Origin of the sequence: Colwellia sp. BRX10-4 (assembly GCF_014077465.1) — a bacterium.
In the GTDB taxonomy this organism is placed as follows: domain Bacteria; phylum Pseudomonadota; class Gammaproteobacteria; order Enterobacterales; family Alteromonadaceae; genus Colwellia_A.
Genome location: NZ_JACGVZ010000011.1, coordinates 1 through 115,343 on the forward strand (window position 1 = coordinate 1; position 115,343 = coordinate 115,343).

A 115,343-nucleotide genomic window follows, 5' to 3' on the forward strand; every position below is an offset into this window, starting at 1 on the left:
TAATATATAACGTAATAAATTTTAATATTTAATATTTAATATTTAATATTTAATATCTATAAGCTTTTTCTGGGATTTCTCTCACATAAACAGTGAACGAAGCAACCTGTTCATTCGGTGCCAGTCCACTTAAGCTTGTTGACTGAAAACCATGTAATTCAAGTGGCTTCCAGGGTGTTTTTCGTGATTCAATCACAAATCCTTGCGCATCAAACCAGTTAAAGTGGTATTGCAATTTCAATGACTTTTTATAGGTGCTGTTAAGCTGTAGGTTTATTTCTAGTAAACCATTGGTTTTTCTTGATTTTACATCAATAATTTTTAGCTGTTGTGCTAATTTAGGGTTATGGACCTCTAAATGCTTCGAAAACTCATCACCTTGTGTCATCGCACTGGTGCCGATCCCCGAGGTTATTGGCGCAGCGCAACCCAGAAAAAATATTGAGCTGAACACCGTAATAGCTGAAATTCTTATAAAATAATGCATATTTTTATCCTTACAAATTTATAGTTTGATAACCGGTAAAGTTACCCAGAGCGGTAAAATTAATGAGCGTTGTTCTATTTTCTGATACGTCAATGTCAACGACCTGCTTTTTACCAGCATATGAAATCATCAATTTTTTCTGACCTACTGCAACATTATCCAACCTCATTATTTGTACATTATCAGGCAAACTTGACCAACTGCGAGTATCGGCTTTTTCTGAAGCAATATTATAAAGGCTGGCTAAAATATTACCGACATCGCCACCCGACTTGCTCAAATTCTGACGTATCTGCTCTTTGGCGACTAAACGTATCGCTTGTCTTGTTACCAAACCCGGTAATTTTTCTTTTAAGTCTTTGCTTGCTAAAGACTCTAGCCTGACAATTTCTTGCGAAAGGTAACTTTTTTCATCAATACTGATACTCAAAGGTATTAATGCCGATAAGCGCCCTCGATAAACAGGTAAAGCAAAAGTAAAAAATTTAAAATCTGAGCGAGTATTGAAGATAGGTAAATTTAAACTTGCTTCTTCTTTTGCACTAACAATTCCTTGTTCGAAAATAACGACTATTTGACCTGTGTTTGTTTTATTTTGTCCTTGATAGCGACCAAACCTTTGCTCAAAGCGCGCAAGCTCTTCATTCATATCTAGCTTATTGGCTAATCGTAAGACATCTTGTTGCAGAAAAGTATTGTTGGGATATATTTCTAACGCTCGCTTATAGTCAATATAGGCATCATCAAACTTTTTAGCTGTTTCATACAATAAACCCGAAAGATAAAAAGTATAAGCATTTTGAAAGCTGTTTTTTAGATCGCCAATCAGGTTATCCATTGATGGGAAGTTATCATATAATTTATTACTGTTGATGCCTTTTTCGGCCATTTCTTCTTCAGCTTTGTAGAGTTCAGCTTGATTGGTTTTTAATGCACGTTCTTGCACTAAATTAGCTCTGCGCACTTCAACCAAAGCGCCCTCTAAACTGCCTTGATATAAATAATTTAACGCTTGATAAGAATGCAACATACCTTGCTCGTATGAAGGTATTTCATAGCCAATGGCATTGTCATTAGTCACCACCGCACTGACTTTTTTCAAGCCACTGCTTATTTGTATTTTAGCTGCTTGTTCTTGATCCTGTACTTGTTGGTAGGCTAATTCAAAACTTTTTTGACTCGCCAGCCAATCATGAGAAAGAAACTGTAAGCGGGCTTTTTCTAGTTGGCTCAAGCCATAATTATTATGCTGGCGATTAACCGAGATAACTGATGTTGTCGCAACAACGAAATCACCTCTTAACTGAGCTGAACGAGATTCTTGCATCTGTTGACTGTAACCAAAAAACAAATCACTCATGCCTATAGATGTACAGCCAACAAGCGTCGCTACTGAAAACATAAGACAAAATTTTATTAATAACTGTTTACACATAAAATTTTCAAGTAACCCTAAATGATGAAGACATTATAACACTTTACTAGCTAAGCCTGCGCTTGATTCGCTAGATGTAAAATTAATACGAAACAGCCCAATAGGCAATACAATAATTGTGAGTAAATTGTAAGAATTTTGTAATGTTCTGAGAGTGTTAACCGTTAGCAAAGCTTAATTGCCCTATTATTGACATATTTGGTCAGTACTTTGCCCTAATACCGCCCCCGCTAACGCTCAATGCTTTGCTTTAATATCGGCTACTACTTACACAAAAGAGCAAGTGATGTTTACTTCTAAAAAAAACCGACAATTTATAGATTACCAAGACTCATACTATTACCGACAACAGAATAAAAAACGTCGAAATAAATGGTTAAAGTTATCACTACTAGTGTTTCTTATCCTATTGTCTTCTTTGGCTTTAGTGCGTTATGCGCAAAGTAGTGAAATGGCTTTGACTGAAGATACAGCCAATAACAATACGCTTATTTACGGTCCACAATTATTATTTGATCACCCAAATCCAGCAAGGCAAGTCAATTTACCCCTTGATATTCAAACCAATGTTGAGATTAATGGTTTAATTGCTTATGTAGAAATAAAACAAACCTTCGTTAATCCTCATGCAATTGCTCTAGAAGGAACCTATCAGTTTCCCTTACCTGAAGATGCCGCCATAAAACGGTTAATGATAAAGGTTGGCAATAATGAGATAGTTGGCGAGATAATGGCAAAAAAAACCGCTAAGGCTTTATATCAACAAACGAAAAGCCAGGGAAGAAAAGTAAGCTTACTCGAGCAACAACAACCTAATTTGTTTATCAATAAAATTGCTAATATTCCACCACAGGCAAGCGTTATTGTTACGCTAACTTTTATCATGCCAGTTTCTTTTTCACAGGGTAATTTTGATCTACGATTACCATTAGCAATGACTCAAAGGTATCAACCCAAATTATCCCAGCCATTATCTGAAAATCCACAAGTAGCAAAAGCTTCTGAGCTTACACAGCAACGAACAGTGTACTCTGCACATAAATCACCTGCACAGCTACACACATCAACCCTAAAAGCGCCTAGCCACTTACCTTCAATGGCCAGCAGTCAATCATCAATTAATATTTCCTTAAATTCAGGTATTGCGATTACTGCGATTACTAGTGCTAGCCATAAAATAGTAATGCGTGCGTTAACCCCCCATCAAAATGCTTACTTTATTACCTTGAGTCAGGCCGAAGTGAACGCTAATAAAACTTTTGTTCTAAGCTGGCAATTATTAGCCAGTGAGCAAGCTAAAATCAGCAGTTTTACTGAACAAGTAGCAGATGAATATTATACGTTGCTGACCTTTTTTCCACCAAAGACAGACCTTGCACAAGTGATCGCACGAGATATCATTTTTATCATTGATACCTCAGGCTCTATGCAAGGTTCAGCTATGGAACAAGCAAAAGCGAGTCTCTCGTTAGCCATATTACAACTTAACGATAAAGACAGTTTTAATATTATCGCTTTCAATGACACTACCGAATTACTCTTTACCAGCACCAAAATGGCTACAGGTCATCATATTAAAAAAGCGCAACAATTTATTAGTAACTTAATGGCCGATGGTGGCACTGAAATGTACCGCCCCTTGAGTAACGCTTTGCTGATGAAAAAAAGTGCTGTGCAAGCAGCACAGGCTATTCGCCAAATAGTTTTTATTACCGACGGCGCTGTCGCTAACGAATTTGAACTTATGCAGCAGCTTGAAAATGCCCAAGGTGATTTTCGTTTATACACCGTTGGCATAGGCGCTGCACCCAATGGTTACTTTATGAAGAAAGCCGCTCAATTTGGTAGGGGTCGTTATGTTTTTATTCAAAGCCAAAGTGATGTTCAACAAAAGATGAGCGATTTTATGACTAAAATAAGTCAACCCGCCATCACGAATATCGACTTAATTATTGACAGCCAAGTTCATCAACACCTCGAGGTTTATCCTAAAAGCATCCCTGATTTATATTTCGACGAGCCCTTGCAAATAGCGATAAAATCTCAATTTCCTATAACGAGTTTGCAATTAACGGGTGATACCGTCATTGCGCCTTGGTACCAAGAATTAATTATTGATAGCGAGCAATCATCAGCAGGTATTTCCTCTCTTTGGGCGCGTAGAAAAATAGAAAGCTTACTTGATAGCTTAGTCAGCGGAGCAGATAAAGCTAAGGTGAAGTTTCAGGTGATTACTACCTCACTCAAGCATCAAATCATATCGCCCTATACCAGCTTTATAGCCTTGGAGAAACAGCAAAAAGACGGATTATTACTCGTTAAGCATAGCGTTTTTCAAGCCCATGAAAGTTTAATGGTCGCTATGCCTAAAACAGCATTAGGGTGGAAATTACAATTTCTGCTTGGCATGGCACTCTTGTTATTGGTGACTATGAGTGAGGCTATTATATTGCGGGGGTATAATTGTATTAAATTAAGGGGGACACTTGAAAAAATTAATTAGAACATCCTTATTGATAATAGGCAGCTTGCTGTGTTTACAAGCCAGTTGGTTGCCTACTAAAGCCTGGTTATCTCAGCAATTAATCAATTATAGCTGGCATCAGACACTGACTTTACAGCAAAAGATAAAACCTTGGCCATGGGCTGATACCTACCCTATTGCCGAGCTTTCATTTAAACGCTTAGCAAAGTCTCTGGTGATACTTAATGGCGGCGACTCAACCACACTCGCTTTTTCAGCCGGGGCTATTACTCCTTTTAACCAGGTCAGCCGTGTCCAACCTTTTGTGGTTGCTGGACATAGAGATAGCCACTTTTCATTTTTAGAAGAGGTAGATATGAAGGATATTATTTCACTAACTGACCGATATGGTCAAAGCCAGCTTTATCAAGTTGAAGCGGTTAACATTGTTGACGCTTCAACAGGCCAAATGCCATTGCTAGCTGATGATTCATCATTAATATTAATCACTTGCTACCCTTTTAATGACTCGAGCAGTAATAGCAATGAAAGATATGTGATAACCGCAAAGTTGCTATAAGGGTATAAGTGGTTATGGGGTCATTAAGTCAATAACTCTATTATTACGGTATTTAACCTTATAAAATCTATTAAGAAGTACCACAGCTATTTACAGTTTACCCCGCTAACATTAATTACCTGAGGGTGTTGGTAAAATGATTATCTAAGCTATAGTCATATATATGATGGATGAAATTGTATAAAACTTATGAAAGGACTAAAGAAAAATTTAGTATTAGGCTTAAGGATGTTATTGGTGTTTTTCTGCGGCCAGGTATCGGCAACTAAGGTCAGCATACTCACTGAACATTTGTCTCCTTTTCAAATTGTCACGACCAATGCAATAGAAGGCTTGTCAACAGAAATAGTCGAAGCGACTTTAGCACAAGCTCAGTATGAATACGCCATCAGTGCCCACCCATGGGCGTTGTCTTATAGAAGAGCACAGCATGGAAAAAACACCTGTATATATTCACTTGCTCGTATCCCACAGCGTGAGTCTTTGTTTAAGTGGGTTGGACATATTGCTTCAAGTACCACCTCTTTTTATTCCCTTAGGAATAGTCAGATAATTATCTCTACTATCGAGGAAGCTAAAAAATATAATATTGCGGTGATACGTGACGATGTTGCTCACCATTTTTTATTATCAAAAAAATTTATTGAAAACCAAAACCTTTATGTGGTGGACAATTATGATTCCTTGTTAAAATTATTAGACCTATCTAGTCGCCATATTGATTTGGTTGTTCTCAATGATGATTTACTTAGAAATAGAGTAAATAATTTGGGAGAAACATCAAAATATAAAAATGTATTTCAGTTCAAGACGTTAATGCTAAACTTTCATTTCGCTTGCAGTTTAAATACAGAGCAAGTCATTATAGATAATCTTATCAATGCAATGAAGCTACTTGAAAAAAGTGGTGTGTTTTTAACTATTAGGAAGAGGTGGGGGAAAAACATGGTGAGTTTAATTAACTAAATACACACTCTCAGTAAAATTGATGCTTACCTGTGTGCTATTACCACTATTCTCGTAAAACATTTAATCGCCATTGAACAGATATTTTTACATAATAACAGAGCCATAATGAAAAAAAATAATAAAAATATGCTAATAAAATTTATTACATTGATGGCGTCAATAGGCAATCTTATCACTTTATAGATAAACACTCCAGATTGAAACAATTAATGTCACTCCATTTGGCCATATTGAGGACAATGGTAAGTCAACTGAAATGATGTTCTAAATAAGTAATAGAATTGCCGAAGTAGCTGGGGTTAACTATACCAATAGGATAATTCATTATGCTCTTACTATTATTCACCTCAAACAAGGCAAATCAGATTTTGTGCTACGTTTCAATAATGATCAGTATCCCAAGGTATCCATCCCATTAGTTTCAGTGATCACCATGCCGATTATTATACTGTCTAGGGCGGGAAGTCACTATCGAGGCCTAAAGGATTTCCATGGAAAAACAGTGGGGGTGGTGCAAGGCGGTGAATTCGATGTCAATTTTGATAATGACGCTGCTATTAATAAAGTTGAAGTCAATAATTATACACAATGCTAAAACTGTTAATCCGTGGTCGAATTGATGGCTGTATTGGTACCAGTGTTGGACTATATTACAACGCTAAGCAACTTGGCATAAAACCTAAAATATTGAATTCACCATTACAACTAAATTACAAAGACTTTGTACTTCATTTTTCTAAAAAGAAAATAAATATCCAGACCATGGAAATATTAAAAAAATCAGTAGAAAAGCTTCAAAGTAATGGTGAGATCCAGAAAATCGTCAATAAATACATCGGCGATTTCAAATAGCGGCTTTCATCTAGTAAGTAATTTTTGTTAACCGCTTAAAATCCATAGAGGCGTTAAATATTGTCGGTATTGAGTTTTTATATTTTAGAAAAAACTAATAGCCGATTATTGGCGGGCATTGGATAATCGTCAGTTAACTCAAGTCCTGCTGACGTTGCCAATAACAAGACTGCTTCAATATCGCGAATACCGCTATCCTTGTCTTTTTCTTTAAGCCACACATCGAAGTCTGCGTTACTCTCACTAGAGAACTGCCCTTGATAGTTAAAAGGTCCGTATATACAAATACTTGCTGAAGATGATAAGTTTTGCGCAAGCCCCTCAAAAAACTTAACCACTAATGGCCAGCTAATAATATGCAGTGTATTAGCAGTATATATGCCATCAAGGGGTGCATTTTGATTAAGCTTAGGCCAAGCGCTATTTAAATCAACGACAATAGGCCTTTTTACATTCAACCCCTTGCTTTCATCAAGCCACGCATTAATACCCTGGTGATTTATTAGCAAATCACTGGTTTGCCAGATTAGATGGGGTAGATTTGGACCAAAGAAGGTTGCGTGTTGCCCTGTTCCTGAGCCAATTTCAAGGACATGCTTAGCACTTGCAAACACTTTCGTTAAAACATTCAAAATAGGTGATTTATTGTTTTCACATGCTTGGGAAAAAGGTTTATTCATTATTTTTTCTTAAGTTGATTCATTGTTAGATAACGTTTTGAACGGTAACGCCTGCTTGCATTGCTGCTGGTACGTTAGCATATGCTGTTGCTCTTGATGACAAAAATTCTTAATTGCTGCCTTAAAAGCTGGGTGTTTTATCCAATGATAAGAGTAGGTTAATATTGGCTCAAAGCCCCGTTGAATTTTGTGTTCACCTTGAGTACCCGGGTTAAAAACTTGCAAGTTGTGTTCAATACAAAACTCGATACCTTGATAATAACAAAGCTCAAAATGTAAATTATTATAATGTTTAGTGCAGCCCCAATATCGTCCATATAAGTGAGTATCATCATAAAAAAAGAGTGCACAGGCGATATCTTCTTGCTGATGACTGGCGATGATCAATAAAATATTATCAGTCATACTAAGCACTATTTGCTTAAAAAAATCATAGCTTAAATGTGGTTGATGACCTCGTTTTAAATAAGTTAATTGGTAAGTTAGATAGAAAAAATCAAGTTCTTGTTGGCTAATTTCGCTATTTTTCAGCTGACGAATTTTAATCTCTTGTTGAATAATAGACTGCCTTTCTTTGCGAGTATTTTTTCTTTTGCGCGAAGTAAACGTACCTAGAAAGTCATCAAAGGTTTTATAATCACGATTAAACCAGTGAAATTGCACCGTATTACGTTGATAAATATCCGCGGGTAAAACTGTTTTTATTTCATCACAGTATAATATGTGCCAACTATTAATATTTTCTTGCTGGCAATGTTCAATTAGCGGTGCAAATAACTCATTTATTTGTAATTTTTCTGAAAGTAATTTATTACTGGTTACGGGTGTAAAGGGGATAGTTGCGACTAATTTAGGGTAATAATTGATCTTATTGCGTTGATAAGCCTCGGCCCAATCCCAATCAAAAACATACTCCCCCCAAGAGTGGCTTTTCAAGTACATCGGCATCACGCCTGTGAATTCACCGTTTTTTGATGTCACTAAATGATGAGCTTGCCAACCTTGTTTAACACTAACTGAGGCACTTTTTTCAAGCGCACTAAAAAACTCATAAGCAAGAAAAGGGCTAGGTGAATTATTTAAGGCCTGCCAATCAATAGCACTTATTTTGTCAATATGGTTAAGAAAATTAATTTTCATATCAGTATTCAATTGCGTTTTTCTCGCCAGCCAATGGCTGTTTATCTAGCAATAGTGACTTGGTTTTACTGTCAAAATAGCATTATTAAAGGATGTTACGTCAATGATAGCGCTATTTTTTATTGAAATGTATCACTAAGCCATATTTTTAAATTATCAGTGTTGGCAAAATAAAAAATAGCCAATAATAAAAAAGAGCCCTAAGGCTAAGTAACGTAAGCTGATATTTCGCTTAGATATAGAGAGTATCTAGTACTAGAGTTTATTTAACAGCACTTATACAATACATCTTTATAGTAAATAAAGGTTGAATTACCCGTGTCTGAGAAAGTGATTAACTTCGAGTTTGAAAAGCATAATAAAAACAGTATTCGATATCAAGAAGTACCTGAGAATGGAATGCCCCCCGTTTTAGGGTCTATCTATGTGCAGAAATGGTTTGCCGGTGACAATAAAAAAATTGAAATAACTATTAAAACAAAAGATTAAAAGATAAAACAACTAAAGCCCGATTCCTACTCTATCGCGCAATTAGGCGATGCCGTATTAAGGCCTCGTGCAGCTGAGTTGAAAGATTTAGGATGAGGAGTGCCAGCAATTAATAAAAGGCTGTTAGCCGAAGCCGGTGTTGTTGGCAATGCAACGCCGCAGTTCCATCACATTAGTGCCAAGGCATAGTGACATCAGGGTACGATATTATCACTGAAAAGGTATTGAACAACAAAAAGAACTAACCGGTTTTATTGGCCAGTTTTTTCAACAGAATTTAGACCATTTAAACGGCTTAACTTTTATTGATAAAGATGAGTCAACAACAGACTTAGTCATTAAAGATCAAAAATTTACTGGTGTAAACGTTAAGAACTAATAATGCGCTTTACTCACATTAACTTGACTATAAATAGTTGCTAGATAAATAAAAATAAAGCTTTATACTATTTATAATGATTAAATTTATAAAAATAATACCTTTACTTCTCCTTTACTTCTCCTTTACTCATTAAGTGCATTAGCACAATGGAGCGCAAAGCCAGATTTTTCGTTATTAGAAAAGGACAAAATAATTCTAACAGTAGCTATGGAAAATATTGGTTACTACCCATTTTACTATCCAGAAAATGGTGAAATAAAAGGTTTTTCGGTTGAAATACTTAATTATATTGAAGCGCATTCAAACTATGATTTTGAGTTTATTATTCTCCCTTTGCCAAGGGCGGTTCACTTGGTTGCAGAAGGCAGGATCGATTTAATACTGACCTTATTTAAAACACCGAAGCGCGAACAAATGTATCATTTTATTGAGCCTTCTTATGCTAATGAAATTAATCAATTATTCACTTTAAAAGATAATAATTTTGAGTTTGATGGAAAATTAAAACAACTAACACCCAACTCTGTCGGCACTATTAGAGAATATTCCTACGGCGAATATTTTGATGGTGTCAGCTACCTAAATAAATTGCCCGCATTAACAGAAGAAGTACTTTTAAAACTGTTGCTCGGCAAACAAATAGACATGTTAATCAGTAACCCATTAGTGTTTAATCAATTAATTTTAAAAGAAAAGGTTGGCGCCCAGGTTAAGGCGATAGAGCCACATATATCAATGACTCCTGTATATATGGCGCTAACCAAGAAGAGAAAAGACTCGCTAGCAATTAAAGCAACACTTGGCCAACTCACTGAGCAGTTAAAGGCGTCTCCTTACTATCAAGAATTACTCAATAAGTATCAGTTGAGTTTTAAATAATAGAGCTTAATCAACGGCGCTTGCGGGTTTTACTTACTAACACCATTATTTTCAGCAGATTAAACTAATATTATTCGTTTATAATTTGCTATTACTTAGTTAAAAATCCCACTATCATTCAATGATAGTCTCAATCATAATTACGGAGTCTACAATGTCTACAGATACCTATGTACCACCAAAGATATGGGAATGGAATAAAGAGTCTGGTGGTAAATTTGCCAGTATTAATCGCCCTATTGCAGGAGAAACGCATCAAGGCGACTTGCCCGTAGGTAAGCACCCTTTCCAGCTATACTCGCTGGCTACCCCTAACGGTGTCAAAATTACCATTTTATTAGAAGAGCTATTAGCGTTAAATATAGCTGAAGCCGAATACGATGCGCACTTGATTGATATAATGGCAGGCGATCAATTTAGCTCAGGCTTTGTTGATATCAATCCCAACTCTAAAATACCGGCTTTAGTTGATAATAGTGGCGATAATAAACTGCCAATTTTTGAATCTGGCGCGATACTCCTGCATTTGGCTGAGAAGTTTGCTGCCTTCATACCCAAAGAGCCGTTACTTAAAGCACAATGCTTATCATGGCTATTTTGGCAAGTGGGTAGTGGCCCTTATTTAGGCGGTGGGTTTGGTCATTTTTTTGCTTACGCACCCGAAAAATTTGAATATCCAATAGAACGTTTCACTATGGAAGTTAAACGACAACTCGATGTACTCGACCGTCATTTAGCCAATAATAAATATATGTGTGGCGAGCAATACACTATTGCAGATATCGCTATATGGCCATGGTATGGAGCATTAGTACAAAATAAAGTCTATGAAGCTGCAGAGTTTTTACAAACGCAATCCTATAAAAACTTATTGCGATGGACAGAAGAAGTTGGCAATCGAGCAGCTGTTAAGCGTGGTTTAATGGTCAATCGTACTTGGGGAGAGTTAGAAGAACAATTACATGAACGCCATGATGCCAGTGATTTTGAACTTAAAACTCAAGACAAGCTAGTCGATTCTCAATAATCAACTCGGGTCTTTAGCCTGATAATTGTGCTGCCAAAATTTTTTACCCGCAGGCTCATTGACTAATGAGCCATGACCACCTTTGGCAGTAACAGGGGAAAAAAGTTAAAAGACAAAAATATCATGACTCTCTGCTTATTCCTTAGCAGGAGTCTTGATTTATTATCGGATTTATTTAATGTAGATTCGAATATACTAGGTGTTTAATTCGTATTTATCGAAGTATTAAGGCTAACTTATACGCTGAGTTTAGCCTTAATAACTTATACTAACAAGCAGATAAACCGCATAAGAAAACGTTAAATTTAACATTAAAATTAATGTTTTCATTGGGGTAAACGGACACTGCAACTCAAAATTATATATAAGAAGTCAATAAATTATGATTCTGGCTTAATGATCTCGTTAGCCTGCGTACTTTTCTTTTTTATTAACCAGTACGTTACTCCAAGAGAAATAGTCACCAAAGCAAGACCAACAATTTGATCTGCAGAAACAAGTTTAAGATCTAACACAATAACTTTACGGGCAACTGCCATCAATGCTGTGGCAACAACCAATTCTACCGGGATAACGTTTGAGCCAAGGTACAAACGAATATTGATAAAGATTTCAACCGCGATTAACACCACCATAAAAGCGCCAAAAGTTTGTAAAATATCATCAATATCTAAAAGAAAATAAGGCGGCATCGATAGTTTCAAATAGAGTACATAAACCACATCAGCGATACTCCAATAGATCACTAATACCATTAACAAGGCCAGTATTCTTATCGCAAATCGAATCGAGCGATGCAGTACCTTTAACAATGGGTCTGAATGATTTTCAGGTAATTCTTCGTGTCTCATGGATCTTCCTATATGAAAAGCAGAGTAAATATATCGATATATCTATGTTCATAAAGCCATAACGTTATGATCATAGAAAATATCAATATTAAAAATACGGCTCGAAACTAGCAAATATTCGCTATCATAGCCTGCCCAAGGTCAATATAAGCGTTAACATCTTCATTCATTCCCTTGGTTTTAATATGATCAGCAAAACCAAGTCGCGCCGTCATAGCTAGCCAAAATATGGCACTAATTAAGCCAGCAATACGCCACAAATTAGTCTTAGCCCACTTAAGCGCCAACGTAATAGAGAGGACATAGATAACAAAACCCGCAAGTTTAGATGATGCCCAACCATTAACGAAAGGATACAAATTAAGCGGGTTAACGATCACCAAATAAATAAAAGTAACAGCAAATAACGTATATAAAATATGTGGTCCAATTTTTAACAGTTTGTTGTTAGCTTTTTCAGACCCTTTCATCATTAACACAAAGTTAATGAGAAAAAGAACAAAAGTAAGTGTAATTATGGTTATGTGTAGATGCTTAATTATCATGTACATGTGGTTGTTCCCTAGAAATTCATTATGTATTTTATACTTAGGCTGTCAGTATATCGTTTATTTACCTAAGCAACTGCTATCTTTTATATTATTTTAACAAGTTTAGCCAAGATAAGCTGAGCATATTCATTGCACAAGTTTCTCTGTTGATAAGTTTTTGTGTCATGCAAGCATTTAGTCAAGCTTACTGTGCTTTTTTTCTAGATAAGTTAGCGAGGCTTCTAAAGCTTCATAGCGCAATGAATAGATATTATCATTGGCGACTAAATCCAATACATTACACTTTTCGAGCTGTTGATGTGTTTGCTTATTTGGGCACAATAAAAAAACTTCACATTGACCATCTTGAGCATCTTTTACTGCGTTTTCTAGCGCAAGACCTACCGTTTCATCAATCATAGGGACATCCGTTAAATCGAGGATCATGACCTCAAAATCTGCAACACTGGTATGCTGACGAGAAATAGCTTTTGATACACTAAAAATCATCGGCCCTGATAAGTAAAAAAATAACACCTTACCATTCGCTTTATCGAGTAAGCCTCGTTCAAGCACAGTTAATGGCACATCATTGCCATCAGCATCACTAATTGCTTTAACCTTTCTGGCTTGCTCTCGACTTAAACGCTCAATAACAATGATATTAGAAATGAAGACACCAAGACCTACAGCGACAATTAAATCAACAAAAATAGTTAATAACATAACACCATACATAATGGCCATGCCTTGAACACTGACTTTATGAGCACGTTGAATAAAGCTCCAGTCAAGAATATTAAAACCTACATAAACGGCAATCCCCGCTAACACAGCCATGGGGATAGGCTCAGTTAGACCAGCAGCCACTAACACCACGAATGCAAGTACCAAGGCGCGAATGATACCTGACACAGGTGAGCGTGCACCCACTTGAATATTAGTCACGGTACCCATAGTTGCGCCAGCGCCCGGTAAAGCACCGAACAAGCCAGAGATCATATTAGCGATACCTTGTCCGCGTAACTCCTTGTCGGGATCATGTTCTTTTCGTGTTAGTGAATCACCAATCACAGCAGTTAATAAAGTATCAATGCAGCCAAGTGTGCCCAGAACCAAAGCATCTATTACCATAGTAGTAAAGATGTCGACGTTGAAATGAGGAATGACTAAAGAAGGTAAACCTGCCGGTATCTCACCAATTCTGCGGATGTCATCGCTGTTGAAAAAAATTAAAGAAAGTACAGTAACAACAACTAATGCAACCAGTTGAGCTGGAACATACTTGCGGTAATGCTTGGGTAAGTAAAATAAAATACCTAAAGTCAGTGCTCCTAAAAATAATTCACTGAACTTAATATTTGCGAGTATATTAGGCAGTGCTGATAAGCTTCCCGTAACGCCACCAGAAGGTGTCTGATGCCCTAACAACGGAGCTAACTGCAAGATAATTAAAATAACACCTATGCCTGACATAAAGCCAGAAATCACACTATAAGGCATTAGCGTAATATATTTTCCGAGCTTTAGTGTGCCAAGCAACATCTGAAATGCACCGGCCATCATTACAATAGTAAATGAAATTGCCATGCCTGTTTCTGGATACTTTGCCATCATGCTGGTTAATATGGCGGTCATAATAACGGTCATTGGACCGGTAGGCTCTGATATCAGACTAGATGAACCACCAAACAATGCAGCAAAAAAGCCAACCATTATCGCGCCCCAAAGCCCAGCTTCAGCGCCAGCTCCTGACGCAACACCAAAAGCGAGCGCTAAAGGCAAAGAAATAATTGCGGTAGTTACACCACCAAACATATCTCCTTTGAGATTGAACTCTTTAAAACGATTTCCAAACACAGCGCAAATCCTTACTAAAAAAGATGATCAGGCCAGATAACCTTTTATCTGACCCGTAAACAAAAAAAACATATAACCTAACGAATATCATTCAACTTGAGAGCGCATTCAAAATCATCCATTTGTTGAACAAGACTTACTCGGTCTTTATCGAAAAAATTAACATGACCCAATTTTCGTTGTGGTTTTACTGATTTGTTGTACCAATGCAATGTTGATAAAGCTGAAAGCGAAGTCATTGGTGGTTTTTCATTACCGATTAAATTAATCATACCCGCTTTGCCAAGCGACGCTGTGCTACCTAGCACTAAGCCAGCAACCGCTCTTATATGATTTTCAAATTGGCAGGTTATACTCCCTGCTTGTGTCCAATGTCCACTATTGTGAACACGAGGTGCTAATTCATTGATCATTAATTCACCATCAACGACAAAGCACTCCATCGCCAGAACACCAATATAGTCGAGGGCATTTAATACGCTTTCCATATACGTTTGAGCTTTAAATGCTAGCGTATTATTTTCATCTACAGCGGGTGCAATAGACTGCAGCAAAATACCATTTTTATGGGTATTCTCTGTTAAAGCATAGTGTTCGACATTGCCATTTTTTGAACGAACCGAGACGAGAGATATTTCGCGTTCGAACTTTATCCAAGCTTCAATAATATAATCTTCGATGTTTAAACGGTCAAAGTCTTCAATATCTGACAAGGTTTTTAGAACCCATTGATTTTTACCATCGTAGCCATCACTACAAGATTTAACCACCATAGGTAGCTGTATGACTTTCAATGCTTCACTAGCTGGCAACGAATAAGCAAAGGGTGAAGTCGGTATTGATAATTTTTCTAATAATTGCTTTTCTCGATAACGATGCTGACAGGCAGAAATTGCTTCAATGTTTGGCAAAACATCACAATATGCTTGCAGAGCTTTAAGCAATTCTATATCTACTTGTTCTTTTTCTACGGTAATTACATCAGGCTTTCCAAGGAGGTTATAGAGCTTATGAATATTTGGCTCTTCCTGCCAATTTTTAGTCAGTGTAACCACTCGACCTAAACCGTCAACACAATCAGTTACTTGCTGGAGATTATCATTAATAAAGCTGAATTTTATCCCTAGTGGCAGTCCTGCAAGTGCCAACATACGAGAAAGTTGTCCACAACCTACAATGGCTATGCGCATTATTCTACCTCCCATGAGACACTTTCACTTTGCTGTGAACGCCATATTTGTAGCTTGCCTTGCAGTACCGTATCATTAATGGCAAGGATTTGTGAGGCCATTAACCCCGCATTAAATGCGCCTGCTTCGCCAATACCTTGGGTGGCAACTGCAACGCCTTTAGGCATTTGTACGATAGATAATAGACTGTCCATTCCTTTGAGTGCTTTGCTCATTACCGGCACACCAATAACAGGTAACCAAGTTAATGCGGCAGCCATACCGGGTAAATGTGCGGCGCCACCAGCACCAGCTATAATCACGCTGTACTCTTTATCGGCATTCTCGGCAAAGTCATATAAACGTTTCGGGGTACGATGGGCTGAAACAACCATAGCTTTATACTCTATGCCCAGTGCTTCAAGAACTGTAACCGCATTTTTCATCACTGGCCAATCTGACTGTGATCCCATGATAATCGCAACTTTAATTTTTTTCATTGTAAATGGCCTTATTTTTAATGGTTAAGCGCTGGCTTAAGTTAAGCATCAATCAGCTAATTAAATATTCTGATAATATTATGACAAAAAAGATAAATAGATAAAAATTGATATTACTTATACTATAAATAGATAAAAATCTATTTACGGGGTGTAATTATGAAATCAAGGCTTCATGCTCATGTTGGCACAATCAGGCAGCTGGAAATATTATTATCTGTTCATGATAAAGGTAGTATTAAAGAAGCGTCAAAAGCGCTTTTTCTAACGCAACCAACGGTATCAATACAAATGAAAAAGCTTGCAGAAGCAATGGGAGCTCCACTATATAACTATACCAATAGACAGATATTATTTACGGATATAGGCCTAGAGTTAGTGAAAACCGCGGTAGAGGTACTTGATAGTTTTTCACGACTTGATATGGCGATAGGCAATATTAAAGGTTTTAAGTCTGGCACCTTAAGGTTGGCTGTTGTCACCACTTCTAAATATTTTATTCCCCATTTGTTGGGACCTTTTTTAGAAAAATATCCAGATATAGATATACAGTTAAATATTGGTAATCGACAACAAACAATTGATCGCCTAAAGCAAGGTATTGACGACTTCTATGTGTTTAGTCATCCGCCATCTGATATTGAAACTGAGTCGATTGAATTTTTAACCAATCCGCTGGTAGCCATAGCACACCAAGACCACCCCATCGCTAAAAAGAATAACCTCACTTTACAAGATTTAAGCAAGGAACCTTTCATTATGCGTGAAAAAGGTTCTGGTACAAGGTATGCCATAGAGGAGTTTTTAAAGCATCATAACACTAAGCTAAATGTGAAAATGACCATTGAAAGTAATGAGGCAATTAAACATCTGGTGATGTCAAAGCTTGGCATCTCAATATTATCAGCGCATACCTTGATGTATGGTGGACAAAGTGGGCTAGTGCGTTTACCAATAAAGGAACTGCCAATAAATGCTCATTGGTTTTTTGTTTGGTCTAAATCAAAACGTCAAACCCTATTAGCGGCTGAATTTCTTGCTCATATTGAAACTAATGGCCGTTCATTATTACAAAAAGAAATGATATCAAACGATATTTTATCTCGCTAAATCACTGCTAAGTTAGCCTACTGAGTAAAGTGGGTTAAACGATGGGCCAATTAAATCAATGTTTTCATAAGGTTGATACCGGTTGAACAGCCAGGTATTTCACCCTTTGATAAAATAGCGTATTCGCCGTATTATTAGAAAATAGAGGTCATTGAACACTAAGTGCATGTAGTACTTAGTAATAATAATCGCTCCTTTCACTATACTTTAGCTTACTGTCGTCTAAAAGTACCACTGAACAGCATGGTTAAATTGAGCCAAAATATCCTTTTACTCCCTAGCGCCTTATCAGTAATTCATACTACTTAAAAAAAAGGTTATCAACTTTTAGTTGATAACAAAACAATTACAATCGGCTTTAATTACAGTAAATAGTTAGTTATAAATAACTCAGCTAAGCAGTTAACAACGATGTTGTCTAAGCGATAACATCGTTGTTAACACTTTGGCGCTGAGTCATAGTAAATAATCATTTTTAAAATTAAACGAGGCACTTATGGAATTAACAATTACCGATCTGAAAATTGAACTTTCGTCAGAAAACTTATCGCACATCCGAGATAAAGCACGTCACATGTTTAATAAATTTTATGATCGTGTTCAAGTAATAAAAGTGACCATTGATGATATTAACGGCCCCAAAGGTGGTAAAGATAAGCACTGTAGAGTGGTTATTTACAGTAAAGGTATGCCTGATATTGTTGTTACTGATAATCAAAGCTCTGTAATGTCAGCGGTGAATATTGCCCTATCAAGAGCAAGAGCAAGTTTTTTAAAAAAGGTAAAACGCCAGCAAAAAAATTATCCAACTTGGTCTCCTAAAAGTGATATTGAACTCTCTAAAAGGGTCGAACTAGAGCGTATTGAATTAATGGTTAACTAACAATGCTATCCGCTGTGTTCACCCCTTACCAATAAAATATCGAGTAAATAACGCAACTTATTTACTCGTTTATTTAATAACTCGGTTAGTGAACACCATAACGCTCGAAACTTAAATGATAATAATTATATTGGCGCATGGGTCATTCAATAAGCACATTATGTAAAAGGAGGTAATCATGTTCGCAATATACACACCAAATGGACGAAGCTTTTCAGGCCCACTGGAAGAGCTTTATCATGTTCAAAAAACACAATTGACTGAGCAAACACGAAGTTTTCAGGAGCTGGATGAATTCTCACCTTCGCTAAAAAAAGGTTACTCGCCGCCGCCAAAAGCTATTAATGCTTATAAAGATGCTATCAGTAAAACTGAGACAAAAGAGTTAATATGTCACGCTTATCAAATTATGACTTACCCTGTTGCCGTAATATCAGCCAGTGACACTTTAACGACGGTTATTAAGATATTCACCGAGCAGGCATATCAAGAATTTCCAATTGTAAATAGCCAACAACAACTTATGGGTAGCTTATCTAGACAACAACTGTACGAATATCTTTTAAAGCATGGCACTGATGTTGATAAAAGTGCAAAATCAAAAAGTGTCGCTGATTTATTTCTCAATGAGCATTCTAAAATTTATACCGCAGAACCGGTTACAGACATCCGACGGATTGCGGTGCTACAAGTAAAAAATCGTTTGCATACAATTCCTATTTTAGAAAACAATGGCAAAGTAGTGGGTATTATTTCGCGTACCGATATTATAAAAGCAGTCGCTATCGATCCTCCGTTATCATTGTGGTGTTAACGAAGAAAGGATAATAAAGTGCTTTAAAAAGATGACCGTTTGCCCTTAACGCAATAATAGCGGGGTAATTGTCGAGCTGTTAAATTAACTTCCCAGTATTTTCAGCGGTAATGACAACGCACTGTTGCCTGTTTGACCAACAAACCAAATAATGCCACTTAGTCCGCCTAATGTAATGACATACCATAATACTGAGACAATTTGAGCATAACGGTTTAGAGGTAATAGGTCACTCAAATGTCGACGTTTATATTCAAAGAAAATTTCTATACTACCAATAGCAAGTAAAAAACCTAATAGCGCTAAACCAAAGTGATAACTAATATAAACACCTAATGCTGCACCTAATACACAAGCAACTAAACCAACGCGGGTATTAATTGAAAAGGCAATACTCTTGAGTATGTGTCCACCATCTAAGGGTAATACCGGCAACAAATTAAATAGATTAAGTAAGGCGTTAAAGACCGCTAAACCGGCCAGTATTTCTAAATCAGTTAGCCAGTAAGCTACCAAGCAAGCAATAGAGAGTATTAGGCCAAAGAAAGGGCCCATTATCGAAATAACAACATCTTGCCAGCGGGTATTAATTTTATCGTCGCTCAATGCTAAGCCTCCGACAAAAGGAATAAGGTAAATACCTTTGGTTTTCAATCCAAAGTATTTCATCGCCTTAATATGTCCATATTCATGAAAGACGAGACAAAGAATAAGTGCTATGGCAAATTCAATAGAAAATAACCAACTATATGCGGCTAAACTACCAGCAGCAAATAGCACTTTGATGACTTTGGCACTTTTTAACAATTTCAAGCCAAGTCCAGCCATGCCAATGAAACTAAATTTCATCGGTTGCTTGGTAGCTTTGCTAACTTGGCGTTGTTCTATATCTTTTTCAATGAGGCAATCTTCTTGTTGAAGTTTATTATCAATAAAAAGCTGGTATTTAAGCACAAAAGGCTGCCAATGCAGTGTGCCTTTAAGTTCTATATGTAATTCACCTTGCTCACTTTGTAGAGAGAATTGATGTGTAAAGGTATCGTTGCCATCGACAGCGTCAATTTGTGAGACACACTGGTCGTCCCAAAAAAGTTGTTGCCATCCCGCCATTGAACCTTCTAATCGTAGTGTTTTGTTCAAACACGTTACTGCTAATAGTTGCACTTTATAAACTCAGTAAATAGAACCTTGCCCGATTATCACTATATTTGGAGGTGCAGCAAGGTTTATTGCCACTATTATTGATTTATCAGCAAACAGATAATTGGGTGAAAATTTTTTTATTCGCACCGCGATAGAAAAAGCCAGCTAAAGCTGGCTTTATAGTAAACAATTCATTAAGTATCAGCAGTTAAAGCAATACTTTATAATAACTTTTACTTAGGCATTAAGACTGTATCAATGACATGTATGACACCGTTACTTGCTTTAACGTCAGCCATAATTACTTTCGCATTATTTATCATTACATTGCCGCCGTCTACTTTCACCATCAACATTTGACCTTGTACTGTACTAGCACTGTCTACTTTAACAACATCGGTAGACATCACTTTTCCAGCAACGACGTGATAAGTTAAAATAGATACCAATTTATCTTTATTTTCTGGCTTTAATAGCATTTCTACTGTGCCTGCAGGCAACTTTGCAAAAGCTTCATCAGTTGGTGCAAATACAGTAAAAGGCCCTTTGCCTTTGAGTGTATCGACAAGTCCACCGGCTTTAACGGCAGCAACAAGGGTATTAAAAGAACCATTTGCCGCAGCTACATCAACAATGTCTTTTTTCATACCATGATGTTCAGCATGAGAAGTCGGCATAAAAGCTAAGCTGGCAACTACAAGTAAACCTGTTGTAATAAATTTATTTAACATGTTAATTCCTATTTAATAGATAATATTTAGTTTCGACCATTGTTTACGTACGGTTAAACAACTAAGATCAGTTTAATTAACATATTTATAATAAAAATGGATAAAATATAGTCACACCCACCCTATCTACTAAAAAAATCATCCCTTATGCTACAAGTATACTGTCACCTTATTCTTTAGTAATAGCCTAAGCTCACCAATGAACTATGGCAAAAAAACTATAAAATTTTATTGTCGAAGTTCAGGATAACGTCTGAGTGATCAGGACTAAATTATCTTAATAAATTTGCGAAAATACTTAAATAAATATATTTTATAAATTGTTTATGAACGGTTAGGTTATTTAAAATAATAAGTGAGATAAATAAATGTCAAAAAAATCAGCTAGTGATATCCCTCAAAAAGCATTTGACTGGTACGACGAATACGCTCATGGCGGTATGGATCGCAGAAGCTTTATGGCAAAGTTAGCGACTTTAGTTGCAGTGGGATACTCAATGACAGTGCTAACAGCAGCATTGCTTCCAAATTATGCCCTAGCCGAACAAGTTTCTTTTAATGATGATGAAATAAAAGCTACCTATGAAACTTTTGATTCACCCGAAGGTTACGGTAAAGGTGTCGGCTACTTAGTAACACCAACCAACAAAGCAGGAACCTTGCCTGTTGTTTTAGTTATTCATGAAAACAGAGGCTTAAATCCCTACGTAAAAGATGTTGCTCGACGTTTAGCTAAAGCGGGGTATCTTGCCTTTGCTCCAGATGCATTGTTCCCTTTAGGAGGATATCCAGGTAATGATGATGAAGGCAGATCTATGCAAAAGTCGATGGATGCTGAAAAAATACAGCATGACTTTGTTGCAGCAGCAAAATTCATCAAAAAACATCACAGAAGTAATGGAAAACTTGGTGCTGTTGGCTTTTGTTTTGGTGGTTACATAGTCAATTACTTAGCCGCAGTGGAGTCTGATTTGATTATTGCTGGCGTACCTTTTTATGGCACACCAGCCAAAAAAGAATTGCGTAAAAATATTAAGGCATCGTTACTGATTCAATTGGCTGAACTCGATGAAAGGGTTAATAATTCTTGGCCTGACTATGAAAGTGACTTAAAAATTGTTCAAGCTCCCTATCAAATGCAGATCTATAAAAATGCCAAACATGGCTTTCATAATGACTCGACCAGCCGTTATGATAAAGAAAATGCCGAGCTTGCCTGGCATCGCACCCTAGCCTTTTTTACCGAAAGACTGGTATAAAAATCATCTAAAAACACTTTATTAACGAGTTAAGCGAGCAAAGTCATCAATAAAGCAGACTTGTACTCGCTTAGCTATATTCAGCGTTTAGCGTTTAGCGTTTAAACTCTGATGTTTTACTCCATTGTGGCCAAACATTTTCTTTAGAAAGCTGATAACCAATGTCAAAAAATGCTTGCATATCTTCTTCAGCGCCAGAAAGATCCCATGTATCATTATATTCATCACAAGGGTTGTGATAACACTTACCAAGACTTTCCTTTAACTTGGTTCGCAACATTTTAGTCGCTTCATCAACGGCAGTTTCTCCCGTTTTAGCATATAACGCTGGAATGCCGACATTTGCAAAGGCAAAGTGATCAGAGCGGTAATAGATACCCGCAGCAGGACGAGGATCCCCGGCGATGGTGCGGTTTTGCTTCTTCGCTGCATCACTAAGAAAGTTATCAAGTTCTGACTGCCCTAATCCATAGACAGAGACATCGCTACTGCGACCATTCACCCCTAAAGCATCCATATTAATATTTGCAACTGTCTTAGCCGCTGGAATAATAGGATTAGCCGCATAAAACTTAGAACCTAACAACCCTTGTTCTTCTGCAGTTACTGCCATGATGGTAATGGAACGCGCTGGTGCAACAGGCAATTTAGCAAAGGCTTCAGCGACTTCAATAAGTGCCCCAGTACCCGATGCGTTATCGACAGCGCCATTATAAATTTGGTCGCCAATTAAGCTGGTATCTTTGCCTAAATGATCCCAATGTGCGGTATATAAAATATGCTCATCAGGCTTAACGCTTCCAGGTAAAGTGGCGATAAAGTTATAAGATACAGATTCTTTCACAATGTTATTTACAGTAACAGAAACAGTTAAGTCGCCCATATCAAGATGATAACTTCCCTTGGCAGCCGCAACTTTAGCCTGTTCGAAGTTGACACCGGCTTGAGTAAATAATTCTTTGGCAACCTCGCTATTTATCCAACCTTCAACCGCAACACGGTCTTTATTTTTGTCTTCACGCACAAAGCCAAATTGAGGACCAGACCACGAGTGTTCTACTACCGACCAATCATATGATGCGGGAGCGGTTTCATGAATGATGATCGCACCTTCAGCACCTTGTCGGCTGGCTTCTTCATATTTATAGGTCCAGCGCCCGTAATAGGTCATCGCATTACCGTTGAAAAGTTTAGCGTCTTGAGTTGCAAAACCCGGATCATTAACTAAAATAACAACAGTTTTACCTTTAACATCCAAATCTTGGTAATCATTCCAGTTGTATTCTGGCGCGTTAATACCGTAACCAACAAAGACTAATTCTGAGTCTTTAAGTTGTTCAAGGTTACTTATGCGAGCAGAGCCCATTACCATATCCGTTCCGTATTGATAATCTTTATCACCAATTGACAATGTCATGTCTGGTGATGCCTCAATTGACACCATAGGTACAGCTTGCAGGAAACTATTACCATTGCCTGGCTTAAAACCTATTGCCGTTAATTGTTTAGTTAAGTAATCAAGCGTAAGCGCTTCACCTTTACTTGACGGTGCGCGCCCTTCAAACTCATCTGAAGCAAGTACTTTAATATGCTCAATAAGTTGTTCTTTGTTAATGCTTTGATAACTCGCCACAACATCTACTTCGGTATTTTTTGAAACATTACTTTCTTTGCCACAGCCACTTACCAGCGCTAAAGTAAATAAGGTTAAAGCTATTTTATTTTTCATTTTTTATACTTTTATTAAGAATGACACTTGGATTATAAACGAGTATTGGCAGCGTTTGATAGACTTAGTTAAAAGTTATAGTTAGCAAAGAGTTAACTAGTTAATAGAGTATTAAGTCAGTAAATAGACGCATAATATAAGCAAGGTCATCATATGAATAATATTAAAATGATGATCTTGTGTGAAAACGCATAATGTTTGAGATTACCAATAACTAAATGAAATTGGCTTCTAATGATCATTTTTGCCACTTTTGAGACATTAGCACTAATGCGATAAAACTGAATTTGGATTAGTATTAATAACACTCCATTAATAGCCAATTGCTATTTGTCATGCTTGAATGTCTTTTTATTTTTTATCAGAAAATAATATCGAATCCAATAGAAAAAGGGTTACTGCATGTTTATTGATGTTACTTTTTAGGTATTCAATTTTTAAAGAAAAATTTTCCGTAATATTATAACTAAAACCTAAACCACAGATTAAATCAGTTCCTATATCTTTTATGTGAATTAAGTTATTTTCCTCCATAGGAGAGTCATTTTTCATTCATTCTTCTGACCACCGCAAAACCCCTAATTTCCCATATAAAGAAAGATCACCAAAAGGATATTTAGCGAGCATTTCAATAGAGTATCCGTCTCCCGTAAACTCTTCTGAAGCGAAAAATAGGTCTTTCTCCCCAAATTTAAAAGAATTTACTTCGATAGAGAAATTTTTATCAAAATTGTAACCTGCACCTACTTTATAAGGAGTAATATCTGCATCAGCATAGCCAACTATGACTATTGATGCCCCAAAATAAAATTTTTGTACCTCTTTTGATTTACAATCAAAATGTATAAATACAAAACTTATTAATATTACACCAATCCATTTGTTCATTTTACTTTTCCTTAAAATAACTGCGTAATTAAAGAGTAAGCATAATAAAGCTAAAACTTCTTATGTAAACTTCTCAGCAATGTCCGTCTAATAGCTTCTTATAAACTTGCCATAAACTAGCTTGCCTTTATTCCAACAGGTTTTTGTGAAGTTGATTTGCTGTTATACATAATAGTACTCCTTTTCTTGAAGGGACTATAAGTATGGTTTAAAACACTAAAATTTATATATAGCAGACATTATGCGTATGTAAGAGAAGAATGCTTCTCTTAGCCAAAAGCGGAAGTAAGTTATTGGCTACTCTTTAGGTCAACTGAGCGCTATTAATAGACTTAAGAACAACAATACCAAGCTATCCATAACAATTGGATCAGATCAAAGTAATGGACTACAATTAGTGTAACTTTTTAATTAGGGTCAAGAAATGTATTGTTTATTGGAATATGAAGACGCTTCTGAGTCAGTTAAAGAGATTTATGATGATATATTTGAGTATTTAGGCAACGAAGGTCTTGTTGATTATTTTAAAGTACTTGGCAACTACAACGCTGTTGTATTAGAAGTAACGTGGCATGCCCTAAAAAACATTTTAGTGAAAGGTGAATTACCTCGGCCATTAAAGGAACTAGTTTTTGTTGCGGTATCAAATGAAAAAAACTGCAGCTATTGCACTGATATTCATACAGCGATGTGTAAGCTTCTTAATGTAAATGAAGGGGACATTCAAAAAGTATTAGAAAAGGCAACTAACTTAAACCCCAAAAGGGTTAAGCTATCCATTGCTTTTTCTAAAAAAATGGCTATTAATCCAGAATCAATTGTTGAAGCAGACCATCATATTTTACTCGACTCTGGTCTGACAAAAAGCCAAATATTTGAATTGATGGCTCTCGTTAGTTTGGTCAATTATTCAAATACACTAGCGCAAGGTATTATGATTGATGTTGACCAAAAAGTTGTGAGTTTGCTTAATAATGCCTAAGAACCTAATTGATACATACCAATTAGCGTCTTTAATTGAATTAACAAATACAATGGCAGAAGATAGTATCAATCCTTCTATAGATGTCAGTAAAATAATAAGTCAGTCTGTCGATAAATTGATGTGGATTATCAATTTTGATCTATGTATTATCCTTGAAAAGTCAAAAAAATGTCACCTTGAACTCGTTTTAAATAACGAGGATACAAACCATGATTTCGAATCGTTAAACCAACTACCGATTTTAGACTATATTAAAAACATGCCAATTTCGTTATCTGAAAACAACTATCACCTATTTTACAGTGTGTTATATAAAGACAGTAAAAGCTCTAAATTGATACTCTTTTTACAACGTTCTGAACGTTTTTCTTCCCAAAGTTCAATTGTGTTAGAGCTATTTTGTGCATCCGTCAAAAAACTATTGGAAACCAAGAATAACGAATTTAAAAATAGACAATTACACAATGAAAAAGAAATTTTAGAAGAATCCAATAAGCTAAAGTCTATGTTTTTGGCCACTATCTCTCATGAAATAAGAACACCAATGAATGGTATTTTGGGAGTCGTACAGTTACTAAAAGATACGCAGCTCAATAACCAACAATCAGAAATGCTTGGTACAGTAACGAATTGCAGCGACGAATTATTAAGAATACTCAATGACATATTAGATTATAGTAATTTAGAAACCGGTAATCTTGAGTTAGATGAAGTTGATTTTAACCTTATTCAGTCTTTAGAAGAGGTGGTTAAACTATCTTCTGCTGCGGCTGACCTTAAAAGACTTAGAATAACCACTTTTTTTGATGGCGATACACCCATAATACTTAGCGGTGATATAGCAAGAATAAAACAAATAATAATTAACCTATTAAATAACGCCATTAAATTCACTGAAGTAGGTGAAGTTAATATTGCTGTGAAATGTGAAAAAAAAGGTCTCTCTCTCTATCAAGTTAATATAATTGTAAAAGATACGGGGATTGGTATTAGTAGACTCGATCAGAAAAATCTATTTCAACCATTTACTCAAGCCAATAATTCAATGAGTAGGAGGTTTGGAGGCACAGGTCTAGGACTTGCTATTTCAGCTAACCTTGCCAAAGCATTGGGTGGCAACATTAGAGTCGAAAGCGAAGAAAAAAAAGGCACTGTATTCCACTTATCTTTTCCCTTAAAAACCATTCAGAATATTCAAGAAGCCTATGTTAAAAAAAGCGCTAAAGGTGAATTATCTGATGCTATCAACCTTAATCATAAAATACTTGTTGTTGAAGATATACGTATAAATCAGACCATCATAAAAATGATGTTATCTAAATTAGGTTTTGAATGTAAAGTTGCCGCTAATGGTCTTGAAGCATTAGAAGCGTTAAATAGTGACAAATACAGCATTATTTTTATGGATTTACAAATGCCAGAAATGGACGGGCTGACTGCTGCAAAAGAAATCGTCAAACGTTACGGACAAAAGCGCCCCATTATAGTTGCCATGACGGCTAATGTACTAAAGAAGGATAGAGAGGATTGTGCCGCAGTAGGCATGGATGACTTTATTCCAAAACCGCTTTTAATAACAGAACTAGAAAGAGCGTTGTCTACTCGTTATCAACGAAATGGCGAATTAGTAAATATTTAATTGAAATCCCCCTCTAATTAAAATCATCATCCAAAGTTTAATATTAGTGACGTCGATTTGATAGAATGAGATAAGTAATATAAAACAAAAAGTTTTTAGATAGTGTCAGCAATGCTTACTGAACGGCTCCTGTATTAAAATCCAAATGGTCCGCTATCGTATCTGAGCTGACCTTATTGGATCGTTGGCGAGTTACAAAATGTCTATCTAGTGTAACTTAAATGTTAAATTTTCTCATCGTGTGACGCATTTCTCATTATGTTTGACGATCCACATATGTGTAACGGGACGGTACAATTTAATTAGAGGATCCGTTAGAGTTATTATTACTTTCAATAACGAGATTAACATGAAGGTATATACAATCAGATCAGACTACATGCATCAAATCTCAATTACATATACGCTTACAATGTATTCCTCTCCGTCGTTAATTGCTTTAATTTCCTCTACTTCATAATGCAAACCTGATTCCATCAGCCACTCACCCATTGCACCTCTTAATTGTGTCGACCAGACTAAGGCGACAACACAGGCATCAATATATCTATATTCTTCACTTCTTTTGTCACGGAGCTTTTCAACATCTTTTTCTACTTTTTTATACCCTCCATGAGGAATCGTCACATGACCATCTCCAGCACTCTGGAACAAAGACTCAACCTTTAATTCAACACACATACTTCCATCAACATTTGAAATAAGAAAGTCGACTGATAGGTTCTTATATGTATATATGGCTTGCTCTCTTTGAACAGTCGGCTCATCTGGTAGTGTTTTATACTTTGCGTCAAGTTCAACTTGTACCCAACATTCCGCGCCTCCTTTTGTTAAACATGCAGCTATAAGTTTATTGTAGCGTTCGCATTGAGAACTAATAATTAAATCTTGAGTCCAACCCATTATTTGCTTTGATGTAATATGCATAAATATTTCCTTATAAAGTTACGCTTAATGTATCGTTAATTGCTTGGAAAAGAATTGTCATAATCTAGAAATAACGATGGACTATTAAAAAGGTAGGTGTCTTTTCTAAATTCAACAACTTCACTAGAAACGTCCCACCAATTCTTATTCTGTTTTAAAGGGATTTTTTCACATTCTGTACGACTGACATGTATCATTACCACCGAAATAGAAGGAATACCTAAAAGACTTTCACAACATAGGGTTAAGTGTCCTAATCGAGAGTTCCCGCTTTGGCCTTCTTCCTTTTTAATACGCTTTGATGCCATATACATATTGGAATATATTGATCTGATTTTTCGCTTAACGTCAGGGGGAGTATTGCAGCCTAAGTGGTCATTAGAAGGTTTATCAGCAAAATCTTGTTCGTGTTTGATTTTGTATGCACAAGACTCCTTAGATAGAAGTAAAAAAAGTGGATGATTTTGCAGCAACTGTTCGAGAGCTGAATGTTCATAAATTGAAAAGAATTTACCCGTATTTGGATCTATGGTTGTTGAAATAGTTTTAGTCATCATGCACAGGCATGATACTGCTTCCATGAATATTCTTATCAAATTGTCAGGTAGTTTCTCAGAGGGATCTTGATTAGTTTTAATAATAATATTACCTGTTTCGTTTAAGACAACATAGCATTTCACATCAACAACATTACTCTTGCCGGTGATTTTATTTATCTTTCTTTTGATTAGAATAAATGTGGTATTGACAATAATAATTAGCACTACAAAGATTACAATTATCCACAAGCCTTGTTGATGAGCTAGCATGCCGTTGATTTAATGCCCCACTAATGGTTATTTAAAAATTATACGCTTAGACTGCTTAGCCTCTGAATTACTCATTACAAAAGCTAAGCTATAAGTTACGATAATTAGCTGGCTCCAACCTTGTATGCACCACTTGATACTGCTACGGTTTTAGGCTCACCCGTCCCCTTTTTCACAACGACAAGGATTGCTGACTCAGCTTCTTGGGGACCACCTGCAACTGTGAATATAATTTGATCTTCAGTGAAATCAGGAGCTGTGAATGTTGCTGTTGCATTTGGATCAGCCCATTTAAGTTCGACTGTAATTTCTTCTTGGCCAGCACCTGTACTTGCAACAGCTATAGGTAAAAATTGGCCTTGTAATACATAAGGATGACTCGGTGTTAATTCTTGCCCAGACTCAATTGTCGCGTAACTATTACCTTTGTCAGCTAAATTAAATATTGTAGGGGTTCTCAGCAGAAGACCTTCCAACCAACTTATCATCTGTAGATATTTTGCATCTGAATTAATAGAATCTAAATCACCAGCATATTCATGAATGAAGGTTGGCGTGACAAACATATAAGTATCTTTATGCAACTCTAATTTAATGCTTTCTGAATGTCCTTTTATACAAGGTCCTACTTGAAAAGACGTTTCGTTTTTAGTCATGTCAGCATAAACAACGATTGCGCTTACAGAAGGCATTCCAAGTAAATATTCGCATACAAATACTATGTTACACACTTTATTGTCAGTATGGTCATTGCTTGCTGAAATAGTTAAGCCTTCTTTACCAATCGAGTGGATCATTGAAGTTGCAAAACCTAATGCGCCAGTACCGGTTGCTAAACCAAGCAATGATTCAATAAGCTCTTTACTGAATGTCGCGCCACCGCTTTTACTGGTATGTGTTACATCCTCTTCTGTAACATGAACAAATAATCCTGACCCTTTTATCACACTTTTTAAAGCTGCATAATTATAAAGTGAATAGGGTTTTCCTGTTATAGGGTTTAATGTCGTTGACATAGCACGAGACATACCAGCGAAAAATACTGATACTTCTGCAAATATCTTTTGAACCTCTTCTGAAATAGGCGTATTCGAATCAATGGTACTAGACATCATAATGTTGCCTGTCTGATTGAATACATAATATTTTGTTGCTTCAATATTATGTGGGTTCTTAGGAGGCGGTTGAATTTCTGTTGCTTTAATTTCTGGGGTTGATGTGGCAGTCATATTTATACCTTAAATAAAGTTTAGAGAGTGAAAGGCATGTGGGTTAATTTTCTACAATTAACCCTCATTACTCAATCACGATTTCCGGAGGCAACCTCTAAGCGATACCCAAATGTTTTAATTATGAAGGGGGATATCCTTATACCATATAAACACTAAAAAAGGAGGGTTCCTAAAGCATGTCAGTGTTAACTTTCCGTGTTCGCAAATAATCATAGGTAAAAAATATAAATTACGCAAACGCTAACCCAGTCATTTAATTTATTTCAACTTATTTAAAAAAAGTCTAAATATTCATCTAAGAAATATAATTCTAAGAGGGTTGATAAAATCAAAGGGTAATACAGAATCTGGAATCAATATAAACATTGATATAGAAAAGCTCATTCATAAGGTGTATATCTCAACAAATGCTCCAAAATGGTTCTATGAATTAATTGAGCAGATAGTTAGACGATATGGTTATGATTTTTAGGTTTGCCAATCATCATTACTTGATGAGCCATTTTTCTAAATAATAATATAATATTTCTAATCTGAATCAACTTTTCAGCAAAAAAATGAAATGCCCCCTTTGTGACATAAGTGAATATTACCTAAAATCCTTTAATTTCAATACGTGACATACTGAGTAACAAATATCATTTAGTGATTTGTAGTCTCAAACATTATGCGCAGTCACAGATTAATATAATTTCTGTATATGAGAATTCTTGAGTAGGATTTTCTGGGCTGTAGCTAAACTGAGTTAAATTATTTGAAACATTTACGCCAAAAGTCATGATGATATTTAGGGTAATACTAACCGAAATTTATAGCTCGTTTGTCAGACAGCTTTAAGCTCATAGCTGCTGTTGGTGTTTCGCCTCTTAACGCAAACTAATGCCGCACTGAAGACATTAGCATTTGAGAATTTATACTGAAAAATTTTGTATTTTTTGATCTAGAGCGGACATGGCTGAACAATCAAATTACTATTCCAACTTCCCGATAGTGGACGTTCCTCATAAATATAAAAAATGATGAGTTTTGTCTATGAATCGCTCAACCTGAATGTAAAATAGACTGTGGCGTCGTTCACAGGATTTCATTAGCAAAACTGATTGTGCTTTACTGGAATTAGCGATACTTTTTAATTCATAAGACTGAAGAACGATGAACCGCCGCCATCAATACAACAAACAGTCGAACAGTGAGTTAATATTAATTAAGAGCATTTATCTGGTACCGTTATGAAGCGATACGAAAAAACCAATGATTTTTTAACGTAACATGATATTTGAGATACTTTACATTCTCATATTAAAGACATCAGTCAAACTTTAAGCTTACCTTGTCGCAGAATGAAAATAATAATGCAGCGCTTCACATTCAGCAGGACTGATTAATTATAGTTAATTGAGCAATTCCCGCTAATCTTATTCATATTAAATGGCGTATAAATCACCATTTTTATCATTTAGGCTTCGATTCAGATAATAATTTTTCAAACTCATTAATAGGTATTGGCTTACCAAAAAAATAGCCCTGAAAATTTTTACACCCTTGACTTAATAGAAATCTTTGCTGTTCTTCAGTTTCTACACCTTCTGCAATCACATTCAACCCCAAACTATGTGCCATCGAAATAATAGTCGTAACAATGATTTCATCGCTAATATTTATACCTAGATCACGTACAAAGGATTGATCAATTTTAAGCTGATACAATGGCAATCGCTTTAAGTATTGTAACGATGAATAACCCGTACCAAAGTCATCTAATGAGAACTGAATACCAATTGCTGCCAAATCATTCATTTTGGCAATAATCTCTTCTATATTTATCAACAATAAACTTTCAGTTAACTCGATTTTTAGGAGTGACGAATTGATGTCATAAATATCTATAGCATTTTTGATTGTGTCTACAAAATTAATTTGATGAAATTGCTTAGCGCTGACGTTAATTGCTATTGATAGTCCTGCGGTATCAGCATTACTTTGCCAAGCTTTAAGTTGAGCACAAGCGGTTTCCAATACCCATATTCCTATTTCAACAATAATACCTGAGTCTTCTGCTATTGAAATAAAATGAAAAGGAGAAATTAAACCTTGCTTAGGATGAATCCAGCGTATCAGTGCTTCCGTACCTGATGGTTTATTTGAACTATCCATTTGTATTTGATAATACAACTGGAATTGTCGATGTTCTAGTGCGTAGATCAAATCACGTTCAAGCTCTACTCGGTGATTAATGGTAGTCTGCATCTGTGGTTCAAAAAAGCATAAGGCATTACGGCCATCATTCTTAGTCTCATACATGGCAATATCAGCTTGTTTTAACAGTTCTTCAATTGTTAACTCGTGGCCGAAAAATAATGTCGCGCCAATACTGATAGTACCAACATGGGTATAGTTAGCCATTTTATAAGGCTCGTTAATCTTATCTAATATTTTACCTGCAACAACTTTCGTCTCTTCTTCCGCAGTCATTCTGTTACAATTTAATCCCTCTAATAGAATGACAAATTCATCGCCTCCAAAACGTGATACCGTGTCAGTATCTCGTACGCAAGCGGTTAATCGTTTAGCCACTTCTTTGAGTAAGATATCACCTATATCATGACCCTGTGTATCATTAAGTGTCTTGAAGTCGTCCAGATCGAGAAACAGCACAGCGCCATAAAGGTGCCTACGAGCGCTAAACGTTAATGCTTGTTTTAACCTGTCACTTAACAGTCGTCGATTAGGTAATTGCGTTAGGGGATCATAAAAAGCAAGTTGCTCTATTTTAATGGCATCAGCTTTTTGTTGGCTAATGTCTGCAACCATTGCCATAACATAATCAACACTGCCATCTATTTTACGAACACAGCGCACCACTAACATGGTGGTAATAACTTTGCCTGTTTTACTAATAAAACGCTTTTCCAAGCTGTAACCTTCAACTTTATTAGAAAATATGTTATTAAATTGTTGTATATCGGTTTCTAAATCATCAGGGTGTGTTAGTTCAGCCCAAGTCATCTTTTGTAGCTCTTGTTCGGAATATTCCAACATATTGCACAAGCAATTGTTGACACTTATCCAACCTCTTTCGGGAGAGGTGATAGCTAAACCCACTAGATCTAATGAGTAAAATGAAGCCAATTGCATTTCTCTTTGGGTTAAACTATCGAGCATACGATCGAACTGTCGAGCGAGTAATGCCGCTTCATCAGTACCCTGCATGTTGACACGTAAATGATTAGCACCTGCTTGTACTTTATTAGCGACCTTTTGAATAGTAAACAAGCGGCGGGTCAAGTAATGGCTAGCCAGTGTGGTAATGAGTGTACCCAATAAAATAGTAATTAGTGCATAATAAAAACCATTTGTTTTAATTTTTGCTATTTGATCGACAAAGGGTTTACGGTCTAAACCAATACGTACCCAGCCAATTTTTCGGTCCGCTAAAATGATGGCTTTGGTGACATCAATAATATTAGTGGTCAAATGTACAGTTTGATGTTCGTTTTCTTTTGGTAATTCAGTTATGTACAAGCCGACTTTATCTTTCTCCGTATGTGCCATAACTTGTCCACGAGGGTCTAATACTATGGCGTGTTTTAAATCGGGATAGCGAGAAACACCATCGACAATGTCCTGTAAACCACTGAAGTCTCGTGAAGCGACCCAGATTGCCGATGAGGTCGATAAACTGTCAGCAAGGGCAACGGCTTGAACTTTATATTGTTCGATTTTAACCGTTTGCGCGTGATGGATAATATTCCAGACAAATAACCCCATCATTAATGTCACCGTTAGCGTCATACCAACAATTAATTGACGATGTAAGCTTCCTAACATTAATTGTTGCAGCGTTTTAAACATTATTTATTCTCCACTGGACGTACTTTATCTTCGAAGTTTTTTATGTAAGTACGTACGACATCATAGTCCTCATCATTGGCGCTAGTGATTCGAGCTGTTTCCATGCCTGTGAGAATAACTTGCCCATGCTCTGAATCACCTAAATTGATGAGTAAACTCTGTATTTGTTTACTAATTTTGTCAGGGACATCATCTCTTATCATTACTGAATTATTAATCAATGAGGGCGTTTGCCAAACAACTTTCAGTTGCTTTGCTTGTTCGGGGTTATCTTTTTTAAATGATCGCCAAGATGGTGGCCAAGTGGCACCTACAGTGACATTACTAAGATAAACATTCATGATTGAAGACTCTTGAGAACCAACATAAACATTTTCAGTATGTTGATTGATATCGATGCCATGAGTGTACAAAAAATATTGCGGCATAATCGCGGCGGCAAGTGCTGTGGGCGCTGGGTAACTTACACGTTTACCCTCTAATTGAAGGGGTTCAATAATATCATTATCTTTACGAACAATAAATATCCCCTTAAAATCATCAGCGTCTCCTGCCATACCTATAACATGATAACCGCTATCCATTGCTTGCAGTGTCTGCCAAGGATTTGGTAATAACAACTCCGGTTGGCGGGCACGAAATTTCTTTTCAAACGTACGATAGTCTCGAGATGCTTCCAACTCAATCTTAATATATTGTAGTTCGCTATTTAGGTAATCAACCAGCGGTTGATAAGCCTCGAACAATTTTTGAGGATTATGTAACGGGTGAATAGCAAGACGATAGATTATAACACCATTGTCATTGGGTGAGGTACTACTATACTGCAAGGTATTGTCAGTCGTTTTTTGCTCACAGGCAGACAAGAGATAGGCAATAAATATAATAAGTAATTTTTTCATAGAAAGTCCACTTATTATAGTAAGTTATCTTTTTGAATTTGATAATAACTTATTATTATAAATTTGATAATAACTTTTTAATTTGAAAAAATCACTTGTGTAATATACCACATATACCAAGATACAAAAGGTATGAATTGCATGGGTTTTGATTAGGATATCGATCAATAGACAATAAATATATTATTTCAAATTTGGGTAAGCAGTGCCAAATATCTTGAAAAACACTGCTTGCCTTTGAACGTCAGATACTTGGTATGGGGTTTTATTAATTCAGACTAAGTTTGTATGAAATTAACCTAAAACTGTAAACACAGTAAAAACTAAATTAGAATGGCATTTATTGGCTTATAGAGATACGTTGATGATGAGACAGTAAATTGCTTTTTGTGATAATTAAGTAAGTCGCAAAACCTATTTTGTCAACGTCCGCTTAGTCGATGATCATTAGGTTGGCTATCGACCTGCTTAGATCAACCAACGGTTGTACTGTTGACCTACATCAACGCTCACAATATAAAAATATAACTTCTTCTTTACGCACAAAGTTAGCATTAATAATTTGATGATCAACGACCGCAATAGTGGCTTAGTTGTCTGTCAGCGTAAAGGTAAACTAGGTCTTCTGAACACTACAAACAGATAAAAAAATCTATTGATGCTAATGTCTGCTATCGTATTTAAGAAGACATTAAATTTTTCAACTCGTTATGTAAAGTGCAGAAAGTGATCCTAAATACTCCATTGAATCTCAAATATTATGACTGAACAATCGTTTGTTCAAACAAGCCACCTTAACTGTATCCCTTTAAAAAAAACCAACCGTAAATGAGACTAATATCAATCATTATGCGCAGTCACACTTGATAATAAACTTACCGTTTACCTACAATGCGCTTTATCTGTGCCTGCAGATAAAGCGCACACTGAAATCTACAGCAGAGTTTGCTTGGCTTCTTTGAAGTTTAACTTGGCATAAGTCAATAACAAAATACCACCCGCAACGATAATAGCCGTTAAATATAAGGCATAGTTATAAGTGGTAAATTGTTCAATAAGTGCCACACAATACAAGGGGGCAATAATTTGGCCAAGGCCGTAAGCTGATGTGATTGCGCCCATGATAAAGACCGGGTTTTTATTGGACAGTTGGCCAGCGAAATTCATAAACAAAGCAACTAAACCTATAAATGTTGCACCAAAAAACAAACCACTAATAAGGTTCATAATAATATTATTCGAAAAAGTAGGAATTAAGATACCAACAATCTGCAACAACATAGCAGCCATCATGATATTAATACTGCCAAAGCGATGTGCTAACCGCATCCATATAATACAAGAAGGGATGCCAGCAATACCAACGACTAACCATACATAGCCACCATATCCTGCTAATCCGTCTAATGAATTGACGATATCAGGCAGAAATGTTGCTTGTACCACCATACCGATACCTTCGGTAAAGTAAGCCAAGATTAAGACAATAACCATAGGTGAAAAAAGCGTTTTATCAAATTTGTGTTTCACCACTTCACTGCTTGGTTGTTTATCAAACCTTAAGATATAAGCCGAATAACAAGATAAAAAAGCGCCAAGGATAGCGAGTACTAGCCATGCATCTTTCCAATCGCCACCAAAATAAAATACCGCTCTCATAACTAAATCAGTAATGACAATTGAAAAACCTAAACCGCTAAAGTGAATGCCCATCGCCTTAGTCTTATTGGTGGCTTTTAGCTTTAACATAACAACAGCAGAGCCAACAACGAGTGCCATTGCAGCACCAAATCCCGCCAATAATCGCGCAATAATCCATAGAGTATTATTTTCGGTAACGCCTAAAACAAAAGAAGAAAGCACACAAAGGCACAAACCAAATCTGAAATACCTAACCTTGGCATGTATATCTTTAATAAAAATAGAAAAAACAGAGCCCATCAAATAGCCAAGATAATTGATTGAGGCAAGTACACCAGCGAAGGCGATGCTGATTGACTCCTCTAGCATAGTCGGTAACAGCGACGTAAAAACAAAACGAGCAACACCAACCCCAACCACAAGGGCTAAGATACCTGCTAATAAAATTGAGTGGTTACTGTCTCGGTGAAATTGTGGCATATTTGTCCAAAAAACATTTCTTCGCTATATCTTACACTTTATAACTAAAGGGGTAGATAGGTAAATCACCAATAGTGATAAATGCTATACAAGATAGTCATATAAATAAGAATCACCAGAGACTTTATCTTTATAGATTTTTTTACCAAAAATGAGTGCTCAGCCATGATAATATTTAGTGCAATGAATACTTTTTCGCGTAAGTAAATATTATTTCAATGTGCAACTTAATAGCCCCCTTTCTATATAGCTTTACTGCACTACCCCACCCTTTATAGCCCCTTTAATTTTTAGATTGTCAGTAAACTATATGTTGCTATTGGACTCAATGTAAATATGTTACCGTCTAGCTAATGTAATCGCTCAGGTTTATTATTTTTAATGTCATTTGAATTGATTTTTCTGTTCTTAGCCGGTTTTTTTGGTGGTGTGCTTAACTCAGTTGCTGGTGGCGGCAGTTTTATTACCTTCCCCGCACTTATTTTTGTTGGCGTTCCTCCCATTATCGCAAATGCGACCAACACTTTTGCCTCATGTGCTGGCTATATGAGCGGTACTTATGCTTTTCGAAAAGAAATTGCTGCTAATAAAGCTCAACTACCATTCATTATAACAATCAGCGTAATCGGCGGTATTATCGGTGCATGGTTATTACTAAAAACACCTGAAGTGCTGTTTCGTGAGGCTATCCCTTGGTTACTGTTATTTGCGAGTGTATTGTTTGTTTTTGGCGGCAAGGTTAATGCTGGACTAAAAAAAATGGCCGTCAATCACCAACATGCCTCATCAATAGGTAGTTTATTACTGATCATTGTTCTGTTAGGTATCGCTATTTATGGTGGTTTTTTTAATGCTGGTTTAGGCATAATTACTCTTAGCTATCTAGCCTTAGCTGGTCACACTAATATCAATACAATGAATGGCTTAAAGCTATTGATATCTTCGGCAGTGTCACTAATTGCTATCACAGTGTTTATTTACAATGATGTGATTGCCTGGTATCAAGGAACTATTGTGCTGTGTGGCACATTAGCTGGAGGTTATATTGCCGCAAATGTTTCACGCAAACTGCCACAAGCCAAGGTCAGGTATTTTGTTATTTTCGCGAGTACTATAACCACCCTATATTTCTTTTATGATATTTATACTAGCTAACGTTTAGATAAGCTTTCGCCGCGCAACAGCTGGTGATATTAATGAGACGATAAGTTAAGTGGCAGCGTTTATTGGTTAAAAATGTAACCTAAGCGCATTCGAATAAGAACCTTGTAAAACTCATAGCAGCTTATGTAAGGCCGATTAAATCCACTTAAATACCATTTGAACCTTCATTTATAAAGGGTTGTTAGGACGTTTCTTAACTTTCTTTAGCTATTTCACGCAATGCTTGTTCAAAAACATCCGCTGGCTGACCACCACTGATCAAATGCTTATCATTGACTATCACGGCAGGTACTGAGCTTATGCCCATCGATTGATAATGGCGTTGCAAAGTACGCACCTCTTCTTTATATTCATCAGAGGCCAATATTTGTTGAGCCTTTTCTTTATCTAAACCAACACTTTGCGCTACATCGAGTAGCTTTTGATGATCACTGGGATCGCCACTCTCTTTAAAATATAGATCAAACAAGGCGAGTTTAAGTTCAGTCTGCTTATTATATTCTTTCGCCCAATGAAGCAGCCGATGGGCATCGAATGTATTATATATTCGACCGCCACCACGGTTACCAAATTCATAACCAAGCGCTAAGCCTCGTTGCTTGATCATCAATCTATTTTGCTCACTTTGTTCAACACTAATGCCGTATTTTTCAGTAATGTGTTCGGTAATATCCTGACCTTCTTTTGGCATATCAGGATTGAGCTCAAACGGTTGCCAGGTGATATCAACTGAAATATCATCCGCAAGTTTGGTTAATGCTTGATTTAAAGACTGATATCCAATAATACACCAAGGGCAGGAAACGTCGGAGACAATGTCTAATTTAAGATGTTTATTCATATTTTTTCACTTGAAATTTGTTGGTAAAATAACTTAAATTATTTGCAGCGTATAAACCGAGTAAAAACAACCTAAGTAAAGAAAATAACCATAACAAAAATGGTTAGCGACAGATTAACATAAAGTAACTTTATACATTGCAATAACAACCTTTAGCTTCTTTAACAACAAGATTAGCGGCATAACCTTTTAAGTAATTATTTAACATAGTCTGAGCATAACCTGATGTTTGCGAGCAAGCTAAACCTTGTCCATAAGGACCAAAATAGACAACCTCTCCTAATTCATCTATTAATGCTACAGAGGGCGTTGAGGGAATAACATTGTGCTCATTAATGACAACATTTTTTATTAAAAAATCATTAGCACCCGCCAGTTTATTGAGATCTTTAATATGTTTTTCACTGTACTGTTGGCATTTACAACTAGCTGTAGAAAAATGTAGTAGTGTTTTTTGACCCGTAATATTGGCCGGCTTGGCAAAAGGTAGCAAATAACTTGATAGCTCCTGATACTCTACACCCACTAATTTATTATTCTCATCAAACTCAACAAGCCTATCTTTTATCAGGTAACCAAATGCAGATAGCGTAAAAGCTATCCACACGGTAAGTACACCCAACTGAAGTTTTGACATTAGTTTATTTAAAACGAGCAATATTAAGTGCCATTGCATTCGAGGTAACACTAACACTATCCGCTTCTGAAGCTAATGCTTGGACTCTTTCTCTGTCGACTAAAGCTGTATCTCTTAACGTTTCGGCACTTTTTGCTATATCTGCAGTGGTTACTGATTGCTGCTCAACCGCTGCGGCGACATTAATCGATATAGCACTGGAATGCTCCACAAGTGCTGACGCTTGAGCTATTTGTTTTTGAGCTTTATCAGCACTTTCAATGACCGATTGCACAATCCCAATGCTATGGGTCATTGAGTCTGTTGTTAACTTAGAGTAACTTTTTAACAGGGAAAGCGTTTGACCTATTTTGTCAGTACTTTCTTTAGTGCGAGTTGCTAACGCACGTACTTCATCGGCAACAACAGCAAACCCTCGACCTTGCTCTCCTGCTCTTGCTGCTTCTATTGCCGCGTTTAACGCTAATAAATTTGTTTGCTCAGCAATACCACTTATTTCAGATAACACTTTCGAAATAGCTTCTGTAGAGTTAGCGAGATCGTTCACTTGTTCACTGGTCTTTTCAAGTGCAGATGTTAAATTTTTGTTTTGATTATTAATGCTAATAATTTCTTCATTAGATGCCTTCGTAAAGTCAGTAGCTTCTTTCATCTGATCACTTAATTGGGTCGTTTCTTGCGCGATAGATGCTACTGTCACTGCCATTTCTTCTGCTGATGTCGCAATCACTTCAGTTTCTTGTTGACGCTGTGCTGTCGAGCTTTCAAGTTCTTCTTTGGTTCTATTTAAATTTTGTGAATTAGCATTTAATTCTATAACTTGCTCTTTTACCCCTTGAATAACCTTTGATAATAATTCTAATAATTCATTAAAAGACAGTAAAGTTCTATTATTATTGGCCCTTGCCTTGATACTCAAGTCAATCGCATTGACATCTACCGTTAATGAAGTGGTAACTGATGATAATTCTTTACCGACTTCACTTTCTACTTTCATAGAGTGTGCTATGTAGCCAGCAATAATAGACTCAGTAATAGCATAAACAGCATGTATTATCACGGTTGAAAAGAGTAATCTATCTTCGTCAAAGATATAAACACCCGTGTCATTTACCTGTAAGTAGTAAAAAGAAAAATGGTGTACGGCAACAACAAGAATAGCGGTAATAAATACCCGCCAATCTTGAAAAATAATTAAAAACGCTAAAAGGATAAAGATTTCAAAGTGAACTTCAATTAAGCCCTGTGCTTGGTGAATATGCAAGGCTGCAAATATCATGACTGCGAGCGCTGAAACATGACCTGAAATAGCACCAGCTCCAGCTGTTTTGTAGAAGTATATCGGCACAAGTAATGCGGGTAGGCCAATAATAAGTGCTAATAGGTATGAGTCGTAGATGAAAGCCAAGAGTAAACTTTCAGCAAATAAAACACATAAAAGGTATGTAAATAGTGTGTTATTTTTATTCATTTTTATCCCGTTATACAGACATAATTAACATCAATTTCATTATTGTTAAAGTTCGATATATTAGGGTTCAATTGCTACCATCGCCAATAAAACCTGACCCTTTTAGTCCCTGTAAATCGCGCTTTAAATCAAGATACCATAACTTTAGTTCAATAAAATTGACAAATCAATATCGTAAAGATTTAAGTCAGTTAATTTAATTGCTACTGGCTAAGTTAGATGATCCCTAAGCGGTTAAATATTTATAAAAATATGTTTTATTTAGCTTGGCTGTGCAGGCGATATAAAAAATAACCCAGTCTCAAGATAAAAACTCAATCATAATGGTGTATCATCTGCCTACTTTTGCTTATAACATTAAACCAATACTAGTGACTTCATGAATTATATTCCTTTAGATGACCTTAAAAATGCTTGGATTTTTAGACATAAAAGCCTGCCGATCGATGATAAAGATAAAACAAAAATAAAACCTATGGTTCAAGCACGCGCACAAGTTGTTTGGGATACCTTTATTAGTCGGCAAGTTGACCATCCTGATTTTTTCAAAAAGGGTGATTGGCCATTTGAAGAAACAACCTGGCAGAAAACATTGGCTTGGGAAAGTGTTTGGGACAGTGAACAAGCAGAGTTGCCTGCAGAAGTTATTGCTCATTTAGCGTGGGACAATAATACCGTGGTTTATTTTTGTAGTGCAAAAAACAATGTCATTGAAACAACTTGGGCTGTTTTCCAACGTTGTTGGAAGAACTTTCTCTTTATGGATGATGGACCACTTCTTATCGGAAAAAAGCGTAAAGAAGCGGTACAATTTTTATCTAATGGTCAATGTAAGCTTGGCTTAAAAAAGTAAAAACAGATACAGCTGATTAAATTTAGGCTTAGCGCTTAACATGTTCAAGTTCGTTAATATCGTCTTCACCTGACAATAGCACAGCAAACCAACGACCTTCTTCTGCGTTCTCTAAGCCTATTTTAATGATCATGGTTAATGGCACCGAAAGTAACATCCCCACAGAGCCAAGCAACCAACCCCAAAAGATTAACGACAGAAAAATTACTAGGGTTGACAGCCCTAAGCCTTTTCCTAAATAACGAGGTTCAACAATATTTCCCATCACCATATTAATAGTGATGTAGCCTAAACCGATAAGGCCTGCCTCAGGTAAACTCAATTGTAATACGGCCAGTGACATCGCCGGAACCGCTGCTATAATAGAGCCAATATTAGGAATATAATTAAGCAGAAAAGCAAGCACTCCCCAAAGCAAGTAAAAGTCTAAACCAAACGCCCAGAGCATTATTGATACTATAGTACCGGTAGCAATACTCACTAAGGTTTTTATCGCTAAATAGTTATTTACCGAGGTAAGAAAACGGTCTATTTGCTTTAAGCGCATTTCGGGATCCGCTAAGGCAAAATGTAACTTCTTAGGTAAAGAGGAAGCTTCAAAAAGCATAAAAATAACCGTAATGATAATAAGAAATAAATTGGCCATCACACTGCCTAATCCACTAAGCATATCGGCTGCTAAGCCCATGGCTGCAGCGGGGTCAAAATACTCCATTAATAACGCTGACGATATAATGATATTTTTATCGGCTAACTGCTCAGTTATCCAAATAAACTGTACTCTTAATTGCTCGCGATATTCAGGTAGTTTAAGGGATAGTTCAGTAAGTGATTTACCAACTAAACCCGCAAGAGATAAAGCAACAATAACAAACAAGGCTATGACTAAGAGTACCGCTATTACTTTTGGTATTTTATAACGGCTAGCGCGGGCAATAAGCGGATTACATATAATAGCGATGAAAACAGACAGTAAAAAAGGCACTAAAATATTAGCGGCCGTTTTTATCCCTGCAAAAACAATAAACAGTGCTGCGGTTACTACCAGCATTTTTACTGCGCCGCCTGATTTTTCCATTAATCCCATAGTGTTAACTTTATCATTTAAAAAACGTTACTATACCCGAAACTTAAATTTAGTGTTAGTAAACTTAAGTTTCGATTGTTAACAAGCAAGCGCGGTTTACATAGTTCGACGGATCAAGGTCAAACTTGACATATTCAATAATCGCCAACAACTTAGCATGCCCATAATACCAACAAATCCAGCGCCAGCAGCAATACCCACTAACCAGTAGTTGAAATGAAAGCTCGCAGACATTTCAAAGACTTGCGTTTGCAAGAAAAACACCGCTATTTCCATCGCAATACTCGCCATTAACCCCGCAACAGCGCCAAGTGCAACAAACTCAAACAATACACTATTTCGCAGCAGTGAACCTTTTGCACCTAAGGTACGCAATATCGCTAACTCTCGCTCACGCTCTTCCATACTTGCTTGCACTTGTGCAACCAACACCAAACTACCCGCTAAAATAACTAATACTAAAATAAGTTCAATCGCGATTGAAACTTGCTCAATCATGCTGGTCAGTTGTTTCATTATTGCACCAAAATCCATAATTGAGATGGTAGGATATTGGCTTAAAAAGCGATAAACTTCATTTTTTTGCTGGTCTGATATCATCCACGCCGAAATAGAAGTGGTCTCTATATCGATAACGGCAGCTTCATTGAAAACCATAATAAAATTTAACTGTCGACTCTTCCAGTTGACGTCGCGAATACTAGTAACTGGCACGGTGAATTCGTCAGTACCAATCGTGAAAGTGAGCTCATCGCCAAGCTTAACATCTAAACGTTCAGCCATACCTTTTTCCATAGAGACTTGCGGTAATGTATCCTCTATTTGCCACCATTGCCCTTCGATAACTTCATTGGTCAAGGGTAATTGCTCTTGCCATGTTAAACTTAATTCACGGCCTGCACCTTTTCGCTCTTTTGGCTTTTCTTTATCCTCTACCTTCGCTTTATCTGCGTTGGTCGTTGCTGAATCTTTATTATCATCTTCGTCAATCCTGACTGTTTTTTCACCATTAATCGCTGATAAACGTCCTCGAAAAACAGGATAAAACCCCTGGTTATCGAGATTGAGCTGCTCGGTAAAAGCTTTTAGTGGTGCAACTTCTTCATTGGCAATATTAAGTAAATAATGATTAGGTGTGTTTTCTGGGAACTGTGCTTGCCACTCATCAATAATTGAACTTTTCATTACCGTTATTAGCAGTAATAACTGAATAGCGATAGTAAAACTGACTAGTTGCACACTGTTTTCATTGGCGCGGCGCTTTAAGTTGGCTAAAGCCAGATGCCAAGCTTTACCGGCTTTAGCGCCAGCACTTCGCCCTGCTCCCATAATTAATCGCCCTAAAAGCAATAAAACACCAGAAACTAATATACCACCTAACAACAATGACAAACTCATAACGAGATCGCGACTAAATAACATCAGAAGCGCAAAAAGTGCCAATAGTGGAATCACTTGATGCCAACCAAACCTTGGTAATTCATTTTTGCTAAAACCGCGAATAACATCGAGTGGTTTCGTTGAAATTAATTCAGTAATAGGATGAATGGCAAAGGCAACCGCACAAAGCACTCCGGTTATCACAGCAGTAATAAATGGTTTAAACGTTAGTTGGCTCTCATCTAATGACAAGTAGCTCTCTATAGCACTCACACCCGCGAGCATCAGCATATAACCAACAATAAGCCCTACTATGATACTTATTAAGCTAAGTAAGCCCCAGTGCAGCATATACAATTTTTTTACATGTGATGTTGAAGCGCCTAACGCTTTAAATACTGCAACCATAGGTTGATGACGTTGCCCGTATCGTCGACTGGCGACAGCAACAGCGACAGCAGCAAGCACAATACCTAACATACTGGCTAATGATAAAAACTTCTCTGAGCTATCTAATACCTTTGATAAACGATTTTTTGCTGATTTAGCATCGTACCAATTTTGAGTTTCATTAAGTTGTGGCTTTATCCAGGTTTCAAATGCTTCAATATCGTCACGTTCCCCCGCAAACATATATTGATAATAAACGCGACTGCCTGGCTTTATTAATTGCGTTTTCTCTATATCTTTAATATTAAAAAATATAGTGGGTCCGGCAACAAACATACGGTATGAACGGTCAGGAATTTCTACAATAACACCGGCAACAGTCAGTGGGAGCACCCCTACTTCTATTGTGCCACCAATTTTAACATCTAAACGGCTAAGAATACTTTCTTCAACATAAGCCGTTCCTTGTTTTGGCGCACCAACCGAGCTGGGTATTTCTTGATCTAACGACGTTTTAACGAGAAACTCGCCACGCAAAGGATATTTTTCAGAAACAACATCAAGTTCAGATAACAGCATGTTGTCACCTGAAAATACCATAGAATCCAGTAATATTTTTGAGGCGACATTTAGCGATAAACTGTCACTTTTATCAAGATATTCGGTAGGTATTACTCGGTTAGAGCCCAGCACACGATCAGCTGCTATGGTGTTAGCGCTGTTGGTGATGATAGCTTGCTTAATTTGCTCTGAAAAACCCGTTAATGAAAATACGGTACCGACTGCGAGAACAATCGCTAAAAATATAATGGTTAAGTCACCGCGGCAAAACTCATGATGTAACAGTCGTAATGATTGTTTAACCCAAGTATTTGATGGTTTTACCCTTAATTCAGTCATCATTAACCTACTTTCATATGAGCAGGAAGTTCATCTTGATTGGCATTGTTGAGATTAATCTCTTGTAGAACGCCGCTGTCCATTTCAACTTGACGTTGACAGCGCTGGGCTAATTTTGGATCGTGAGTAACCAATATTAAGGTAGTGCCATGTTTTTCATTTAATTGAAAAAGTAAATCGGCGATATGCACCCCTGTTTTGGTATCTAAATTTCCGGTAGGTTCATCGGCGAATAATACGTCGGGCTTGGTAATAAAAGCGCGAGCAATAGCGACCCGTTGTTGTTCACCACCCGATAATTGTGACGGATAGTGTTCGGCACGTTCACCAAGACCTACAGCTTCAAGTAACGCCAGTCCTTGCTGTTTTGCATCAGGTAAATTTGCCAACTCAGCCGGCAACATAACATTTTCAAGTGCGGTTAAACTGCTAATTAATAAAAATTGCTGGAAGATAAATCCAACGTGATCTGCTCGTACTTGACTACGTTGCTCTTCATTAAACTGGTGCAATGGGTGGTTTTTAAGATAAACTTCACCTGATGTAGGTAAATCTAAGCCCGCTAAAATAGCTAACAAGGTTGTTTTTCCTGAGCCTGATGAACCTACTATTGCTAATGTTTCACCTGTATTGACCGTTAGGTCAACAGGTTGAAGTAGATCAAGAGTTTTCTCTTCTAACTGCACAGACTTAGTTAACGCACTTACTTTTAATATGGCTTCGGAATTTGACTTCATGAATAAACATCCCATTTATATTTTGTTTTTAAGCTTAATAGCTTTAATTTCTATATCTTTTTCGACATTGGCTAACCCTTCAGCCAGGCATTCTATTTTACTACTAGGTGATAGTGTTAGTGCAAGCTATGGAATGAAACAAAACCAAGGCTGGGTTCACCTGCTAAATACACAATTAACTACGCAAAAAAGTCCTTATAAGATCACTAATGCTAGCATTAGTGGTGAGACTACAACAGGCGGTTTATCAAGGTTACCTGGGATATTAGCCAAAGAAAAGGTTGACCATTTAGTGATAGAACTTGGTGGCAATGATGGCCTTAGAGGCTACTCACCAAAGAAAATTAAAAATAATTTGTTACAAATGATAAAGCTCGCTCAAGATAAAAATATTCCAGTGACACTCTATCAAATCAAAATAACCCCAAATTATGGGCCTCGTTATAATAAAATGTTCGAACAAGTATTTATTGATGTTGCCGCTGAAACTAACATTAACTTGTTACCTTTTTTTGTTGAGCCCTTAGTCACCGACGCCAGTTTAATGCAAAAAGATGGCATTCACCCTAGTGTTAAAGCTCAGCCCATTATTGCTGAATTTGTCGCTAGTCAGTTAAAAGAAATCATGAAAAAATAATATGGACTTTATTTGGATTCTATTTGCCTTCGGTTGTGGGATGGCGGCAAAGTCATTTTCATTACCACCATCAATTGGTTATTTATTTGCAGGATTTTTACTAAATTTTCTCGGTTTTCAAGCCGACGACAGTATCAATACATTAGCAAACCTAGGCATAACCTTAATGTTATTTACTATTGGTTTAAAACTCAATGTTAAAGACTTATTAAAAAAAGAAGTTTGGTTAGGCAGTTTGTCTCATAGTGTCACTTGGGTGTTAATCGGTGCTTTGCTGCTAAAATTATTCGCCCTTGCTGCTATTAGCTACTTTGCTGACTTGTCTTTCTACACCTTAGGTTTAATTATTTTTGCCTTGAGCTTTAGTAGTACGGTTTGTGTCGTTAAGCTTATGGAAGATCACGGCGAAATGCGCACGCGCCACGGTAAATTAGCCGTGGGGATTTTAGTGATACAAGATATTGTCGCGGTAATATTTTTAGTGGTGGCGACTGGTAAGTCCCCAACATTATGGGCTTTACTGTTGTTAAGCGCCTTTTTGATAAAGCCGTTAATCAATAAACTTATTGACCAAGTAGGCCACGGTGAGCTTATTCCGCTAACCGGGTTTTTCTTAGCCTTTGGTGCCTATGAACTTTTTGAGTTAGTGAGTATTAAAGGCGATTTAGGCGCCCTGCTCGTCGGGATGTATTTGGCTTCGCACAGTAAAGCCAGTGAAATTAATAAATCATTGATGGGCTTTAAAGATCTCTTTTTAATTGGTTTTTTCTTATCTATTGGCTTTACCGCATTACCCACATTAGAAATGCTTGCTATGGCAGGTCTACTAACTTTACTTATCCCTGTAAAATTTTGCTTGTTCTTTTTCTTATTCACACAATTTAAATTACGTGGCAGAACCTCTTACTTAACTGCACTAGCATTAAGCAATTTTAGTGAGTTTGGTTTGATCATCGCTTCGCTATCAACAAAAAATGGCTGGTTAACAAATGATTGGTTGGTCATTTTGTCATTGGCCGTTTCCTTATCGTTTATTATTACTAATATCACTTATAACTATGCTCATCAGATTTTCACTCGGCATAAATCGTTTATTTGTAAATACGAAAGAAAAAGTAAACTCAGCGAAGATAACTTTATACAACCTTGTGATGCACCGATTGTTGTAATTGGTATGGGACGCGTTGGTATGGGCGCTTATAAAGCTTTAGACAGCCAGGCTACGGGTCAAGTATGGGGATTAGATGCCGACCAAGGTAAAATCGCTTGGTTAAATGACAATAACGTACAAGCATTTTGTGGTGACGCTGAGAATATCGATTTTTGGGAAAATATAAAAATAGAGAAACTAGAGTTAATCTTGCTCGCTCTGCCACAAATTCAAGATATTAAAAATATAACCTTACAATTAAGACATGCAAATTATCAGGGTCAAATAGCCGCTATTGCTCGGTTTGATGATGAGCGCCAAGAGATTGAAACCTTTGGCGTAGATAAAGTGTTTAACTTCTATACTGAGGCTGGCGTTGGTTTTGCTGAGGAAAGCTTAGCGATGATCAAACCTAATAAGCTGTAATATAATGACTTGAACCAGTAATCAGGTCACTAAAGATTGATTGCTAATAAGTAACAGATCACCTTGTTACTTTGCTTTTACTATCGCCTTTAGGCTGCTCAGTAAACTCATAAGATTATCAGATAATAAAATAGTGATAGCACGACGAAAAGCTAAAGCCCCCTAGCAGACAAACTCGAAAAGGGTGACCTAAAGTCACTTTGTATGTTGCAGGCTTAGCAATGTAACACAGGATTGCTTAAATGCTTAAAATAGACTTAAGGTAATCTTCTTGTTGAAACATCAAATTTCAGGCATAAAAAAACCGACAATAAGTCGGTTTTTTTATATCATTTATAGCACTGAATTTTTAGTAAACTCGGTACATAAAAAGTAAGTGGCATCCCTAAGGGGATTCGAACCCCTGTTACCGCCGTGAAAGGGCGGTGTCCTAGGCCTCTAGACGATAGGGACACTAAAACTATTGAGCAACTGAACATTGAGCAAACAAGGTTCAGCTACTTAGAAAAGCATCAAACAAGATTTTCATCTCGCTTTTATGATTGAAACGTTCTTCAACCAAAGGAAACAACAAGACCTAGTTTGCTATACCCTTTTACCTATTTATTAACTTCCGATAAAGGAAATAAAAAATAAGTGGCATCCCTAAGGGGATTCGAACCCCTGTTACCGCCGTGAAAGGGCGGTGTCCTAGGCCTCTAGACGATAGGGACACTAAAACTATTGAGTAAGTGAACATTGAATAAACAAGGTTCAACTACTTAGAAAAGCATCGTACAAGATTTACATCTTGTTTTTATCATTGAAAAAATTCTTCAACCAAAGGAGATAACAAGACCTAGTTTGTTATACCCTGTTTACTTATTAAATTACTGCCAATATGGCGATAAAAAATAAGTGGCATCCCTAAGGGGATTCGAACCCCTGTTACCGCCGTGAAAGGGCGGTGTCCTAGGCCTCTAGACGATAGGGACACAAATACTATCGTGAAAAGTAAACTTTTCTATTTTAAGTGATAAAAAACACTTAAAACCAATATTATTTAAATAAAGATTAACTTAATTAAATAACTTAAAACTTGGTGGAGCTATGCGGGATCGAACCGCAGACCTCTTCGCTGCCAGCGAAGCGCTCTCCCAGCTGAGCTATAGCCCCGCTACAAATTAATAACATGGCCTAATATGCTATAAATTCATTGCCTAACAAATGATTAATCACTCGTTGAAAGCGAGGCGCATTCTAAGCACCCGCCCTAAAACTGTCAACTATTATTTTAGATAAAAAGGTATTTTTTGCAAAGTTTTTAGTTAAGTGTTTACTTAAGCGTCAAGTTGACTATTTTTTGTTTAATCAGTGATTTATCAATATCAACTTTTCGAAAGCGCTTTTATTTATCTGCAATTAAGCGATGTCACTAATGTTAAACGATTATTTATCTACAAGGTGATATTTTTTACTTGATTTCAAAGAATACACGAAGGCAAGCTCAATGAAATAAGGGTTTATAGTTTCTTTATGACAAAATTGGGGGTAAAGTTGCACTAAGATATAATAATAAGAATTTTTCATGCAGCTAGAAAAGCTAAATGTTGTCGCTATTGGTGGCGGACACGGTTTAGGTCGTGTGTTATCTACTCTCTCTTTTTTAAAAAAGCAGTTAACGGGTATAGTAACCACAACCGATAATGGAGGCTCTACTGGCCGCTTACGCAGGCGCAGTAGTTCTATTGCTTGGGGCGATTTACGTAATTGTTTAACATTACTTGTTGATGAGGACTCTGTTGGCAGCCAATTATTTGATTTTAGATTTGATGGGCAAGATGAACTGGGTGGTCACAATCTAGGAAATCTTATTTTATATGCCCTGGAGAAATTGCAATCTCGGCCACTTGATTCAATAAAGCTTGTCAGACGTTTATTAGGGGTTAGAACGCCTTTGTATCCAATGTCAGAGACACCAACCGATCTTATGGCCTTCTACCCCAAGGGACGTTGTAAAATAGGTGAACTCTCAGTTGATAAAATGCCAATAATGCCAGAAAAATTATTATTAGCCCCGTTGGTTAAAACCTTACATTTGTGCATTGAGTCAATAAGGTCTGCTGATTTGATTATTTTAGGCCCTGGGAGCTTTCTTACCAGCGTTATTCCACCCTTGTTAGTGCGCGATATTACTAAAGCGATTCAGGCAAGCTCTGCTCATTGTGTGTTTATTGAGAACTTAGGTCCAGAAGACAGTCCAGCCGCAGCACTATCGTTAGATGAGAAACTTAACTGGATTAAAGAAAATATTGGCTGCTTACCTATTGATAGTGTTATTTGTCAAAGTGAAACAGTAACATCTACTATTTTACCCGTTATTCATTGCGACCTATCTAGTGATTCAGACAGTCATTACCATGATAAAGAGAAGCTGTTACAGGCATTAAAACTTTGCATAAGTGGTATTAATAAAAAAAATAGTATTTTTGCCTAATTTCTAGACTTCTAATAAAAAACCGTAAAATGATCATCCATTTTACGGTTTTTTAGTTTTTAGTTTTTAGTTTTTAGTTTTTAGTTTTTAGAAGCCTCGTCTTGGCTAATACGGCTAGCAACAGCACCTGTTTGATTTTTATATTTGGCATCTTCACGTTTATTATAAGGACGTGCAGCGCTTGAAGACATAGTTTCAAAGTTTAGTGCAGCTATTTTCATTTTAGGACGAAGCGCCAAAGGAAGCTTACCACTATTATAAAACTCTAAAACAATCTGTCCAGACCAACCGGGATCGATGCGATGCGCGGTGACATGGACCATTAAGCCCAAGCGCGCTAATGATGAACGACCATCCAACCAACCAACGATATTATCAGGTAGGGTGACCGACTCATAGGTAACCGCTAGCGCTAATTCACCTGGATGTAAAAAGAAAGCCTCACCATCAGCAATAACAATTTCATCACTCATTACTGAGTCCATCGCTTTTTGCATTTCAGCTTTGGGACCACTTAAGTCGATATAAGGTGCGGTATGATCTTGAAAAACGCGAAATTCATTACCTAAACGAATATCAACACTTACCCCTGAAATCATACTGCTATCGGGTGCGGGTGTAATAATAATTTCACCTCTTTCAAGCGATGTTTCTATGTCTTTGTCGGACAATCTCATGTTAGTTCTTCTTACGTTATTACTTTAAGGTTAGGAAATTAGCTATAGAGACTAATCTTCAATCAATAGTTTTGCGGTATTTGGACTGCGCGAATCCAACTGCAGATATAACTGTGCAGCGATAGTTCGCACTATCTTACGATATTGCTCACTGATGTTACTAGTGTTATCTGTTAATAATGGCGAAACCCCTTGGTCTGCATCGCGACGAATACTGACATCAAGCGGCAGTTGTCCTAAAAGTTGCGTATCATATTTATTGGCAACCCGTTGGCCTCCACCTTCACCAAACAAGTGTGATTGATGACCACAACTTTCGCATTGGTGATAACTCATATTTTCAATAATACCGAGCACAGGTACTTTTACTTGTTCAAACATCGCAATACCCTTTATCGCGTCAGCCAGTGCTATATCTTGTGGTGTGGTAATAACCACAGAAGCTGCCACGGGTACTTGTTGTGATAACGTTAATTGAATATCACCGGTACCTGGGGGCATATCAACAATTAAATAATCTATACCTTGCCAATCAGTTTCGTTAAGTAATTGACTAAAAGCTCTGCTTGCCATTGGGCCTCGCCAAACAGTTGCATCATCTTCATCGACTAAGAAACCCAATGACATTGCGCTTAAACCATTAGCATTTATTGGCGTGAGTAATTTACCATCATCAGAGCTGGGCTTTGCTCCTTTTAAACCCAGTAATGTAGGAACTGATGGGCCATAAATATCCGCGTCTAAAATGCCAACCGAGGCTCCTTCTGCGATTAATGCATAGGCAAGATTAACCGCTGTTGTCGACTTCCCTACTCCACCTTTTCCAGAGGCAATAGCAATAATATTCTTTATACCTAGGAGTTCATGGCGCCGAACCGGCTTAACATTATACTTAACATCAAAACGAACGGTTTGCTTAACTTCTTTAGTAAGCATTTCACTTAATAAGTGTATTTCACTATTGCAGGGGAAAGGTAAAGACAATTTAATAACAATATCATTGCCTTTTTCTAAGGTAATTTCAGGGTCAATATCAGGATACAGCATTCCTTGAGGAAAATTTTCACTGCGATAACGATTTAAGCTATCAACAAGCGTTTGTTTAGCGTCACTGGGGAGTGTTTTTGACGAAAATATCTTTGAGAACATTTTAAAAGGCACTTTATCGCGTTTAGGCAATAATTATTAATGAAAAGTAATGACAAATTCTGTACCATTCCCCTCATAATTACCACCAATAAATGTAAACTTTATATGTCGTTATCAGAGTCATCATCAACTGCTAAAAATAAACGTAAAATTCTTGTAACTTGTGCGCTGCCTTATGCCAATGGCTCTATTCATTTAGGTCATTTACTCGAACATATTCAGACCGATATTTGGGTGCGTTTTCAACGTATGCGCGGCCATGAAACTTATTTTGTTTGTGCTGATGATGCCCATGGCACGCCTATTATGCTTAAAGCGCATGAGTTAGGGGTAACACCTGAAGAAATGATCAATGGTGTCCGTGAAGAGCATATGAGCGACTTTGCAGACTTTCACATTAGTTTCGATAACTATCATTCAACGCATAGTCCAGAGAATGAAGCGTTTGCTCACGAAATTTATAATCGTTTGCATGCTAAAGGTCATATTAAAACCAGGGTCATCTCTCAACTATACGACCCAGAAAAAGGGATGTTTTTACCTGACCGCTTTGTCAAGGGTACTTGTCCTAAGTGTCAGGCCGCCGATCAAAACGGCGATAGCTGTGACGAGTGTGGCGCGACGTATTCGCCTACTGAAGTGCTAAACCCGCGTTCAGTTGTTTCTGGCGCAACACCAGTATTAAAAGATTCAGAGCACTACTTCTTTGATTTACCTGCTTTTAGTGAGATGTTGCAAGATTGGACACGAAGTGGCGCATTACAAGATGAAATGGCTAATAAGTTAGCTGAATGGTTTGAGTCTGGTTTACAACAATGGGATATCAGCCGCGACGCTCCTTATTTTGGCTTTGAAATACCCAATGCTCCAGGCAAATACTTTTATGTCTGGCTAGACGCTCCTATTGGTTACATGGGCAGTTTTAAAAACTTATGTGATAAAACCGGTATCGATTTTGATGCATTTTGGGCACTTGAATCAGAAGCTGAGCTCTACCATTTTATTGGCAAAGACATTATATATTTTCATAGTTTATTCTGGCCAGCTATGCTCGAAGGTGCAGGTTTTAGAAAACCAACGGCAGTGCATGCTCATGGTTTTGTGACTGTTAATGGCGCAAAAATGTCTAAGTCTAAAGGCACTTTTATTAAAGGTCGTACTTATTTAGATCATTTAAACCCTGAATATTTACGTTATTATTATGCGGCTAAATTAACCCATAAAATTGATGATTTAGACTTAAATCTTGAAGATTTTGCGCAACGAGTCAATTCAGACTTAGTGGGTAAAGTGGTTAATATTGCCTCACGTTGTGCCAGTTTCATCACTAAACGCTTTGACGGTATGTTGTCAGAAAACATCGACAACCCAGCTCTCGCTGAAGAGGTCATGGCGGCAGGTGACTCTATTGCCGCTCACTATGAAGCGCGTGATTTTGCCCGTGGTATGCGTGAAATAATGGCATTGGCCGACAAAGTTAACGAATATATAGCCGTAAAAGAACCATGGCAGTTAGTGAAAGATGAAACTAAGCAACAAGAAGTGCAAGACATCTGTTCGCTAGGTATCAATATGTTTCGCACCTTAATGATTTATTTAAAGCCAGTATTACCGGTGTTAGCCGATAGCACAGCGACGTTTTTAAATGATGAATTAACTTGGGAAGGACATAAGAAATTATTGACGAGCCACAAGATCAATAAATTTAAAGCCTTACTACAGCGTGTCGACATGGATAAAGTTAACGCAATGACAGATGCATCGAAAGACAATTTACTTGTTAAAGATGACGCTGAAAAACCGGTAAAAAAAGCGAAAAAAGAAAAAATCGTCGATAATAGTGCGGCTCTTAATGATCCATTAGGGTGTAATCCTATTAGCGAAGAAATTCAATTTGACGATTTTGCTAAAATTGATTTGCGTATAGTAAAAATCATTAATGCCGAGCATGTAGAAAAAGCTGATAAACTGTTACGTTTGACCCTTGCTCTTGATTCAAAAGAAGAAGGTGGTGAAACACGCCAAGTGTTTGCCGGTATTAAGTCAGCGTATCAACCAGAAGATTTAATTGGTAAGCATACCGTGATGGTTGCTAATTTGGCGCCAAGAAAAATGCGTTTTGGTATGTCTGAAGGCATGGTGCTTGCGGCAGGCCCTGGTGGTAAAGATTTATGGATATTAAATCCTGACGACGGTGCGCAGCCGGGTATGCGGGTGAAATAACAACCCTCAGTCAGCTGTTAATACCAAAGAAATAAAAGCAGTGAACGTTCACTGCTTTTTTGTATTATAATTTTCAAATAGTTCGTTACAATTATTATGGCAAAATACTTATGAGTACAATATTTTAATGTTGTTTATTAAACCACCGTTATTAGTACAAATTATCTTAGCGATGTTTCTTGGGTTGTTGATGGGGTATCACTTTTCAACCGAATATTCAGTGATTGATAACACCGCAAATGCTTTTGTTACTGCCCTGCAAATGACCGTACTGCCTTATATTGTGCTGTCACTAGTTGTTGGTATAGGTGGGCTTACGCCGAGTAAAGCCAAAAAGGTCTCTAAACAAAGTTTATTGATTATCTTAATGATGATAGCGGTCGTACTATTTTTTATTTTTAGCACCCCTTTGTCCTTTCCTCAATGGCAACATGCCGAGTTTTATTCTAATAACACCATACAATCTGTGCCAGAATTTAGCTTGGTTGACTTATTTATCTCGGCAAACCCTTTTAATGCCTTAGCAAATACTTTAATCCCTGCGGTAGTTTTTTTTAGTATCTGTATGGGGCTTGGTTTAATGAAGATTAAATCTAAAAGACAAACCTTGTTAATGCTTTCAAACTTACAACAAGCAACCGCAAACATTAATGGTTTTATTATGAAATTTGCCCCTTTGGGTATATTTTGTATCGGTTGGCGTGCCGCTGTTACTCTTGATGCAAGCCAACTCGATGGTTTAGTTGTTTATATGCTTAGTGCAATAGTTTTGGTAACTCTGCTTTGTTTTGTAGTATTCCCCGCCATTGTTGCTACGGTCACCCCTTTTGGTTATCGAGAAATAGTTAGTGTTTCTCGCGAGCCAATGATCACTGCTTTTGCTACAGGCAGCTTCTTTTCAGTATTGCCTGTGATTGTTGAAAACACTAAAAAATTACTTAAGCAAAAATACCCTCAAGATAGCGATCTTGAAAAAATATCAGAGATTATTGTGCCAATATCTTTTAGTTTACCCGTCGGTGGTAAGCTGCTTGCTTTACTTTTTGTGCTCTTTGCCGCTTGGTTCTCTGGTGCCCATATTTCTTTTACTGATCATATCAATCTAGTTGTTGCTGGTTTGCCACAGTTATTTGGTAGCACAACATTAGCGATGCAAAATTTACTAGAATTGTTTAATGTTTCCGGTGCTATGTTCGACTTTTATTTAGTGGCAGAGAACCTTATTGGCGCTCGACTAAGTGCTATTTTTTCAGTGGTATTTTCTAGCTGTTTACCGCTATTAATTGCCACGGCAATGTTAAAGCGCTTTACTATAAAATGGCGTGTACTGCTGCGTAACTTAGCGATAATCCCACTTGTTTCGGTATTGGCATTTATCTCCTTACGTTTCAGTTTTGACGCTATAAGTCACCAGTATCAAGGTTATACTAAATTTATAGAGCGAGACTTTTTGTTCACTAGTGTTCAAAGCAGCTACCTCGAAAACAGCCCTGCTAATGCTGTCACCAAACCTACATTTTCTCCTGTGCTAAAACGAATTCAGCAACGTGGTTTTATTAGGGTTGGCTATTTCAGAGATGACTTACCTTATGCCTTTCATAACAATAACGGTAAGTTGGTCGGTTTTGATATTGAAATAATGAATCAACTTGCCATTGACCTCAACGTCAATGTTGAATTTGTAAGAATATTTCATCATCAAGCGGAAGCACTCTTACAATCAGGCTATTTAGATATCACGACAGGTATTCCTGTTATCCCAGATAATATGACTAAATTCACGCTTACGGTGCCTTATTCTCAGCAATCACTGGCCTTTATTGTAAAAGATGAAAGGCGTGTAGAGTTTAAGCAATGGTCTAAAATCATTGAAAATAAAGCGCTAATTATCGGTATACCTGAAACTTTTTTCTACCAAACAGCTGTTGAACGCAACTTTATTTATAATAAGGCCTGGAAAATATCAACACCCAGATTATTCTTTAAAGAAAAGCATCAACATTTTGATGGGATGTTATTTGGTGCTGCTGCAGCTTCTGCCTGGACATTATTACATCCTGAGTACACAGTTATTGTGCCTAAACCTGTCTTAGCACCTATATCTATGGCATTCCCGATTAATCATAACGATCAAGCTTTTGAACTGTTTATGCGTAATTGGATAAATATGAAACAACAAAGCAAAGTTATTGATAAATTATTTAATTATTGGATCAGTAATAAAGCCCCTGTTAAAGCAAATATAAGTAAGTAACCTAGTGATAAAAATGAAGCCAACAAGTAAAACCAACAATAAATTAATACTAATGCTGACGTTGATCGGATTATCAGCATGCTCATCTCAATATACCGTTTCAACAAATTTGGACAAAGAAAATTTTCAAACATACTTCAGCCATGCACAGGTAAAATTTTTTCAAGATGAGAGTGAATTTCCTGGCCGTTATAAACTTATTGGCTTAGTTGAAGGTGAAGATTGTCAGGCAAAAAGTCATCATGCCTTACCTGATAAAATAGCGGCAAGAACTGAAGCGCGCAGACAAGCGGCTCAGCAACAAGCGAATGCGATAATTTTTAGTGGTTGCGCGCTGATTGATGACGACCAAGCAAATAAGCAATGTAATGCAACACTTGTCTGCTATGGTATGGCTTATCAAGTTGAACCGCTTAAAAAGATTAACTAATGACTGTATCACCTGAAAACCAGGTAACCTTTAACTATATTGGTCGCGTTAATTCTCCCTACAAAGAAAAATTCGCTATTCCTCGTCAACCGGGTCTAGTGAGTGCAGCACAAGGCTCAATTTTATTGCTTGATGATGCCAATAACGAAGAGTTACTTCGTGGCATTGAGCAATTTAGTCATCTGTGGATATTGTTTATATTTCATGGTACGCAGCGCCAAGGTTGGAAACCGCTCGTGAGACCACCTCGCTTGGGAGGGAATAAAAAATTGGGGGTATTAGCCACTCGCTCTACATTCAGACCTAACCCAATTGGCATGTCGGTAGTAAAGTTAGAGGGTATTACGCAAAACAACAAACAAACTGTTATTAATATTTCTGGACTAGATCTGCTTGATCAAACGCCCGTTGTTGATATTAAACCTTATATTCCCTACTCTGATAGTATTGATAATGCACAGGCCGGCTTTGCACAACAACAACCCTTGCAAGCGTTAACCACCAAGTTTTCTCAGCAAGCACAAGATGATATGCAAAAGTATCAACGAGAGTATCCAGAGCTAGCACTTTTTATTGAACAAGTCTTAGCGCAGGACCCTAGGCCCGCTTATAAAAAGCGACAAGGCGATGATAAAATCTATGGCATGAAACTCTATAATTTAAATATATGCTGGCAAGCAAATTTAAATAATGAGATGTATGTGCTGTCAATAAATAAAGTTGATGATTAACTTTAAAACACACTCAGCAACTCAATATAAAAAAGGTCAGCAGAGCTGACCTTTAACATTCAAATAAATGACCACTTTAACTAAGAAAATTTAGTGGTGATGACCGCCAGCGCCATGTGCGTGACCATGTTCGATTTCTTCATCTGTAGCAGCACGGACATCAATGACGTCTAAGTCAAAGGTTAATACCATACCAGCAAGAGGTGGGTTAATATCAACAGTGACCATAAACTTACCCGCTTTAACAATAGTCACTTGACGTTGACCTTGCTCAGTTTCAACGGAAGCTGTCATGCCAGCTTGCCATTTAGTGGTCCCTTGACCGTCTTGTAGATGTTTTGCTGGAACACGTTGGATCATATCTTCTTTACGTTCACCGTAAGTATCTTCTGGTTGTAGCGTAACTGAAAATTTGTTGCCTACTTCTTTACCCACTAAGGCATTTTCAACACCGACTAACATATTTTTATAGCCATGAAGATAGGCTAAAGGATCGCCCGCGTATGATGATTCAATTTCATTGCCAGCTTCATCTTTTAAGGTGTAGTGAAATTGAACAACGGTTTTATCTGCAATTTTCATTTTAAATCCAATTTAATTAATACAATAATAATTTTCTGCGAGTGTAGCAAAAACAGACGCTAGCCACTATGCCCAAAGTAATAAAATAACCACGCTAACAATAATTAATAACATGCCTAAGTATTCAAAGCGACTAATACGCTCCTTAAAAATTCGGTAAGTTAACAATAAAGTAATAAAAAACTCTACTTGCCCTAGTGCCTTCACATAGGCTGCATTTTGAAAACTAGCGGCAGTAAACCAACCAATTGAACCAATAACGCTGGTGATGCCAACAAATAAACACATACGCCAATGTTTAGCCATTAAGGTAAGTTGTTTTCTATCTTTTAAACTAAGATAAATAATTGATATGACGGACTGTACACCAACCATAAACAACAAGGTAACAGCGGCACTAACCATTAAATCTGTGTTTAGGGCCAAGCTTGATTCTCTAATTAATAAGGTCGTAATGGCTAAGGCTAACCCTGAAGATAAGCCAAAACCAGCGCCAGGGTTTTTAAAAATATCAGTAACGGTAAATTTTACTTTTGAGACAATTAACACGCCTATCACACCAATAAAAACAGATAACCACGCTAGCAATGATAAGGAAACTGAAAAGAACAAGGCTCCCACGACAGCAACTTGAATAGCTTCAGTTTTAGCTAAACTTGTTGCTACCGCAAAATTACGATATTTAAAAGCCGCAACCAAACAAAAAGTCCCAATAATCTGCATCAGACAGGCGATAAGCGCGTACATAAGAAAATGACGGTTAAGCAAAGGTAAAGACACTGCTCGCTGTTCGGTGATAAAGAGTAAATATATAAAAGCAAAAGGCAGCGCATAGATATAGCGCACACCTGTCGTCGCCATCGCACTTAAGTGTCCCAATAGCTTCTTTTGTCCGGCGGTGCGAATAGCTTGCATAACAGCGGCAAGTAAAGTGAAATAAACCCAGAGTTCTAAAGATAAGAAAGAAAAGTCCAAAACCTATCCTAATGATGAAAACGACCAGCAAAATAATGTTAGGCAAGGGCAATAAAAAGCCTTTTATGCTTTATGTTACCAATTAATATTGATAATGTTTAAATATTGAAATTCAAAGTAACCTTAAAACTATGACAGAACAGCTACCGATCGCTATTATGCCGGGTAACGATTTACTGGAAAAGTTTACTCAGATAAAGTCAGTGTGTAATAAGCTTGAAGCACAATTTAATTTTCAAACATTAACTGCAAATTGGTATGGTGATGAAAATAATATTTTATTAATCAATCTCTATCTAGAAACTCAGCAATTTGTTGATGAAGAGATAACTAAAGCCCATCAGGAAGAGATTAGCTATTTTGCTGATGATGTATTTAGTGTTTACCAAAAAGAACATCAGCAGGTAAAATGTTTTATTGCGATAACGCCAGCTGAGTTAATTCTGCTAGCGCAAGAGAAAAAATTATTACCTCGCTACATTCAAGTAAAACTGCACAAGGTACTGAATTTAATTGCCACTAAGTTAACGCTACCCCATATATAAGCAAGTGTAAGAAATAGCGTTAAACCATTGAACTCGTCAGTTAAAGACTATTTACTATGTCTTTAACCAGTTCAGGACCTTGGTATATAAAACCAGTATAAACTTGTACTAATTTAGCACCCGCCGCTATTTTCTCTTGTGCATCACGGCCACTCGAAATACCGCCAACACCGATTATAGGTAATTTATTATCTAGGGCTATCGCCAATAAACGAATAACCTCGGTACTTTTGTCTTTTACTGGCTCACCACTGAGACCCCCCTGCTCTTCTCCATGCTCTAAGCCAACCACACCTTCACGTGAAAGTGTGGTGTTAGTGGCAATAACGCCATCAATATTATTGCTAATCAAACATTGGGCAATCGATTCAATCTCTTCATGACTTAAATCAGGTGCTATTTTTACGGCTAACGGTACATATTTACTATGCAATTCGGTCAATACTTTTTGTTCTGATTTAAGCGCGGCTAATAGCTCATTTAATGCATCACCATATTGTAATGAACGTAAACCTGGCGTATTTGGCGATGAGATATTTATAGTGATATAGGTTGCGTAGTTATAAACTTTACGCATACAAATAAGATAATCGTCTTTAGCTTGCTCATCTGGGGTATCTTTATTTTTACCAATATTAATACCCAGCACGCCTTTAAAATTTGCCTTACGTACTTGATCAATTAAGTAATCAACGCCTTTGTTATTAAAGCCCATGCGGTTTATAACTGCATTTGCTGTCGGTAAACGGAAAATACGTGGTTTTGGATTGCCTGGTTGTGGCTTAGGTGTCACAGTTCCTATCTCAACAAAGCCAAACCCCATGGCATCAAACGCGTTAATACATTCGCCATTTTTGTCTAATCCAGCCGCTAAACCAACAGGATTAGGAAAGGTAATACCCATGGCTTCGACTGGTTTATCAGTAATGTTTTGTTTATAAAGTAAATTTAATGGTGTTGAACCCGAGGCTTTAAAGCCTTTTATCGTCAGCTCATGAATAGCTTCAGGATCAAACTTGAATAATACTTTACGAATTGCGGAATAAAACATATTGCCTCTGGACGGATAAGTTAACGCGAAAAAACTTTAATTAAAATCGAAAACGACCTAAAAAAAGTCCCCACTTAGTAGTGAGGATTTTATCAGTTAAATCAATCTCGTTAAAGCTTGATTAATGGCTTTGACTTATTTTGCTGGATCGCAATTTAAACTCAGTAACATTAACTCTCTTAGCGCAACAGAGAACTTTGCAAACTCATGCGTGCGACCAATTCTAAAGTCAGCTAAGATTTGGTTCCAACGTTCAAGTGGTTGAGCATTCGTCTTAATCCAGTTATTAAGTAAGGCTTCAATTTCAGGTTGTTCAACACCACAATCGCAGTGTAAAACGACCTGTGCTAATGAACGTTGCTGCCAATCAAGTTCCTCTCTAAATGAAGCTCTAGCAAGCGCTTGCCAGTGATTAGATACCGGTTGGCTAGTGATCTGATCTAAGAACCAATGCAAGTCTAAACGAACACCTAGTTTGAAGTATAAATCAGCAACTAATTCAATTGGACGATTATCCGCTATTGAAATATCAGCAATATCCATTACCGGGAATAATGAACTTAACTGTGAAATACGTTTTGCGATTTTCACTGGAACGCCTGTTCCAACTAGATCTGTTTCAACACGTTTTAGTTGCTCAACTTCTGCAGTAACTAATAACTTATCTAAATTTTTGGCTAAATTTTCAAACGTTGGGCGGTACATAGCGATTGTTTCAGCAATACCTAACGCTTTATTACGATGGCGTAAGAACCAGCGTGTTGCTCGTCTTACCGTACGACGCATTTGAAATAACATTTCAGTTTGAATAGAAGTCGAAATTTTATTATCTAATTCGGTAATTTGGTTCCAAATAGTTGACAACTCAAAAACTTCACTGGCCATAACATAACAATTGGCGATTTCAGCAACCGTTGCACCTGTTTCTTCATGCATGCGATTAACAAAATTGAACCCCATATCGTTACCAATATCATTGGCTAATTTTGTCGCTATAATTTCAGCACGCAGAGGATGCAGCTGCATTTGTTCTTGATACTTAACCTGTAATTGTGGAGGGAAAGCTTCAAGCAATAAACGATTGTGATAAGGGTTGTCTGTAATACCTGGACAAACCAAATCTTCTTTTAAGACCATTTTGCCATAGGCAAGTAGTACAGAAATTTCTGGGCGAGTTAAGCCTTGGCCTTTAGATAAACGCTCAGAGATTTCATCGTCGGTTGGAATAAACTCTAAAGCACGATCTAATTTGCCCGCTTTTTCTAAGCCATGGATAAAACGCTCTTGCTCTTTTAATTGTTTGACGCCACGCATTGCCGTAATAGACAATGAATGGGTTTGACGATAACAGTCTTCTATAACAATTTTACCGACATCATCAGTCATGTCATAAAGTAACTGATTACGTTGTTTAACAGTTAAGTCACCATTTTGTACTAAACTGTTTAATAATATTTTAATGTTAACTTCATTATCAGAACAATCAACACCGCCGGCATTATCAACAGCGTCGGTATTAATTCGTCCACCACGTAAACCAAACTCAACACGACCCAGTTGGGTGAAACCTAAGTTACCGCCCTCACCAACAACTTTGGCTTGTAATTCTTTACCATTGATACGCAATGAGTCGTTCGCTCTGTCGCCAACGTCAAGATGGCTTTCTTTTGAACTTTTAACATACGTGCCAATACCACCATTCCACAATAAATCCACTTTCATTTTTAAAATGGCTTGCATTAAATCAATCGGTGACATGGTTTGTTTTTGTGTACCAAGCATTTTCTTAATTTGTGGTGTTAACTTGATAGATTTCACATGACGGCTGAAAATCGCACCACCTTCAGAAATTAATTCTTTATTGTAATCTTCCCAAGTACAGCCCGGCATATTAAATAAACGTTCACGCTCTACATAAGAGCTTGCTGCGTCGGGATTAGGGTCAATAAAAATATGCATATGGTTAAATGCAGCTTGTAAACGGATGTGTTTTGACAACAACATACCATTACCAAATACATCACCTGCCATGTCACCAATAGCAATACAGGTGAAATCAGTTGTTTGACAATCAATATCCATTTCGCGGAAATGACGTTTAACAGACTCCCAAGCGCCTTTAGCCGTAATTCCCATCGCTTTATGGTCATAGCCAACACTACCACCAGAAGCGAACGCATCGCCCATCCAGAAGTTATATTCATCGGAAATCGCATTAGCAGTATCTGAGAAGGTTGCCGTGCCTTTATCGGCAGCAACTACCAAATAAGCGTCATCATCATCAAGACGAACAACATTAAGTGGTGGCACAATTACGCCATCAATAATGTTGTCGGTGATATCTAACAAACCACGAATGAAGGTACGGTAACATTCTTTACCTGCTTCAAATATTTCTTGTCTAGTACCGCCTACAGGGAGTTGTTTACAAACAAAACCACCTTTAGCGCCAACAGGAACAATAACCGTATTTTTAACTTGTTGAGCTTTAACTAAGCCTAAAACCTCGGTGCGGAAATCTTCTTGTCTGTCTGACCAACGTAAACCACCACGGGCGACTTTGCCACCGCGTAAATGAACACCTTCAAGTTGTGGTGAATAAACAAATATTTCAAATTCAGGAAGCGGCAATGGAACGTCACTTATCTGGCGAGGTAAGATCTTAAATGAAATGTAAGATTTTTGACCTGTGATCGGATGCGGTTGAAAATAGTTAGTACGAATGGTGGCACTGATCATTTCAACAAAACGGCGGATAATCCGGTCATCATCTAAGTTAGCGACATTATCGAGAGATTTTTCAATATCGGCACTGACTTTATTCAACGCTTTTTCTGAAATTTTCGTTGTTGGATCAAAGCGGAAAATAAAGAACTTAATCAGTAATTCGGCAATGTTGGGGTAACGAGCAAAAGTATCTTCGATATAACTTTGACTAAAGGTACCACCAATTTGACGCTCATATCGTGCATAAGCACGGATAATAGAAACTTCGCGACCACCAAGCTCGGCACCTAAAATTAAACGGTTAAAACCATCATCTTCTAAATCACCCGCCCAAACTTTTGCAAAGGCGTCTTGGAACAAGTTTTGTACTATTTCAAGGGTGAACTTACCTTGCCCGGTAAGTAACATCGAAAAGTCTAAGATCCAACAATGTTCACCCGTTAATGTTTTAACTAAATAAGGGCTTTCACCAATAACACGTAAACCGAAGTTTTCAAGGATAGGTAAAATATCTGACAAGTGGATGGGGTCGCCGGTATGGAACAATTTTAATTTTACGTGACGGCTGTTAGCACTTTCTTCTTGTGGTTGATAAAACAACATTTCCAGTGGGTTTTCTGCTGATAACGACTCAAGTTTTTCAATATCAACGATTGCCGTGCCCGGTAACACTTCATCTTTGTAAGATTGTGGAAAACTACAGTATTTACGACTTAATGTTTTACCTTTAGCTTCACCTTTATGAGAGTTCAGAGATGCTGCGAGTTTATCATCCCAGCTTCTTGCTGCTTCATTTAAGTTCTTTTCAATTTGTTTCACGTTGATATCTGCTTTAGTTGATTTAACACGAACAATATAGTGGGTACGCGCTTGTGCTGATTCAGAAAAGTAAGTGGTAAACTCGACTTCTTGACTGCTACCAAATGCTTCTTTGAGTAACTTTTGGGTATTTACACGTAATTCAGTGTTATAACGCTCTCTGGGCACATAGACCATACAAGAGTAAAAACGATCAAAAGCATCACGGCGAACAAAGAGTCCAGAGTAATCACGTTCTTGCATTTGGAAAATGCCTAAAACATTTTTTAATAATTCATCTGTACTACTTTGTAATATTTCGTCACGTGGGTAAGTTTCTAAAATATTAATCATCGCTTTATACGCGTGAGTACCACGAGCAAAACCAGAGCTTTCACAAACGGTGGTTACTCTAGACTTTATTAACGGTAAGTCTAAGGCACTATTGGTATAATAAGCAGAGCCAAATAAACCAACAAAGCGTTCCTCACCAATAACATTACCTTCAGCATCGAAACGTTTTACGCCAATATAATCTAAGTGGGCAGGACGATGTACGCGTGACCGAGAATTGGTTTTGGTCAAAATTAACGGGTTAACCCCTAAAGCAAGCTCACGAGCAGAGCTAGATAATGTTGAGATTAAGCGCTCTACTGTGCCATCAGAGCGCTTCATTAATCCTAAACTTGATTCAACATTGGCCGAGAGTGCCATATCACCTGTTAACGTTTTAACATTGTATGAGCGGTAGCCTAATAAAGTGAAGTTATCGTTTAACATCCACTTTAAGAACTCTAATGCGTCATCATGATCATTGATTGAACAAGGTAACTTTGCTTCGGCTGTTTCGGTGATCACTTCACCAAGACGGGCACGCATGGCTTGCCAATCATCAACCGTTATCGCAATGTCATTGACCACTGAATGAAGCTCTTTGGTTATTTTATCAAGGACTTTTTGATCGGTTTGACGGTCAACTTCAATAAAAAAAACAGCGACAGCCGTTGCTGATTTTAACGATTTATTAGCGGCTGCCGATAAACGTGTAATTTGATTTTTGTCATCACGAATAATATTAATAGGACTATTTAACATTAAATGTGGTGATAAGCCTAAACGGTTAAGGGCAATTCGCAATGAATCAACAAGAAATGGCATATCAGCGATAATGACTTCGATAATAGTATGACTTGATTTCCAGCCATGCTTAGAAACTTGAGGATTAAAAACTTTAATCTCCGGTGCATTATTTTGGTGACCATTTAACGAATTCCACAAACTCAACGTCGCACCGTACATATCACTATCGTTACGATGCTCTAAATCAAGCGTGGAAATATTACTATAAAGGAGCTCTGCAAACTGCTCAACGAGCGGAGCTGTTTTAGCGGGAACTTTTTGCTGAATTAACTGTGCTACATTCGAGAGTATCACTGAGGGTAAACCGTCTACTAACGCCATGCCGTTTTCCTTTTTGGATAAAACGCTGTTGTACTGAATCATTTCAAAATTGATTATTTAAAACAATTAACAGGGTAATTTGTATAATTTTTTATATAAATATTTATTATTGTCTAAAAGAATAGACTATATGTGCGATTTTATTAAGAATTTTAGGCTATTGCGAGGAATATTTTACTATTTATGGTGATTAATTATTTACAGCGGCTTGTCAAAATTACTGAGAGTAATTGTTTATTCACTTGTTATAAATAGAAAATGACCTTTCGGTCATTTTCTTGTTTATTTATGCAGGTTTAACGTATTAACCTTATTTCTTATTAGGCCATAAAAAAGCAGCAATAGCAGGTAGGACCAGTACTGCAGCGATCATATTCACCAAGAACATGAAGGTTAAGAGTATTCCCATATCGACTTGAAATTTCAAATCTGACCAAAACCAGGTTGAAACGCCAATCGCTAAAGTAACACCGGTTATTAAGACTGCACTGCCTCGCTCTTTCAAAGCAAGTAAATAAGCTTCTTGAACTTGGTAACCCTCACGTAATTTTATACTCATCGTTGACAAGATATAAATACCGTAATCAACACCAATACCAACACCTAAAGCAATAACCGGAAGTGTAGAAACCGTTAGGCCAATATCAAGTGCAGTCATTAACCATTGCGCTAACGTTGACACGACATAAAGCGGCACGATAACGACAATCGTGGCACGCACACTTCTAAAGCTAATGAAACACAATAAAGTTACCGCGCCATAAACGTAAAGCATCATCGGCGTTTGCGCTTCAGCGACCGCTTCATTAGTCGCAGCCATAACACCAACAGGGCCTGAGGCAAGTTTAAACTTAACCTTGTCTGTTTCTAATGCTTGAGTAACAACTTTTACTTTATCAACAACTCGATTAATGGTTTCAGCTTTGTGATCTTCTAAGAAAAGAATCACGGGCATAACACTACAATCACTGTTCAATAGGCCACTTGTTGAAGGGATTCTGGCAATTGATTGCACTAATGTTTGTTGGTTGCGTGATAGAACACGCCATCTAGCATTACCTTCGTTATAACCAGCATTAACAATTTTAGCAACTGACGCTAAACTGATTGCTGATTGCACACCAACCGTATTTTCCATCTGCCATTGAAAGGTATCGATTAAGTCCATTGTCTCGTAAAAAGTACATGAATCAGCAGGGCTTTCGACGATCACTGACATATAGTCAACACTGATGGCATAACGGTCAGTAATTAAAAAAGTGTCTTGATTATAACGTGATGTCTCATGCAATGATGGAGCGCCCGCATGAAGCTCTCCTATTTTCATGTCTTGTGAGTAATAGTATCCAGCAGCATATAAAACAGCGGTTATAACAAGTATAACTGTTGCAATTCGCTTAGTGGCAAACGAAGACATTACATCCCAAACAGTGACTTTGTTCTTATCTGCTATTTCAGGCTCAACTTTAGGGACATGAATAAAAGAAACCAATAAAGGGAGTAAAATTAAATTGGTTAAAATAATCATAGCAACACCCAGAGATGCAGTGATAGCCAATTCACGAATAATACCTATATCAATAGAAAGTAACGTTAAGAAACCGACCGTATCAGACAGCAAGGCGATACCGCCTGGTATCAACAACAAGCGAAAGCTCATTTGCGCGGCTTCTTTGGATGTTGCTCCTTTACTAACCAATTTGGAGACCGAGTTAATCATTTGCACGCCATGGCTGACACCAATGGCAAACACTAAAAACGGCACTAGAATCGACATCGGATCGAGTCCAAACCCTAAGGTAGATAACATACCTAACTGCCAAACAACGGCAACCAACGAACATGCTATGGGTAAAAGGGTTAGAGAGATAGAACGACAAAACCAAAAAACCATCAGCGTAGTAATAACAATTGCAATGGCAAAGAAAGCAACAACGCCTTTCGCGCCCTCAGCAACATCGCCAACCATCTTACTAAAACCAATAATATGGATACTAATATTGTCTTTTTCGAATTTACCTCTAATTTGCTGCTCAAGTTGCTCAGCAATAACAAGTGTATCTAAGCGTGCGCCTGTTTGTGGGTCTGTATCCATTAAGGACGCTTTTACCATGGCACAACTGTAATCGTCGGCAACAATACTACCAACGATACCTGCTTTCTCAATATTTGCTTTAACAACGGCTAAACCTTGTGAATCAGGCTGAAAATTTGCTGGGATAACCGGACCACCGGCAAAACCGTCTTCAACAATTTCAACAAAACGGGTACTCGGTGAATACAATGATTTAACTTGAATACGGTCAACACCAGGAATGAAAAATAACTGATCATGAACACCCTTTAGCGCGCCAAAGAAAGATTCATTAAAAATATCTCCTTCTGTGTCACAAACTGAGATAAGCACGTTATTAGCGCCACCAAAGTTTTCTCGATATTCAAGATACGTTTTCATGTAGGTATGATTAAGGGGAATGTGCTTTTCAAAAGCCGCATCAAGCTTTATTTGGCTCGCTTGAAAAACAAGAAAAATACTGGCTAGTACGAAAGCAACAAGCACCATGACTCTTTTACGGAACATAGTGGCTTCGATAACATTAATAAGGGATTCTATTTTCATTTAATTTACTTCATCTGCTTCAGTGGAATTGGCGGTAAGCGTATTTATCGATTTACTTTTATTTTAACTGAGTCAGTGCAATAACTTTAAGACCAACTTCAGAAACGATGACTAACTGGTTATTAAACCAAACACCGCTAATTAACGCTTTACCGTCAGCTTGAATATTTAAAGAGAAGCTAGCGCCATCATCGTCACTTTTTAAAATAACACCATTATTTCCTAATACAAAAATACTACCGTTATCACCGAGCACTATCGAATTTAATAACGCTTGGGTATTGGTATTAATATGTTGCCAAGGTGTGCCACTTTTTAAACTGCGAAAAATATTACCGCGCAAACCAACAACTAATAAATTTCCTTGCTGAGTGCGAGCAATATCATTAAATGAACCTTGATATATTTTATCAAACGGCAACCATTTTTCGGCAAAATCATTGCTTTTAGCAATTAAACCTACTTCACCAACCATATAAAGCGTACGACCGTCTTTAAAGATACTATTAAAGTGGGCAAGTATACTGCCTTGTTCATCTAAATAAGCCTCTTCATCTTGTTCTTTTAATTCTTCTAAGTAAGCGAGATCTTCAGGGAATAGAAATTCACCATGAAATTCAAATGTCCAATTTTCACCGCCATCACTGGTGCGGTATTGCTGACCGTATGCGCCTATCGCTATGCCTTCATTTTTATCTTTAAACATAATATCGAGTAAAGGTTTTTGCTTAGCGGGTAAGTATTGTTGTACTTGCCAATTTTCGCCGCCATCACTAGAAAATAATATAGTTGCATCATGTCCGACAGCCCAACCATGAGTAGCATCAATAAAATAGACTGCCGTTAAGGTTGAACGAACGGGAACGTTAGCTTGACGCCATGTAATTGCGTCGTTTGAAAGTAAAATATGACCACGTTCACCTACAGCGACAAGCTGCTTATCGTTGATTTTAAAAATATCAAGCATAAGTGATTTACTGGCTAAAGGTGCTTGCATAGCAGGAAGTTGCTGTGAAAAAGCATTAAGGAAGAATAAAGCGCTAAAAAGGAAGGCCAACAGACGTTGCATAAAGAAGAATTCTCATTCGTTAATAATTATAGTGTTACTTTTATCACATCATCCATGACATTGTTAAAGTTTCTAATCTTTTGAAAGTATAACGGCTGAGCGTTGTCAGCCGTTATAAATGTTTAAAACCTAGCGGTTATCTGCGCCCTTCACGTCTTAATGCAGAAGAAGTAAATGATATATCATCTAACTCAGCTGAAAAGTCATACATTTTAGCTTCATTATCTAAGCCCATTGCTATATAGCGACGAGACTGTAAATCATGGAACACTTCAAGTGTAGACCATTGTGTAGGAACTTCGTAATAATTCAAACCATGAGCAACACCAACACGATATAACTCGTCACGGTTATCGTAAATATCGGTTACCGCAATTTGCCAGCTATCTTCATCGATAAAGAAAACACGTTTTTTGTAGGTATGACGCGTATCTGATTTTAAGTTAGCTTCGACAACCCATACACGATGTTTTTCATAACGAACATGTTCTGGATTAATATGACCTGGCATTAAAATATCCGCATATTTTAATGAGTCGCTGTGTAAACGATAATCATTGTAAGGGATCAATAGTTCCTGCTTCCCTTTCAATGTCCAGTTGTAACGGTTTGGTGCGCCGTTAAACATGTCAAAATCATCTGTTGTACGTAGTCCATCAGACGCTGTACCTGGCGTGTCATAAGCAACATTCGGTGCACGACGAACACGACGTTGTCCGGTGTTGTATGTCCAAGCTTGGCGTGGTGTTTGTATTTGGTTCATTGTTTCATGAACTAATAATGCGGTACCCGCTAAACGTGCTGGTTCAGTTACTTTTTGCTTAAACTTAAACAAAATATTGGTTTCTTTAAGTTTATCTGCTGAAGCACCTTTAACCCCATATGGGATCATTAGCTGATCGTCAAAACCTAAATAAGTATAATCACCAGAAGCGGTGGGAGCTGCTTGACCCCCTTCTCGTGTTAAAGATTCACCACGATAACGTAAAATGTGATTCCAAATAGCTTCTAAGCCATCTTGTGGTACCGGAAATGGGATACCAACAGCCGCGTTAACAATACCATTACCGCCTTCAACTAATTCTGTACGTCCGGCATTATCAATACTTGCTTGATAAACATGCTCAGGGTAAGAAGCTGAACGTCTTGATTGATAAACATTCATTTTATAAGTATCAGGGTATGTTTCAAATAACTTGATCTGACCCGGCGTTAACATGGCTTTATATTCACCGACATTAGCAGCAGTGATCGTGTATTTTACTTTGTCGGTAGAAAATGGGTCTATATGGTGATCACCAACAGTATAGCCAGCAGGAACAGAAGTAATACCACCGTTCCATGCAGGAATAGAACCGTCTTTATTGGCCGCACGCACTGCGCCAATAGGTGTTAATTCTTTACTTAACTTTGCGACCTCAGTCGATGAAACTTTAGCTAAAGTTGCTGTTGACACAATAGCCAAACTTACTGCAACTGAGGCTAATGTTAATTTTTTTAGTGAATTTTTCATAATATTGCTCATTAACTTAGCCCTTATATTGAATATTTAATGCTGAATGAAATGTAATCGCGATCTGCTATTTGATTGGTTGTACCTACGCCATCCCAAAAACCGTTATAGTTAATGTCTGCTGACCAGCGACTTTGGTAATTAAAGTTAATACCTAACGCCACAGACTTACGTTTTTCAACAAATAAGAATAATGGATCTGGTGTCGTACCTTTAACATCATGAGAGAAAACGACACGTGGTGAAATGTTAATACCAGCGATAACGTTATTAAAGTCTAACTTAGCAATTGCACGGTAACCCCAAGCAAATGCGTCTGGGAACGGGTTAGTTTCAACACCGTCCTGAACGGCCATTTCTAAACCTTCTTTACCGGCAATGCCACCGTTACGTGCAGTACCTGGACCATTTAGTCGTAATACGTCTTGGTCAGGCATGTCTTGCAGGTTAATACCACCCACTTCAATTAATGTTGTTAACTGGCTGGCACCAAATGAAGGACCCCAAAGATGTGTTAGCGTTGTTTGTGCTTGCAAAGTATCTGATAGAACAAAACCATCAGCATGTTCGCCGCCCTGGAATATTGGCATTTGAGAAATACCATCAAGCTCAGTGCGACCTTGATCATTCGCTAGTTGCTGTGGCATCGCCGCAAACAATAACTCAACATCGTCAATCTGCAACGGCTCATCTTGGCGGTAAGTAATTTCACCGGCAACAGAAGTTGTGCCTAAAACGGTATTAAAGCTCATCGCATAAACTTTAATGTCTTCTACATAATCAAGTTCTACACGAGAAAATGCTTTCAAATTTGTATAATTTTCTTCAGTAATAGCGCCTGAAAGTAACATACCAATATCATGGCCAATAGCTTCATTACTAAAATCAGCAGTAACACCAGCAAATATTGGGCGACGGCTATGGTAATTCATGTGGTAAAGACTGATTTCGGTGTCGTTGAAGTCAGGTAAAAACCATGATAAACGAAGACCATACTGACCACCATCTTCAGGTTCATTTTCTGCATCATCTTGACGAAGTGTAATTTTCGTTGGAAAAGCACCTAAATAGGCTGCGCCGATACTTTCAGGAGGAACAGCGCCAGCAGCAATAGCACCACTAAGAGTATTTAAACCTTCAATAAGATAATCTAAGTCCATATCAGGGTTACTACCAAAGCCTAACTGAACATTATTAAATTGACCACCGTCACCAGCAAAGTCATTAGTTGAGAAGTAGCTACCAGGTGCTGGTAACACTGTTTTTTCCCAGTTGTACTGGTAGAAGGCTTCAATATTGAAGTTCTCAGAAACACCGAGTGAACCCCAAATTGCACCGAAAGGTATAAAGGCTTCTTTTAATTCTGAACCAGGAGCACGAAGACGAGCGATATCAACAGGGTTTAACTCACTAATACCATGAGAGATTAACGTACTTTCACCCCAGCTAATCACTTGTTGGCCGACACGAACAGAAAGCGGCATGTCACCTACAACGAAATCACCATAAACGAAAGCATCAAGTAATCTTACGTCATTACATAATTGATCACTTGCTTCACCGTCACGACAAGGATCGTTTCTAACCTCTGATAAAGGATTAGTCCACGCTCGGTCGCCGTCACTCATTTCAAAATCATAGAAATACATGCCACGAACGAACAAACCAAAGTTTTCATAACGAACTTCTAGTTCATGTGAACCTTTGATTATCTGAGAAAAGCTATCACCGGCGTTATAGTTAAGGTTAGCGTTATCACCATTGGTTGAATAACCGCCTTTTCCATTCCATACCGTTGCTGGATCAGGATTTGGATTTAATGATGGATGATAATTACTAAAATCAAAACCATTATTAAAATTGTTTGATTTACCAACATTATCATTCCAGTTGCGATCTTCTACACGCCAACTTTGACCGTAACTAAATGTTGAATCAAAAGTAACGTCGAAGTTGCCTAATGTAAAATTTTCTGCTTGTGCTTGGCTTACTGTCGCTAAACAAACAAGCGCAGCGGTTATACTGGCAGCTAAAGGTTTTTTATAAAACCGATTGCGAGGGCTATATTTCATTTATTCTCTCCCCAGAGCGTGTAGATTATATTTTATTTTTATCATCGCTACTTACTATTTGAAATAAGTGGTCTAAAACAATAATTGCATCATTTTATCAATGGTGCAAGAGGTAAAAACAATTGATAATACCCCGTGTTTTAATGACTTCTAATCAATAAAAAGCGAATCAGACACCAGTGTTTTAAACAAGCGTTTAAAACAAAAAATTCTTCATATAGATTTTAACAAGTAGTTACTTGTATTAAGTGTTACAGCGAAACAGGCCAAGAGCCTTCAAACACATCAAATGGTCCGACCACTGTTTAAAGCTAATACTCTAATCATGCCATTTTTGTCACAGATAAAAATTTATTATTTTCAGTTTCTAGACAAAAAAGTCCCTTAATACCTGTAGATAATAAATATTTTCGCATATGCATTGCCGGAAATTGTACCCGCACTCCTTGAGTTGTAGTAACAACCATCTGCTGAGCTTTACCTTCATAATAAGGGAAAAACTCAGCAGTGGTCATATTTATTGAAAAGAAATATTTCATAAAAGAATTAGCTCGCTAAGGCCGCATCAAGTTTTTCTTTTAAGTCTTTTGATAAGTTTTTAAGTGTAGTCAACTTCTCTAATTCTGCTCGCATCAATTCCTGCCTAGATAAATCAAAAGATCTAAACTGAATTAAAGGTGTGATGAGCCTTGAAGCCACCTGTGGGTTTATTTCATTCAACAAAGCGATTTGCTCAGCGAGAAACTGATAACCCTGGCCTGACTGACAATGAAAATAACGCGGATTATTAACGCTGAAGCTACCCACTAATGAACGTGCTCGATTTGGATTCTTTAAGCTAAATAACGGGTGAGTGAGTAAGTTATCCAGTGAACTAAAAATATCTGCGCTACATTGTTGAGCCGCGATACTAAACCATTTATCCATGACTAATGATGTACTCTGCCATTTTTTTTCAAAATGCTGTAACTGCCCTGCTAAATCGGCTGAGTTGTTGTCAGCAGAGCAGACTAATGCTGCCAAAGTATCAGTCATGTTATCTGACGATTGATATTGTTCTACTACCTTGCTCTGTTGATGCTCAAGTAAAGAAAGGTAAGACAAACAAACATTTTTTAGTGCGCGTTGGCCAACTTCTTCACCGCCATATTTATAGGTAAAAGATTTATTGGCTGTAAAGGCTTTCTCAAAACTAGCGGTTAAGCCAGTCACTAAAAATAACTTCACTGCGGCAATAGCATTAACTACTTTGATGGGATCAACCTGTGCTATTTCTGCGACAACTTCGTCAAAACTAGGTGGTGATAATTGTTCGGCTTTAAAGGAATTATCGGTATTTGCGTCAAAAATAGCTTGATAAGTCGTTAATAAACTCTGTGGCAGAACAAAGCTACTGTCATCGACTAACGCTTTAATATAATTCAACATCAATTGCTGACCAGCGTCCCAACGACAAAACTCATCATCTGCAAAAGCCATAATGGTTGCCAGCTCTTTATCTGTTTGCTTAATCGTAAGCTTCACCGGCGCTGAAAAATCTGCCAATATCGCTAGCACAGGTTTAACAGCAAGATTGTCAAAGGTCCATGTTTGCTGCTCAGTGGTTAACTCAAGTAACTCACGTCGGATCACCTTATTGTTTTCGATAAGCTCAATAGCAACAGGAATATGTAATGCTTTACCCTCGCTACCATCTTTTTGATTTGGATTTTTCTGGGTCAAGGTTAATTGGTACTGTCCCTTTGAAAAAAGCTCATCTACAGATAATGTCGGCGTACCCGACTGATAGTACCAGCCTTTAAATAAATCAAGATCAACACCCGAAGCATCTGACATCGCGTTAATAAAGTCATCACAGGTCACGGCCATACCATCGAAGCGAGCAAAATATAAGTCCATGCCTTTTCTAAACTTAACTGCTCCTAATAAGGTGTTAATCATGCGGATGACTTCAGCACCTTTTTCATAAACGGTTAAGGTGTAGAAATTATTCATTTCTAGTACTTTTTCAGGGCGAATGGGATGAGCCATAGGTCCCGCATCTTCAGCGAACTGCTTTGAACGCAGCAATCTCACGTTTTTAATACGGTTTACTGCGGCACTGTGCATATCAGCGCTAAACTGCTGATCGCGAAATACTGTTAAACCTTCTTTGAGACTTAACTGGAACCAATCGCGGCAAGTTACCCGATTACCCGTCCAGTTGTGAAAGTATTCATGACCAATCACAGCTTCAATATTAAAGAAGTCAGTATCGGTGGCACTCTCATTATCTGCTAAAACAAATTTCGAATTAAAAACATTTAAGCCTTTATTTTCCATCGCCCCCATATTGAAGAAGTCGACGGCTACAATCATATAAATATCGAGGTCATAAACTAAACCAAAGGTTTCTTCATCCCAAAGCATCGATTTTTTTAGTGATGCCATCGCATGGTGAGCTTTAGGTAAGTTACCTTTATCAACAAATATTTCTAATGCTACGTCGCGTTTATCTTGGGTGGTAAAGGTATCAACAAGTAAGTCAAAATCACCGGCAACCACAGCAAATAAATAACAAGGTTTTGGATGAGGGTCATACCAACAAGTAAAATGCTTCCCTTGTGGTAAATCACCCGATTCAGTTTTATTGCCATTTGATAACAAATAAGGGTAACGCTTTTTATCAGCGATGACTTTGGTTGAAAAGATCGACATCACATCAGGGCGATCTAGGTAATAGGTTATACGTCTAAAACCCTCAGCTTCACATTGTGTACAAAAAGCGCCGCCCGACTTAAATAAGCCTTCAAGTGAAGTGTTATTAAGTGGGTCAATTTCAGTCACTATGGTTAATATAAATTCATCAGCACTAATATCTAGCGTTAACTGTGTGTCACTGACCTGATAATAACTTTCAGGTAAGTCTTGATGATCAATTTGTAGTGAAATAAGTTTCAATTGTTCGCCATCAAGCACTAATTGCTTAGCCTCTTTATTTTCACGTTTAATCGCCATAATGCTGGTTACTATGGTTGCCGTGTCAGCAAGTTCAAAGGTCAAATCGACGGTAGTAATATAAAAATTTGAAACTTGGTAATCAGATAAATAGCGCGCGGTAAAATCAGTCATGAGAGTTTCCTTTTTGAAAATATAAAGCCTGCAAAAACAGGCTTTATATTATGTCGATATCAAGCGTAAATAAAGGATGAATATCCTCTTTTTATCGCAATGTTCTTTGATGTTAGCTCTTTATTGCTTCATCACTGATTGTTGCTAACATTTTAATTTTAAAACCGGTGTAACCATAAATAATGGCAAGCACTGGATTAATTAAATTAAAAAAGCAATAAAAAATATAATCGTATGATGTTAATGCCAAAGCGCCAAACATAAAGGCACCACAAGTATTCCATGGAATTAACGGTGAAGTAATAGTACCTGAATCTTCTAACGTACGACTTAATAGTGTTGGATGAAAACCTCGGCGTTTAAATTCTGCTTTAAACATACGACCAGGCATAACTATCGCCATATATTGATCGGCTGTTATTAAATTAGTGCCAATACAAGTTGCAACAGTGCTGGCGATTAAACTTCCCGTTGATTTAGCTGTTGATAGGATGGCTTTAACAAATTTATTTAGCATACCTAAATGCTCTAGCACGGCACCAAAACTTAAGGCACACATTACCAACCAAATCGTGTTTAGCATACTCGACATACCGCCACGACTAAGCAACTCATCAATTTGTTTGTTGCCAGTATTAACCACTACGCCATCAAAAAATGCTGTCCAAACCACGGTTATATAGGCTTTAACGCCACTAACGCCTTCTGCAGCCATGTTTAAAATAAGCTCTTGCTGAAAAACTAACGCCCAAACAGCGCCAATTAAAGCACCAATCGCCACAGCAGGAAATGCCGGTACTTTTTTAAAGGCTAAATAAAGTAAGATAAAAAGTGGGATAAGATTAAATATAGAAATATTATAAGTTGCATCTAGTGTGGTCAGCAAGGCGTCAATACTTGCGGTGTCTCCAGTTACATTTGAAGAGTGATCAAAGCCAATAATAAGAAACAGCACCAAGGCTATGCTAATAGAAGGTATGGTGGTCCATAACATATATCGAATATGTTCAAATAATTCACTGCCTGCTACTGCAGGAGCAAGGTTAGTCGTTTCAGATAACGGCGATAATTTGTCACCAAAATAGGCACCTGAAATAACAGCACCTGCCGTAACCGCGGTCGACATTTCAAAACCGTTCGCAATGCCAATAAAGGCGACACCGACCGTTGCCGCTGTAGTCCAAGAACTGCCAATACTCATTGCGACAATACCACAAACTAAACAGGCAGCGGCGTAGAACCAACTAGGGTCAATAATTTGTAAGCCATAATAAACCATCGTAGGCACAGTACCAGACAGTAGCCAAGTTCCTATTAATGAGCCAACCGCTAACAGTATTAAAATTGCCCCCAAAGAAATAGAAATACCACCAACAATTGACTCTTCAATCGACTGCCACGAATAACCATTCTTGATACCAATCACAATCGCTATACCCATAGCGAGTAATAAAGCAATTTGATTAGGACCATAAGATGAGTTGTCAGCAAAATACCAAACAGCTGTTGTTAACATAACAACTAATGCAAAAATAGGAATTAACGCATCTAGCATGCTTGGTTCTTTGTGGGTGCTGATTACTACGGGTTGATTGTCTTTTTCTGGCTCTGTCATGTGCGATGCCGACCTTAAGTTTTTTATAGTTATAATTTTTAATGTTTATACCATTTTATTAACTCGTAATATTATTTTTCATTAGGAAAAATAATATTACGCTAATCAAATTGATATTAATCACAAACCCCTAAAAGTCAGGGTAACGCATATAGGCTAATCTATAGAGAAAATTGAGTTTAGCTTTTTACTTACATAAAAGCCGCAATTAAGCGGCTTTTATGAGTGGGTAATCATTATTTTTTAGCGACTTTACCCAGCGAGATTAAATCAAGAGTTATCTTAGCCGTTTCATCTAAAAATGGATCTAATTCTTCTAACTCATCGGGTAAGTCTTCAAGTGATTTTACTTTTTCTTTACCCATAACAACTAATCGTTCATTAACACGAATAAGTTGCTTCGCTTTTCGTTCTTCACGTTTTGTTTTACGTTCATCTAACTTAAGAGAAATAGTTTTATCATCTTTCTCTTTTTGATAAACCGCAATATCATCAAGTAAATAGTTAAATTCACGATTACCTTTAACACGTTCACTATGCAGTGAAGTGATGTACGTTAAGTCAGCCGATAAGTTACCTAGGGCTTGATATTTTGCTTTAGGGATTTGATCCCAAGGTAGCGCATTTTTCTCTCGACTTTCTCCCCAGTCTTCTGGGTCAACAGCCGTTGGAAAAGAAATATCGGGTAAAACACCTCTATGCTGAGTACTACCACCATTGATACGGTAAAACTTAGCGATGGTAAATTGAATACTACCTAATGGATTATCATAAAGGTCATAAACTCGCCCTAGCCCGCGATGTTGCTGAACAGTACCTTTACCAAAGGTATGTTCGCCAACGATTACCCCACGACCATAATCTTGAATCGCAGCGGCAAAAATTTCAGAAGCAGAAGCACTATATCTGTCAACCATTACGGTTAATGAGCCATCATAAGAACTGACACCATCATCATCACTATTAACTTGTACTCGGTTTGCACCATCACGTATCTGAACAACGGGGCCTTTATCAATAAATAAACCCGTTAATAATGTTGCTTCACGCAATGAACCACCGCCATTACCACGTAAATCAATAATAATACCAGCGACTTGTTCGGCTTTAAGTTTATCGAGTTCTTTGTTCACATCGCGCGATAAGTTATTATAAAAACTAGGTATAGTGATAATACCTAATTTTTTCGACTTTTCATCACCTTTAGTTTCAAAATACACTTCAGACTTTGCTGCTCTGTCTTCAAGGACTATTTTATCGCGAACAATCGTAACAACTTTAATAACGGCATCATCTTCTGCTTCCGCTGGCAAAATTTGCAAACGAACTTTGGTGCCCTTAGGTCCTTTGATGAGATCTACAACATCATCTAAACGCCAACCGATAACATCTTCAAATTTATCATCGTCTTGCGCAACACCAACGATTCGGTCTTTAGGTTTTACTTCTTTTGACTTGTCTGCTGGTCCACCAGGAACAACACTATTGATAACCGTATAGTCTTCTTCAGCTCTAAGTACCGCACCAATGCCTTCAAGAGACAGATTCATGTCCATTTGAAATTTTTCAGCATTTCTTGGTGATAAATAAGAGGTGTGAGGTTCAACAACGCGAGCAAAGCTATTCATGACGACTTGAAAAACATCTTCACTTTCACTTTGTTTTAATCTTTTAATCGCATAACGATAGCGTTTGCCTAAAACTTCTTGCACTTTAGGCCATTCTTTACCCGCTAAGGTTAAATTTAGGGCGTCGTACTTAACTTTTAAGCGCCATAACTCATTTAATTCTGCACTATCTTTTGGCCAATCAGCTTCTTCACGGTCGAAGTTATAAACTTCGTTTATGGTAAAGTCGAAAGCTTCTTTTTCTAAAAGGCTTAATGCATAGTCATAACGCTCGGCACGTCTTTGAAGGTTTAAGTTAAATATGTCATAGGCGATATCTAACTTACCACGAGAGATTATCTGATCAAATTCAAGACGATGCTTTTGAAAGTCTTCAATATCGGTCGCTAAAAAAACATTTCGAGCATAATCAAGTTGTTTTATATAACGGTCAAATATTTTTTCGGAAAGTGCATCATCCATGTCAACTTTCGAGTAATGGGCTCGAGTAAACTGCGCAGTAACGCGTTTACTCGATGCAGCATGCTGGCTTTCAGGAGCCAATATGGGTAGCGAGTCTACCTTATCAAGATTTTCGACAGCAAAGATGTTCATTGCTGATAGCGACAAAGAAACGGCAATTGCGATACGACAAATTTTTAGCATGCCCAAAACACTCCAATTTATTCAGTAAATATATTTTTAATTTGTGTCTTAACAACCATTCCTGAATTTAATTGTACACTCACATCTTTACCAGCAACTTCAGTGATAATAGCGTTCATAGGCGAGTTGCCTAATTTAACTTTAACGCTTTTACCAACAACGACTGCGCTGTCTTCAACAGGAACAAGTTTAACTTCTGCTTTAGTATGCGTCGATTTAGTTGATTTTACCGACTTAAACTTAGCTTGTTTTTCTTGCTTTGCTTCTAGGTTGTGAGCAGACGGTTTTGCTTCAGTAGGATTGTCTGACTTATTAAGCTTAGATCCTTTATAAGGCTTTTTGCTTGCTTTGTCGTGTTTGTTTTTGTTACCAAATTTGTCTTGGCTTTCTTTTAGTGTCTTACTGGCATAGTCAGCTTGCTCTTGATCTATCTCAGCAGAGTCATTGCCATCGATGTCAACACGAAAATTACCCAACTTAACCGCTTTCAAATAACGCCAGCTGCTAGTGTAATGTCTTAATGCTTGGCGTAAGCGAGTTTTACTTACAGTGCCATCTTCCGCTAAATTTGCAGACAAATCTTGAAAGATGCCGATTTTAAGCGCTTTAGCTGGACCATCAACCGAAAAACACTTAGGAAATTTATCCGCTAAATAAGCAATAATTTCCTTTGTGCTTAACCGCTTAACTTCAGTTTCTTGCTCTGCTGTTACCGGTGTTTGTAGTGCAACGTCAGTATCAACTGCAACGTCAGTAGTTACTTCAGTTTCAGTATTACTCATTTCTGTTTTGCTCACTTCGTTTACTATTTTAGTGTCCATAAATACAACTTTTTAAAATTTCTTAAATCTAAGAGGTTAAATCTTGAAGGTACTGTTCACGGTTATCCAACAAATGTTGGCACCAGTCATAAATATCTTCACTATCTATGTCAGGTAGTGATTCTTGGCAAATCCAAGTGTCCCAAACCAAAGATAATAATTGCGCTAATATCTCTGGTTCAATATCTTCTTCGGCTAAATCATAAATCAGATGATAAATTTCATTTATTCGTTCGGCAACGAATTCTTCTTGGCCATCCCAGTCACCGACAATACTTTCGCTAACGAGATAATCATGAATAACGATAATTTCTTTCATTAGTTTAACACGCCATGCTTGATGATCATATTTTCAAATAAATTAATTATTGCTTCCAAACCTTGTTGATCAATTTCATCAAAATGATCATAGGCTGTGCTATCTATATCAAGGACAGCAATGATATTGTCACCGACTTTTACCGGAATAACAATTTCTGAATTACTACTCGCATCGCAAGCAATGTGACCATCAAACGAATGAACGTCGGCAATACGTTGTGTGGTGCTTTGGCTGACTGCCGTGCCACAGACCCCTGTGCCAACAGGAATACGAATACAAGCCACTTTACCCTGAAAAGGCCCTAAAACTAGTTCATTATCAATTAAACGATAAAATCCAACCCAGTTTACTTGAGATAAGTGTTCAAACAGTAAAGCGCTAATATTTGCCATGTTAGCAATAACATCAGGTTCATCGCTGATTAAGGCATCAACTTGTTGGTAAAGTTCTTGATATAAATCATTTTTATTCATAAATACCGGTATTCTTATGTTTATCAAAGATAAGTGATGGTCAAAAAACGCATAACATAACCCGATAACCCGTGAAGTTAAAGCAATTATTACAGATTTTATGCACTTTTAACTTATATTGCTGCTAATTAGCTTAACTGCCGCTTTATTTCTCGGTTTTTATGGCAAAAGTAACATTCACTTGTGCCACAACATTATTTTCCGCTACTTGTGAATTAAAACCGGCGTTACTTCTACCGGCCATAACATAAGTGTTTGGAGTGTGATAAGCAGACTCGGTCAAATTTGAAACTTTACCTAAGGTAACGCCCATTTGCTTAGCAATAGTGGTGGCTTTTTGATGCGCATTTTTTAAGGCATTGATCAGCGCTTGTTGATACAAAACGTCAGCGTTTACTATTGAATTTTGCAAAGCAGAAATGCGATTAACACCAATTTTAACAACATTATCGAGTAATTGGTCATAGCGCGAAAAGTTGGTAAAAGTCACTTTTATGGTACGAGACACTTCAAAGTAAATTTTTTCTTGCTGAGCCACAGAGTTATCTGCTAATTGATTACGATGAATAACGGCCTTCGTGTTGTTATTTTCGCCTCCTTGATTAGACAATCTCTGATGAACTATTATCGCTGGCACATCAGCCCGTTTTTCATAGCGGGGAATTAATTCTAATCGAGCAGATTCAATAGCAGACTCAGCAATGCCCATTGATAAATACATTTGGGTCACTAACTGGCTTTTGTGGTCAACCAAAGCTTTAGCTTTGCTGGCAACATTGCCGCGTTGGCTAACCGTCACCGTAAAAGTAAACTTGTCAGGCTTTGCACTTACTGACCCTTTACCAATGACTTCAATCCCCTGAGTCGTGTATTGCTCTGCCGTGATAGGTAATGAGAACAAACTGATCATAATAACGAGTAGGTATTTCATCTTATCCCTCAATAGTGAATTATTTTTAAAAGGGTACATTAACTATTTTACGTCTATTGAATAGATTCAATAAATTGTTTTTGTTGTTCTTTATTTGCTTTATGCCACCAAAACCTTAATTTATTTAGAGCATCATCTGCTTTTTTAATATCGCTATTTTGTTTGTTATTTTTAGGCGTTTTTGCCAGCTGCATTTGATGTTCAGCAATTTTTTCAAAGGCTAAACCAGCTTCAAATTCAGTTAAACTTTGATTAAGCACAAAGATAGCGTCTTGTTGAACTGAGTTTTCATTAATAGACTTTATTTCAATGGTCGGAGATTGGGCAAATTTACGTGCGCTAACGCTGTCAGATATAACGGGCGTGACCATAATGTACTTCTGGTGGATGGTTTCTTTTAAAGTAAATAAAATAACTTGGGGAGCAGACTTTATCGTGACGTGGTCGTCATCATCATAATTTTCAAAAAGCTCGCTATATTGCACCACTAAAATATTTTCACCACGTTTGATATCAACAACAGTATTTCGGCTAAAGAAATCACTACTTGCCTTTTCACCATTAACTTTTATCAATTTATAAACATCAGGTACCACCAATTGTGCAGCAACAGCATTGTTGACAGTTATAAAACAAAAAAATAAACAAGCCAGTAAATTAACAGACCAAGGTGTCATCAGTAAAACCTACAAAAGAGAATTAACGTAAGCTTAGCTTATCGTTAATTCGTACTATTTGCGATTTAACTTGTGATAAATGCTGTTATTAATTCGCCTATTTTAAATACCTAACGAATAGCCCAGTGCTTGATGTCTTGTTCGGTTAAAAACTGTTCTGCATTTTCGCCCTGCATTTGAGCTAACGTCGCCAATATTCCCGCTTGAATGCATTGTGGTGCTGATACAGTCATTGACCGCGGCGCATGTTCAATTGGCCAACCCGTTTTAGCATTTAGAATATGGCTGTAACGTTGACCGTTTTTCTCTAAAAAGCGCTTTGCATCGCCACTCGTTGCCAGTGCCCCCTTAAATAATGACACGACTATGGTTTTTTTGTCGACAAAACCAGGGTGCTCTACTCCAACTTGCCACGGTTGACCATTCTTTCTTGATGAATTTGTCGCTAAATCGCCACCTAAATTCACCAATACGGGTTGTTGTGTTAATAAATTTATTAAGACTATAGCGCGATCAACCGCATACTCTTTACCAATACCACCGAAATCAATTTCCATATTTATCGGTAAAGTCACTTGGCGATTATCGTATTTTATTTTATACCAACCCACATTATCCATGGCCTTTTTAACCGCCAACGAAGTAGGAATATTATCAGAGCAATCAAAACACCAGACTTTTCTTAGCACGCCTGAGGTTATATCAAATATCCCATCGCTGAGTTGGTAACAAGTATCAGCAAAGTTTAATAAAGCAAAAGTCTCGTCGTCAATAGCGATGGGCTTACCCTGACTTTGATTTATCTGGCTACAAAGACTATCGGAGTTGTAACGGCTATACTTGTCTTCGATACGCCAAACTTCTGTACTGACTTGTTCACCAAGCTGTTTGGCAAGCGCGGGATCAGAGGTTTCAATAATCACCTCACACGGACTGGCCATAGCATCAAATTGAATACAGAATCCGTCTGAGCGTTTGGCCAGTTTTATTTCTCTAAGTTTATTCAATTGTCACCTTGGTAAAAAGATAAAGCCCTTATTTATGTGATTAAATAAGGGCTTGTATTATTTAGATTATTACTACACTTTAGAACGAATAGCTAACCTGCGCAATTATTGCATCAATGCTTTCATATATATCTATGTTAGCTAAAGCACTAGGCACTTTATGTCCGGCACTTTTTGGGTCTTGGCGATAATATTCAAGTCTAAAAGACAAATCATTACCATCTGCTAACTTCATACCATATTTTAAACCAACCGTATAAGCGGTCATTTCACCAATACGGTAATCGGCACTGGCAAACTCAGGTGTTGCATCATCTTCCATTAAGAAAGGTTGATAAAATTGGGCTGCGCCTTGTTGATAAAAACGAAAATGTGGCTCTAAATAGCTACCGTTACCTAACGGAATATAAAAGCGAGTATCTACCGTATGAGACTTTATATCCCAGTCATCCCACATATACCGATATGACACATCTAAAATAGTTTCATCAAAATGATATTTTGTTTGTGCAAAAACACTTTGTTTGGTCCGCTCATTAGGGCGATTCTCATATAAATAGTCTTGTGCAAGACCTTCGTTATTTAACAAACTTAAGACTTTAAAGGGATCCGTCAAATAGCCATCAACAACCGAATAGGAATAATTAAACTGTGTGACCATACGTCTATTAATGACTTGGGTAAAACCTACCATAATATCCGAGGTGGTTTTATCATCATCACTGCCCATTCGAGTGGCATCATGAGCACTTTCATCTTCACTATCATTATAAGCTAACTCCATAGAAGCAAAAGGCTTAGGTAAACCCCCTTCTGGTGTAAAGGTGTCTTGAAAATGACTTAAACCGAAAGAGATAGTCGAGTTCTTCTTATTGAAGTCATAAGCAATATTGCCATTGATCCCTAAAGATAAGTAATCATATTCTTTTGAAAGATGCCCACCGACACTGCCTGTAAAATTCGGCGCGAGTGCTTGCGTCCACTGAGCATTCAGCTGTACACGCGTATCATGAAAAGTGTCATCAAGGGGTGTTTCACCTGCTTTAACTTCATAATCTCCTTTACCCGAGGGTCTGGTAAACGTTTGAACATCGGGCTGAGCAACGGCGCCATTGGCTGAAGCCCCCGTTAATGCATCAACCGTTAACTTCAAATTTAAAATACTATCGTCGCTGTAAGTTTTTTTAGCATTAAAAACAGCTTCTGCTGCTGAAACACGATTAGCCTCACTGTAATATAAAAACGCGGAGTCAAAAGACCAAGTATCTTTATCTGCTGCTACTGATGATGGGGCAGCACTAACTTGAACACTGCCTAACAAAGCGGTAGTTGCTAAAGTTAACGCAGCCTTGAGGTTCTTTTTATTGATGGTTTTTTTCGATTTACTCTCGTTAATTAATTGCATCCACAACCTCCGCCACCGAAACTTTTACCTCCGCTTGACGCTTCTTTGCTGAAATAAATATGATCATCAAGTGCCGAATCAATTGGCGAAGATGTTAAGGCCATTTGCTCTTTTGCTAACAGATCACGTTCCCAAGGTTCGACACCTAAACTTGAGCAACCTGATGCCAAAGTTACCGCAGCAAAAACCAGTGAATATTTAAATTTATTGTTCATTGAAAACCTCATTATTCTCTTTATATTATTCGTTAGAGAGCAAGTAACTGTTGAATTTCTTGTTCGTATTGTGAAACTTTGTTGGTAAAAAAACCACTATGTGCGTATTTAATCTCACCTAACTTGTTGATGATCAAACTACTGGGCATCCCCTGAATTTTAAAAAAGCGCGCGAGCTCACCGTTAGGATCATAAATTACCGCAAAGTTTGCTGGGTTCTCTCGTAAAAATTCAGTGGCTAATTTTTGTTCCGTATCGAGGTTAATACTGATAACAGTAAAGCCTTGTGCTTGATGCTCATTCTGCATTTTATTCATCCACGGGAATGATTTACGACAAGGACCGCACCAAGATGATCAAAAATCTACATAAATAACATCACCATGGTGTTGAGCTATGAGGGTATCTAATTGCATTTTAGCTGAACTTTCAGATAGATTACTCGCTTGGGCATGACTCAGTAATGCTAAAGACGTTAGCATCAAAAGGAAAAAAAATTGCAATTTTTTAATAGCCACTCTTGCTGTTAGATAAGGATGTTGTGCGTTGAGTATGTTCACTGAAATACCATCAAGAAATATAATTGACGCTATCTTAGTTAAGTTTTTTTAAGGAAAGCTTAAGAAAAATTAAACAAACTTAATAATGACTTTTTAACGGTCATCGCCAAAAGTTATCACCGCTTTATTTTCCAACCACAAGGGGTATTGGGTCATCACTTTGCTGAACATCCGGCTTTGTAAATAGTTATTTAGCCATGCCCTAAGTTTCGGATACGGTGAATGTAAATACCATTGCCGCTCGACTTTTGAAAACTTACGAATAAAAGGCAATAAAGCGATATCGGCCAAACTGTTTTTGTCTGACATAAGAAATTCAGTGAGTTGTAGACGTTGCTCTAAATCGGCTATGTATTTTTCACACGCAGCTCTGTCACTGGCCAGTGAAGTTTCATGATAACGTTTTGCACACTGATATTTATCAAAACATTGTTTAAATTCATCATCAAATGTTGAAATTAACGATAATATTTCTGGTAATAAATCAGGTGTATCACTATGCAGAAGATTATCGGGATCGCTTTTATCTAATGCCCACAGCATAACCTCCAGACTTTCTTCAATCACCCGCGGCTCTCCCGTATCAAGTTCGGTGACTAAAACTGGGACCGTGCCTTTTGGTGATACCGCAATCATTTCATCGGGTTTATTGGTTAATACCAGGTCACGTAATGCAACTGTCTGTTTTGCATAATATATTGCGATTCTTGCGCGCATTGCATAAGGACAGTTTCTTAAGGAATAGAGTACAGGTAACGACGAGTTTGGCTTCATGGGCGTTTATTTATAGAAAATATAAAATAATAAGTTACTTTAACGGTATTCATTAAGGAAATATATCGGTAAAATCGCCACCTTTAAATTTAAGTGAAAATAAGTGACCCCATGGATCAAAAAATAGAGTTATTAGCACCCGGCGGTGATGTCGAAGCAATTAAAGCAGCGATTATTGCTGGAGCCGATGCCGTTTACTGTGGCCTAGATACTTTTAACGCCCGTAATCGTGCGACTAATATCTCCTTTGATCAACTTGTTGGCGTTATTCGTTTAGCTCATCAGTATCAATGTGAAATATTTTTAACCTTGAATGTGGTGATCTTAGAGCGTGAATTTGCTTCACTGGCTAAATTATTAACTAAACTTGCCAACACCACACTTGATGGTGTTATCGTGCAAGATATTGGCATGTTCTATCTGCTTACCCAGCATTTTCCAACCTTAGATATTCACGCATCAACGCAATTAACCACCCATAACGTGGGTCAAATACCTTTTTTGAAAAAACTCGGTGCATCACGAGTGAATTTATCAAGAGAGCTAGATTTACGTGAAATTACCGCAATGGCAGCAGCGGGTAAAGCGCACGATACCTTAACAGAAGTTTTTGTACATGGTTCACTCTGTGTTGCTTTCTCTGGTCTTTGTTATTCAACCTCAGCAAGTGTTGGCAATTCAGGAAATCGCGGTCGTTGTAGCCAAGCTTGTCGTGAAGAATATGAACCAACAGCAACCGGTAATAAATTCCCATTAAATATAAAAGATAACTCGGCTTTTTTTGATTTACCTGCGCTTATCGAAGCGGGTGTGCATTCCTTTAAAATTGAAGGACGTATAAAAGGTGCCAGCTACGTTCATACTGTTGTTGATAGCTTTCGCAAACAAATTGATGGTTTCCTTAAAACAGGTGAATTACTCGAAGATGGTGAACGCCTTTATAAAGTTTTTAACCGCGACTTCTCCAACGCCTTTTTACGTGGTGATTTAAATCAGTCAATGTTTATTGAAAACCCACGGGATAACTCTAAATACCATGCTGTTGATAAAAGTAATGCGATATCAGTTGTACAAATTCAAGAAGTTGAACAAAAACTTAATGATGAAAAACAGCTAATCAATGCCTCTGTTGACGATAAAATAAAACATTTAACCATTGGCAAGATACCGCTAACACTGGCTATTTCAGGTACATTAGATCAACCACTTACCTTGACCGTAACGACAAAAGAACTTTCTCAACAGCAAGCTTTTGTTGATGCTAAAGACAGCGATAAAGGGCTTGAGGTTAAAAGTTACGCGCTGAAGTCACAAAGCAACTTAGTAAAAAGTGGTAAACTGAGTATTGACAGAGAAACCCTTGAAAAGCGTTTTAAAAGCTTTAACAATGCCCATTTTGATTTGATTGAAATAATAACCGATGACTTAGAAGATGGCTTAAGCATTCCTTTTAAAGAATTAACGGTATTAAAAAATGAAGCCGCCTTTTTGTTGAATAACTCTAAAGCTGTGTTACCTGAGGTTCAATTACCTAAGTTAGCCAATCACCCTAAACATACCCCGACTGGTGATGCAAAAGCCGAGCTATCAATTCTTATTTGCGATGAAAGTGATGTTGAATTAGCAAAATTAACTTCGGCAGATATTTACTTTAAATTACCCGATGCATACAAACGCGGTTGTACTAAGTATGTCGGTTTTCTTATAGAAAACCCTCGCTTGATCCCTTGGTTTCCTTCAGTATTAATTGGCAAAGATTACGACGTTGCGGTCAATATTTTACAACAAGTAAAACCACAACTGATTGTAACCAATAACACGGGTATCGCTTATGAAGCGAACCGTTTGGGGATTCAGTGGATAGCAGGGCCTTTCTTAAATACGACTAACTCTTACGCTTTACTTGCAATGCAAGAAGGTTTTGATTGTAAAGGTGCGTTTATTTCTAACGAAATAAACCGTCAACAAATTAGAAATATTGCTCGTCCGGATAACTTCAAACTTTTCTACAGTATTTACCACCCTATTTTATTGATGGCCAGCCGACAATGTTTCTTCCAACAAAGTGTTGGCTGTGAAAAGCCACGCATTGATAACGGCTGTATGCTGTCGTGTGATAAATCAACCAGTATCACTAACTTGAAAGGTGTTTCGTTTGCTATCGATAAACAAAAAGCCGGCTATCCAAGTATTTATAATCAAGACCAGTTTTTAAATACTGAAATTATTGAAGACCTAAGTGATTTATTTGATGGCTTTATGATTGATCTGACTAACATTGGCTCAGGTGATAAAGAAACACCAGACAAAGCGTTATTAATTAGTCAATTTGAAGCATTACTTAACGGTAATATTAACGTACCTGAGACACTTAATATCATGGTACCTGAATCAACGAACAGCCAATATCATAACGGCTTATAAGATAATCGCGAGCAAATAATACCCAAACGATGCTTATAAAATAACTGCATGTTTATCACCAGACTAAGTCAGTAAACATGCAGGTTTTATCATTAAATAAGTTTAGTTGTTGGTATAACAGACTTTTGTTTTTGCGACATAATCATGCAGACAACGCTTTTCTTTACCAAAGATAAAGAGTGGATTAACCAGGCCTGAAATAATTTGACCACTAAAAGGAACAAGTGAAAGTAATTGCATCGGTATCATCCGCTTAACGTAAATGGTCGTTAAACTTGCCTTACTATCATCTAAATTTTCAATTCGAATAGACATGAAATTCTTGCCTATGGTTTGTCCATAATGGTAAAGCAGGTAACCATGTAAGACAAGGCCAGCAATAAGTCCATAAGCAAGTAACATCACTGTTAAAGAAAAAGTGGGTTCTGCTAATTTATTAAAACCGACAGTGATAAAAATAGGTACAGCGGCAAATATACCAATAAGACCATCAATTAATGCCGCATAAAAACGGTCTAAGCGTGTTGCTTTTTCACCCACTCTTTTCACATTTTTTTCTACTGCCGGCTCAGCGACAGTTTGCTCGACTGTTACAGGTATAGGTTTAGTCTCAATGACACTTTGCTCATCTGCTTCAGATACAGGTGCAGGTGCAGTCTCAACGACAGTTTGCTCAACTGCTACAGTTACAGGTGCAGGTTCAGGTTCAACAACTGTTTTCTCAGCGATTAACTTATTAATTTCTGCAGCTCGTTCTGGGTATTGCTCACTGTCGATTTGTTCTGCTGCTGAGTATAATTCTTCTAAGGTATATGACGTAAAATCGATTATTGGATCCATGTAGACTATGCTTCCTTTTTAAAAAGATGAATTGGCTTGTGTTAAGAACTCACGTTCTTCTTGACTAGACTTCCTGTTAAGGATTTTATTGCGGTGCGGATAACGGCCAAATTTTTCAATGATTATTTTATGTTTATTTTCAAAATCGATACTTGAAGCAACACCATTCTGGACAAAGAGCTTAACAGCGATATCATGTATCACTAAAGACTCACTGTGCATAAACGGCATATACAAAAAATTTCTTTCTAAAGGATTTAACTCTTGGTCAGCGCCAGCGGCTATCGCTTCTTGGGCAAGCGCTAAAGCTAAGGGGTCACAAGCAAAAGCACTTGGCGTATCACGATACATATTTCTAGAAAACTGATCTAAAATAATAATTTCAGCAAGTCGTCCTTTAGCTGTAAGTCGCCATTTGAATAACTCACCACTATTTGCCGCCAGATGCACAGCCGAAAACTTGCTAATAATGCACTGATCAAACGCGAGGTCTTTTAGCCACCACTGTGATTGATCAATTTCTGTAAACCAAAAATTTAAAACGTCATCTGCATTCATTTACCTAACCTCAATAGCTGTAATCAATCTATCGGCTAAGCACCTTTATTTAAAGGTCACTTTACCACCAATCATTTTAAAGGCCGGCATACCCCGAATTAACATCTCCCTAGCAAAAATACTCGCACAGCTTGGGCACACACAAGGTGTTATGGTAAAATTTTTAACTATCCGAGCTTTAAAGCATTTAACTAATGCCCCCTTACCGCCTTTTTTGTATTTATACAGCGGTGCTCGGCACTTACTGCAATAAATATCAACAGACTTTTCAGGGGCTTTTTTATTGGGCTTAGCCATCAATAACCGTTACTAAACTATTATTTATTTTCTTTAAGTTTAGCTTTAGCCGCTTCAACTTTAGCAAAATCTAAACCTAGCTCTTCAACCGCTTCTTTAATGAGTTCTGGGCTAGACATGACCATCATCATAATCGATTGCAACTTCTCCGGTGGTAAACCCAATGACTGAATATTCATCATCGCCATCATTGGGTTTTCGGTGAGTACTTGAAAAAGTTCTTTAATTTTTTCTTCACTGACATTTAATTCTTTTAGTGCCTGAATAATAGGATTCATTACCTTTCCTTAAAACATAAAACTTAGCTAAAAAGCATTGTCGCTATTTCAACTGACATTTACCAATCTAATTTTCTCATTCATTGACGCTATTTTCAGTAAATGTCATTTACCTAGCGACTCGATGATTAAAAAAAACAAAAATTGATAACAATATTTACATGGCTCACTCTTGCAGTGAATAAACAGGAATTTTTCTTTGTTGATCAAGTTTAATTAAGTAAGCATTTCTGCCAATACCCATAAATTCTTCGTCCGTATAAACTACCGTATTATCATCAAAAAAAGTCACTGACTCTTTTTGGGTAATAGTCCCTAGATTAATTTCAAAAGCATCGCCTGAAAAAAAGTCATCACCTTGCCAATTTTCAAATAGCCACAACCTTTGTGAGTCTAATAATACCAGTTTCTTTTTATTGGGGCTTAACGCCGCAGAAGTTATCCAACAGAGTTTTTCATGATGCGTACAAGTCGTGAAAGAGCTGAGTTTTGTCGCCTGATGATTAGCCGCATAAGCCCCTATTCGGTACAAATTAGTTTCACCGTCAAATGGCACAGATCTGTTCTTTGTAAATAAGTACAATTTCTTTTTGTAAAAAACAAAAGCTTCTAGATCATATTTTTTCTGATGTTCTTTTGGCGGATAACTATTTTGCTCTGGATACATAAATTTAATTATCTCAGCGCTAGTACTATCACCCTTAATATCAATGGGGTTTTCTATTTTATAGATGGTTAGCCATTTTCGCTTATTGTCGTTATTACCAAAATCACCTAAAAAGAAATGGCCAAAATCGTCTTGGGTCATATCTTCCCAATCAATATTTTTAGCATTAGTGATCAACACCGTTTTACTTATTTTACCATCAGCTTCAACCCGGTATAAATTAGGCTTATCACCACCATCATTTATTGCCCAAAGTTTACCTTTCTTATCAAATTCAATACCAGAAACTTCGGTGAGCCTTTCATCCATTGAAACCAGTTTATTATGATAATGATGTTTGATTGATGAACCCAGCGCAATAAAAATGAACAATAATAAAAATAGAGTTAACCAACCTAGGTTTTTCTTGAGCATGTGGTTTTTAATTTTCCAAAAATACTCTTCAAAGAATTAAAATAAAGACTTATTTTAATTCGATAGAAAGTAGGTGAAGTATAAGGAGATCACTTTGAATGTTCAAAATCAGCTGCCAATCGAATTTTTCGACGCTATTATAAACTGTTTTAGCGCTTTTAGGAAAAGACAGTTTATCCCAACTGCAAGTCATTATTTTTCAATACTTAGTCACCTCTAAATCTGTTGTTCGCAGGTTAATCAACATATTCAGACAATAAAATATCTTTAGGAATACTCTCAGCTTTTATTCGCGTTGAATGTAGCATTTGCATTTTCCATTGCCCCGCCACTTTCACCATGACGGCACTTTCTAACCAAGCTACAGTACTTTCTTCCTTGCCATTATTGAAAGTTGCTTTATTCCAATAACTTACCCAGGCAATATCACTATAAACCCTTGTTTTAATAACACTAAAATAATTTCTTCGCTTATACTCTGAGGGTTTAACAACGTTAATCAGATCGGTTAAGCTCCAATCTTCGCCAGCTTCTAACAACTGAAAATCATCAGTGACCACGGCTTTCATTTTAAGATGGTCTGCTGCTGACATCGCAGAAAATAGTGCTTCTACCGGTCTAAAAACGGCTTCATTGGCCAATGAATTAACGCTTACGAATAAAGTAAAAATAAGAATAAGTAAATTTTTATTGTTCATGGTTTTCCCTCGTCATCAATTATTTTATAATTATACCTAGCTAAATTAATAGCCATTTTGTTAATAGACAATTAACCGTTACTTACCAAAATAACGTTTTATTATAATTACCTTGCACGTTCGATTACTAAATATTGTCGTTGAGATACGCAATAAAGGCGTGCTCTTCGAATGGGCGACTAAAAAAATATCCTTGAATATAATCGCATTGATGCTTAGTTAGTAATTGGCACTGAGCATAATCTTCACCCCCTTCGGCAACCACTTTTAAACCTAAACTTTTTGCCATCGACAAGATAGCGCAAGCCAAAGCTTCATTTTCAGCATTAAAGGTAATATCTTTGATAAAAGCGCAGTCTATTTTTAATATGCTAATAGGAAAACGCTTTAAGTAGCTAAGTGACGAATAGCCGGTACCAAAGTCATCAATCGACAGTTCTATGCCCATTGCTCTTATAGCTGATAACTGAATTAGGGTTTGATCATCTTCTTGAATTAATAAACTTTCTGTCATTTCAAGGATCAGTGAATCTGGAGCAAGTTGTGTTTTTGCTAAAATAGCTTCCAGTTTACTGATAAAATCCTGACGTTGAAACTGCACACTCGAGATATTAACTGATATCTTTGGCGCAAGGTCAAATTGGCTTTGCCAGCATTTAGCTTGTTTACAAGCTTCTTCTAAGACCCAACCTCCAATTTCAGTAATAAAACCAATATCTTCTGCTAATGCAATAAAATCGACAGGTGGAACCAAGCCTTTTATTGGGTGTAGCCATCTAACTAATGCCTCAGCAGAAACAACTTTATTACTACTAACTTGATGGATAGGTTGATAATGTAAAATCAACTCCTTGTTAACAATAACCTTGCGTAATTCAACTTCTAGGTGCCTTCGTTGTTGAGCTTTTATGTCCATTTCTTTAGTAAAAAATTGCACATTATTTTTGCCCTTTTCTTTGGCTTTATACATAGCGCTGTCGGCTTTACTCAATAGCTCTTCATAGGTACTGCCATCATCTGGAAATATTGATATACCTATGCTTGCGGTAACATAAGCTTCTATTTCTATTAAATGAAATGGCTTGGCTATTTTATCAAGTATCTGGCTGGCAATTTTTTCAAAACTAAAGACATCATTGTCACCCGACAAAATTATTGCAAATTTATCACCACTCAAACGACTGACCGTATCGGCTTTTCTTACCGACTCTTTGATACGCTCTGTGGTTAATTTTAACAACATATCTCCCTTGGCATGGCCAAAGGTGTCATTAACATTCTTAAAGCCATCTAAATCAATAAAAAATATCGCAACTCTATTATTGTCCCGTTGGGCAAGTTCCAAAGTATGCTCAAATCTGTCAACGAACAGATTTCTATTGGCGAGTCCGGTGAATGAATCGTAATTGGCTTGGCGATAAATTTTATCTTCGGCCTTTTTACGTTTAGTAATATCACTAAATAGTGAAACATAAGACTCTAATTGCCCAAACTCATCTCTCAAAGCAGTAACAGATAACCATTCATAAAACACCTCACCATTTTTACGTCGATTGCAGATTTCACCTTGCCACTGCCCCAAGCTTTCCAAATCTGCCGCCATGCGCTGATAAAATTCTGTATCATGATGACCAGAGCTTAACAATGTAGGATTTCTACCTAAGACTTCTTTTTCCTCATAGCCAGTAATTAATATAAACGTTTGATTAACCGCAACAATATTATTATCAACATTGGTAACCATTACAGCCTATGTTGCGGTTTTAAACACTGTTGAAGCGAGTCTTAACTGCTTTTCATCTTGCTTAACTTGGGTAATATCTTCTTCAATCCCTACATAACTGGTGATTCTATTTTTAGCATCTTTGAGGGGGTATACATTGGCTTTTTCCCAAAAATTATCACCATTTTTTCGCTGATGATAAAACTCCCCAACCCAGTGTTTACCTGATGTTATTGTTGCCCATAAATTTTCATATAGCGGAGATTGATGAAAACCAGATTTAAGAATATTTGTTTTTTGACCGATCACTTCTGTTGCTTGAAACCCAGAACTTTTAACAAATTCCTTATTAACATAAGTGATAATACCATTAAGGTCTGTGGTTTGAATTGAGACCGGGCTTTGCTCTACAATTTGAGCAATTAATGAACGCTGAGCTTCAGCTTCATTTTTTCGTTTTAACATAAAAAAGTAAAAAAAGACTCAAGGTCGATAATAACAAGAGACCTATCACTAATAGTTGTATTAAGTTTCTTTTAGTTTTATCGATTTCATTAACTTGCTTATCGACCAAGCTCTCTAAATTACTTTGATAATGCCAAAGCGCCTGCTGATATTCCCTTTCCGATGTCACATCTTGGATAATGGAAAACAGCACAGCTTTATTATTATAAGTTATCGGAATGGAATGTGACGAAACGGTTTTGATGTCACCATTACTGGTTTTATGTCTAAAAATAAAATAATTTCTCTCTTCTGATTTAGCTAAGGCTCTTTCTGAAGCGACTTGCTCTACACTCAACAGGTTAATATCTTGAATAGTTAGTGACTCAAGTTTTTTTCTGCGAATCCATAGAAGTCTTGAGCGGCTGAATTAGCCTGAAGAATATTACCAGTTTTAGGTTCAATGATTAACATAACTGCACTATGTCTTTCAAAAATAGTGCTAAAATCACTTTTTGAAAAAGTATCATTTGAAAATAATAACAGCATAACAAAAGCGCAAAGATACCGATATTTTTTGAACGAAACCTTGATCGCCTTTAGCAGGCAGAAGCGCTTAACATTGAACATATGATCCCATTATACTTAAGATGAATGTAAAATCTCATTAAAGTAAAAGCTGTATTAAGATAGTTCGTTAAATTAACTTAATTCCATTTAATGCTAAGATAGTAGCATAGGGCGAGATTAATAACAGAAAGTCAAAAAGCGTACAGAAGATCAAAGGTGACACTGTATAATTTAGCGATTATTGACCGACAAAAAAAGTGTATTAGCACCTATTCCATCGGGCTAAATCTTGCTAAAAACACCATAAAAATATCACAATGCCAATAAATGATTGATGTTTATATTTGCCAAGTAAGACATTAGCTCATGAGGCTGAATATACATTCAGCCGCTTAGTTTAATCAATCTACTCTGCTTCGCTATAACCCGCCCAAATATCAGCGTTTATGGTTTTCACCGACCCTTTCTTTTTACGCTTTTTCTTTCCTGTGCCTTCAGGCTTTGCCATGGGTTTCTCTGCGGCAGTAATTGAATCATTACTGACTTCATCGGCTTCAAAACCTTTGACTTGCTCACGTTCAAGACGAATTTTATTTTTCTTTTCAATGATACTAAAGTGATGAAAGTCTTCATGGTCAATTAATGATAAAGCCAGACCCACTTCACCAGCACGGCCACTTCGACCAATACGATGCATGTAGTCTGACGGACTTCTCGGTAAGTTGAAATTAATAACCACTGGCAGCTTTTCAATGTCGAGTCCGCGAGCGGCTATGTCTGTAGCGATGAGCACGTCAATCTCGCCAGCTTTAAAACCATCAAGCACCCTACTTCGTTCGCCTTGACCTTTATCACCATGAAACACTGCCGCGGTAATACCACGTTTAGCAAGTTTTTCAGCTAAATGCTCACAATGGTGTTTAGCATTAACAAAGATGAGTGCTTGTCGCCATTCATTCTCAGCAATTAAATGTGCTAACACTGCGGTTTTTTCACCTTTATTAACGCTAAATACACGCTGAACTAGCGTACTTGCATCAGCACTTTGTACTTGTATCTCAATCGGGTTGTTAAGTAATTCTTGGGTTAGCGCTTTTACTTGTTCCGGAAAGGTTGCTGAAAATAATAATATTTGTTTTTTCTTAGGTAATAAGGCTAACAGCGCGGATAATTCTTCGGTAAAACCTAAACTTAACATCCTATCGGCTTCATCAAGGACTAAGGTCTTAACTAAATCGAGCTTAATGGCATTACTTGAAATTAAATCGAGTAATCGACCTGGTGTTGCCACCAGAATATCGGTACCACCTCGTAATGCCAGCATTTGTGTATTGACTGACACACCACCAAAAACAGCGACCGTTTTTATCGCACCATTGAAATGCACGGCATAAGATTTAATGCTGTCTGCTACTTGTTTAGCAAGTTCACGCGTAGGCACTAAAATAAGCCCAGTAACATAATTACCCTTGTTACTCTTGCTATGTGAGGTTGTATCAGCGGATAGTTGTAGAAAAATGTGCTGCAAAAGTGGTAATGCAAAAGTGGCTGTTTTACCCGAACCGGTATTTGCCCCTGCAATTAAATCACGTCCTGCTAAAACACTTGGAATAGCTTGTGCCTGAATAGGCGTAGGCTGTATATATTCGAGCTCAGTTAATCGAGCTAATAAGGGGGGAATAAGACCAAGTTCTGTAAACTGGATTGGGGGTGAAATAGAGGTCATTAAGATAAAGGGCTCAAGGCTAAAATAAGTAAGTATATTTTAGCCTATTTTTGCCCCAGTAAGTGAATAAAATTGACTATCCCTAGCAGAAAGCGGTTAACTTGAATTAAATTCAAGTTAACCGCTCCCCCTGACAAGATAGATAAATTTTACTAATAGCTCTTTATTTAGCTATTTCTGCGTTAAGAAAATCTTCTTGGTGAGGCTGACCCGTTGAATTAGTTAAGTTAGCATTAGACTCACTGTTGTAAAGTAACCAATCTCTTGCTGCGTCAAAAGCGCTGCCATCAGGGTTTAGTGATATAGATTCCAAGTAAAGTGCTAAAACACCCGCAACATGTGGAGCGGCCATTGATGTGCCACTCATCGTTGTTGTACCACCACCACTTTTAGTCGATAAAATATTAGCACCCGGGGCTGCAATAGCTACTGGCGCAGATTGATGACTCGTCCAGTTAGCAGAGCCATTGCCCCAGTTTGAAAAGCCAGCCCAATCATCATTTATATCGGTTGCACTAACGGTTATCACCGCATCGTCATAAGCGGCTGGCGTTGAACCATAAGCATCTGCACTGTCATTTCCTGCCGCCACAGCAAAAATAACCCCTTGATTTTTCGCATTACATATAGCGCGATGAAAGTTGTCATTACCAATAAAACCGTCATTGGTGCAGGTACCTGTTTTAGAGCCATTACCGCCTAAGCTCATGTTAGCAACAACCGCTACGCCTAATGATTCAGCCTGCTGTGTTACCCAATCAATACCAGCAATAACCCCAGAATTAGAGCCACTGCCAGCAGCATTTAATACTTTAACCGCATGTAAGGTAACGGCTGGTGCCACACCAATAACATCAAGGTTATTATCTAGTGCGCCAATAGTACCAGCAACGTGGGTGCCATGGCCTTGATCATCATCCCAGTTATTTGAACAACCTAAACCAAGACACATTTCAACGCTATAACCATTAGCGACATTACTAGCTAAATCTGGGTGATCAGAGTCTATACCTGTATCAATAACATAAACATGAACTCCCTGACCGGTGTTTTCATCGGTATTTGCACCTATGCGACTAATTCCCCAAGGAGTTTCTTGCTGGCTAGTCTGGCAACCAAATAAGAAACTGCAGGCTGCCGCTTGATTTGAAGTACTTTTTGTTGCGTGAACTCTGCCATCTTTTGAAACACTCAAAACACGTTGATCTTGACTTAGTTGGGCAAGTATTTTTGACGGGACCGTTGCAGAAAAACCAGTAAAAACATGGCTGTAAGTATATTTACTTGCTATAGCGTAATCGTCGATAAAATCTGCAACACTGGCGATTTGATTCGCATCTAGGCTAACGATAATATTGCTAAGTACGTTGTCTTCTGCAGCAATAGCTGGCAGTGCAATACAAGATGAAATCATTAAGCTTATTAATTTCTTTTTCATTTTTGGCTCCACATAGTATTAAGTTTCTCAAGCTACTCTAGGATAGAGCACTTAATTATTGTTTTTGGTACACATCTAAAAGTAAACGTGTTGTTACTAATGTAGAGTCTTGATACTGGTATGACCATCAGGGAAAACCCCTATTTTAATAATATTAACCCCTCATGGGTGACATCGAGTTGTTAACAATCAAGTTAATATCAAACAAAAAACGAACAAATAAACACGATTGCTAAAACGCAGCTAATAGTTAGTGCTTAAGGTTTGGCTGAGGAGCGTAAGAAGGTAGGATTTAATTATGCGTTGAGTATGACTGCTGAGTGTATTAAGTTTCAAGTAAACAGAAACAGCTAGGTATGTTTAATAATGCATACTGACAAATGATATTTTATGCTGAGTAAGGATTAAATTGTGCAAAAGCGTGTGAATCACTATTTTTTAAGTAATAATACGTCATAAACTTCCATACTTTTCCTGCATCAATATAACATCAATTATCAACCCATTGAGGTTACTATTGGGTTAAAAAAAACTAGAGATACTATGAAAATACTGACCACTGTAATAACATCATTAACGCTAATATTAAGCTTATTAGTAAGTGTCAACGCTATCGCCGCAACCTTTACTTTTACCGCGATCCCTGATGAGGACGAGTCTCAATTAAGAACCCGTTTCGAAAAAGTAGCCTTATATCTAGAAAAGGAACTTGGTGTCAAGGTAAAATACGTTCCGGTAAAGTCTTACTCTGCCGCCGTAACAGCCTTTAAAAACAACCAGGTTCAACTCGCTTGGTTTGGCGGTTTATCTGGCGTACAAGCCCGAATTTTAGTGCCTGGTTCACAAGCGATTGCTCAAGGCTATGAAGATCAGTTTTTTAAGAGCTATTTTATCGCTCACCACAGTACGGGGTTAACGATGAACAACAATTTCCCTGATATAAATGATAAAACCTTCACCTTCGGTTCAAAAGGCTCAACATCAGGTCGATTAATGCCACAATATTTTATTGAGCAACATTTAGCTAAAAAGCCGCAACAAGCGTTTAAACGTGTTGGCTTTTCTGGTGACCATAGCCGCACTATTGCTCAAGTTCAAGCGGGCGCTTACCAAGTTGGCGCTGTTAATTATAAAGTATGGGAAAGTGCACTTAGTGCAGGAAAAATAGACACCAATAAAGTCAGTGTTATTTGGGAAACCCCTACCTACCCTGATTACCAATGGACGATACGCGGCAATGTTGATGCGGAATTTGGCAAAGGCTTTGCGAATAAAGTGCAGGCGGCACTTCTCAATATGAATAACCCAGAGCTACTTAATAGCTTTCCACGTTCTTCTTTTGTTAATGCTGAAAATAAAGATTTTGAGCCAGTATTAACGGTGGCTAAAAAGATAGGGCTTATCGATTAATGATAACCCTCGACAACCTAAACCTCTATCATCATAAAACAGCCAGCAATAATACAGGTAAGCGTAAAGGGGCTACTCAAGTCATCTTTGACCTAAGCCTGACGATAAATAAAGGTGAAAAAGTTGCGATTATTGGTCCCTCTGGTGCAGGAAAAACGTCCCTTCTGCACCATGTATATCAGTGTTTACAAACCAGCGCAGCGCTTTGTTCTCAGCGCCAAGGCTTAGTCGATAACTTAAGTGTCTTTCACAATATATTTATGGGTGCTTTAGCTCGCCACCACTGGTTATTTAATCTTATTAACTTAATGAGACCTTTTAAACAAGACTTACACGATATTGGTCTACTTTGTCAGCAGTTAGAACTAGATGAGCCCTTAGCCAAGTCAGTAGATAAACTTTCAGGTGGGCAAAGACAACGAGTCGCATTAGCAAGAGCTTTATATCAGCAGCAAGATATATTTCTTGGTGATGAACCTTTTTCAGCACTTGATCCATTAATGGCGTCAAGATTACTTGAAATAATATTAGCTCGCCACAAAACTGTCATTATGGTTGTACACGACCGTACCTTGGCAATGAACGCTTTCGATCGTGTTATCGCCTTAGATAAAGGTCGGTTGGTACTCGACAGCAAAAAACAGTCAATTAACCAACATCAGATCAGCAAACTTTATCAAACTGACGCAGTTGCGTAGGTTTATTTTATGGTGTTGCTAAAAAATACAGTTTACCCATTAGGATATTGGCAAAAAATCACCTTATCAATATGGTTTATCGCCTTAGTTATTATTCCTTTTGCTGATATAGAAATTATTACTTCCGACCCTTTACTTGAGTTATCGCTTATGGCTCAAGGTTTTATTCACGCTGACTTTTTCGCCACTGAATACCTGTTCCAAGCGATTATTCAAACCCTTAACTTTGCCATTATTGGTGTATCTTTAGGACTACTGCTCGGCGCTCCGCTCGCACTCATCTACCAACACCCTTTAGTATCTGGCTGCTGCGCTTTTTTACGCGCAATTCATGAGATCTTTTGGGCGCTGTTATTTTTACAAGTTTTTGGTCTTTCTCCCGTAACAGGAATTTTAGCGATCACTATTCCCTTTGCCGCCACTTTTGCTCGGGTATTTCACGATATAATTAATCAATCGTCAGACAATCCATTAGAGAGTATTGACAGCAGAGCAGATATTATTAGCCGCTATACCTATGGCAAAATAGCTCAAGTTTTACCGCAACTGATCACCTACACACGGTACCGTTTTGAATGTGCGCTGCGCAGTAGTGCTGTGCTAGGATTTATTGGTATGCCAACGCTGGGCTATTATTTAGAAACCGCTTTTAAACAAGGAAACTATAGCGAAGGCGCTGCATTAATGATGATATTTGTTGCGCTTATTGGCACGATTCGTTATTGGTGCCCTCCTAAATTATTAGGGGTTTATCTTATTATTGCTTGTATAACATTGGTAGAAATTCCTACGCTAGATAGCAGTTTACTGATACGTTTTATTAGCCAAGATATTATTCCGCCTGTGTTAGTAAACACCTTAAGTTTTGCCGACGTACAATGGTCATTACTTTATAATTGGTTTAGCGACATTATCACACAGCAGGCTTTCCCCGGGGCAATATCAACCCTAACTTTAGCCTTGTTAGCATTAGCAGCTAGCCACTTTGTGACCTTAAATGCCCATGCCATTGCAAGTAAGCATTTATGGCCGATCCCACTTGCGCACCTTGGTCAGTTCATTTTACTCATTGGCCGTTCAGTGCCTGAATACATATTAGCGTTTGTTTTTTTAATATTACTTGGCCCATCGATGTTACCTGCTATTCTTGCCCTAGCCATACATAATGGTAGTGTTATCGCCTACTTAACGGTTCAACAAAGTAACGCCATAGCGCCCCCCTTGATGCAGATAAGCACGATAAATAAGTTTAACTACCACATAATGCCAAGCATTTATCCCAACATGATGGCTTTATTGTTTTATCGATTCGAGATAATCGTCCGTGAAACTGCCGTGTTTGGTATTTTAGGTATTATGACATTAGGTTTTTATATCGACAGTAATTTCAGTGAAATACGTTACAGTAATGCATTAATTCTTATCATTTGTACCGCTTTACTTAATGTCGCTATCGATCATATTTCAAGGCGACTACTTAATTCCCACAAAAAATTGTTAACCACATAAGTTGAAGCCAACACTTATGGATTTTGCCACTTTTATTACAAGTAATCAGCGACTCAACAGTCCTTAAAAGCAAGGATACCTGTGTATATATTAAACCTTGGTGCTTAAGATGAGCTTTCATTAAAAATATTACCCTTTAATTACAAGTATTAAGACAAATTGAAGGTTTTAATTCTCAGTGATACTATTGAGATGATATAATAAATGATTAACGATTAGCAGTAAGTCCTGAAAGTGCTGTTGAATTAATGTATATTTATCATCCTCTTGATATTTTTATTCTATTGAGAAGTGATATCAAACTAATTTATCCATTCACAACCTATTTGAATTCTTAATAATTAAAAACTTATGGCTACAAACACTTTTACACCTGAATTACTTGAAAAACACTTTGCCAAAAATGAATGGAAAAAAGGAACGCGTATTTTTCAGGCGAAAGGCATTAAAACCTGCGCCCTTGATGGTGAAATAATTCGTGGTGTCGTTTACAGTGAACGCTCTCGCCAAAGCACTTATTTGACCCGTTTAGTGCTAAATATTAAGAATGATGGTATTGCCAGTTATTGCGATTGTTATATTGGTCGAGATTGTAAGCATGGTGCAGCGTTAGCACAGTGTTTTATTCACGAACATTTTGACCAAAACAGTATTGCGACTTCTGAAAAAGTCATTGATAAATGGCTTAGTCGCTTCCAAGCACAGCCCAGTAGATATCAGCCTAATAGCCAACAAAAATCGCTTTTGTACTTTTTAAAGCCCAACAGCTACAACGAAGATGACTATTTCACTTTAGGTATTAAATCAGCTCGCCCCAAAAATAGTGGTGGCTGGAGTAGTTCACTTGGCAGCGAGTTTTCTGCCAGTTCGTTAATAAATAGTGCCTATGCTAATAACGATGATGTTGCTGTGCTTACCGAACTGATCCGAACTAATCAATATGGCGATAACATCAAGTATTTTGATTTATTCGAACGTATTATCAAAACCAATCGCTGTTTTTGGCAAACAAGTTACGACTTAAATGAAGCGATCACTTTGGGTGACCCCATAGAAGCTCAGTGGCAGTGGTTAGCCCTTGATAACAAGCTACACACCTTGAAACTTGTTTTCATGGAACCCTCGACCAATATTCTTATCATCAAAGCACAGCCGCTTTGTTATTATGATGAAAAAAACAATTGCTTCGGGAAAATTAATACCAATACCCAATGTGATTTTGAGGCAGACTTACTCAATTCACCTATCTTCGAAGAAGACAAATTACCTTGGGTCATGAATAAGTTATCTATGTCGTTAGGTGATGCTGTGCAGCGTTTGCCTAAACCTAAAACAGAATACTCACAAGAGTTGACCAAACCAGAAGTACATTTGCACTTTTCAACACCTCGTGAAGCAGATCCACAATCAGGTTTTGTAAAAGTTAACTTTTCCTACCAAGGAAATTTAGTTAACCCACATAATGAGAGTGTTACGGTTACTCCCAAAAAATCAAGTGAAAATGATAACGAAAATGAAACTGATAAAAAAATAAAACTGTATCGAGATTTAACGTTTGAACAAGCGGTTATCGATAAGTTAACGACGTTAAAATTTACCGTCCAGCCCAAAGCTAAGCGTTATACTTTCACCAATGAAGACTATTTAAATAAAGATAAAACGCCTAAATTTTCGATGCTAATGCAAGGGCGCTACCTTTGGCATCACTTTTTGCATCAAGAAGTGCAACCACTTAAAAATTTAGGCTGGCATATAACTTTTACTGATGATTTTTATTATAAGGCGCTCGCTACTGACAGTGTTTTTGATGCTGAAGTTATTCAAACTGATGACCATGACTTTTTCTCATTAGGGTTAAACTTAACCATTGATGGTAAAAAAATGCCAGCATTTCCTATTTTGCTTGGCGCGATTGAACAACTCCCTAAATCGGCGTTACTTGACCGCGAAAAAGAAAAACTTATTGCGCCTGATTCACCTATTTACGTTGACTTAGAGAATGGTGACTTCGTTGCCTTGCGTTATCAAAGCGTACAACCGATATTGAAACAGTTTATTGAGCTGTTTATGCCCAATGCTTTAAATAAAAATGGCACTATGGAGCTTTCACGTTTTCAAGGACATCAAACATTATCAATGTTAGATGACCAAGGGATGATAGCCACGGGTACCAGTAAGCTAAGAAACTTAGCTGACAAACTCAGGGACTTCCAACAAGTGACCACGGTTCCTGTACCAGAAGGATTGAATGCGACCTTAAGAACATACCAGCATCAAGGGCTAAACTGGTTGCAGTTTTTACGCGAGTATCAATTAAATGGTATTTTGGCTGACGATATGGGTTTAGGTAAAACGATTCAAACCTTAGCGCACCTATTAATTGAAAAACAACAAGGCCGACTTACTAAGCCCGTTCTCATTGTGGCACCAACCAGTGTTATTTTTAACTGGGCCAATGAAATAGAAAAATTTACCCCACAACTTTCTTATCGGGTTTTACACGGCAGTAAACGCCAGCAGCATTTTGATTGTTTTGAAGGACATGAGAATCAAGTTGATATTATCATCACCAGCTATGCATTAATCACTAAAGATTTAGCGCTTTATAGCCAGCAAAAATTTTATTATCTGGTGCTCGATGAAGCTCATTATATAAAGAATACTAAAACAAAATTATACCAAGCCTTTTTGACCCTCAAAGCGCAACATAAATTATGCTTAACCGGTACGCCGATGGAGAATCATTTAGGTGAGTTTTGGGCACAATTTAATTTCTTATTACCGGGTTTTCTTGGTGGGCAAAGACAATTTACTAAACTCTTTAGAACACCGATAGAAAAGCATGGTGAGCAAGAGCGTAAGCAGTTATTAAACCAACGCATCAAGCCATTTATTTTACGTAGAACGAAAGATAAAATAGCCACTGAGTTGCCGCCAAAGACTGAAATCATTCAAAAATTGCGTATTGAAGGTCAGCAAGCTGAACTTTATGAATCAGTGCGTTTAGCGATGGACAGTCGTTTAAAAGATATCATTGCTGACAAAGGCTTAAAACGCAGTCAGATAGAAGTATTAGATGCATTATTAAAACTAAGACAGGTTTGTAATCACCCTAAATTATTATCGCTTGAAGGCGCTAAAAAAGTAAACCAATCAGCCAAGCTTGACTATTTAATGGAAACGCTACCTGAGCAAATTGCTGAAGGCCGCAAAATATTAATCTTTTCTCAGTTTACCAGTATGCTTGCTTTAATAGAAGATGAGTTGGTGGCAGAAGGTATTGATTTTGTTAAACTAACTGGGTCAACGACCAATAGACAAGCCGTGGTAGATAAATTCCAAGAAGGTGAAGTACCGGTATTTTTGATTAGCTTACGTGCTGGTGGTGTTGGCTTAAACTTAACTGCTGCCGATACCGTGATTCATTTTGACCCTTGGTGGAATCCTGCCGTAGAGAATCAAGCAACTGACAGAGCGTATCGAATTGGACAAGACAAGCCTGTTTTTGTTTATAAATATATTATAGAAAATTCAATAGAAGAGAAAATCCAAAAAATACAGCAAAATAAAGCAGAACTTGCTAAAGCTTTATTGTCTGAAGAAGTCAGTGATAATAAACTGAGTTTAACGGATGATATTTTAGGCTCGTTGCTAGCACCGCTGAGCTAATATAAAATTTCATTGCACAGAGTTGATGAGAATAAGTAGAGTCATCAACTCGCTTTTAATGACCTGTTATTGCTTTGAATACCTCTAAATTGGTATCACTGGCCTTGGTATCACTGGCCTTGATATCATTAGCACTGATAACGCCAAGTAGCTAAAGTTAGTCTATTTTATTATACGTAAACTAGTAGTGCCTGTTGATATTACTGACTTGGTTATATTAAACAGGGGTTACTCAGGTATTCAATAAATGGCTAAAAATTAAATATCATTAGACTGTCTGAGCGTAGCGTCTAATTCAATCACGCTTGAAACTTGGTTTCTTCCCGCTTTCTTTACGCTATACATGGCTTTATCAGCGGCTTCTAGTAAAGTTTTTCTATCACATTGACTATCGGGAATAGTCGAAGCTAAACCAATACTTATCGTGACACTAAATGCATTACCCTCATAATATAAAGGAGTCCTTTCAATTGAAAGTCTAATTTTTTCTGCCAGTTCCTTGGCATCTTTAGCGCTATAGCCTGAAAGTAATACCACAAATTCTTCACCACCAAAGCGTGCAACGAGATCTGTCGAGCGCTTAATATTTTCTTTAATCACTCTAGCCACATGTATTAAGCAAGCGTCACCACATAAATGCCCGTGGTTATCATTAAATACTTTGAAGTGATCGACATCTATTAGCATTAATGCTGTCGATATTTCATGTCGGCTACCCATTTGCCATTGGCGTTCAAATTCACTGTTAAAATATCCCCTATTATAAATATTAGTCAGTGAGTCAACTTTGTTGAGTTGTTCTAAGATTTTTTTCTGTCCATCCAGTTGAGTTTCAATTTCAAAAGAGCGGTTATATTCACGTGAAGAGCGAATGCCCATTAAACCTATGAAGATTACATAGACAAGGATCATAAACGCATAAGGTAATTTATACTCAATAATAAAACCGGCTATTATTGATGGAACTAGAAGTATCCCTAAGTTCAATAAGGCTAAAGATATTCTTGGTGTCAGTGCGACAATTGCACTGCTGGCAATACCACCGATAGCCAACATAGTGACATGTAAAATAGGGGTGAAACGTGGGTCGTATATCGCTAAGCCAAAAAATAAACTTAATACACTTGCATGTAACAATGATAAAACAGTAAAGCAATTACGCCACACGTTAGGAGAGTAATTATAAATAGAATCGCTAAAAAACCAGTGAGTGAGGCGTACTATACTAATTGCCAACATGCTTAACGCAAAAGCTAAGGTCAAAGCAGGCTCTTTGGTGTGGAAGTCAAATGACCAAAAAACAGCCGGTAACATCACCGTATAAAAAACGATACCTGTTATCGAACGACGTCTAAGATCCATATCAATTCGTTGTTGAATGTCTGGCAATTTTTTAATGCTTAGCCCCTATCGATAATCAGTTTGCTATTTAATCGTTTATTAATAAAAATTAAATAGTTATTTTTGTCAATAAAATTAATTGTATACGCAAAAATAATAATGGCGAAACTTTTTATCTTTTAACAAAATCACCCTTACTGGAAAAAATATAAATACCACAAGACATCGCCACACCGACAAAGAAAGTCACTTAATATAAGGTAAAACTCCAAGGACTGTCAATTAAGCTCATTCCCATTAGACCACCAACCACGGTGGAGATTATGGTGATAACAGCCAATAATCGCCTTACCTTATTCATTTCAAATAAAGATATATTAATGCACAGTTCAACTTACGCTGCCAGTGTTGTTAATAAGTCATTGGCACTATCAAATAAACCATCAACTAATACTGCAAAAATAGGAAGAGGCATAATTTAAAAACTTTTAATTGCAAGGGGCTCTACTGTAAGTTGGTGAACCACTGACGCTAAATGCTTAAGGTTACCCCCCTGACATTGGTAATTCCATTACGCTGTCGAAAGGTTTGGTCTAAGAAGCTTTTATTACCTAATTTTTTTGATGCTTATCTAAGTATAAAAGCGCCTGTTCTAATGTACCAATAACGTCGGTGTAATATACTACAAAACACGAATAAGCGCACTTTTCGCTTGGATTAAAGGCGGTACAGGTGTTCCTACCTCGGTTAAATCAAGTGTTATTTCATCTACTAGCGATGATTCTGTCCCAGACAAAGTAATAATATTATTATTTGCGCCCAATAAAAGAATAGGACTTCGTTGTATAGTAGGCACACTATCATTGAACTCATTTACCACCTTAGAATTCCCAGAGGAAAATGGCGGTGTATTCATCCATTATCTCTATTCTTGAATACAACGAATATTTAAAGAGCCTATCTAAGACAGACTTAGAGGTTTGAAAAATCTCCGCAACCTCGGTAAGTTGCTCAGAGTAAAGCCCTATAGCAAATAACCTGTCATGACTTAACGACTTTAATCGCTTTACAACGCTACCCCAAGTTAATTCAGCGTAGTCACAAATATTTTATCTACTAACGAATACGTGCTAAAGGACTGCATTGATGATAACAATACCGTCGAAACTTTATTGTTATCTAAGGACATAGCGAATTTCATTCGAACACCAAATAAAGCCATTCGGATGAATTTAAGCAGTCTTAAAGCAGGAATATTACGTAAATGTTCATTAGCCATAGGGATCAAGGATAGCAAGCCCGTACAGATGATAAATAAATCTAAGATACGCCACGGACCCAGTAAAAACACACGGCGACTTGATGCTAAAACAAAATTAACCCACTATTCAACAATAAAAAGAGCCAGGCTCCCCCATTTCAAAAAACGTTCGCTTGAGTAAAGAGCTCATTAGTCGCAACGACTGTTGGCGCGAGAGCAATAAAAAGTGAAATAAGTGCTAAAAACCCATGACACGTTCATTGAGCAACAAGCGAATTATTGATGTTATAAAGATACTCTCATCCACCTTGGAATTAATTAAGTGTTAATTGTATTATTAAGGCTAAAATGTGTAAACACATTTCAAAACAGAACAGCAAGTACATTTCAAGCTCCTTCCTTTCGCTGTGTTTTTCACAGTAAAGTTATCAGTAATAGTTTGAATTATAGGCATCTATTTTTCTCAAAATAACCTATAGTCATAGTTATAATAAAAAAATAATGTTTATTAATTAATTGGTTAACATACATTAACCGTTTCATTAATAAATATATAACAACATCATAATTGGTTAACTAAACGATAAAGAGTGCTTAAAAAATTTTCATCACAAAGTGACATAAACGCTAACAAAGCTTACGCTTTAAAAGAAAGTATCACGGGTGAAAAAACTGCCAGTATAAAGATTATAATAATGGATTGAATAATTATGTCACGATACGCAAATTTATATAAATCGCCTTTATATTTAATCACTGCAACCGTAGTGCTATTTTTAATTGGCTCAACAATAATAGGTTGGTATAGCCTTAATAAAGTTGAAAACACCCTAAGAACACAAGCAATAGAAATTTTAAAGGCCAGAGTGAATGTCAGTAATGACTTGCTAGAGAATGGCTGGATTAGGTCTCATTTTAACAAGGTAAAAGCTTGGTCAACCTCGCCTATTATTGTCAAACAAGTCAAACAATTAGTTGCCGCCCAAGCGAGTGGCGATTCTGCCGCTATGACAAAAGCCACTGACAAGTTAACTGCTTTTTTACAACCTTATCTTCTGGTAGAGGAAAATGAAGGGTTTTATGTTATTTCCCCTGACAATATTAACCTCACTGCCAAGGTTGCTGACTTAATTGGGCAACCTAACATAATCGCTAAACAATACCCCAAAAGGCTTGCTGAAGTTTTTAATGGTCAGCTCATTTTTATTCCTCCGCTTTTATCCGAAACCCCTTTAGTCAACATTCAGGGAAAAATACAGCAAAAATATCCAACAACTTTTATTATTGCGCCAATATTTAATAATGAACAACAAGTTATTGCAGCGCTTGCCATACGTTTAAATCCGTTTGGCGCTTTTTCTTCGACAGTACAGCAGCAAAGTTTCTGGAAATCAGAGCAAACATACTTCTTTGACACCAAAGCTCGTTTATTAACCGCCAGTCAATTTGAGCCAGAACTTAGGTCCGAGGGAATACTAACAAAAGAGCAATCTAGCGTCTTAGCAATATCATTAACACTTCCTTCAAAATCAACGACTAGTGAACAAACACAAGCTCCCATTTATACAAAATTAGCTCAGTCAGCATTAAAAAGCAACACAGGCTACAGCGAAGAAAGTTATTTAGATTATCGTGGCCAGCCCGTGTTAGGCGCTTGGTTGTGGAATAGTACTTTAGGTTTGGGTATCGGCGCAGAAGTCAGTGAAGTTGATGTATTGCAATCTCAACAGAAAATAGTCCATGGTTTTTTCTGGCAGCTATTGCAAACGGTGTTATTGAGTTTATTTATTTTAGTTATTGCTTTTTATTGGCAAAAACGCAGCGCAGCTGCCATCTTCGATTCAGAGCAGTACCTTTACTCTATGCTTAATAACGCACCTGATGCCATTATATCCTTTAATGCAAGAGGGGAAATAATACGCTTTAATAAAGTCGCTGGCTTACTGCTTTTGGTTGATAGAAAAGGCGCTGAATCAATCTTTTTCAATGACTTTTTTATGAAAAACGAACAAGAAAACTTGCAGAAATGGATCAATAATATCATTAATGATAGCAGTGTATGTGACAGTTTCAGAATTATGCGGGCTAAGGCTAGTGACAGTCGGGAATTTTCAGCTCGTGTTGCGATAAGCAGTCATAAAACCACTCAAGATAATATTTTTACTGCCATTATTTCTGATTTAAGCACAATACAACAATTAGAAGGAAGACTTCTGGTACTCGAAAGTGCTGTTGAACAAAGTCATTCAGCGATATTGATCACTAATTTGACGGGTGAAATTGTCTACGTCAATAAAGCATTTAGTAAAACTACCGGTTATTCAAAAACAGAAGTTTTAGGTAAAAATGCCAGCCTGCTAGATTCTGGACACAAAAACACCAATAAATATCAGCAACTCTGGCAAAAAATCATTGAAGGCAGGCATTGGAGTGGTCAACTATACAATAAGAAAAAAGACGGTAGCTGTTATTGGGGCACTACCGACATTACCCCCATTAGAGACCGTAATGGTAAAACAGATCATTTTCTTGCGATAAATCAAGATATAACGAGGCAAAAAGCCAATGAAGATAAGCTACTAAAACAGCAGCTTTTTTTAAAAGAGGCTGAACGTATTGCTCATTTGGGGTGTTGGGAAAAAGATCTTAAAAACGATATCATTTACTGGTCAGACGGCATGCACAGATTAATAGGTATTGAGAAAAATTCTACGCCTTTGACTTCAGAGCTTATTGTAAACCTTGTCCATCCAGAAGACCGTTATCAATTTAGAATACACCAACTGAAAGCCTTAAATAAGTTAGAAGTTTATAACTTTGAATGCCGAATAATATTAGCCGATAAGCAATTAAGGTATATCAATACATCAACTGAGGTTACCCGTGATGAAAGTGGCGAACCATTAAGCATGCTAGGTATTGTCAGAGATATAACCAACATTAAACAAAATGAAATAGAGCGTGAAATACTTGATGCTGAAAAAGAACAGTCTCGTCAATCGACGCTCAATGTGCTGCTTGATGTTAAATACCAACGTAACAGAACAGAAAAGACATTAGCTGACTTAAAGGAATCTCAGCAAGAATTAGAACAAGCACGTTTAACAGCAGAAGCGGCAAGCGACTCTAAGTCGCAGTTTTTAGCAACAATGAGCCATGAAATTAGAACACCGATGAATGGTGTTGTTGGTATGTTAGAGCTACTGCAGCAATCAGAACTAGATGATGATCAATACCATTTAGCCAATGTTGCCAAAGATTCAGCATGGGCGTTATTACAAATCATTAATGACGTGCTCGACTTTTCAAAAATAGAAGCGGGTAAAATGACTTTAGAGTCAATACCGTTCACCTGGACAAAGATTATTGAAGGGGCTGCAGAGTTACTAGCGTCACAATTACAAAGCAAAAAATTATTGTTGGTTTGTTCATCTAATCATCATATGACTGAGTCAATGTTAGGCGATCCCATTAGATTAAGACAAATTGTACTTAATTTATTAGGCAATGCGATTAAATTTAGTCATAACAATGACCAGCCGCAAAGCCTTATTGAGGTTAAGCTTGATTATTTAGATAATAACCAACACAAAAAATTATTTCGGTTGACTGTTAAAGATAATGGTATTGGTATTAGTGAGGATCAACAAGTACATTTATTCGATGCTTTCACACAGGCAGACAGTAGCACTCATCGTCAATTTGGCGGCACAGGACTCGGCTTATCTATTTGCTCAAAGTTAACCACTATGATGGGAGGACAAATAAGTTGTCAAAGCGTGATAGGTGATGGTACAGAATTTTATGTCGATTTACCTTTGATAGCAACTGAAAACAAACAGACATCGACCCTGAGTGTAAAACTCTATCATTTAAATATTTTACTCATTGCTTATGATGGAATTACCGATAATATCTTGCAGAAAGGTCTAACAGAGCTTGGCGCACATTGTCATTTAGCACCAAGTTCGCCAACAAAATTAAGCAAGCTTATTTCTGCTGAAAATTATGATCTTATTATTATTTCAGCAGAACAAGTTATTAGCCTTTGGCCAGAAGTTAAAATGCAGTTACCCAACAACAGTGATGAGGATATTAATATACTGATTCTTGAAAGGTGGCATGACTTCGACTTACCCTTTTACCCTGAACACGCGACAACCATTGCCAGTAATCCGTTTTTACCACAAAAAATATACTGGACCATTGCCCGTATTATGGATCAAAAAAATCCACTTATAAGTTGTCTAAAGCAAGATATTAAGACGTTATCTATACCCAGTGTTACTGAAGCACAAACCAGTAATAAACTAATTTTAATTGTTGAAGATAATGTCTTTAACCAACAGGTATTAGAGCGTCAGCTAAATCTATTTGGTTATGCTGTCATCATTGCCAACCATGGTGAAGAAGCCTTAACTAAAATGACACAATATTCATTTTCCCTGATCATGACTGATTGTCAGATGCCGATCATGGATGGTTTTGAGTTTGCCCAAAAGGTGCGAGAAAATGAACAAGGCGGCACAACACAGATACCTATAATAGCAATCACCGCTAACGCGATGCGAAATGAAGCCGAACATTGCATTGAACTTGGCATGAATGACTACGTGACTAAACCAATGAAGCTAGATAGCTTAAAGGCTTTACTCAGCAAATGGTTAGTGGAAGAAGAACTCGAAGATGAATTTAAAATAGAATCACCACCTGAATTGACCGATGAACAAGTTACTGAATTGATAGAAAAACCGGCAATAAGTATCTCAGCATTAGTTGAATGTTTTGGTGATGATAAAGAAGCACAACAAGAATTTTTACAATTTTATCAACAACATAGTAAACCATTA

95 protein-coding genes, 4 tRNA genes and 1 pseudogene (1 of these 100 running past the window's edge) are annotated in these 115,343 nt (G+C 37.3%); 31 read left to right on the plus strand and 69 right to left on the minus strand.

Features of this window, described 5'->3' with window-relative positions; all coding sequences use genetic code 11:
• Window positions 1-49: 49 nt before the first annotated feature.
• Window positions 50-487 carry a YcfL family protein gene (locus H4J67_RS10310; protein WP_182203657.1) on the minus strand — a complete coding sequence of 146 codons (438 nt, stop codon included), beginning with the start codon at window positions 485-487 and terminating at the stop codon, window positions 50-52.
• A gap of 10 nt (window positions 488-497) precedes the next feature.
• On the minus strand, window positions 498-1,889 hold the full coding sequence (locus H4J67_RS10315; protein ID WP_220471636.1) for a COG3014 family protein: 1,392 nt from the start codon (window positions 1,887-1,889) through the stop codon (window positions 498-500).
• Between the two features lie 319 nt (window positions 1,890-2,208).
• On the opposite strand from H4J67_RS10315, the gene H4J67_RS10320 reads away from it, so the two are divergent.
• The 5 genes from H4J67_RS10320 to H4J67_RS10340 all read left to right on the plus strand — a co-directional run bounded on the left by H4J67_RS10320 (window position 2,209) and on the right by H4J67_RS10340 (window position 6,787).
• Window positions 2,209-4,425, plus strand: a complete 2,217-nt coding sequence (locus H4J67_RS10320) for a marine proteobacterial sortase target protein (RefSeq protein ID WP_182203659.1) — start codon at window positions 2,209-2,211, stop codon at window positions 4,423-4,425.
• Window positions 4,409-4,966, plus strand: a complete 558-nt coding sequence (locus tag H4J67_RS10325; protein ID WP_182170291.1) for a class GN sortase — start codon at window positions 4,409-4,411, stop codon at window positions 4,964-4,966. Before H4J67_RS10320 ends, H4J67_RS10325 begins: the two co-directional genes overlap by 17 nt.
• A gap of 234 nt (window positions 4,967-5,200) precedes the next feature.
• Complete coding sequence (locus tag H4J67_RS10330) at window positions 5,201-5,932, plus strand: transporter substrate-binding domain-containing protein (RefSeq protein WP_182203661.1); 732 nt, start codon at window positions 5,201-5,203, stop codon at window positions 5,930-5,932.
• Between the two features lie 373 nt (window positions 5,933-6,305).
• Window positions 6,306-6,530 carry a hypothetical protein gene (locus H4J67_RS10335; RefSeq protein ID WP_182170287.1) on the plus strand — a complete coding sequence of 75 codons (225 nt, stop codon included), beginning with the start codon at window positions 6,306-6,308 and terminating at the stop codon, window positions 6,528-6,530.
• Complete coding sequence (locus H4J67_RS10340; RefSeq protein ID WP_182203663.1) at window positions 6,524-6,787, plus strand: transporter substrate-binding domain-containing protein; 264 nt, start codon at window positions 6,524-6,526, stop codon at window positions 6,785-6,787. Before H4J67_RS10335 ends, H4J67_RS10340 begins: the two co-directional genes overlap by 7 nt.
• Before the next feature lie 77 nt (window positions 6,788-6,864).
• On the opposite strand, the gene H4J67_RS10345 is transcribed toward H4J67_RS10340, so the two are convergent.
• Window positions 6,865-7,467: a DUF938 domain-containing protein gene (locus H4J67_RS10345; RefSeq protein ID WP_182203664.1), complete on the minus strand. Its 603-nt coding sequence runs from the start codon at window positions 7,465-7,467 to the stop codon at window positions 6,865-6,867.
• 9 nt (window positions 7,468-7,476) lie between these two features.
• Window positions 7,477-8,607 carry a GNAT family N-acetyltransferase gene (locus H4J67_RS10350; RefSeq protein ID WP_259368559.1) on the minus strand — a complete coding sequence of 377 codons (1,131 nt, stop codon included), beginning with the start codon at window positions 8,605-8,607 and terminating at the stop codon, window positions 7,477-7,479.
• Window positions 8,608-8,925: 318 nt separating this feature from the next.
• Between H4J67_RS10350 and H4J67_RS10355 the strand changes: the two genes are divergently transcribed.
• From H4J67_RS10355 to yghU, 4 genes are all read left to right on the plus strand, one after another.
• Window positions 8,926-9,096: a hypothetical protein gene (locus H4J67_RS10355; protein ID WP_182203668.1), complete on the plus strand. Its 171-nt coding sequence runs from the start codon at window positions 8,926-8,928 to the stop codon at window positions 9,094-9,096.
• A 253-nt stretch (window positions 9,097-9,349) separates the two neighbouring features.
• Window positions 9,350-9,475: a hypothetical protein gene (locus tag H4J67_RS21225; RefSeq protein WP_404842789.1), complete on the plus strand. Its 126-nt coding sequence runs from the start codon at window positions 9,350-9,352 to the stop codon at window positions 9,473-9,475.
• Between the two features lie 210 nt (window positions 9,476-9,685).
• A complete protein-coding gene (locus H4J67_RS10365; RefSeq protein ID WP_182203669.1) occupies window positions 9,686-10,357 on the plus strand; it encodes an ABC transporter substrate-binding protein in 672 nt (223 codons plus the stop codon).
• Window positions 10,358-10,511: 154 nt separating this feature from the next.
• The gene (gene yghU, locus H4J67_RS10370) at window positions 10,512-11,384 is read left to right on the plus strand and encodes a glutathione-dependent disulfide-bond oxidoreductase (RefSeq protein ID WP_182170274.1); all 873 of its coding nucleotides are present in this window, start codon (window positions 10,512-10,514) and stop codon (window positions 11,382-11,384) included.
• A gap of 380 nt (window positions 11,385-11,764) precedes the next feature.
• On the opposite strand, the gene H4J67_RS10375 is transcribed toward yghU, so the two are convergent.
• The 5 genes from H4J67_RS10375 to purE all read right to left on the minus strand — a co-directional run bounded on the left by H4J67_RS10375 (window position 11,765) and on the right by purE (window position 16,294).
• The gene (locus tag H4J67_RS10375) at window positions 11,765-12,235 is read right to left on the minus strand and encodes a phosphate-starvation-inducible PsiE family protein (RefSeq protein ID WP_182170271.1); all 471 of its coding nucleotides are present in this window, start codon (window positions 12,233-12,235) and stop codon (window positions 11,765-11,767) included.
• A 107-nt stretch (window positions 12,236-12,342) separates the two neighbouring features.
• A complete protein-coding gene (locus H4J67_RS10380) occupies window positions 12,343-12,786 on the minus strand; it encodes a SirB2 family protein (protein WP_182203671.1) in 444 nt (147 codons plus the stop codon).
• A 174-nt stretch (window positions 12,787-12,960) separates the two neighbouring features.
• The gene (locus tag H4J67_RS10385) at window positions 12,961-14,583 is read right to left on the minus strand and encodes a SulP family inorganic anion transporter (protein ID WP_220471638.1); all 1,623 of its coding nucleotides are present in this window, start codon (window positions 14,581-14,583) and stop codon (window positions 12,961-12,963) included.
• A gap of 119 nt (window positions 14,584-14,702) precedes the next feature.
• Entirely contained in the window at window positions 14,703-15,815 is a 1,113-nt protein-coding gene (locus tag H4J67_RS10390) for a 5-(carboxyamino)imidazole ribonucleotide synthase (RefSeq protein WP_182203674.1), read from the minus strand.
• The gene (gene purE, locus H4J67_RS10395; protein WP_182170260.1) at window positions 15,815-16,294 is read right to left on the minus strand and encodes a 5-(carboxyamino)imidazole ribonucleotide mutase; all 480 of its coding nucleotides are present in this window, start codon (window positions 16,292-16,294) and stop codon (window positions 15,815-15,817) included. The genes H4J67_RS10390 and purE overlap by 1 nt, the downstream gene beginning before the upstream one ends.
• Before the next feature lie 159 nt (window positions 16,295-16,453).
• Between purE and H4J67_RS10400 the strand changes: the two genes are divergently transcribed.
• From H4J67_RS10400 to H4J67_RS10410, 3 genes are all read left to right on the plus strand, one after another.
• Window positions 16,454-17,404, plus strand: a complete 951-nt coding sequence (locus H4J67_RS10400; protein ID WP_182170257.1) for a LysR family transcriptional regulator — start codon at window positions 16,454-16,456, stop codon at window positions 17,402-17,404.
• 496 nt (window positions 17,405-17,900) lie between these two features.
• On the plus strand, window positions 17,901-18,287 hold the full coding sequence (locus H4J67_RS10405) for a hypothetical protein (RefSeq protein WP_182203676.1): 387 nt from the start codon (window positions 17,901-17,903) through the stop codon (window positions 18,285-18,287).
• 178 nt (window positions 18,288-18,465) lie between these two features.
• Window positions 18,466-19,101, plus strand: a complete 636-nt coding sequence (locus H4J67_RS10410) for an HPP family protein (RefSeq protein ID WP_182170251.1) — start codon at window positions 18,466-18,468, stop codon at window positions 19,099-19,101.
• A gap of 84 nt (window positions 19,102-19,185) precedes the next feature.
• On the opposite strand, the gene H4J67_RS10415 is transcribed toward H4J67_RS10410, so the two are convergent.
• Together H4J67_RS10415 and H4J67_RS10420 are read right to left on the minus strand one after the other, a co-directional pair.
• A complete protein-coding gene (locus H4J67_RS10415) occupies window positions 19,186-20,265 on the minus strand; it encodes a site-2 protease family protein (protein ID WP_182203678.1) in 1,080 nt (359 codons plus the stop codon).
• A 212-nt stretch (window positions 20,266-20,477) separates the two neighbouring features.
• Complete coding sequence (locus H4J67_RS10420) at window positions 20,478-20,975, minus strand: fasciclin domain-containing protein (RefSeq protein ID WP_182170245.1); 498 nt, start codon at window positions 20,973-20,975, stop codon at window positions 20,478-20,480.
• A 368-nt stretch (window positions 20,976-21,343) separates the two neighbouring features.
• On the opposite strand from H4J67_RS10420, the gene H4J67_RS10425 reads away from it, so the two are divergent.
• A complete protein-coding gene (locus tag H4J67_RS10425; RefSeq protein ID WP_182203680.1) occupies window positions 21,344-22,234 on the plus strand; it encodes a dienelactone hydrolase family protein in 891 nt (296 codons plus the stop codon).
• A gap of 94 nt (window positions 22,235-22,328) precedes the next feature.
• Here the strand turns inward: H4J67_RS10425 and H4J67_RS10430 are convergent, their stop codons facing one another.
• From H4J67_RS10430 to H4J67_RS10440, 3 genes are all read right to left on the minus strand, one after another.
• Window positions 22,329-23,963, minus strand: a complete 1,635-nt coding sequence (locus tag H4J67_RS10430) for a M28 family metallopeptidase (RefSeq protein ID WP_182170239.1) — start codon at window positions 23,961-23,963, stop codon at window positions 22,329-22,331.
• 351 nt (window positions 23,964-24,314) lie between these two features.
• On the minus strand, window positions 24,315-24,515 hold the full coding sequence (locus H4J67_RS10435) for an outer membrane protein (protein WP_182203682.1): 201 nt from the start codon (window positions 24,513-24,515) through the stop codon (window positions 24,315-24,317).
• Window positions 24,516-24,851, minus strand: a complete 336-nt coding sequence (locus H4J67_RS10440; protein WP_182170236.1) for a hypothetical protein — start codon at window positions 24,849-24,851, stop codon at window positions 24,516-24,518. It lies immediately after the preceding gene.
• A 424-nt stretch (window positions 24,852-25,275) separates the two neighbouring features.
• On the opposite strand from H4J67_RS10440, the gene H4J67_RS10445 reads away from it, so the two are divergent.
• Window positions 25,276-25,833 carry a carboxymuconolactone decarboxylase family protein gene (locus tag H4J67_RS10445; protein WP_182170233.1) on the plus strand — a complete coding sequence of 186 codons (558 nt, stop codon included), beginning with the start codon at window positions 25,276-25,278 and terminating at the stop codon, window positions 25,831-25,833.
• Between the two features lie 52 nt (window positions 25,834-25,885).
• On the plus strand, window positions 25,886-27,475 hold the full coding sequence (locus H4J67_RS10450; protein WP_182170230.1) for an ATP-binding protein: 1,590 nt from the start codon (window positions 25,886-25,888) through the stop codon (window positions 27,473-27,475).
• A 384-nt stretch (window positions 27,476-27,859) separates the two neighbouring features.
• Here H4J67_RS10450 and H4J67_RS10455 read toward each other — a convergent pair whose 3' ends face one another.
• From H4J67_RS10455 to H4J67_RS10480, 6 genes are all read right to left on the minus strand, one after another.
• The gene (locus H4J67_RS10455; protein WP_182203684.1) at window positions 27,860-28,402 is read right to left on the minus strand and encodes a hypothetical protein; all 543 of its coding nucleotides are present in this window, start codon (window positions 28,400-28,402) and stop codon (window positions 27,860-27,862) included.
• A gap of 35 nt (window positions 28,403-28,437) precedes the next feature.
• Complete coding sequence (locus H4J67_RS10460; protein ID WP_182170225.1) at window positions 28,438-29,211, minus strand: hypothetical protein; 774 nt, start codon at window positions 29,209-29,211, stop codon at window positions 28,438-28,440.
• A gap of 104 nt (window positions 29,212-29,315) precedes the next feature.
• Window positions 29,316-30,440, minus strand: a complete 1,125-nt coding sequence (locus H4J67_RS10465; RefSeq protein ID WP_182170222.1) for a hypothetical protein — start codon at window positions 30,438-30,440, stop codon at window positions 29,316-29,318.
• Window positions 30,441-31,895: 1,455 nt separating this feature from the next.
• Complete coding sequence (locus H4J67_RS10470; protein ID WP_182170219.1) at window positions 31,896-34,295, minus strand: EAL domain-containing protein; 2,400 nt, start codon at window positions 34,293-34,295, stop codon at window positions 31,896-31,898.
• Complete coding sequence (locus H4J67_RS10475) at window positions 34,295-35,197, minus strand: phosphate/phosphite/phosphonate ABC transporter substrate-binding protein (protein WP_182170216.1); 903 nt, start codon at window positions 35,195-35,197, stop codon at window positions 34,295-34,297. Before H4J67_RS10475 ends, H4J67_RS10470 begins: the two co-directional genes overlap by 1 nt.
• A 933-nt stretch (window positions 35,198-36,130) precedes the next feature.
• Window positions 36,131-37,318 (minus strand): YbfB/YjiJ family MFS transporter, encoded by a 1,188-nt coding sequence (locus H4J67_RS10480; protein ID WP_182170214.1) that lies wholly within the window; start codon window positions 37,316-37,318, stop codon window positions 36,131-36,133.
• 381 nt (window positions 37,319-37,699) lie between these two features.
• On the opposite strand from H4J67_RS10480, the gene H4J67_RS10485 reads away from it, so the two are divergent.
• Window positions 37,700-38,473 carry a sulfite exporter TauE/SafE family protein gene (locus H4J67_RS10485; protein WP_182170212.1) on the plus strand — a complete coding sequence of 258 codons (774 nt, stop codon included), beginning with the start codon at window positions 37,700-37,702 and terminating at the stop codon, window positions 38,471-38,473.
• A gap of 202 nt (window positions 38,474-38,675) precedes the next feature.
• On the opposite strand, the gene H4J67_RS10490 is transcribed toward H4J67_RS10485, so the two are convergent.
• The 3 genes from H4J67_RS10490 to H4J67_RS10500 all read right to left on the minus strand — a co-directional run bounded on the left by H4J67_RS10490 (window position 38,676) and on the right by H4J67_RS10500 (window position 41,431).
• A complete protein-coding gene (locus tag H4J67_RS10490) occupies window positions 38,676-39,323 on the minus strand; it encodes a DsbA family oxidoreductase (RefSeq protein ID WP_182170211.1) in 648 nt (215 codons plus the stop codon).
• A gap of 130 nt (window positions 39,324-39,453) precedes the next feature.
• Window positions 39,454-39,960, minus strand: a complete 507-nt coding sequence (locus tag H4J67_RS10495; protein WP_182170209.1) for a DUF6436 domain-containing protein — start codon at window positions 39,958-39,960, stop codon at window positions 39,454-39,456.
• Window positions 39,961-39,964: 4 nt separating this feature from the next.
• Complete coding sequence (locus tag H4J67_RS10500; protein WP_182170206.1) at window positions 39,965-41,431, minus strand: methyl-accepting chemotaxis protein; 1,467 nt, start codon at window positions 41,429-41,431, stop codon at window positions 39,965-39,967.
• Between the two features lie 379 nt (window positions 41,432-41,810).
• Between H4J67_RS10500 and H4J67_RS10505 the strand changes: the two genes are divergently transcribed.
• Window positions 41,811-42,284, plus strand: coding sequence for a DUF2947 domain-containing protein (locus H4J67_RS10505; RefSeq protein ID WP_182170204.1), 474 nt, complete (start codon window positions 41,811-41,813; stop codon window positions 42,282-42,284).
• A 28-nt stretch (window positions 42,285-42,312) separates the two neighbouring features.
• On the opposite strand, the gene H4J67_RS10510 is transcribed toward H4J67_RS10505, so the two are convergent.
• From H4J67_RS10510 to H4J67_RS10520, 3 genes are all read right to left on the minus strand, one after another.
• A complete protein-coding gene (locus H4J67_RS10510) occupies window positions 42,313-43,362 on the minus strand; it encodes an AI-2E family transporter (protein ID WP_182170352.1) in 1,050 nt (349 codons plus the stop codon).
• A gap of 105 nt (window positions 43,363-43,467) precedes the next feature.
• Complete coding sequence (locus H4J67_RS10515) at window positions 43,468-46,044, minus strand: ABC transporter permease (RefSeq protein ID WP_259368561.1); 2,577 nt, start codon at window positions 46,042-46,044, stop codon at window positions 43,468-43,470.
• Window positions 46,044-46,778, minus strand: coding sequence for an ABC transporter ATP-binding protein (locus tag H4J67_RS10520; protein WP_182170201.1), 735 nt, complete (start codon window positions 46,776-46,778; stop codon window positions 46,044-46,046). The genes H4J67_RS10515 and H4J67_RS10520 overlap by 1 nt, the downstream gene beginning before the upstream one ends.
• Between H4J67_RS10520 and H4J67_RS10525 the strand changes: the two genes are divergently transcribed.
• Both H4J67_RS10525 and H4J67_RS10530 read left to right on the plus strand, forming a co-directional pair.
• Window positions 46,777-47,415, plus strand: a complete 639-nt coding sequence (locus tag H4J67_RS10525) for an arylesterase (protein WP_182170198.1) — start codon at window positions 46,777-46,779, stop codon at window positions 47,413-47,415. The two genes, H4J67_RS10520 and H4J67_RS10525, sit on opposite strands and share 2 nt — an antisense overlap.
• 1 nt (window position 47,416) lies before the next feature.
• A complete protein-coding gene (locus H4J67_RS10530) occupies window positions 47,417-48,991 on the plus strand; it encodes a cation:proton antiporter family protein (RefSeq protein ID WP_182170195.1) in 1,575 nt (524 codons plus the stop codon).
• Between the two features lie 377 nt (window positions 48,992-49,368).
• On the opposite strand, the gene H4J67_RS10535 is transcribed toward H4J67_RS10530, so the two are convergent.
• From H4J67_RS10535 to H4J67_RS10550, 4 genes are all read right to left on the minus strand, one after another.
• Window positions 49,369-49,444 (minus strand) — tRNA-Glu (locus H4J67_RS10535).
• A 184-nt stretch (window positions 49,445-49,628) separates the two neighbouring features.
• Window positions 49,629-49,704, minus strand: a tRNA-Glu gene (locus H4J67_RS10540).
• Window positions 49,705-49,889: 185 nt separating this feature from the next.
• Window positions 49,890-49,965, minus strand: a tRNA-Glu gene (locus tag H4J67_RS10545).
• A gap of 105 nt (window positions 49,966-50,070) precedes the next feature.
• Window positions 50,071-50,146, minus strand: a tRNA-Ala gene (locus H4J67_RS10550).
• A gap of 412 nt (window positions 50,147-50,558) precedes the next feature.
• Between H4J67_RS10550 and yvcK the strand changes: the two genes are divergently transcribed.
• Entirely contained in the window at window positions 50,559-51,467 is a 909-nt protein-coding gene (gene yvcK / locus H4J67_RS10555) for a uridine diphosphate-N-acetylglucosamine-binding protein YvcK (protein WP_182203685.1), read from the plus strand.
• Window positions 51,468-51,547: 80 nt separating this feature from the next.
• Here the strand turns inward: yvcK and dcd are convergent, their stop codons facing one another.
• A complete protein-coding gene (gene dcd, locus H4J67_RS10560) occupies window positions 51,548-52,144 on the minus strand; it encodes a dCTP deaminase (protein ID WP_070376602.1) in 597 nt (198 codons plus the stop codon).
• A 51-nt stretch (window positions 52,145-52,195) separates the two neighbouring features.
• On the minus strand, window positions 52,196-53,293 hold the full coding sequence (apbC, locus tag H4J67_RS10565) for an iron-sulfur cluster carrier protein ApbC (RefSeq protein WP_182203687.1): 1,098 nt from the start codon (window positions 53,291-53,293) through the stop codon (window positions 52,196-52,198).
• A 105-nt stretch (window positions 53,294-53,398) separates the two neighbouring features.
• Here apbC and metG point away from each other — a divergent pair, with 105 nt between their 5' ends.
• The 4 genes from metG to tsaA all read left to right on the plus strand — a co-directional run bounded on the left by metG (window position 53,399) and on the right by tsaA (window position 58,931).
• On the plus strand, window positions 53,399-55,516 hold the full coding sequence (gene metG / locus H4J67_RS10570) for a methionine--tRNA ligase (RefSeq protein ID WP_182203718.1): 2,118 nt from the start codon (window positions 53,399-53,401) through the stop codon (window positions 55,514-55,516).
• A 127-nt stretch (window positions 55,517-55,643) separates the two neighbouring features.
• A complete protein-coding gene (locus H4J67_RS10575; protein WP_182170186.1) occupies window positions 55,644-57,770 on the plus strand; it encodes a cation:dicarboxylate symporter family transporter in 2,127 nt (708 codons plus the stop codon).
• Between the two features lie 13 nt (window positions 57,771-57,783).
• Entirely contained in the window at window positions 57,784-58,200 is a 417-nt protein-coding gene (gene rcsF / locus H4J67_RS10580) for an Rcs stress response system protein RcsF (RefSeq protein ID WP_182170183.1), read from the plus strand.
• Entirely contained in the window at window positions 58,200-58,931 is a 732-nt protein-coding gene (gene tsaA / locus H4J67_RS10585; protein WP_182170180.1) for a tRNA (N6-threonylcarbamoyladenosine(37)-N6)-methyltransferase TrmO, read from the plus strand. The genes rcsF and tsaA overlap by 1 nt, the downstream gene beginning before the upstream one ends.
• A 90-nt stretch (window positions 58,932-59,021) precedes the next feature.
• On the opposite strand, the gene H4J67_RS10590 is transcribed toward tsaA, so the two are convergent.
• The gene (locus H4J67_RS10590; RefSeq protein WP_182170177.1) at window positions 59,022-59,513 is read right to left on the minus strand and encodes a peptidylprolyl isomerase; all 492 of its coding nucleotides are present in this window, start codon (window positions 59,511-59,513) and stop codon (window positions 59,022-59,024) included.
• 66 nt (window positions 59,514-59,579) lie between these two features.
• Window positions 59,580-60,488: a DMT family transporter gene (locus tag H4J67_RS10595; protein ID WP_259368562.1), complete on the minus strand. Its 909-nt coding sequence runs from the start codon at window positions 60,486-60,488 to the stop codon at window positions 59,580-59,582.
• 131 nt (window positions 60,489-60,619) lie between these two features.
• On the opposite strand from H4J67_RS10595, the gene H4J67_RS10600 reads away from it, so the two are divergent.
• Window positions 60,620-61,033 carry a hypothetical protein gene (locus tag H4J67_RS10600; protein WP_182203689.1) on the plus strand — a complete coding sequence of 138 codons (414 nt, stop codon included), beginning with the start codon at window positions 60,620-60,622 and terminating at the stop codon, window positions 61,031-61,033.
• A 40-nt stretch (window positions 61,034-61,073) separates the two neighbouring features.
• On the opposite strand, the gene pyrD is transcribed toward H4J67_RS10600, so the two are convergent.
• The 21 genes and pseudogenes from pyrD to H4J67_RS10700 form a co-directional block, all read right to left on the minus strand.
• Window positions 61,074-62,084, minus strand: a complete 1,011-nt coding sequence (pyrD, locus tag H4J67_RS10605; protein ID WP_182170171.1) for a quinone-dependent dihydroorotate dehydrogenase — start codon at window positions 62,082-62,084, stop codon at window positions 61,074-61,076.
• A 135-nt stretch (window positions 62,085-62,219) separates the two neighbouring features.
• On the minus strand, window positions 62,220-67,070 hold the full coding sequence (locus H4J67_RS10610) for an NAD-glutamate dehydrogenase (RefSeq protein WP_182203691.1): 4,851 nt from the start codon (window positions 67,068-67,070) through the stop codon (window positions 62,220-62,222).
• A 310-nt stretch (window positions 67,071-67,380) separates the two neighbouring features.
• Entirely contained in the window at window positions 67,381-69,690 is a 2,310-nt protein-coding gene (locus tag H4J67_RS10615; RefSeq protein WP_182170165.1) for an RND family transporter, read from the minus strand.
• A gap of 58 nt (window positions 69,691-69,748) precedes the next feature.
• On the minus strand, window positions 69,749-70,759 hold the full coding sequence (locus tag H4J67_RS10620; protein WP_182170162.1) for a YCF48-related protein: 1,011 nt from the start codon (window positions 70,757-70,759) through the stop codon (window positions 69,749-69,751).
• Between the two features lie 136 nt (window positions 70,760-70,895).
• Window positions 70,896-72,272, minus strand: coding sequence for a DUF1329 domain-containing protein (locus tag H4J67_RS10625; protein ID WP_182170159.1), 1,377 nt, complete (start codon window positions 72,270-72,272; stop codon window positions 70,896-70,898).
• Window positions 72,273-72,295: 23 nt separating this feature from the next.
• A complete protein-coding gene (locus tag H4J67_RS10630; protein WP_182170156.1) occupies window positions 72,296-74,344 on the minus strand; it encodes a DUF1302 domain-containing protein in 2,049 nt (682 codons plus the stop codon).
• A 323-nt stretch (window positions 74,345-74,667) separates the two neighbouring features.
• Window positions 74,668-74,883, minus strand: a complete 216-nt coding sequence (locus H4J67_RS10635) for a DUF2835 family protein (protein ID WP_182170154.1) — start codon at window positions 74,881-74,883, stop codon at window positions 74,668-74,670.
• A 7-nt stretch (window positions 74,884-74,890) separates the two neighbouring features.
• Window positions 74,891-77,455 carry an aminopeptidase N gene (gene pepN, locus H4J67_RS10640; RefSeq protein ID WP_182170151.1) on the minus strand — a complete coding sequence of 855 codons (2,565 nt, stop codon included), beginning with the start codon at window positions 77,453-77,455 and terminating at the stop codon, window positions 74,891-74,893.
• A gap of 112 nt (window positions 77,456-77,567) precedes the next feature.
• Window positions 77,568-79,103 carry a Na+/H+ antiporter NhaC gene (gene nhaC, locus H4J67_RS10645; RefSeq protein ID WP_404842790.1) on the minus strand — a complete coding sequence of 512 codons (1,536 nt, stop codon included), beginning with the start codon at window positions 79,101-79,103 and terminating at the stop codon, window positions 77,568-77,570.
• 203 nt (window positions 79,104-79,306) lie between these two features.
• On the minus strand, window positions 79,307-81,343 hold the full coding sequence (prc, locus tag H4J67_RS10650; protein WP_182170145.1) for a carboxy terminal-processing peptidase: 2,037 nt from the start codon (window positions 81,341-81,343) through the stop codon (window positions 79,307-79,309).
• A 17-nt stretch (window positions 81,344-81,360) separates the two neighbouring features.
• Window positions 81,361-82,164: an RNA chaperone ProQ gene (proQ, locus tag H4J67_RS10655; RefSeq protein WP_231907384.1), complete on the minus strand. Its 804-nt coding sequence runs from the start codon at window positions 82,162-82,164 to the stop codon at window positions 81,361-81,363.
• Window positions 82,165-82,192: 28 nt separating this feature from the next.
• Complete coding sequence (locus H4J67_RS10660; protein WP_070376584.1) at window positions 82,193-82,483, minus strand: hypothetical protein; 291 nt, start codon at window positions 82,481-82,483, stop codon at window positions 82,193-82,195.
• On the minus strand, window positions 82,483-82,959 hold the full coding sequence (locus H4J67_RS10665; protein WP_182170142.1) for a GAF domain-containing protein: 477 nt from the start codon (window positions 82,957-82,959) through the stop codon (window positions 82,483-82,485). Before H4J67_RS10665 ends, H4J67_RS10660 begins: the two co-directional genes overlap by 1 nt.
• Before the next feature lie 145 nt (window positions 82,960-83,104).
• Complete coding sequence (locus tag H4J67_RS10670; protein ID WP_182170139.1) at window positions 83,105-83,890, minus strand: SIMPL domain-containing protein; 786 nt, start codon at window positions 83,888-83,890, stop codon at window positions 83,105-83,107.
• A 53-nt stretch (window positions 83,891-83,943) separates the two neighbouring features.
• Window positions 83,944-84,567, minus strand: coding sequence for a DUF2057 family protein (locus H4J67_RS10675; RefSeq protein WP_182170136.1), 624 nt, complete (start codon window positions 84,565-84,567; stop codon window positions 83,944-83,946).
• A 110-nt stretch (window positions 84,568-84,677) separates the two neighbouring features.
• Window positions 84,678-85,574, minus strand: coding sequence for an FAD:protein FMN transferase (locus H4J67_RS10680; protein ID WP_259368563.1), 897 nt, complete (start codon window positions 85,572-85,574; stop codon window positions 84,678-84,680).
• Between the two features lie 79 nt (window positions 85,575-85,653).
• On the minus strand, window positions 85,654-86,979 hold the full coding sequence (locus H4J67_RS10685; RefSeq protein ID WP_182203692.1) for a DUF3570 domain-containing protein: 1,326 nt from the start codon (window positions 86,977-86,979) through the stop codon (window positions 85,654-85,656).
• A complete protein-coding gene (locus H4J67_RS10690) occupies window positions 86,970-87,194 on the minus strand; it encodes a DUF4266 domain-containing protein (protein WP_070376578.1) in 225 nt (74 codons plus the stop codon). The genes H4J67_RS10685 and H4J67_RS10690 overlap by 10 nt, the downstream gene beginning before the upstream one ends.
• Window positions 87,195-87,226: 32 nt before the next feature.
• Window positions 87,227-87,538: pseudogene (locus H4J67_RS10695) on the minus strand (TlpA disulfide reductase family protein); the annotation flags it as partial.
• 12 nt (window positions 87,539-87,550) lie between these two features.
• Window positions 87,551-87,754, minus strand: coding sequence for a hypothetical protein (locus H4J67_RS20585; protein WP_259368564.1), 204 nt, complete (start codon window positions 87,752-87,754; stop codon window positions 87,551-87,553).
• 93 nt (window positions 87,755-87,847) lie between these two features.
• A complete protein-coding gene (locus H4J67_RS10700) occupies window positions 87,848-88,528 on the minus strand; it encodes a glutathione S-transferase (protein WP_182170130.1) in 681 nt (226 codons plus the stop codon).
• Between the two features lie 111 nt (window positions 88,529-88,639).
• Between H4J67_RS10700 and H4J67_RS10705 the strand changes: the two genes are divergently transcribed.
• The gene (locus tag H4J67_RS10705) at window positions 88,640-90,952 is read left to right on the plus strand and encodes a peptidase U32 family protein (protein ID WP_182203694.1); all 2,313 of its coding nucleotides are present in this window, start codon (window positions 88,640-88,642) and stop codon (window positions 90,950-90,952) included.
• A gap of 102 nt (window positions 90,953-91,054) precedes the next feature.
• Here the strand turns inward: H4J67_RS10705 and H4J67_RS20590 are convergent, their stop codons facing one another.
• From H4J67_RS20590 to H4J67_RS10760, 11 genes are all read right to left on the minus strand, one after another.
• Complete coding sequence (locus H4J67_RS20590) at window positions 91,055-91,792, minus strand: RDD family protein (protein WP_259368565.1); 738 nt, start codon at window positions 91,790-91,792, stop codon at window positions 91,055-91,057.
• A gap of 18 nt (window positions 91,793-91,810) precedes the next feature.
• Window positions 91,811-92,350, minus strand: a complete 540-nt coding sequence (locus H4J67_RS10715) for a DUF924 family protein (protein ID WP_182170124.1) — start codon at window positions 92,348-92,350, stop codon at window positions 91,811-91,813.
• A 45-nt stretch (window positions 92,351-92,395) separates the two neighbouring features.
• A complete protein-coding gene (locus H4J67_RS10720; protein ID WP_070376573.1) occupies window positions 92,396-92,647 on the minus strand; it encodes a hypothetical protein in 252 nt (83 codons plus the stop codon).
• A gap of 20 nt (window positions 92,648-92,667) precedes the next feature.
• The gene (locus tag H4J67_RS10725) at window positions 92,668-92,925 is read right to left on the minus strand and encodes a DUF2999 family protein (protein WP_182170121.1); all 258 of its coding nucleotides are present in this window, start codon (window positions 92,923-92,925) and stop codon (window positions 92,668-92,670) included.
• Between the two features lie 166 nt (window positions 92,926-93,091).
• On the minus strand, window positions 93,092-94,006 hold the full coding sequence (locus H4J67_RS10730; protein WP_182170119.1) for a hypothetical protein: 915 nt from the start codon (window positions 94,004-94,006) through the stop codon (window positions 93,092-93,094).
• Window positions 94,007-94,242: 236 nt separating this feature from the next.
• Entirely contained in the window at window positions 94,243-94,704 is a 462-nt protein-coding gene (locus H4J67_RS10735; protein ID WP_182170116.1) for a nuclear transport factor 2 family protein, read from the minus strand.
• A gap of 127 nt (window positions 94,705-94,831) precedes the next feature.
• Entirely contained in the window at window positions 94,832-96,448 is a 1,617-nt protein-coding gene (locus tag H4J67_RS10740) for a bifunctional diguanylate cyclase/phosphodiesterase (protein WP_182203696.1), read from the minus strand.
• 6 nt (window positions 96,449-96,454) lie between these two features.
• Window positions 96,455-96,892 carry a PAS domain S-box protein gene (locus H4J67_RS10745; RefSeq protein ID WP_182170110.1) on the minus strand — a complete coding sequence of 146 codons (438 nt, stop codon included), beginning with the start codon at window positions 96,890-96,892 and terminating at the stop codon, window positions 96,455-96,457.
• A complete protein-coding gene (locus H4J67_RS10750) occupies window positions 96,873-97,229 on the minus strand; it encodes a PAS domain S-box protein (RefSeq protein ID WP_182170107.1) in 357 nt (118 codons plus the stop codon). Before H4J67_RS10750 ends, H4J67_RS10745 begins: the two co-directional genes overlap by 20 nt.
• A gap of 618 nt (window positions 97,230-97,847) precedes the next feature.
• Window positions 97,848-99,167 carry a DEAD/DEAH box helicase gene (locus H4J67_RS10755; protein WP_182170104.1) on the minus strand — a complete coding sequence of 440 codons (1,320 nt, stop codon included), beginning with the start codon at window positions 99,165-99,167 and terminating at the stop codon, window positions 97,848-97,850.
• 163 nt (window positions 99,168-99,330) lie between these two features.
• Window positions 99,331-100,605: a S8 family serine peptidase gene (locus tag H4J67_RS10760; RefSeq protein ID WP_182170101.1), complete on the minus strand. Its 1,275-nt coding sequence runs from the start codon at window positions 100,603-100,605 to the stop codon at window positions 99,331-99,333.
• Window positions 100,606-101,148: 543 nt separating this feature from the next.
• Between H4J67_RS10760 and H4J67_RS10765 the strand changes: the two genes are divergently transcribed.
• From H4J67_RS10765 to H4J67_RS10780, 4 genes are all read left to right on the plus strand, one after another.
• Window positions 101,149-102,015 carry a putative selenate ABC transporter substrate-binding protein gene (locus H4J67_RS10765; protein WP_182170098.1) on the plus strand — a complete coding sequence of 289 codons (867 nt, stop codon included), beginning with the start codon at window positions 101,149-101,151 and terminating at the stop codon, window positions 102,013-102,015.
• Window positions 102,015-102,713, plus strand: a complete 699-nt coding sequence (locus tag H4J67_RS10770) for an ATP-binding cassette domain-containing protein (protein WP_182203698.1) — start codon at window positions 102,015-102,017, stop codon at window positions 102,711-102,713. The genes H4J67_RS10765 and H4J67_RS10770 overlap by 1 nt, the downstream gene beginning before the upstream one ends.
• Window positions 102,714-102,722: 9 nt before the next feature.
• Window positions 102,723-104,222 carry an ABC transporter permease gene (locus H4J67_RS10775; protein ID WP_182170092.1) on the plus strand — a complete coding sequence of 500 codons (1,500 nt, stop codon included), beginning with the start codon at window positions 102,723-102,725 and terminating at the stop codon, window positions 104,220-104,222.
• 351 nt (window positions 104,223-104,573) lie between these two features.
• Window positions 104,574-107,891 carry a DEAD/DEAH box helicase gene (locus H4J67_RS10780; protein ID WP_182170088.1) on the plus strand — a complete coding sequence of 1,106 codons (3,318 nt, stop codon included), beginning with the start codon at window positions 104,574-104,576 and terminating at the stop codon, window positions 107,889-107,891.
• A 258-nt stretch (window positions 107,892-108,149) separates the two neighbouring features.
• Here the strand turns inward: H4J67_RS10780 and H4J67_RS10785 are convergent, their stop codons facing one another.
• The 3 genes from H4J67_RS10785 to H4J67_RS10795 form a co-directional block, all read right to left on the minus strand.
• The gene (locus H4J67_RS10785; RefSeq protein ID WP_182170086.1) at window positions 108,150-109,253 is read right to left on the minus strand and encodes a GGDEF domain-containing protein; all 1,104 of its coding nucleotides are present in this window, start codon (window positions 109,251-109,253) and stop codon (window positions 108,150-108,152) included.
• Window positions 109,254-109,914: 661 nt separating this feature from the next.
• Window positions 109,915-110,148: a hypothetical protein gene (locus tag H4J67_RS10790; protein WP_182170083.1), complete on the minus strand. Its 234-nt coding sequence runs from the start codon at window positions 110,146-110,148 to the stop codon at window positions 109,915-109,917.
• Between the two features lie 168 nt (window positions 110,149-110,316).
• Window positions 110,317-110,583 (minus strand): hypothetical protein, encoded by a 267-nt coding sequence (locus tag H4J67_RS10795; protein WP_182170081.1) that lies wholly within the window; start codon window positions 110,581-110,583, stop codon window positions 110,317-110,319.
• A 620-nt stretch (window positions 110,584-111,203) separates the two neighbouring features.
• Between H4J67_RS10795 and H4J67_RS10800 the strand changes: the two genes are divergently transcribed.
• Window positions 111,204-115,343 carry the 5' portion of a PAS domain S-box protein gene (locus H4J67_RS10800; protein ID WP_182203699.1) on the plus strand. It continues 231 nt past the right edge of the window, so the window shows 4,140 of its 4,371 coding nt (coding positions 1-4,140); the start codon lies at window positions 111,204-111,206; its stop codon lies off the right edge, out of view.

Bases quoted from the DNA above. Each gene is read 5' to 3' on its own strand.
- H4J67_RS10665 (WP_182170142.1), bottom strand. From the start codon at position 82,959: ATGAATAAAAATGATTTATATCAAGAACTTTACCAACAAGTTGATGCC.
- H4J67_RS10320 (WP_182203659.1), top strand. From the start codon at position 2,209: ATGTTTACTTCTAAAAAAAACCGACAATTTATAGATTACCAAGACTCA.
- pyrD (WP_182170171.1), bottom strand. From the start codon at position 62,084: ATGTTTTATTCCGCAATTCGTAAAGTATTATTCAAGTTTGATCCTGAA.
- H4J67_RS10455 (WP_182203684.1), bottom strand. From the start codon at position 28,402: ATGCATATTACATCAAAGCAAATAATGGGTTGGACTCAAGATTTAATT.
- H4J67_RS10480 (WP_182170214.1), bottom strand. From the start codon at position 37,318: ATGCCACAATTTCACCGAGACAGTAACCACTCAATTTTATTAGCAGGT.
- H4J67_RS10635 (WP_182170154.1), bottom strand. From the start codon at position 74,883: ATGAAATATTTCTTTTCAATAAATATGACCACTGCTGAGTTTTTCCCT.
- H4J67_RS10670 (WP_182170139.1), bottom strand. From the start codon at position 83,890: ATGAAATACCTACTCGTTATTATGATCAGTTTGTTCTCATTACCTATC.
- H4J67_RS10735 (WP_182170116.1), bottom strand. From the start codon at position 94,704: ATGAACAATAAAAATTTACTTATTCTTATTTTTACTTTATTCGTAAGC.
- H4J67_RS10420 (WP_182170245.1), bottom strand. From the start codon at position 20,975: ATGTTAAATAAATTTATTACAACAGGTTTACTTGTAGTTGCCAGCTTA.
- H4J67_RS10755 (WP_182170104.1), bottom strand. From the start codon at position 99,167: ATGACCTCTATTTCACCCCCAATCCAGTTTACAGAACTTGGTCTTATT.
- yghU (WP_182170274.1), top strand. From the start codon at position 10,512: ATGTCTACAGATACCTATGTACCACCAAAGATATGGGAATGGAATAAA.
- H4J67_RS10510 (WP_182170352.1), bottom strand. From the start codon at position 43,362: ATGGAAAAATCAGGCGGCGCAGTAAAAATGCTGGTAGTAACCGCAGCA.
- H4J67_RS10730 (WP_182170119.1), bottom strand. From the start codon at position 94,006: ATGCTCAAGAAAAACCTAGGTTGGTTAACTCTATTTTTATTATTGTTC.
- H4J67_RS10630 (WP_182170156.1), bottom strand. From the start codon at position 74,344: ATGAAATATAGCCCTCGCAATCGGTTTTATAAAAAACCTTTAGCTGCC.
- tsaA (WP_182170180.1), top strand. From the start codon at position 58,200: ATGACTGTATCACCTGAAAACCAGGTAACCTTTAACTATATTGGTCGC.
- H4J67_RS10770 (WP_182203698.1), top strand. From the start codon at position 102,015: ATGATAACCCTCGACAACCTAAACCTCTATCATCATAAAACAGCCAGC.
- H4J67_RS10385 (WP_220471638.1), bottom strand. From the start codon at position 14,583: ATGTTTGGTGGTGTAACTACCGCAATTATTTCTTTGCCTTTAGCGCTC.
- H4J67_RS10520 (WP_182170201.1), bottom strand. From the start codon at position 46,778: ATGAAGTCAAATTCCGAAGCCATATTAAAAGTAAGTGCGTTAACTAAG.
- H4J67_RS10405 (WP_182203676.1), top strand. From the start codon at position 17,901: ATGGAATTAACAATTACCGATCTGAAAATTGAACTTTCGTCAGAAAAC.
- H4J67_RS10435 (WP_182203682.1), bottom strand. From the start codon at position 24,515: ATGAAAAATGACTCTCCTATGGAGGAAAATAACTTAATTCACATAAAA.
- H4J67_RS10390 (WP_182203674.1), bottom strand. From the start codon at position 15,815: ATGCGCATAGCCATTGTAGGTTGTGGACAACTTTCTCGTATGTTGGCA.
- H4J67_RS10440 (WP_182170236.1), bottom strand. From the start codon at position 24,851: ATGAACAAATGGATTGGTGTAATATTAATAAGTTTTGTATTTATACAT.
- H4J67_RS10530 (WP_182170195.1), top strand. From the start codon at position 47,417: ATGGACTTTATTTGGATTCTATTTGCCTTCGGTTGTGGGATGGCGGCA.
- H4J67_RS10600 (WP_182203689.1), top strand. From the start codon at position 60,620: ATGACAGAACAGCTACCGATCGCTATTATGCCGGGTAACGATTTACTG.
- H4J67_RS10380 (WP_182203671.1), bottom strand. From the start codon at position 12,786: ATGTACATGATAATTAAGCATCTACACATAACCATAATTACACTTACT.
- proQ (WP_231907384.1), bottom strand. From the start codon at position 82,164: ATGGACACTAAAATAGTAAACGAAGTGAGCAAAACAGAAATGAGTAAT.
- H4J67_RS10765 (WP_182170098.1), top strand. From the start codon at position 101,149: ATGAAAATACTGACCACTGTAATAACATCATTAACGCTAATATTAAGC.
- rcsF (WP_182170183.1), top strand. From the start codon at position 57,784: ATGAAGCCAACAAGTAAAACCAACAATAAATTAATACTAATGCTGACG.
- H4J67_RS10740 (WP_182203696.1), bottom strand. From the start codon at position 96,448: ATGGTTACCAATGTTGATAATAATATTGTTGCGGTTAATCAAACGTTT.
- purE (WP_182170260.1), bottom strand. From the start codon at position 16,294: ATGAAAAAAATTAAAGTTGCGATTATCATGGGATCACAGTCAGATTGG.
- dcd (WP_070376602.1), bottom strand. From the start codon at position 52,144: ATGAGATTGTCCGACAAAGACATAGAAACATCGCTTGAAAGAGGTGAA.
- H4J67_RS10425 (WP_182203680.1), top strand. From the start codon at position 21,344: ATGTCAAAAAAATCAGCTAGTGATATCCCTCAAAAAGCATTTGACTGG.
- metG (WP_182203718.1), top strand. From the start codon at position 53,399: ATGTCGTTATCAGAGTCATCATCAACTGCTAAAAATAAACGTAAAATT.
- H4J67_RS10785 (WP_182170086.1), bottom strand. From the start codon at position 109,253: ATGGATCTTAGACGTCGTTCGATAACAGGTATCGTTTTTTATACGGTG.
- H4J67_RS10790 (WP_182170083.1), bottom strand. From the start codon at position 110,148: ATGAATACACCGCCATTTTCCTCTGGGAATTCTAAGGTGGTAAATGAG.
- H4J67_RS10620 (WP_182170162.1), bottom strand. From the start codon at position 70,759: ATGCAACGTCTGTTGGCCTTCCTTTTTAGCGCTTTATTCTTCCTTAAT.
- H4J67_RS10610 (WP_182203691.1), bottom strand. From the start codon at position 67,070: ATGGCGTTAGTAGACGGTTTACCCTCAGTGATACTCTCGAATGTAGCA.
- H4J67_RS10780 (WP_182170088.1), top strand. From the start codon at position 104,574: ATGGCTACAAACACTTTTACACCTGAATTACTTGAAAAACACTTTGCC.
- H4J67_RS10725 (WP_182170121.1), bottom strand. From the start codon at position 92,925: ATGAATCCTATTATTCAGGCACTAAAAGAATTAAATGTCAGTGAAGAA.
- H4J67_RS10590 (WP_182170177.1), bottom strand. From the start codon at position 59,513: ATGAAAATTGCAGATAAAACCGTTGTTCAATTTCACTACACCTTAAAA.
- H4J67_RS10315 (WP_220471636.1), bottom strand. From the start codon at position 1,889: ATGTTTTCAGTAGCGACGCTTGTTGGCTGTACATCTATAGGCATGAGT.
- H4J67_RS10465 (WP_182170222.1), bottom strand. From the start codon at position 30,440: ATGACTGCCACATCAACCCCAGAAATTAAAGCAACAGAAATTCAACCG.
- H4J67_RS10490 (WP_182170211.1), bottom strand. From the start codon at position 39,323: ATGAATAAACATCTTAAATTAGACATTGTCTCCGACGTTTCCTGCCCT.
- H4J67_RS10365 (WP_182203669.1), top strand. From the start codon at position 9,686: ATGGAAAATATTGGTTACTACCCATTTTACTATCCAGAAAATGGTGAA.
- H4J67_RS10475 (WP_182170216.1), bottom strand. From the start codon at position 35,197: ATGAAAAAATTACTTATTATATTTATTGCCTATCTCTTGTCTGCCTGT.
- H4J67_RS10705 (WP_182203694.1), top strand. From the start codon at position 88,640: ATGGATCAAAAAATAGAGTTATTAGCACCCGGCGGTGATGTCGAAGCA.
- H4J67_RS10430 (WP_182170239.1), bottom strand. From the start codon at position 23,963: ATGAAAAATAAAATAGCTTTAACCTTATTTACTTTAGCGCTGGTAAGT.
- H4J67_RS10690 (WP_070376578.1), bottom strand. From the start codon at position 87,194: ATGAACAATAAATTTAAATATTCACTGGTTTTTGCTGCGGTAACTTTG.
- H4J67_RS10515 (WP_259368561.1), bottom strand. From the start codon at position 46,044: ATGATGACTGAATTAAGGGTAAAACCATCAAATACTTGGGTTAAACAA.
- prc (WP_182170145.1), bottom strand. From the start codon at position 81,343: ATGCTAAAAATTTGTCGTATCGCAATTGCCGTTTCTTTGTCGCTATCA.
- H4J67_RS10575 (WP_182170186.1), top strand. From the start codon at position 55,644: ATGTTGTTTATTAAACCACCGTTATTAGTACAAATTATCTTAGCGATG.
- H4J67_RS10715 (WP_182170124.1), bottom strand. From the start codon at position 92,350: ATGAATGCAGATGACGTTTTAAATTTTTGGTTTACAGAAATTGATCAA.
- H4J67_RS10400 (WP_182170257.1), top strand. From the start codon at position 16,454: ATGAAATCAAGGCTTCATGCTCATGTTGGCACAATCAGGCAGCTGGAA.
- H4J67_RS20590 (WP_259368565.1), bottom strand. From the start codon at position 91,792: ATGGATCCAATAATCGATTTTACGTCATATACCTTAGAAGAATTATAC.
- H4J67_RS10375 (WP_182170271.1), bottom strand. From the start codon at position 12,235: ATGAGACACGAAGAATTACCTGAAAATCATTCAGACCCATTGTTAAAG.
- H4J67_RS10525 (WP_182170198.1), top strand. From the start codon at position 46,777: ATGAATAAACATCCCATTTATATTTTGTTTTTAAGCTTAATAGCTTTA.
- apbC (WP_182203687.1), bottom strand. From the start codon at position 53,293: ATGTTCTCAAAGATATTTTCGTCAAAAACACTCCCCAGTGACGCTAAA.
- H4J67_RS10700 (WP_182170130.1), bottom strand. From the start codon at position 88,528: ATGAAGCCAAACTCGTCGTTACCTGTACTCTATTCCTTAAGAAACTGT.
- H4J67_RS10470 (WP_182170219.1), bottom strand. From the start codon at position 34,295: ATGTTTAAAACGCTGCAACAATTAATGTTAGGAAGCTTACATCGTCAA.
- H4J67_RS10760 (WP_182170101.1), bottom strand. From the start codon at position 100,605: ATGAAAAAGAAATTAATAAGCTTAATGATTTCATCTTGTATTGCACTG.
- H4J67_RS10685 (WP_182203692.1), bottom strand. From the start codon at position 86,979: ATGCAATTAATTAACGAGAGTAAATCGAAAAAAACCATCAATAAAAAG.
- H4J67_RS10460 (WP_182170225.1), bottom strand. From the start codon at position 29,211: ATGCTAGCTCATCAACAAGGCTTGTGGATAATTGTAATCTTTGTAGTG.
- H4J67_RS10310 (WP_182203657.1), bottom strand. From the start codon at position 487: ATGCATTATTTTATAAGAATTTCAGCTATTACGGTGTTCAGCTCAATA.
- H4J67_RS10505 (WP_182170204.1), top strand. From the start codon at position 41,811: ATGAATTATATTCCTTTAGATGACCTTAAAAATGCTTGGATTTTTAGA.
- H4J67_RS10745 (WP_182170110.1), bottom strand. From the start codon at position 96,892: ATGTTAAAACGAAAAAATGAAGCTGAAGCTCAGCGTTCATTAATTGCT.
- H4J67_RS10340 (WP_182203663.1), top strand. From the start codon at position 6,524: ATGCTAAAACTGTTAATCCGTGGTCGAATTGATGGCTGTATTGGTACC.
- H4J67_RS10775 (WP_182170092.1), top strand. From the start codon at position 102,723: ATGGTGTTGCTAAAAAATACAGTTTACCCATTAGGATATTGGCAAAAA.
- H4J67_RS10660 (WP_070376584.1), bottom strand. From the start codon at position 82,483: ATGAAAGAAATTATCGTTATTCATGATTATCTCGTTAGCGAAAGTATT.
- H4J67_RS10410 (WP_182170251.1), top strand. From the start codon at position 18,466: ATGTTCGCAATATACACACCAAATGGACGAAGCTTTTCAGGCCCACTG.
- H4J67_RS10720 (WP_070376573.1), bottom strand. From the start codon at position 92,647: ATGGCTAAGCCCAATAAAAAAGCCCCTGAAAAGTCTGTTGATATTTAT.
- H4J67_RS10345 (WP_182203664.1), bottom strand. From the start codon at position 7,467: ATGAATAAACCTTTTTCCCAAGCATGTGAAAACAATAAATCACCTATT.
- H4J67_RS10675 (WP_182170136.1), bottom strand. From the start codon at position 84,567: ATGACACCTTGGTCTGTTAATTTACTGGCTTGTTTATTTTTTTGTTTT.
- yvcK (WP_182203685.1), top strand. From the start codon at position 50,559: ATGCAGCTAGAAAAGCTAAATGTTGTCGCTATTGGTGGCGGACACGGT.
- H4J67_RS10625 (WP_182170159.1), bottom strand. From the start codon at position 72,272: ATGAAAAATTCACTAAAAAAATTAACATTAGCCTCAGTTGCAGTAAGT.
- H4J67_RS10450 (WP_182170230.1), top strand. From the start codon at position 25,886: ATGGCAGAAGATAGTATCAATCCTTCTATAGATGTCAGTAAAATAATA.
- H4J67_RS10485 (WP_182170212.1), top strand. From the start codon at position 37,700: ATGTCATTTGAATTGATTTTTCTGTTCTTAGCCGGTTTTTTTGGTGGT.
- H4J67_RS10615 (WP_182170165.1), bottom strand. From the start codon at position 69,690: ATGAAAATAGAATCCCTTATTAATGTTATCGAAGCCACTATGTTCCGT.
- pepN (WP_182170151.1), bottom strand. From the start codon at position 77,455: ATGACTGATTTTACCGCGCGCTATTTATCTGATTACCAAGTTTCAAAT.
- H4J67_RS10445 (WP_182170233.1), top strand. From the start codon at position 25,276: ATGTATTGTTTATTGGAATATGAAGACGCTTCTGAGTCAGTTAAAGAG.
- H4J67_RS10350 (WP_259368559.1), bottom strand. From the start codon at position 8,607: ATGAAAATTAATTTTCTTAACCATATTGACAAAATAAGTGCTATTGAT.
- H4J67_RS10495 (WP_182170209.1), bottom strand. From the start codon at position 39,960: ATGTCAAAACTTCAGTTGGGTGTACTTACCGTGTGGATAGCTTTTACG.
- H4J67_RS10500 (WP_182170206.1), bottom strand. From the start codon at position 41,431: ATGAATAAAAATAACACACTATTTACATACCTTTTATGTGTTTTATTT.